Below are 115,343 nucleotides of genomic sequence, written 5' to 3'. Positions count from 1 at the left end.
TTTTATTAGATTTAAAAGATAAAAATTTATAGTTGTCAATCACAATTTGAACCAAAATAACTGTAGGCAACAACGCATACCGCAAATGGCGGGTTTTAAAGAAAAGAACTAAATTAGTTTCCATAACTAACAAAACCGTTATGCCGACAAATTCGCATCCAAAACTCCGCGCAACTTTTCGTTATGCGAGACCGTTGTGCATAATATTCAAAAATGATTTAATGACTAAGAATTTCAAAATAATCATATTAATCGTCTTTTCAATATTTATTGGATGCGATAATGAGAAAGAATTTACTAGGATAGACATTAAAATTGACAATGCAGAAAATGAAATAATCTTTATTTCCGGATATGATTTTCAATACGAAAGAAAGATTCCAAGCAATTCTTGTATACTAAAAGATACTCTTAGTTTAGATCAAAATGGTTACTATCTTCTTTCACTTGGTCAAAATTCTATTCCGTTATTTATCGAAAAAAATGATCAAATTGAAATCTTTATAGACGCTAAAGATTTTCCAAATACAGTTGAGTATAATGGAGAAACTAATGAAATCAACACATATCTCTTAGAAAAAAAATTATCAAAAAATGTAGACTATAAACTTAACGAAAATGAATTTTTGCTTAACATAAATGCAAGAAGAAAGTCTCTTCTTTTAAAAACGGCTGATCTTAGAAAAGATTTTAGAGAAAGAGAGAGTAATGAATTAAAATTTGAATATCAAAATAGCCTACTTCTTTACCCACAAATACACTCTCATTTAACAAATAATCCAGATTTTACGGTTTCAGAGAATTATGTGGCAAAAGTTGAAAATTTTAATTATTCAGATCCTGATAACTATCAAAATTCACAGACTTATAGAACTACAGTTAAATCTTATTATGAATGGTTGGCCAAACAAAAGCTATCGAATTATAACGGGCAATTTAAGCTAGCGTATTTGAGCGAAATAAATAAGGACTTTCAAAAAGGAGAAACGAAAGACGATTTAATCAAACATGGACTTCGACTTGGTTTAAATCTAGATGATTCAATTAGCGAAATCCATGAAATTGTCACTCAAGCTGTCCAAGACAATACTTTTAAAGAAGAGATAAACCAAACTTACATTGCACTCAAAAGATTAGAAAAGGGAAATTCGGCACCTTATTTTGAATTACAAAATCAAAAAGGCGATATAGTATCCTTGAAAGATTTTGAAGGTAATCCTACCTACATTGATATTTGGGCAACATGGTGCGCACCATGCATAGAAGAAATTCCTTTTTTAAAAAAACTTCAAAAGAAATTTCCTGATGTGAATTTTGTTTCTATTTCTATTGACAAGCAAGATAAAATAGCTAATTGGAAGAAATTTTTAGATGATAAAGATTTAAATGAAAGTATTCAATTAATTGCATTTCAAGATGAAACATTTAAAAACAATTATGGAATTAGTGGAATTCCAAGATTTATTTTAATTGACAAATATGGCAAAATTATAGATGCTGATGCAATAAGACCTTCCAACCCAGATTTAGAAAAACAACTTTCAAAACTTTAAAATTATGTTTAAGGTTAGAATACTACGCACAACAACGTTTCATCGCCAATAAGCGGCACCGTTAGAAAGAAAATAATTAACTTGATCAAAGAGCCAATATTAAGCCGACAAATCCGCGTCCTTTACTCCGCCAACTGGCGATAACCGGGACCGTTGTGCTTTATTTTTCAAAAAAATAGATGAAGAAAATTATAAATATATTACAGTGGATTTTTTACTCGCTCTTAATTATTTCTCTGATACTAATAATTGCTTATTTCGGATTGGAGATCATTAAAAATGGATTGCTAATTGGTTACGCTTTCATATATATAATTCTTCCATTAATTATCATAAGTTTCTTATTCTTGCTCCTTTATAATTTCTATAATTTTGGATTTGTCAATGGGATTAAACAGTCAAGTATAAAAATCCTAACATTAATATTCTGCTTTTTTATCGGTAAACATTTGCGAAGTAATTTCGAATATAGAAATAATAAAATGTTAGTAGAAATTCAGAATCGCACTTCTGAAGGAATCGCTAATATTAAAATAATTGGAAGAAATGCTAAATCAGAAATTGACACACTTGCACCTAATGAAAAAAGGACTGTTATATTTAGAGGAAGGAACATTGTTAGGAATATTGAAAATGATTATGAAAATGAGATAGAACTTTTATTTTACCACAAAAATAAATGGAGAGAAGAAGGCATTTTTAAAGGCTTCAGTAGGTGGAGACATATATCAAATGATCTATCAATCCAAATATATAACTCTGACTCAATTTCGGTATCTCAATTAAAGAAATAAAAATACTGCGAAAAACACAGCATACAACAACGGTTAACCTCCAATAGCCGGTACCGTTAGTAAGAAAATAATTAACTTGATCAACACTAAAATACTAAACCGACAGATCCGCGTCTCATACTCCACCAACTGGCGATAACCTAGACCGTTGTACACAATTAAAAAAATGAAAAAACCGTTTTCAAAAGTTAAAAAAGAGGATCAAAAAATTTCATTAAAAGTGACATTCTTAACCAACCTAGTTTTATCGCTATTCTTATTTTTAATTATGGCCGTAATATTATTAGTAACTCCAGATTCGGTAAAAACTTTTGGTTTAGAACTGATTAAAATATCAATAGCTCTAAGTTCAATTGTATTTTACTATCTAAGAACGAACTTTTCCTTTATAGTATCATTCTTTCAATGTCTAGTAAATACTTTATTAACCTACGCATTTGCGCTGATTCTAAAGGAAATATTAACTAAAATGGAAGTTGGTCATTTTGTTTATTTAATAATGGGAATATTAATATTCAGTTTTTATTCAATCAATAAACAACTCATTGATAAAATAACTCATAAACTGACTGGTTCTAAAACTTTCAAATCAAGAATAGAGCTATTTTAAACTGGGTACAAAAACGGTTAATCGCTAAAAAGGCGGCAGTGTTAGTAAGAAAATAAAAATTAAACAGCAAAATACTCGGAACGAGTGAATTATACCATAAACCTGTATCTACTTAAGATTTTTCGAAAATTTGACGCAACCATTTGAACCTTTAAACATCTTTAAAAGGATTCGAACCAAAAAATTTAATATCTATATTTAAATCTCATTTACAATTCGAAAAACCATTCATTAATTCATTTCTCATAAATTTTTCATCAATAAGCAATCTTCAAAAAGATTGTTTCTATTACATATTTTTTAATACCCAATATTTCAACTTTAAATGAACAATTTTTTTTCCCGATCGCTGCTATTGGCAGTTACCGTTTTATTGTCTTCCTGCCAGAAGGAAGAAAGTATTCCCCAAACCGATTATTCTATAGAATCTGATGATTATTTCCAGGTTGAAAGCACTTATCCTAATGGTTGGATTAAGGAAGCTCGATATACTGATTACTCTCTCGAAGAAGATACACCTTATTCTGAATTTGAATATTATGAGAACGGTTTTATCAAGACAGCGAAGGTATATTCCAGTTATCCGCAGCATCATCTTTACATGGAAGTAAGCCGAAGTGATGACAATAAGCCGCTTTGGTCTAAATATTATACGCCCGAAGGCGAACTGTGGTTCAAAACAGATTATAAGAACGGCCTGCCATCTGAAAAAATAGTATATAGCGAGAAAGGAACATCCGTCTATAGTTATGAAGCTGGCAATCTTGTAATGGTAGAATTCAACAGTGCCGACGATAGTAGTTCAAGTATCACAGTTTTTGATAAAAATGCGGAAACCAGAACAGTCACTGTCAAGAAAGACGGCGAAACGATTCTGGAGGAAACATATCCATATACAGAAGGTCTCGGTTCCACGATGTTAACCGATAACCAGGTTCCGCTGATCAATCCTTTTTCGAATATTGAAGGAAATTATAGAAAATTAAATGAGGCTTTTTTCCATAGTCCTATCTGGGAAAACAGTACAGATCCTATCAAAGAAATTCATCCATTTCGCTATTTTTACGATTATTTCCATATTAATTTCGATCGCACAACATTTGCTTCGAAACTTGCGGTTAACTCAGATCTATATCAATCTATCATTGAACAATACCCGGTTAAAGAGAGCGAGGTTCTAGTAATGAATTATAAATATAAAGAAGGCAGTAACGGTTTTCTTCCTCGATCTGAAGAAAGAAAATCTCTTAGTGAAGAAATGGCACAGGATCCTGAACTATTTGAATTAAAATACGGAGATGAATATGTAGAAAAGGTTTATTTCGGAAAAATAATTTATATGATTGGAGTATTGAGAAACATGCCAACCGGTGCCAATGCTGAGAAAGAAATTCAAAATTTAGCCCGTAAAAAAATGGAGAATATTATTGATGGGAAAAAGCCTCTAACGGCCGAAGAACATGAAATTTTAAATAAAGTTTGGTTTGAAGTAAAATTCTTTTCTACCCTGAAAGCTCACCGCAATGGAATTGTATTAAAAACACATAACGAGTATAAGGAGGTCCTGCAGGAATTTGAAGAGGCGGAGTCTTCTGTTCTCCAACTGGAATATGCGACTTTTGAACATCTATAGTCCTAAAATTAAAATTTTCATCTCTTATAGAAAAAGTCACCCAAATGGGTGACTTTCTTTTTTTACTACTATTGATCGAAATTTTCATTTAGAAATTCAAGATGTCTGTTAAGCTGTTTTTAAACTTCCTCTAATTCCAAAATCAGATGCATTGAAAACGAAAAAGGTTTTGCGACCAGGTCAGGTTTACAATTCCAAAAAAAATAGAAATAATTAAAGAAATCTTCAGGAGAAAGATGAATACCCAAGCGCACATTGCTAAAACGAATTGGTGATAGGTTTCGGGCTAAAATTATTAACCTGACCAACAAATCATTACTAAGCAAACAATTGCACGTTCTCTACTCCTGCAACTTGCGATAACCTTAACCGTTGTAACAAAATTTGATGTATGTTTATGATTGAAAAACTTATCTCAAAAAATGCAAAAATTTAAATCATACTCTTGCGTACTGATATTCATCATTTTGGGTATTCATGAGACAATTGGTCAGACTAAAGAAAGTCAAAATTTAAATTTATCAGTCGGATATGGAATTTCCGCTCCCTACGATGAAACTGATATAGATGGCTCTGGGTTCTTTGCACAAGGAGAATATATTTTCGATTTGAAAAATTGGATAGATCTACGACCTTATATGGGATTATTTCTAACATATGAGAATTCCGATAATGAATTATACAAAACGACCTCAAAAGCTTTATTAATTGGGGGTAAAGGAAGAATAACTGCCCCTATTCCTTGGGTAGCTCCATATCTGGAATTAGGAATAGGTGCTTCCATTGGCAATTTTGAAACAATAACACCATTAACAAACTTATCAAAAAATGGTGTTCTGATGCATATACCATTTTCATTAGGTTTAGAATTAGGTCCAAAACATAATTTTGATTTAAGTTTCACATACTTTTATCATCCAGCCGTGGAACAGTTTTCAGGAGCTATTGCATTCGGAATATCAATTCCAATAAAGAAAGCTTAAATTAAAATATTATAAATCGTGCTATTCGTTTACATAAGCTGTTCCAACAAATATTGATTACCATAGCCGGCACCGTTAGACAGAAAATAATTAACTTCACGGTCAAGCCTATTCGTGTCCAGCCTTCCACAAACTGGTGATATACGATAGCGTTTGGATCAAATTCAGCGAAGTAAAAAGAAATTAAAAATTTATGAATAAAATTTATTTCTCATTATTTAAAATATGTAGCCTCATTATATGCTTCATAACCTCCAGTTGTTGTAATGAAGATTTGACTGCAGCATATAAATTAAGTGAGAATGCTAAATCGATAGTTCCGTTTATAGATTATAAAGAACTAAATTATATTAATGAATTAGGTCAAAGCAGCATAGCTTCCACGCAGCCACGAATATTAGAAACAAAAACAGAAAAACCGGGTCCCGACAGTTGTCAGTATTATGAATATGAAACTCTTAGAAATTTTATAAACTTTGAAAATCCAGGATTTTCTGTACAGATTGAAATGTCTTCCAATTTCGGTAAAGAATTTTTCGGATTAAGTTATTTAGAAGTTGAAAATGAAAGTTCAGTAGAAAGCTTCAATTTAGAAAACTATACTATTGCGATGGATGATTTTCAACAGGCCAGGAAGGACACTACAATTATTGATTTTCAATTCAATGATGTTTATATATTTTCCAACGAAGAAAACAGGGTAATCAAAACAATAGTTTATTCATCCTCAGGCAGAGGCATAGAGTTTGTTGAATTTGTAGACGGATCATTCTTGAAATTAGAATAGTCTATTATAAATTATAATTGCAAATAATAACAACTTGTGTAATCAACCCGCTTAAGAGCCTTAACCGACCGTTGTATATAATTCTTTATGAAAAATCCGACCTTAATATTTCTTTTTATTCTAATTCCTATTTTTAATTGTTTCGCTCAAAATGATTCTAATTTCAATCATTTTGTGATGTCCAAAACCGGAGAAATCAATAAAGATAAAATCTTAGATTCTGTTGCTGTTACTCAAGATACGATCAGCAAAATAAGACCCTGTCGACTCCAAATATTCTTTGGGCAGAATGATAAAAATATGAAGCTGGTTTTACAAACCGATAATGCTATTCTCCCAGATCTACCAGGCGGTATAGATAGAGGAAACAGGTTTTCAGAAGTCGATATCGTCAAAAATAATTTATGGATCAAACATGAATTATTACGTGGACATTTTGAACATAGGTTTCAATTTAGAGAAGGAAAATTTAAATTAATGGAATATAATTTCGTAGAATCGAACGGACGTGGCAAAGTATTTTATGAGAATCTCGATTTTACCACTGGAATTCGTAGATCGCAAACTGATAGCTATAAGAAAGATAAAGTTCTATCAAAAAAAGAAGAATACATTGTAATTGAAACAAGGCCAGATTTGTCTAATTTTAATGCGAGATCAAATAAATTCTATTAAAACACAGCATTAATAACAGTATCTCGCTGCATTATTTTTGCACTGCTAATGGCGTAAATGAAAGTAATTGTTTGTATGCCTCCTTACGCCAATTCACTTCTGAATGAATTAGTTATAGATCTTTTTAGAAAATTTCAGAATAGAAAAACTTAGGTATATTTATAACCCATTTAAAATAAAATCGATGAAATCAAAAATAATTCTAGCCATTACTGTTTTATGCCTTACTTCTTGCGGACTAAAACCTATACCAACCGAACATGATTTGATCATTATAGAAAATAATGACATTAAGCTTTCTGATCTTGGAAATGGTAAAGTCCTAATTTATAACGACGCTAATATTCTTCATACTTCAGATAATACATCAAGGTTGAATATAAAATTAGATGATAAAAACCTGGGGCAGTTAAGAGCTAAAAATTATGCGGTTATCATGCTTACAGAGGGAGAACACAATTTTAATATAAGGCACCTGGATGTGGTAAATATGAAAAGTGATCACAAAGTAAATGTGACAGATTCGGTCAAGGTAATTCGCGTTAAGCCTACCATAACCTCCAATAAACTTGAGATCGTAAATCAGCTTCCAGATAATTGGACCAAGTATGAATACATGAATTCAAAATAGCTTGTTCCCTTACTTAACTTTCTGGCTAAATTCGGTATTTCAATTATCAAAAAACCTATTTTATGTTTAAAAAACTGAGTATCTTAATACTGCTATTATTTGTTTCTAACCAGGTTTCAGCTCAAAATCCAAATTCTGAATCTGAGGCATTCTTTGTCAATGTATTTATTAGTGCGAATAAAACGATCTATGTGGAAACTGAAAAAACTGCATTTGAAAATATAGAAAATAAAGTTTCAAAGATTATTAGAAACAAACCTTTCAAATTGGATCAGAAAATAGTTTATAGAATTTTTGCTGACGAGAATCTGGATATGGGTTTTATCATAGACGTAAACCAGGAAATGCTATCAGCATACAATGAGAATGTGATCAGGGAAAGATATTTGCTCAACACTTATAAGTTAAATATTGACGGACAAAACTGGTTCGAGTCTATTGATATGAAAAAGCTGAAAAGCCCTGAGAGCACGAATTAAACTTATGCGAAATAAGATTTTACACCTATGCTTGAAGATGCTTACGAAATGACAAAGAATGAAGATGATACTTTTAGCCTTGAGGCAGCAGACTGCAATTCGGTTTTAAAAAAAATCATCAGATTGTTCTTATTTTCATTTTATATCAACCCAAACCGTTATATTTATTCAAAATAAATTCCATCGGAATCAAAAGTATCAATGAATAAACTATTCTATCTCTGGGTATTCATCACGTTAGGCCTGATATCCTGTAAATCCACCGTAAAGGATGTGGACCGGGTTGAACTGACGAGGCAATACTTCCATACCCTTAATAATTCAGAAAGTTTACCGGACTATGCATGGCTATCTGATAGTCTTAAGGTTATTGAAGGTGGATATGATCAGGATTATTCGCGGCGATCCTACAAGGAATTTTTGAAATGGGATTCGGTTTTCAAACCGGAATACGAAATACTTGAGATAAAACAGGAAAATGACCTGGTAAAAGCAAAAGTTTCAAAGATAGATAAGCGAATCGCATTTCTTCAGAATGAAGAATTTATTACAAACCAGATCTTTAAGTTCAGGAATGGCAGGATAAATACCATTAAAATAGAATATCTGAATTTTAATGAGACGGTTTGGGAAAAAAATAAAACTCAACTCCTAAGCTGGATTGATGAAAATCATCCGGAATTACATGGATTCATTTATGATCAGACAGCTTCTGGCGGGGAAAGGTTCCTAAGAGCTATAGAACTTTATGAAAACAGAGAGAAGTTGGAATAGAGAAATTCTCAGAAGTAGAGAGACCGATGCTGCAAAAAGCTTAAAATCGTTTCACTTTTTAGAATTCAAACCTAAAACCGATCATTCTGTTTCCTTCAAAATTTGAATAGGTGAGCTTCATATGCTCTTGTTGATATTCTGAAGTAAAGATCAGGTTGCTGCCTAGACCTATCGCAGCTCCAGCCAGTACATCGAGAATATCATGTTTTTTGGAATCAATTCTGCTAGCTCCTGTATAACCTGCGAGTACGTAAGCTGGAATAGCATATTTGAATCCATACCTGCTGTGAATGTAGCCCGCGCTATGAAAGACCGTTGAGGTGTGTCCCGATGGAAAGGAATTATCATTACTATTATCTGGTCTGGGTTTATTTACGCTCCATTTTAATCCGAAGGTCACTGCCTCGGTCAATAACAAACCCTTAGTAAACTGCCATGCTCCCTGGTTGTCTCCAATTATGAAACTCGTTCCCAAAGTCGCCACTGGCATCACATAAAGAACCACATCTCCAATAGTTTGAACTGTGCCGTCTACCGGCTTGGTTTCACTGGTGTCCTGAGCTTTTAACTGTGTGGTTGATAAGACGATTAAAATGAACGCAAAGAGAAAGCGAGCAAGTTGAAGATTAGATTTTCTAAGCATATAAAACTGAAAAGTTCAAATATTTATGAATGATTTCTAACTTGAAATTAGGATTAAATTTTGAACAAAACATAGATTAGGCTAATGTTAACAATGATTTGCATTAAGATTCTTAATTTTCAATTCTCTAAGTAATACCGATCAACCAGGAATTCATGCAAAAGCAGCTACTAGATATCCTCCGATTTATTCGGGATTTCATTTACCGAAACTTCAAGAAATATGATGTCAAGTTACCGTATATCATAACGGTTATCATTGCGCTTTTACTTTTCGTTGCCGGAACGAAGATCTTCATCAAACTAACTGAATCCCTCAAAACCGATTTTATGGGAAGTTTTGACCAGGCAGTGACTTCAGAAGTGGTAAGCTGGCGACAGGATCTGCTAACAGAATATTTTATTGCGGTTACCAATCTTGGGGATGTATGGGGATACATTATTGTTTTTTCTTTATGTACTCTTATTTTTTACCTGGTATTTAAAAGCTGGAAATTTGTTGGACAGATCGCCCTAGTGCTAGTTCTTGCACTAAGTTCAAATCTATTATTGAAAAGGCTTGTAAACAGGGCAAGACCAGATGCCGAATTCTTAGTGGAAGTCCAAACACTTAGTTATCCCAGTGGTCATGCTATGATGGCCATGGCATTTTACGGATTTTTGATCTACCTCATCAACTCACTCCAGATCAGGAAATTTTATAAATTTTTACTCAGCTTGTTTTTGATAATTCTCATTCTAAGCATCGGAATAAGCAGGATCTATCTAGGTGTTCATTATCCTTCTGATATTATTGGAGGATTTCTAGCTGGTTTCATCTGGGTGATTTTTTGTATCCTCGTATTTAACCTTGTCAGGATCTTCAGAAGAGATACTTCGGTTTAATTGATCTTGAAAAAATTTTAGCTGAAAAAAATCGAATTGAAGAACAGGTATTTTCAACTTTCCCGGAAAAAAAGAACAGCTTTTAAGTTGAAACTTTTAGTCAGCATGCTTTTGCTTTTGAGCATCGCCGGTGTCGTAAGTTTTCAATTTGGTCTATACTTTTTATTGCCGGTTTCGTTCTGGATCCTGATATCTGTTTTAGCTCCATTTTTCGATATGCCCGGATTGATAAACTCTGGTAAAATGAAATACCAGTCTTCACTTATGATCTCGGAAAAGGAAAAAAATAAACAGATCGTGATACACGGCGGAACTCTGTTTGACTATTATTTTGTTCTGGATAAGGAGCATTCCCCGAAACAGCGTAAGAACTTTATTTTGCTGGAATATTTAAACGGACTCCTGAACCTGATAGATTCAAGGCAAGATGATCTGGAATTAAAGATCAAAGGCACCACTTATATCCTGAACGAAAGAACAGCGGAAAAGATAGGCTTTGAAATTCAGGAAACAGATACAGTTCAACAGATCATTTTGATCATGAATTACCCTAACCTTCTTGTGACCAAGAGCTTTGCCATGAAGAAAATTTCATTTCCAAGGCTAAATAAGACCAGTACTTACTTGGCAGATATTGCTGACCTGAAAAAGAACAGGAATAAAATAGAACAGATCAGAAATATTCTGAAAAATAAAATTGAAGCTTTCTAGGAATTTAATTGGCCTTATTCTACTTCAATAATCTCAGATCTTTCAGAAATACCATTCTCGTTAAATGATTCGATAGTAAAATAATATTTCTGATCACGATCCAGGCATCTCATAAAATGATCATTCACATCATAAACCAGCCATGACTGGTATAATTTATCCGGAGCAATTCCCCAGCGAATATTATAGCCCTGCGCACCCTTTACCGCATCCCAGGAAAATCCAACATCACGTCGGTCTTCTTTACGGTCAATTTCAAATGCTTTTACCTTCAAAGGTTTTTTACCAAGACCTTTTCCAAAAATCCTAATCTCTGACAAGGCAAAATTATTACCCGGAACTTCGATATTATTATAACGCACATATTTTGCCTTTACCGGTTGATCAAGCACGATATATGCATTTGGGCTATCCTCATAACTTTTGCTTCTGTCTACTACGGTATTCCACTGCTTTCCATTTTCAGAAACCTCTATAGTAAAGCGATGTCTAAGACCTTCTTCGCGAGTATAAATTCCAGATTCATGATCATGAAAGTTCAACTGAAGTGAATAGATATTTCCAGGATTCAGCATCTCGATCTCCACCCATTGTTTGTTATTATTAGCCTCGGCAACCCAGAAAGATTTCGGACTTTCATCTGTAAGAACTTCAGAAAGTATATCGCCATTTTGTGCAGTTTTTAAAGACACTTCGGTGATCTCAAAGTCATCATCGGTGGTCGTGCTTTTCCTAATCTGCATTTTTGAAGAGGAAACCTTCACTTTTCCTTTATAAGAAAGCAGCATCCAGCCATTGTGCTCGCCAGCCTTTGTTGGATGACTCGGTGCATATCTTGGATAATCACCATAACTAGTATTGCTATACATTAACCCATCTTCGTCAAAATAGGTTGGGAACATACAAAGCCTGCGTTCCCAGTGTGAATTGGAAGCCAGTGCCATTGTAGCAAAATGCCAGTATTGTCCGTTGGTTTGCTTAACCGTAATCCCATGGCCTGCACCATTCGTGAATCCGCCGGGTTTAAAGCTCATTGGGTTATTCGGCATATATTCAAACGGACCAAGAGGCGAATCTGAAACATAAGCTCCGTCACCATATACATTGAATTGAGTTCCCGGGGCCGCGTATTGTAAATAATACTTGCCATTATGTTTGGTCATGGAAGCGCCTTCCATATAACCTTCTTTTAAGGTTGGATGAAAATTGTTTTCACCAAAACGTTCCCATCCATGCTCTTCTTCAACTAAATTGATTAGATCTTTTTTCTCACCTGTCTCCAGCATACGATCATCTTTATCCAGCATTTTCACCCGAATAGGATGAACATTAGAGGAACCCCAGTACAAATAGGTTTTCCCATCATCGTCAATGAACAGTTCAGAATCCTGAATATTATTACTTATAGAAGCTACTGGTTTCCATTTTCCTTTTTTAGGTTCATCGGTATAGAGAATACTTCCATAACCGGCAGGATTTCCTGCAAAATAAACCAGTGAATCCTTATAATTAAATGCTGTTGGCGCATTACTGCCTTCAAAAAACCATTTTTCCGGCTCCACAAAATCCCAGTTCAAAAGATCTGTAGAATGCCAGTAACCAAAAGACCTGGTGACGAACATATAATATTCTCCGCGGAATTCTACTACTGCAGGATCTGCTCCAGAACGGTATGAAATATTCTTGCTGGAATTATAGACCATGTAGGTATAATCTATATCCAGAGGGTTGATATAGCTTTCTGGAATCGCCTCCTGTGCCTGGAAAGAAAAGACTGTAAAAATGAGAAATATCGATAGTTTAAGAGAGAGTTTTTTCATGGATTCTAGAATCTTGGTTCTGGCTTGGCAGCTTCAAAATATTGCTCTATAAAATTAATTAATTCAGCAGGTTTTCTAAGGTAAAATCGGGCTTAATTATTCTGAAGTTATGACAAAATAAGTAACTGAATTATAGATTTTTCAGGAATAAATTAACTTTGTCAACTATTAATGCCGGAAGAATAAAGGTTGGCAATCCAGGAGGAATCGCATTTAATAACCTGAACCGTGAAGAGGAAAATTCAAAAAATCTAAATTCCTGAAATCAGGTTATTATGCAGAAGAAAAATAAGAAAAGGCTCATTCAGATTTTATTGCTGGGCGGAACGATTACCTCTCTGTTCTTTGTTCCGTGGATCTTAGTCTGGGCATGGATATTACCTTTACCAGGAAATATTCAGGAGCAATTAGACGAAGGAATTGAACATGGTTTTGATGGTATTATTGTCTATATAGATCAGGCTGAAAAGCAACCGGAATATTATGCTGCAGGCTGGAAAAACAGGGAGAATAAAATTCCTGCAGATCCACATTCTCTTTTCAAGATCGCAAGTATCGGCAAATTGTATGATGCGGTGAGTGTCACGAAACTTGTGAGCGAAGGGAAACTGGACCTTGACAAAACTTTGCTGGATTATTTCCCTGAAACAGGCAAAAGAATAGAAAATGCACAGGAAATCAGCATTAGGATGCTTGTACAGCACCGAAGTGGCATACCTAATTTTACGGAAACATCCAACTTCTGGATGCATCCCCCGGAAAGTAACCAGGAAACCCTGAAACTTGTTCTGGACATGCCGGCTAATTTTGAACCGGGTGAAGATTATGAGTATTCTAATACCAACTATCTGTTGTTAGGTATGCTGATGGAAAAGGTAACCGGATCAAGTAAATATGAAATAATAAGCGAAAAGATTTTAAATCCTTTAGGATTGAAAAATACCTACGGCTCCATCTCTGAAGTTAATATGGAAAATGTGATGAGCGGCTATTATGTGGGTGTGGATGAGGATATCAAAACCACTAATTACGGCTCTATGGTGGCTACTGCAGAAGATGTAGGCCTCTTTATTAGAGCGCTTAATGATGGGAGCTTACTAACCGAAAAAGAACTGGAGATCTACTCGTCATTATATTATTTTGAACACACCGGATTAATTCCCGGATACCAAAGTATCGCCAAATATCATCCTGATATAGATACCGTGGTGATTCAGTTTGTGAATACTTCGAATTTCGATGGCTATACCTGGAATCTGTCAGAAATCGTGTATAGCAGGATCATTAAAATTCTAAAGAAATCAAATTCCTGAAAAAAGAAAAGCAGGCTTCCGAAAAAAAATTTCTATCTTCACTCGCGAAAATTATAATCATTTACAAGTCGTCACCCTATCCCTAGTACTTGTTTCGCCAATAACCCCTTGGCTTTAATTAAAACTAACGTCAAAAATGACTGAAGAATTAAAAGTACTGGAGTTTGATAAAAAGAAGGAACTCGTAGAATGCGTTAATGAGAATAGAGAAAAACTAGAGATCGTTTCCATAACTTCTACTCAGGTTGGTACTTATTTCAGGCATTTTTTGTGGTATTACACAAAATAATACCGGAAAAAGTAACAATTATGGTTGAAAACAAGAAACAACTTAGAAAAGCAATTTTGGGTTTATTTTTAGTGATCCTGGGTGTTGCAGGACAGTATTATTCAGTGAATGCTACAACAGAAATCATAATGACGATACTGCTTGGTTTGGGAATTGGAATACTCTTCGCTGGCTTATTTCTGGATAACAGAATAAAATTATGATGAAGCTTGATAAATTTCAAATACTGGGTATTTTTATGATGCTTATAGTTGGCATCTTTGAATATGGAAACGAATCTAACACGATCGGCTTTTTCCTGGGAATGATGATGGCTGTGGGTTTAAGCCTGGTCTTAAAATGGTTCCCTTATAAAAAGAAAGTATGAAATGACTGGAATAAGTAATTTCATTGCCCTAATTATCTGGTTGATATCTTTGTTAATCCTCATTTTGGCACTAACTGATGTCTGGCCAGAAAATGTATTTCAGAACTTCAAGATCCTAAGTGGAATTGTATTTATAATTTCAAGCTGGATGCTAAGGTCCAATTTGAGAATAAGCAGGAATAATTCAATTTAATATGAAGATCCGATACATCAAGAACCGTATTACGCATAATTTTTATCTTGGCTCTTTTATGATAGTGGCAGGTAATATTATGGCTTTCCAGGATACATCACTTGGAATAAATATTTTATGGATAGTTGCCGGCTCTTTACAGGTTTACACTGTATTTTACGAAAGAAAACATCAGTATATCAGCATTCAGGACGGGACGCTTACCAGGCATAGTATTTTCCCTAAGAGCATCAAAATAGATGAGATCAGGAAGATTCATAAATTTATAAATACTTATCAAATAGAAACATCAAACAAAACGCTAACAATCAATAAAAACATAATTGAAGCAGAGTCGATGTACCGGCTGGATGACTATTTTAAGAGCCTAAAAGTTGATGCGACAGTAACCGTCTAACAATTCACGCATGAAGAATCTTGATCCTAAAAAGACCTATATTCTTATAGCCACCGGAATGTCTATGATCGTGTTCAGCAGATTGGTTATTCATTATACAACTGCAGATTCATATGATCTTTATCTTGGCGCTTTAAGTGGTGCCGGAATCGGGTTGTTGGTTGCAGCCATTATGAATGGTAGATTCAGAAAGAAAAGAAATACCTAAAATTGTGGTATTTTAAGATCGCAATTGATTGTTTCGATCAGAAATGGATAAATCTAAAGCTTACGAGAAAAATGCCGAGACCTTTTTAAAACTAAGAGGGCACGTAAATAACACCATCGGAGTTGAAGAAGTGCGTAAGTGGACTCAGTCACTACCTGACAAATCAAGAGTCTTAGATCTTGGATGTGGAAATGGTTTTCCGCTTACAAAAATTCTGGTAGATCATGATCTGGATGTTTATGCCATAGATGCATCAGAAAGTCTTTGCCGGGATTTCAAAAAGAACTTTCCTGAAACTTCCATTGCCTGTGAAACTGCAGAAAATTCTGAACTTTTTAAATTAAAATTTGATGCAATTCTGAGTTGGGGGTTAATTTTTCTGTTAACTGAAAAAGAACAGGAAGCATTAATAAAAAAGGTTTCAGAGGCCTTATTTATTAATGGCAGATATCTTTTCACAGCTCCATGGCAAAAAACAAGATGGAAAGATACCTTGACCGGGGAGGATTCGGTTTCGCTTGGAAGAAATCGCTATAAGGAGTTACTGAATTCTGCTGGGTTAATCGTGCTCGATGAGTTTCAGGATAGTGGCGAGAATCACTATTTCAGCTGTATTAAAAAATAAGCCTCCTAAGCATAAAGAAGGATAGAATAGTTTCAAAGGAAAATTTCTAGCATTGATCTTTGTGAAGCATCTCTTTGAAATATGGATTACCCCTGAGAGAATCTTCATTTTCACATTTTATAAAAATTAAATTGTCAAAACCTTAAGATTTAAATGGTATTAAATTCTATAAATTTATTAAATGGATAAGCCTCTCCAAATCAAAGAATTAAGTTTTGCTAAACTGAAATTCTATAAATATTATGTAATCGCGGTAATTGATGAAGACACCGTGGTATCAGACACGCATTTTAATGAGTTGATTCAGAATTTTGATGAGCGATTTGGTGATGAAGGTTATGTTTATATTGCCAACCGTGAGAACAACTATAACGTAAATCCTATTTACTTCAAGAAACTGGAGGAAATTAGTAAGATGAAAGCTCTCGCCGTGGTAAATCACAACACCTCAAGTATAGAAATTAATAATTTCGAAAAACATTTCTGCCCTATTCCTTATGTGGTTTTTGATGAATTGGAAAATGCTGTTGCCTGGGCTGAAGATTTTATGATCAACAAAGCTCCATAACCAAAACCATGTTCCCACAAGATTTTTTTAACTATTTACAGGAAAATACGCTTATAGAAGTCAAAGCCGGTAGGGTTCGCGAATCTTTCTTACCTATTTGGATGGTCGTAGTAGAAAAGCGCATCTTCGCCCGGAGCTGGAATAAAAGTGATAAAAGCTGGTTTACAGAATTTCAATATAGCGGAGTAGGACAAATAAAATGTGGCGATAAGGTTATCGATATAAAAACTTCAAAATTAAATGGCAGCGATCCTTTGAACCACAAAATTAGTCAGGCTTATTTAGAAAAATATAAACAGCCAGAAAATATTAAGTATGCTGTCGGAATTTCGAAACCGGAGTATTTTGATTACACGATGGAATTCTTTTACTGAGTTTCTAAAATGATTAATCCTTTGTTTTTAGTGGACAGATCAATAGAATTTATATATCTTGAACCTTTCACCGCGTTTTACTGATCCAGCCCTATTAAGATCATATTCAAAACGATAATTTTAACCTGATCATTACTAAATGAAATATATTTTAAGTTTAGGCCTCATTTTTCTGTGCTTGAGCATTTATTCTCAGAATTCATTTGAAACTCCACCTCCGGGAACAATAAAAATAAATGATAGTCTTTTTATAGATAATATTCCTGTAGATAACCTAATGTACAAGGAATTTGCCGCAAGTGCAGAAAGGTCCTGGAATATGGAAATTCATGATAGTTTACAATCTTTAGAATTGGATGAGATGAATATGAAAATTCTCAATTCTTTGTCCAGTAAAACAAATAACAAATCATTATTTGAAAAGGTTTCAAAAAGTGAAGAATTGCATCTACCTGAAGGCATATTAACTTTTGAATATTTCAATTTATCTCAATATTCCAATAATCCTGTAATTGGAATCTCAAAGGAGCAAGCGGCATTATTTTGCAAATGGAGAACAGACATGGTTAATCTTCGATTTAATGAATTGAATAACCAGAAAAAAACGAATTATAAGAAGATCGCTTATCGCCTGCCCAAAAACGAAGATTATAAACTTGCAAAATCTGAATTTTCAGCTAATGGAAAATTTCTGAAGTTAGCCGGAAGAACTCCTTTAGAAATTGATCTGGATGATTTTAGAAAAACACAAAAATTCGTGATGACTAAATATCCAGAGTATACTTCAGATAAAAACTCAGAGACTCAAGATTACACACTTTTCAGATGCATCTGCGAAGTGGAAGAATAATTTCTAATTAAACTCAACCCCATGAAAAAGCTAATCTTTTTATTTCTGGTCTTACCACTTTCAATATCCGCGCAGAACTCCTCAATGGAAAAGTCAGGAAATTCAATTTCACAATTAAATGCAGATCCATCAATCGTTGATGTTACTTTTAAATCTGGAGTAGAGAATCAGGAACTACAAACATATTACCAGTTTGAAAATATCGATCAAACTGAATTCTTTATCAAAGGTGATGCGATAAAAGGTAAGTATTATGTATTGCGAATGAAGGAATTTTTAAATGGTGAATTGATTAAAACTTCAACCTTGCTAGACGAACGTGGCAATGAGTATTTTAAACAAGACACTTCAGCTCTTTCATTAAAATTGTTTACCAAGATTGGAAAGGATGATATTAAAGTCTGGCTTAGAAATAGCAAAATGGGAAGCAAACAATCTTATTTCCCTACTAATAATGATAATGGGAGATATGTCGCAAAAAACTTTTTTGGAGCAAAAGATCTTTTAAAGGAAGATGCTTCAGATTCATTTTATATCATGTCTGTTATAACTCCAAACAGGAATCCTGATGGATCGGGTTCTTATTGCAGAGTGGCACAATCTGAAATTGCTCCGGAACAGTTCGGAAACGAATTCAAAATTCCGCATTACTATTTAATTGAGATCGAATTCATGAAGGAATAAGTATCCCTTACAGATAAAATAAAGCCTTTTATCCATTTTTTTATAGGTTACCGTTATCAGTTATATTTAATTCATATTTTAATGCAACTAACTAACCTGCAGTTTTTTGCATTAACCTTTTTAGATATGAGTAAGCTTTTCAAAATTTCATGGATCTTCCTAACTGTGATCCTTATATGTCAATCCTGTTCAACCGAAAGCGATGAATTGATTAGCTATGATGCAAAAGGAGAAAATGCAGCTGGCGGATTTATAGAAATACCTGATGCAAATTTCCGTAATACTCTATTAAATTCAAATTGCGTCGATTCTGATGCCGATGGAGTAGCAGATAGTGATGTTGATCTCAATGATGATGGTAAAATTGATAAAAAGGAAGCAAATGCGGTAGAACACCTAATTCTTAGGTTTGATTATGGCCTGCCATTAACCTTCGTAGATCTTACTGGTATTGAAAATTTCAGAAATCTTAAGTCCCTTGACTTGTCGGGAACCAGTAATGATTTTTATCATGATACAGCTACAAATACGGAAAACCTTACCTATGATTTTACAGGGCTCAGAAAATTAGAATATTTAAAAATGTATCTCCTCGCAACCGAATATTTTGATCTTATAGATCTTTCCGGCTTAACCAAACTACAGGAAGTAGATCTTTCAGGAAACAGGCCTATGGATTATTATTCTGAAAGAGATAAGTTCATCAATATTAACCTTGAAGGCTGTACGAGTCTGAAAAAACTGAAATACCAGAATAGTTGGTTGAAAGTTGACTTTTGCCAGGTTCCATCATTGGAGGTATTGGATATGTTTTACCTGGAAGGTGGAGAACCTGATGTTTTCGATTTTCATTGTCTAACCAATTTAAAATACCTCAACATTGCTGAAAATATGGTGGATGCATTGATCCTAAAAAACAACTCCTTATTAGATGAATTCGTATATTACAGTTATACAGAGGAAAAGGAATGGTTTTACCCTTCTCCAAATTATATTTGTATAGATGACGATCCATTAGAATATGAGCAGATAACTCCACTAATTGGAACAAATACATTAGTTAACAGCGACTGTATATATTAAGAACATTCAATATGGAAATGAATAAAGTTAGAATTTACGGATTGATCTGCCTTATTACAGGTATTCTGGCCCTAAGTTATTTTGAAAGATCAGACCTTGACTTTCTAGCTGGTATTTTAACCGGGATTGGGATTGGATGGTTTCTTACAGGAAAATTCTTCGTCTTCAATAAAAATGAAAAGAATCAGATAAGGAACTAACGTAATCCCATTCTGAAATAATTTTTCATTTTGAGTTTATTTTAGATAGGTGGAACGCAACCTATTAGGATTTTGATCATCTGAAAATAAATAGATAAGATCATGAAAAAACTAATCGTATTAGTCTGTTCCTTTTTTATAATTTCCTGTAGTTCTAATGATGATACGGTTTGTTGCCTGTCTACTGTAATAGACAATGATCTAAATATTACCTACGTAGATGCTGAAGGTAATAACCTGCTAGAAGGAGAAGATGCGATCACAGTAAACGTGATTACTGTTTTTCATAAAATAAACTCTGAATGGGTTGAATATTCTGAAGCTAATCTTGATGCTCCTAAAGGCATTAGCATCTTCGAAGGCAATAGCGGTAAGTTTCTAAGGATATTCGTTAGCACCAAAACTGATAATGCCATGATCTCAGAAACCAAAATGGTTTTCGATGATGGTGATGAAAACATTTTTAAAACCTTGATAAGCCGCGAATCTGGGAATATAATTGTTACCAAAGTCTGGATAGATAACGAGCTAAAATGGGAAGCATCAGATATGACGGCAAGAAATTTCACCAGTGTGAAATAATGGATTCATAACTCCAGGTCGAATAGCTTTCTAAATTTAGAATCGTAAAATGATGAAAATCAGTTTTCTATGGTTTTTCCAAAAATTTTGTTAAAAAAACTTTCTTTTTTGAAGCAACCCTTTATTATATTCCGCATCTAATAATAAACATCACTTGCTGAATCCCCACCCAGCAATAAAATTATATCCTAAACCGTTATGATTTTATTTAATTATTATTTTATATGAACTTAATAAAAGAACTTATAAAAAAACACCACGGATATTATCCTGAAAAGGAAAGAACAGAATTTAGCATCCCAGGCGGCAACTTTATTTATGAGCCAGGAAAAGGAATTATAGATGTAAATGGATCTAAAATTAGCATCAGATCAAATACGATTGAGGCCGCTTCTCCAACACGAGAATCATTTCAGATCAAAGTACTTTTCAAAAATAATTTAAACACCTATTTAGAAATATCTCCAAAATCTAAATTTCAAAGAATGATAGATGCTATTATGATGCAGAAAGGTCGCGAAATTCAGCAGGAATTTATAGTAAAGGGAGATACCAATTTAATAGTGAACCTGATTTCTAACCGAACTCTTGCCAGACTTTTGCATAAAGAGAAAGTCCATCTTAAAATAGACAGGGAAAATCCAACCGTGATGACCCTGTCTCCCGAAAATCCTATTAAAAATGTAGATAGGTTCGAAAAGTATCTGAATATTCTCAAGATCATTGAGAATAAAGCCATTCAGCTGCAATTGACTACTGCTTTTTAAACTGAACCTATGTAATTGGAGGAAAAACATATCCTCCCTGAATTTGCTTTTATGCGGAAAAACTACCTACTGTATTTTATTCTATTCGTTTTTATGAGCTCTTGTTATCAGGATAGAGATGATTTTTTACCAGATCAAATTGATGATGGTGGCATAGTAGACGATGATATGATTGACACCGGAGATGATGATAACACAGATGATGATTCTGAAGAAGAACCAGATGAAACCAATCAGTTTATAACTGATGAAGGATTAGTATTTTATACCGGTTTAGAGTGTGTTGGAAGCGGAGATTACATTATAGACAGAAATAATGTACTGGAAAATCTCGAAATTCCGGAAACCCTGGCAGATAGTTTAGATCTTTCACAATATCTACCTCCAATTGGTGATCAGGGCAAGCAAGGTTCTTGTACTGCTTGGGCAGTTTCTTATTATATGAAATCATTCCAGGAGATCCTAGAAAACGGTTTACCAATAGATTCTACTAATATAAAGAGTCCCGCCTATACTTATAATCAAATAACTCAGGGAAATTGTGAAGGCACCGTTATAGAAGATCATTTAAAGATCCTGAAACAGCAAGGGGTGAGCAGTATAAAAGCATTTCCGTATGACGATAATACTTGTAGAGAACAGCCTGAAGAGGAAATCATGGAATTAGCCGCAGATGCAAAGATATCTGATTACAAATCACTCAGTGGTGAAAATATGGTGGAAGAAATGAAAACTCTTTTAACTCAACAAACGCCAATTATTATAGCAGCGGTACTAACAAAGCAATTTGCAAAAAAGGATAGTTTTAATCTGTCAGCCTATAGAGAGCATAATGTAGAATATACTAATCCCTCCTGCCATGCTATGCTGGTGGTTGGGTATAATGATAGATATGAAGCTTTTAAAGTGGTAAACTCCTGGGGTAAAAACTGGGGGGACGAAGGCTTTGTATGGATAGATTATAAGGCATTTGAAAATGTTCTGAAGGAAGATGAAGCATTTAGAGTAATAAATTCGGCTGTGATAGCCTATGATGAATAAAGCGAAGAGAATCTAACCCGTCTAGTCTATGGGATTAGTATGAAAATTTTTACCTTCGCTATAGATCAATCTGAACGAACGAAACTGCATCCCTACTTCCGCAATTTTGTTCAGAATGAGTATAGATATAAACAAATATCGTATTGAAGAATATATTGAATTATAAAATAGATCTAAAGGAAGAGGGACCCCAAAATTCAGATCAGGATAATTTGCATAACCTGGAAGACGGTGATAATGAGATCGCTGAGATTCTGCCTGAATTGTATTCTAAAAGAGTGATTACAATCTTCTCCATTTTATTTTCCACCATTTTCGGTGCGGTAATTCTAATGAGTAACCTTAAAAATAAAGGTGAGAAAAAAGGGCGTATGCAAGTGCTTATATTTGCCATCATCTATACAATTGGCATGATCTTAAGCCTGAACTCCATTAGCTCCACAAAGTTAACTTTACCTTTAAATGCTCTTGGCGCGATCATCCTGAACGAATATTTCTGGAACAGGTATCTTGGTAAGGATATCCAATTCGAAAAAAAGAGTTGGGTGAAACCTGCGATTATATCTATAACAGTTACCATTCCATTTATTCTGGCGATCTTATACACTTAATGCAAAATGAAATGAATAAAAATTGGATGGGCAGAAATATAAAATGGATAATGCCACTATTATTTACCGTAGGTTTAATCACATACCTTGTATCATCTTCAGGTATGGGAAAAGTATCATCAGATCTTATACAGGCATATGCAGACGAGGAATTGTATGAGAATGCAATTGAAAAAGCTAATGATGATGTTCAGGTAAAAGAACAATTAGGCAGTATAGAACCCATCGGCAAAATGACCATTTTAAATGGAGAAGTGAAGTTTTCTGAAGATCATAAGACTGTAACGAGCACCATAAAGATAAAAGGAACAAAGGAAAAGGGCAAAATGGATATTACCGCTCATAGAAGTGGTGAAAAATGGATCTATGATGAAATTAATATACGTATCGTAGATACTTTAGAAGATACTCAGACTATCAGGGTCATTACATCAATCAAATAAACTAAACATGAGCACAAAACTATCAAAGGGCGATTATTTCAAGATTTTCATCATTATCATGATCATTTTCTTTGCCTACTCCATCATTAACGACTGGGAACATTTTAAAGCGGGATTATTAGGGCTTTCACCGAACAGGTAATCTAAAATTTTATCTTTATTCATCATAAAGCTTAAAAGCAATGAATAAAGTAAAACAGATCATCAATAAATTAGACCTGAAACCTCATCCTGAAGGTGGATATTTCAGAGAAACTTATCGAAGTAAGGGTGAAATCGTAGCGGCTGATCTTGGTCCTGAATATACCAGTAAAAGAAATCACTCGACCTGTATCTACTTTTTGCTGACATCTGAAAATTTTTCGGCATTCCACCGAATCAATCAGGATGAAATATGGCATTTTTATGAAGGTTCACCTATTGAATTACATACCATAACCGAAGAAGGTCAACATCATCACCATCTAATTGGTAATAATCTTGCCAGGGATGAATCACCTCAACTGGTAGTTCCGGCTGGCGCTTGGTTTGCAGCTAAAATCAAAGATCCGGATTCATATGCACTAGTTGGTTGCACCGTCTCTCCGGGCTTTAGTTTTGAAGATTTTGAACTGCCCTCAAGACAGGAATTACTAAATAAGTTCCCTCATCATAAAGCACTTATCAAAAAATTTACGCGCTCATAAGATACGAGATTAAGATATTGCGAAAATGCACGATTTGAAGCGCGGAAAATAATTCACTAAAATTGAATATTTTAGTACAACTGTAATTAAAATTTGCATTATGAATGAAGAAAAAAAGATTGAGGTCGAAGTAGAGATAAAGAAAAATCTTGATAAAGTTTGGGAGTTCTGGACAAAACCTGAACATATCACAAAGTGGAATTTTGCATCTGAGGATTGGTTATGTCCTTCTGCTGAAAATGACTTGAAAGAAGGTGGAAAATTTGTTTATAGAATGGAAGCCAAAGACGGGAGTTTCAGTTTCGATTTTTCAGGAATCTATGAAGAAATAAAGCCGAAAGAGAAATTGGTTTACAAATTAGATGATGGAAGAATGGCCAATATCCATTTTTCAGAAGATGACGAAACTACTAAAGTAAAGGAGATCTTTGAAGCTGAAGAAAATAACTCTAAAGAAATGCAGAAAGACGGCTGGCAGGCAATTCTCAACAATTTCAAGAAGTATGCTGAATCTGAGAAATAATTAGATGAGTGCTATTGAAGATCAGATTCTCGAGACATGGTTCATCAACCACCGCACGAATTTATTATTGCTGGATTCGCTTTCAGAAGAGAGTCTAAACTTTACTACTTCCAAACGTGGTGGCGGAACTATTGGCCATCAATTGGCTCATATCTATAATGTTCGATACTGGAAACTCGAGAAATTTGACAAGAAGCTGGTTGCACATTTAAATACAATTAAAGCTGCAGACAGTAAAAGCATTTCTATGCTGAAAGAATGCCATACTGAAACTGCAAATCTTATTGCTGAAATTATAAAAAAAGCAATTGAGAATGATGGAGAGGTGAAAGGTTTTAAACGTGGATTAATACCCTTACTGGGATATTTCATACATCACGAAGCTCATCATCGCGGAAATATTCTACTCACATTAAAACTTAGCGGTTTTAAACTTCCTAAAGAACTGAAATACGGCCTTTGGGAATGGAATAAGATCTAAAAAATAGCCGGAAAATTTCCGGCTATTCAATTTCTTACTGGTCATCAAGTTGAACCGAATCTGGATTCGCGCCTAACTTCTTCAAAGTTTTACTTATTTCCTCGGTCATTTCCGGAGGACCACAAACATAAAATCTCTTATTAAAATCCTTAATATTTTTTTTCAGAAAGTCTTCATCTAAATATGCTTTAGTATAAGCAGTGTCGTCCTGATCTGTAATTACATAAGTCGCGTCGTTCCCCATAATACTATCCAGTTCATTCTTCAGAATAATATCTTTATCGGTCTTATTTGCAAAAAATAAATGGTTTCCTTTTACCTCATTTTTCTTGTCCAAGTCTCTCAGAATAGCAATGTAGGGGGTTATTCCTGCACCTCCGGCCAGAATATATCCTGGGCCTTTATATTCTATTGCTCCCCAGGTATCTCTTACGATCAATTCATCTCCCGGTTGTAATTTCCCCAATTGCTCTGTTACCCCGTCATGATCTGGATAAATCTTAATAGTAAATTCAAGGTCTTCAGATTCATTTAAACTGGTAAAAGTGAAGGGACGTTTTTCATCTTTCCATTCCTCTTTATTAATCGATACTTCTGTAGCCTGGCCAGGTTTGAATTCATAGCCCGAGGGTTTTTCAACTATAAACTGTTTTACATCGTGGGTAACATTCCCAACAGATTTGATTTTTACGATCTCTTCCATAATTTTTCTTTTGAAGTTAATTTATTTCCTTCAAAAACTGAATTATATAGAGGTTGACAGGCTAATATTTAAGTGTTTTTATAATAATTTAAGGAAGTTTAATATTTGCTTCAGTCGGCTGATTGATTTCTTCCATAATTTCTGAAAATATCCTAAAAGATTTCAGCCTATCTTCCTGGTGGTAAATATGCGAGGCCACGATCACCTCATCTACTCCGGTTTGTTTTAGAAAATCTTCAGTTTTATCCTTTACATGAGCCTTGTCCCCAACAAAAGCATATTGCAACATACGTTGTAAAGCAGGATTTTCCCGAACCTCACGTAGTTCTGCTGTCATTTCTTCCGGTTTTTGAAGATAATCAAGATTACCGGTAAGCACACCAACCATCATTCTTAAGGAACTTGTGGATATCTTCTCTGCCTCCTCCATGGAGTCTGAAGCCACTACATTAATTCCCGCTATAGAATAAGGTTCATCCAGGTATTCGGAAGGCTGAAATTCCCTGTAATAGATCTCCATAGCCTGGAATAATTGCGCTGGTGCAAAATGACTGGCAAATACATATGGAAGTCCTTTTTGAGCTGCTACATGAGCGCTATCGGTGCTAGAGCCAAGAATATACATTGGAATTTTTACACCTTCAGCAACAGTCGCTCTAACCTTTGTAGTTGCCTTATCATTCCTGAAATACTTCTGAATTTCATCTATTTCATGAGGAAATTTAAAAACAGAATTCATTCTATCACTTCTTATAGCATGAGCAGTAACCTGATCTGTCCCCGGAGCTCTGCCCAATCCCATATCTATTCTATCTGGATATAGAGAGCCTAGGGTACCAAATTGTTCAGCAACGATTAAAGGCGAGTGATTAGGCAACATGATCCCTCCGGAGCCGATCCTGATATGGTCAGTTTTTGACGCGATATGGCTCATTAAAACGGTTGTTGCTGTGCTGGCAATACTCACCATATTATGATGCTCTGCCAACCAGAACCTTTTATAACCCAGGTCTTCTGCCAACCTGGCCAATTCAACACTATTTTCAAATACTTTATGATGCGGAATATCCTGTCCCACCACGGCTAGTTCCAGAACAGAATAATCTATAGATCTATTTTGAGGCATAATCTTAAATTTAAAAAGCCGGCATTGCTGCTGGCCTTTCATTGGTCTTTAATTTACCTAATCCTTACGCCTGGTAAGAAGTTTTTATGATTTCACCAGGAAATTCACTTTTTGGATCAAGTGATCCATATCAAAAGGTTTGGCAATAAAATCGTTCGCTCCAGCCTGCTTGCATTTTGTAACCGCATCGTGCAGCGCCGACATCATTAAAATTGGTATTTCAGAGATTTTAGTGTCTGCATTATTTCTGATCCTTTTGCAAACCTCGGTTCCGTTAACTCCCGAAATAAGCATATCAAGAATGACGACCTCTATATCATTTTCAATTATAAAATTTTCGGTTTCATCTGCCTTTTCCGAAACGATCACACTATACTCATTAAACTCTAGAATGAGTTTCATCATATCCCCGATCCCAAGATCATCATCTATTACAAGAATTCTGTGTTTTAAAGACATATCTAGGTATTTTGATCTTTTACAGCAGTATCTACAATAAATGTAAATAAGGAACCTTTTCCTTTTTCACTTTCCACAATTATCTTCCCGTTATGTCTTTTCATGATCTCATTCGCCAGGTAAAGTCCTATCCCGAACCCGGAATATGTATCCTCATTTTTAAAATCAATCCTGTAGAACCTTTTAAAGATTTTCTTCAGATTTTCTTTGTCTATTCCAATCCCAGAATCCTGTACGCTAACCGCGACTTTATTCTTTCCAGCTTTTTTAACGCTAACCAGAATATCCTGATTAATTGGTGAATATTTGATCGCGTTGGTAACTAGGTTGATCAGCACCTGTCCAATTCTATCCTTATCTGCATGTATATCACACTGATAATCATCTTCCAGAATTATATTGTAATTCGTGTTCGTGTAGTTAATATCCTGAATGGTATCATTTACAAGTTCATTGATGCTGAAAGTTTCTTTTTGTAAAACCAGCTTATTCTTTTCTATCCTGGAAAGATCAAGCATTTCAGAGATCAGCCTGGTTAATCTTACGATTTGTTGATCTATTCTTTCCAATGAAGTTTCAAATGGAATAGCCGATAGAGGCATGCCTTCTTTCTTTTTAAGTAAGCTTAAAAGAAGCTGTACATAACCTTTAATAGATGTAACTGGCGTTTTAAGCTCATGACTTACCAGCTTCAGGAAATCTTCCTTTCTTTTTTCTTCCGCCTTGATCTTCTGAATCTCAGTCGCGGTACAGATCCAGATTTGAATATTCCCATGTTCATCGAAGATCGCTTCAGCCCTGTTCAAATGCCATTTGTATTTACCTTTTTTATTAAGGTAACGCACCTCCATTTCAAAATCGCTGCCGGTTTGAAGAGAGTGTCTCCAGTTTTTTTCAAATTCTTCCCTTTCGGATGGATGAATTAAACTATCAAGTCCTTTATTTTCAAATTCTTCCTTATTCAAACCGGTATAATCCATCCAGCCCTGGTTGAAATAGATCACTTTTCCGTTGGCATTAATGTTTAAAACCTTCTCTGGCATTAGATCTGCCATCTGACGATATTTTGCCTCGCTGTCCTTTATTAGCTCCTTAGATCTAACCATTTCAGAAACATCTATGGCCATATTTAATATCCCGTAGATTTCCCCATTTTCGTCACGAAGTGCTTTATAAGTAAAATTGAAATATCCTGTTTGCAGCTTGTTATCTATAACCAAGTCTACCGGATCTTCCTTACCCCAATACGTTTTACCTGTTGTGAAAACTTCTTGTAACAGGTCATGAAATGGCTGACCCTCAAGTTCTGGTAAAGCCTGGTGTAAAGTGGTTCCTATTACAGATTCATCTTTACCCCATAAATTAATCATGGCGTCATTGGCCATTTCAATTTTCATTTCCTTCCCGGTATACAGGGCTGTTGCGACATTTGCTTCTTCTATAATAGACCTGATTCTGTGTTCTTTTTCTCGAATCAGCTGTTCTTTGAGCTTTTCGTCATGAACATCTATCACGGTACCGATCATTCCTTCAAATTCACCTTCAGAATTATATTTAGGACTTCCGGAATCCAGCACCCATCTATATTCCCCTTCTTTGTTTCGAAGTCGGAAACTTTCATAAAATTCATCCCGCTCGTTATTCGCTCTCAGGAAACTTTTCTCTACTCTCTTTCTATCCTCAGGATGAACAGCATCCAGCCATCCAAAATTCTTAGCGCTTTCATAATTCTGGCCTGTAAACTCGTACCAATTTTTATTCAGATATTGATTCTGACCATCTGCGCCAGTGATCCAGATAATAGCAGGAACAGTATCAATAAGATACCTTAATTCATTTTCACTTTGCTCCAGCTTTAACTTTGCGGTTACTTTTTCAGTAATATCTACGGCGTGTACAAATATTCCATTCACCTTTCCTGTTGAATCCAGAATAGGCTGGTAAACGAAATCTATAAATGAATTTTTCATCTTCCCTTCGCCAGCATCCAGTTTTACCGGAACTTCATTGCCAATAAATGCTTCTCCGGAATTATAAACTCCATCCAGCATTTCGAAAAATCCCTGCCCTTCTAACTCTGGCAAAGCCTCGTTTACAGTCTTCCCAATAATATCCCTATGACCAACTAACTGGAAATAATTTTCGTTTGCTCTATCAAAAATATGCTCTGGACCTCTCAAAATACAGATCATCGCAGGTGCCTGTGAAAAGATCTCATTGAAATTCTCCAGCTTATCGTCCTTCCCTACTTTTTCGACCTTGAATGAAATAAGGACCAGACCCGAATTTTCCAGAATACTGGCATTCACCAGAACTTTTCTATTATCGGTGTTAAGGATTTTCGAATTAAATTCCTGAGCGGTCAGTCTTCCATGTTTCTCAAGATCCCTTTTTAAAGTTTGAAAAAAGGTATTTTCAGTATCTAATTTTTCTCTAAGTTTCGATTTATCAGCAACTTCAAAAAGATTAAGGAGTCCGGGATTTGCATTCAGAAATTCAAATTTCTTCCCAAGGACCAGGATTGGTTCCTGAATAGTGTCTGCTAAAGTTTGGGCAAGATTCTCTGTTTCCTGACTTAACTCATTTCTATTTTCTGATCTTTCAGAATTGTCTATCATATACTTGAAGTAGCAAAAGTGATTGTGATGAAATATTCGCTAAATGTAATCTATTTTATTATTGATTAAATACCAAGTTTTTAGAGATTAAAAATTGGTATTCAAAAAATACAATTTGTAGAATTAATGGTGTCTAGTAATATAACTATAAGGTATAAAAATGAAAAAACCCCGTGATGAATACGGGGTTTTTTAAGTACTTATAAGTGGGAATCAAACCAAAAACATAGGGAACCAAAAGTACCTCAAGGATACTGAATTTAGGGCTTTCACTTTAATTAACTCCAATCATCTTCCTTTAATTTTCTTTTTTTAGCTTTTTAAAATAATTAACTTGATCAACGAACCAATACTAACCCGACAAATCCGCGTCTCCTACTCCGCCAACTGACTTTAAAAGAGACCTTTTTAACAAATTATTACTAACTAAAATTATCGTTAAGTAACTACTTTTATAGTTGTTTCTTTGTTATTATGGTTTTAAAACGCCATCTTGCTATCTCATCAAATTACTTTTCATGAAAAAATCAATTTTCATTTTTTTCCTAATTTCCGGACTCATTGGGAACAGTCAGAATTTCAAAGATTCGATAGGTTTTAAAGCGACTTATAAATTCACTTATCAAAAGGATTCAATGAATATAGATTCCAGACAAGATGAAATAATGTGGTTATTTATAGGCGATCAATCTTCCCTTTTTTTAAGTAAGCCCAGAGCAATGAAAGATTCTCTGGATATAAATTCAAATTTAGCCTCCATTGGCAGTGACCCGTGGAAACAGAATCTTTCTAAAACTAAGACGGATTTCAATTTTAAAATTTACAAAGACCGTAAAAAGGACAAGGTTTATCATAGTATCGCAATCATGGACGATAAGCTTTTTTATTCCGAGCCGTTAGTTTTATCCAACTGGATCATTCAGGATGAATCTAAAATGATTTCTGGGTATAAAACTCAAAAAGCAACTCGTAATTTTGCCGGAAGAGATTACACCGCCTGGTTTACTTCCGAAATTCCAATACCTGACGGGCCTTATAAGTTTTCCGGACTTCCAGGTTTGATTCTTGAAATTAAAGACAGTAGAAACCACTATAATTTTGAATTTATCGGTTTTGAAAAGGTTTCACCAAAATTACCGCTGGCTATTTTACCGCAGGAATTTCAGGAGACCACCAAAATTAAATTGAATGATATTCAGAGAAAATATCAGGAAGATCCAATAGGGTATATGAATAATTATGTTGGAAATGGTGGAGCTAAAATTACGATTACCATCAATGATGGACGAAGCAAGCAACAATATTTAAAAGAACGCAAAGAAAAACTTGCCAAATTCAATAATACAATAGAATTGAAATAACCCATGAAAAACTATTTACTATTATTTCTACTCTTCTTGACATACTTTGTTCATTCTCAAAATTTTCAGGATAAAGCTAAATATCTTGCTGTTTATGAACTTACTCATCAACCAGACTCAACAAATAAGGATTGGAAAAAAACAGAGCGACTTAGACTTTACATAGGGGGAAAATATTCATTATTTTCCAGTGAAGGCATTGTTATTAAGGATTCTTTAATGCAGAATATAGATCGATCTAATAGAAGTATGGGTGCATTCGCAAGACTTCAAAAACAGGTTCCACAAACTGAATTTAATTACAAAATATATAAAGGCATACCTTCAGGAAAGATTACTTATGCAGAAAAGATTGTGAAGGATACATATCGTTTTGCAGAAGAAAAAAACCTGATGAGCTGGCAAATTCTATCTGAATCCAAACGAATTGCCGGTTATATTGTTCAAAAAGCAACTACAAGTTTCAGAGGCCGTAATTACACGGCATGGTTTACTTCAGACATTCCAATTTCAGAAGGCCCTTATAAGTTCAATGGTCTTCCGGGTTTAATACTTGAAATTGCCGATGAGAAAAAACACTATTCCTTTTCATTGTTAGAGTTCAAAATTTTAAATAAACCTCGCAGTATTGATTTTGAAGCGGAAAAATTTCAGAAAGTATCCCGAAAAGAACTGCGGAAAGCCAAAGAAAATTATAAGCGTGATCCAATTACTGCTGTGGAACAAAATGGAATTACTTTTAAGTTTGAACCTGGGCAAAGAGAAAAACTACATAAAGAACATTTAAAAAAAATAGAGGCTGAAAACAATCCACTAGAAAAAATATAACCATGAAGCGATATCTTATACTATTGTTCTTCTCTATTGCTTCAAATTTAGATTTGAAGGCCCAGAAGTTTAAAGATAATCTGGACCATAAAATTATCTATAAGCTCACCTACGTACTGGATTCTACTAATTTTGAAAAACCGGAATCAGAATTTATGATTTTATATACCGGAGACGAGCTTTCGCTTTTCACGAGCCGGGCAAAATCGCTCGCTAATCCCATTGTGGTTAGAGGAAATTCTGGTCATACGTCCAGATCTGCGGTGTCTCAGTTTCAATATGAGCTCATAAAAAACAGGGAGAAAAATAAAATATATTATACCCAGAATATTGCAGGTGACTGGTTTTTATATGAACAGAATATTGATCTTTTTGAATGGAAGATTTCTGCGGATACTAAGAGTATTAAAGGATATGAATGTCAAAAAGCGACGACTTCTTTCAAAGGTAGAAACTATACTGCCTGGTTCGCTCCTGAAATCCCAATATCTGAAGGACCTTACAAATTCAATGGCTTGCCGGGTTTAATTTTAGAAATTGCAGACAGTGAAGAAGAATGGAATTTTCAATTTGTAAGCTTAGAAAATTTAAATCCGTCAAAAAAATATAAAATCAATTTTGCACAGTACATTAATACCAGTGAAGAAAAATTAATGGACGTATGGAAAACCTATCGAAGTGATCCTTTTGGTTATGTTGACAATCCAAATGTCAAGATAAGTCCTGAAATTCATAAGAAATATATCGAGGCATTTGGAAAAATGCTGGAGAATGAAAATAATCCGCTTGAACTGGAAAATGAATGAGATTAAAATCACTACTCGTTTTCATTCATCTACTTTTCGTTTTGCTTACAGTACACGCACAAACTAAGATTACTGGGAAAATAATTGACGAAAATGCCAAAAGTCTTAATGGGGCAACTGTCATTGTAAAAAAAGACAGTACGGCCTCGGTGCTTGCTTATGCTATTTCTGAAAATTCGGGGGACTTCAGCTTAAATGTCAATTCTGAAGGCGATTCTTTAATTCTGAAAATATCTTATATAGGTTATGAGCCTTTCAAGAAAATAATAAAAAATGAGAATCAACATCTTCAGGTAAATTTAAAGCCTTCTTCCGAATCGCTAAGGGAAGTCATCGTGGAGTCAAAAATGCTGGAGCAACGCGGTGATACTTTAAGTTTTTCAGTAGATGCTTTCAAAGGAAAAGAAGATCGGGTAATTGCTGATGTCCTAAAAAAAATTCCTGGAATTGAGATCATGCCAAACGGACAGATAGAGTATCAGGGAGAGCCTATTCAGAAATATTATATCGAAGGTCTGGATCTTCTTGAAGGTCGATATAATCTAGCGAATGAAAATTTGAACGTCGATGCGGTTTCAAAAGTTGAAATTCTGGAGAACCATCAGCCAATCAAAGTGCTTGATTCCCTTGAATTCTCAGAACGAGCATCCCTGAATATTAAACTTAAAAAAGATGTCACGTTAAGTGGAACTGCAGAAGCAGGCCTGGGAGCTTCTCCATTGCTTTGGAAAGCTAAAGTCACACCAATGATTTTCACCAAGGACCAACAGGCGATTATTACCTATCAGGCTAACAATACTGGAAATGATCTATCCCGGGAAATCAACGATTTTTCATTTAATAGCTTTGGTTCGAGTTATACAATCGACCAGCAGAACTGGGTCTCCTTACTCAATATTCCTGAACCACCTTTTTCTGAAGAACGGTGGCTGGACAATAACGCTCACCTGGGATCTGTAAATTTCCTTACGAGAATTGGAAAAGATTATCAGCTTAAAACGAATATCTCCTATCTTAACGATTCACAATTACAGGAAGGCAGCAGGCAAACCAGCTATTTCACTCCAAACGATACTATAGCCATTTCAGAAGTTACCAGAAACAACTTTTACATTAATAAACTTACAGGGAAACTTACTTTAGAAAAGAACGTGGAAAAGGATTATCTGAAAAATCAATTGGAATTTAAAGGATTCTGGAATTCAGAAAGAGGGAATTTACAGAACCTCGAGAATACAGTTTTCCAACGCGTAAACTCTCCATTTAAAGCAATAAAAAATACCCTTGATCTATTAAAACCTATCGGGAAGCAATTAATCACCTTCAATTCTAATACCGGTTTTAAGCAAACTGAAGAAGAACTGGTGGTGAACCCCGGACAATTCCCAGATATTTTAAATAATAACGAAAATTACGACCAATTAAATCAGCTGGTCAATTCGAGTGAATTCTTTACAGATAATTCAGCAGGTTTCACCAAAGCTTTAGGTCAATTTACCATAACACCTAAAATCGGGTTTTCTTTTCAAAATCAACAATTAAACAGTCGCATCAGAACGAACGGAATTCTGGAGGATTCAAATTTTAGAAATCAGCTTGATCTATTCAACAATGAAGTGTATTTCAAGAATGCAATAAGGTTCAAAACCGAGGATGAAATTTGGAATCTCCGATTAAGTACACCACTCACGTTTAAAAATATAAAAGTCGAAGAATACGGAAATGACCGTGAATCCGTAGAACGTTTGCTTTTTGAACCTTCTTTATACCTAAGTAAAAAACTTTCGGCAAGTTGGGAAACCAGTATTTCCGGAAACCTGAATTATAATTTTGGAGAAATAAACAGGATATATCCTGGGTATATAATCAGTAATTACCGAAACATACAGAGATATGACGCTCCAATTTCAGAAAGACAGAGCCAGAATTACAGCTATAGCCTCTCTTTTCGCAAACCTCTTTCACAACTGTTTGCTACGCTATCCTATCGTTTTAGCAAAACGAGAAGCAATTTGCTCTTTTCCAGTACTATTGCTGATAACGGAAGTATAATTTTAAATTCGATAGCACAGGATAATTTTTCAAATTCCCATAATCTTTCTTTAACGGCGAGCAAGTACGTTTCTGATCTTAAAAGTACCCTGAAAATCAACGGCTCCTATTCACTGATTTCGGCAGAACGTATTTTGAATGAAATTGTTACTGAAGTTGAGAACCAGAATTTAAAAGCTGAATTATCTATTGATTCTGAAATTTTCGAATGGCTTAGTGCGAACTATGATGGGAGTTTCAACTTCTATGGAACAGCCCTTGATAATACGAAATTTCAGCAAATTAAAAATCATCAGCATTTTTTGAGTTTTTACATTTTTCTCGCTGACAACCAATATCTAGATATTGCTGGAGAATACTATGGGAATTCTATAACAGAAGTTGATGAAAATTATTTCCTTAATCTTGGCTATCAATATACTTTTGGAAAATCTGGAATCGACCTTAATGTAAGCTGGAATAATATTTTGAATACTGAGCAATATATAAATGTTTCCTCATCAGATTTCAGCTATATTCAGAATACTTACAGGCTTCGCCCATCACAAATTCTGGCCAGCCTGAAGTTCTCATTTTAGAATCTAAACAAAAACTTGTTTAAGCAACGTTCCATAGTTAATAAGCGACATCGTTAGTAAGAAAATAATTAACTTGACAAACAACAAAATACTAAGCCGACAAATCCGCGTCTCCTATTCCGCCAATTGGCGATAACCGAGACCGTTGTAAAGCATATTTAAAACAAGATAATTTTGCAGAAAAAGAACAAGAAAAAACTAAGTTTATTACTTCTATTATTAATTTTAGTTCAATCCTGTTCAATATTCAATTCTAGGTTAGAAACTTCTGAGAACCCAAAAGAATCAAACATTATAACTTCAGATATTGAAAACTTTTATCAAGCATTTGATTTAGCTACAAAAGATTCGGCAAACGCTGAAAGCTTATTTAATAAATATTATTTCAAAAAAGGTTCTCCAGGATTAAATGATTTCTACAAAACGAAAATCCAATCAAAAGAAAAATTCACAGAATTCGTTCTTGCTTTCGAGGATTATTATCAATCCATAAAAAAAGATATTTCCAATTTAAATGATTTAGGAAATCAGATTGACAGCAACTTTCAAGAATTTGAAAATCTATATCCACAAGCTAGATTCCCAGATGTTTATTTCTTAGTTGGAAAATTTCAATCCAATGGAACTATTTCTAATGAGGGATTATTAATCGGTACAGAAATGCTTGCTAAAACTCCAGATTCAGATACTGTAAATTGGAATGAAGATATTCTAAGAATTACCCTGGAAAGAAAACATATTCCAATTACTGTAAGCCACGAAATAATCCATTTTAATCAAGATAAAATGAAAGATGGTAACACGCTACTTTGGAAAAGTATCCGAGAAGGTTCAGCCGAATTTATAGCTGAATTAATAGGCGGAGAAACTGATGCTGATTATTCAAAATTCAAAGGCAGAGAAATGGAGATTTGGAATGATTTCAAAAAAGAAAAGAACAAAAGTATTTGGAGATCATGGCAACAAGAAAGTGAAGAACGACCAAGAAATGCAGGATATTGGATGGGATATATCATTTGTAAAGCTTACTACGAACAAATTCAAGATCCAGAAAAAACTGTGCAAGATATTTTAAGTATAGAAGATTATTCGGAGTTTCTCCGGAAAAGTAAAGTTGAGCAATATATCCAAAAAAATTTCGGAACATAAATACGCTCTACAAAAAAGAACTAAGGTAAAATCCAAGTCTTTTTAAGCTAATTTCTATATATAATTTTCCTGATAAAAAGTTTCTGATTTGGCGATTGCAAATGCCTATTATAGAGGCTCACTACATAAAGCGATCAATGCCGACTTCTTACTATTCCCCTTTTTGCTAATTAGGAAATATGGACACATAGGTTACCAGCACAAATAAATAGAAGACTTGGAATAAGGACATTTGCTTTTAAAGGCTTTACCAATCATAGTATCTAGCAGCGTGTCATCCTCTTGTTATTCCATTTTTAAAGCTGGCGCTTTTAAAACTGAAATACTTTAAACCGAAAATAAAAATAGCGATAAGAAAGACTTATAAAAAGCCCAGCGGTTTATGCAGTCTGGATTAGCGTGAAATATTATAGATTTTGGAAGATAGGAATTGCGGAAGTAAATTAATTAAACTGTTATTTTAATTTTTTCGACAAAACTGAATTTATAGCTGATCTTAATTCCCAGATATGGAAACCTCTAGAATATCTGCAGATTCACTCTTTAATTCAACAACTTTAGCGGCTGCTGGAATAAGAATTGTTTGTCCATACTCAAGGTTTTCATCTGCTCCATCAACCGAAATTTTTACTTCACCCTTCACACACATATATACCACAAAAGAATCCATGGATGAATAGTCTTTTTGCATAGATCCCTGAACTGCTATAAAATTAGTCGTAAAATATTCACAATCAACCAATTTAGAAGATTCATTGATTTTTGATTTATACTTAACAGAATGATCGTCCAGAACTTTAAAATTCATGGCATCACGGGCTTTATCGATATGCAATTCCCTTCCGTTTCCTTTATCGTCTACCCGATCCCAATCATAAACTCTATACGTAACATCAGAGGTCTGCTGAATTTCTGCAAGTAATACCCCCGCTCCAATCGCGTGGACTTTTCCAGCTTTTATAAAGAAAGAATCCCCTTCAGAAACTTTGATGAAATTCAAATGTTCAGCAATAGTTCCATTCTGTAAAACTTCCTCGTACTGCTCTGGGGTGATTTCATTTTTCCAGCCTACATTAATTTCAGCTTTTTCATCTGCCTGAATGATATACCACATCTCTGTTTTTCCATAGGAATTATGGAACTTTTTCGCCATTTCATCTCCTGGATGAACCTGAACAGATAAATTTTGTGCGGCATCTATATATTTGAATAAAAGCGGAAATTTTCCCCCGAATTTCTCAACAACCATTTTGCCAAGAATTTCAGACTGAAATTTTGCAATTAAATCGTCGAATTTAACACCTGAATAGGGACCATTTTCTATTACACTTATTTCACCGTTTACTGTCGAAATTTCCCAACTTTCTCCGGCATTTGGAGAAGCAGGTTTTCCTAGGATCGTTTTTAGCTTGGAGCCTCCCCAGATCTTATCTTTGAGAATTGGCTGAAATTTTATTCCGTAAGATTCAAATTTTTCGGATATCATATTTATTCAAATAATTGAAAATATATTGCTTTCCTAAGAGCAATAATCTTTAATTTCTAACATAAGCTTTTACCGTTCCGCATTTCTGCCCTTCAGATTCTCCGTGAGGACGAATAGTGTACTCGCCTACTGCAGCAGGAATAATAAAGGTTTCCGCATAATGCACTATAAATGGCGGGAAGGAATCTGTAGGACTTTCGACAATAACTTCACTACCTTCCACTAGATTCAATACGTTAACACCTCCACCGGTGGTATGAGTTACTTTACCTGTAAACCAATGTCTTCTGGTCTCAATAAAATTAGTTTCATACAGACCTGTTCGCTCTTCAACCCAGGAATCTCCTTCTTCAACTTTTTCAATATTATTCACCAGATTTTCTCCTGTCCAATCCCTGGTTCGGTCCCACTGAATCACTTTTTCACCGTGACCTATATTAATGGGCCTTGGCTTATTATCCATTCCCAGGCGACCCCAGTCGTACAACTTAAAGGTGAAAATATATGGAGTGGCGCTTATTTCCAGAACCATACTGTCTTTACCTGAACAATGAACTGTTCCGGCGGGAATCAGTACATGATCGTGTTTTTTCACCGGCCATTTAGCAACATGTTTTTCAGCCTCAAAAGTGCTCCCATTTTCCTGGGCGTCTTTCAACTCGGAAACCATTTTCTCTGGCTCGATATCTTCGCTAAGGCCAAGATATACATGAGCGCCCTCTTTAGCATCCAGAATATAATAGCTTTCATCCTGGGTGTAGGTCATTCCGAATTTCTCTTTAATATATTTCTTATCGGGATGGACCTGCAAACTTAAATTCCCTCCATCCATGGTATCTAGAAAATCAAAACGAATAGGAAATTCTGCTCCAAACTTATTGTATACTTCCTGCCCTAAAAGATCCTTAGGCTCTCTCAGTACCAGGTTGACAGCAGGAGTTTCAAAAACTTCGGAACCATAGGCCAGCAGAATGCTGTTCTCTTCTGGAACGCAATCAAATCCCCAGGCGTAATTTATTGCAGACCGGTCCAGATCTACCACTTCCTTAAGCCATTGACCACCCCAAACACCAGGATCAAAAAATGGCACAACGCGAAAAGGCTGGCTGTTCGCTTTCTTCAATCCCGCATTTAAAGAATCGCCGGTAATCATTTTAGGATTGCTCTTTTTATTTCCGTCAATGAAATAATCAACCTTATCGAAGAGGGAGAGTTTATGCTGATCCAGCACCCTCCAGTCTACAAAATATGATTGTTTATAAAGCAATGCAGCTTCTGCATCTTTATTTTCAACCCCTAAGTTATTCACCTCTTTATCACGCATACGCTGCTGGATCTCCCAGCGAGCCATATCTATATAGATCACCAGGTCTGGATCTGAAACAAGTGTTGCGGCAGGCCCGTAGACGATCTTCAAAACTTTATCTTCTTTCTGGGTTTGCTTTTTAAGCTGTGTAAATCTATCCTTATCCAAAAAATCCTCCATTTTCAGGTCGGTCATATATCCAAAAACACGATCATCGGTTACGAAAGGGTAAACCATTTTTTCAATAGCACTTACTTCTTTAAAAGCTTTTGAAGTGCTGTAAAATTGATGTGCGGGTAATAATTGTTCCAATGCTTTTATAACCTCATCATCATCGACTCCCTGGTAGGTTTCAATCGCAATTACAGAAGAAGCTTCCTGATCAATACGCTCATTTAAGCTTTTTGCTATGTTTTCCCATCCCGAAATGCACTCTCCGTCATTTTCGCTAACCCGTATGCTGGGATTTTTATCGTAGTTAGATTTCATAGTAAATTTATATTTTTGATAAATAGCAGACACCTAAGATTCCTGCATATTTTGTTTGATTGGCCGTTTCAATTCTAATTGAATCTTTGGGCAGCCATGATCTTTCATTTATTCTTTTTTCGAAAAAAGGAATAATCTCATTTTTGCTTTTCATTATTCCTCCTCCAATAATCAATAGTTCAGGATCGTAGGCATGTAAAAGATTAATTATTCCTGAAGACCAGGCCTCCAGACTTTTACTTTTTAATTTTTCTGCAGCGATATCGCCTTTAGAAGCTAATTCGAAAATGTCTTTGTATTCGAATGATGACATTTTAGAAAGCTCGCTTTTTTCGTAATTTTCGATCTTTCTAAGATTTTTTGGCAGTGCCCAGGTGGAAGCGGCAGTTTCTACACAGCCTACGTTTCCGCAATTACACTCATCTCCTTCAAAATTTATACTCATATGTCCGCCCAGATTTCCTGCAAGAAAATTTCTACCACGTAAAAGTTTACCTTCAATCAATACTGCCGAACCCATCCCGGTCCCCAGCGTTACCATGACAATATTATTACTTCCCTTTCCGGAACCATATTGCCATTCTCCAATTAGCGCCGCTCTGGCATCATTCTCCAAAGTTACCGGCACATTCCAGTGACTCCCGGCCCAGGAATTTAGATCTGCTTTATGAGCATCGGTATACTTGACATATTTGGATACAATTTTGTTTTTCTGATTATCCACGATACCAGGAAAAGCAATACCAATTCCCAGCAATTTATAGTTTGCAATTTTTAGATCTATATCGCTTACTAACTCATCAAGCCGATCCTGTATAGTTAGATCTGACTTAGCCGGAAACATTTCTGTCTCCATTAAATTACCTTCTCTATCCACCAGACCTAATTTGATCTGGGTTCCGCCCATATCTAATCCCAAAAAAACCTCTTTCACAAATTATCTATTTTCCATTTTTATAAGATCATTTTCTCTCCAGCCTTTTTCAATTTCTTCAAGACTCTTTTGCTTTGTTTCCGGCACGAACTTCCAAGTGAAGACCAATAGAATCAAGGCATTTACCATAAAAATGAAGAAGGTACCAGCGCCTCCAATCTGGTCTAATAGAACAGGAGTTAACTGGGTTATTAATATTACCCCGAGCCAAAGAATTAGCGTACAAACCGACATGGCTATGCCTCTTGTCTTTGTTGGAAAGATTTCTGAAATGAGAACCCATGGTATTGGCCCTAATGAAGAAGCAAAACTTGCAATGAAACCCAGGATAAATAACAATAGCCAGGGACCTTCAAAAATTTCAAAATAGAAACACAGGCCGGTACCCAGTAAACAAACTATCATACCACTTACTCCAACTAAAAGTAAATTTCTCCGGCCTGCATTGTCTATTAAACCTAAAGCAACAAAAGTGAATATTGTATTAATGAGTCCGATTAAAATAGTTTGGGAAAGCGCTGATTCTACTCCGATGCCTATACTTTTAAAAATTTCCGGAGCAAAATAAATTACGGCGTTAATACCGGTAATTTGCGAAAATAAAGCCAGCACTACACCAATGGTTAAAGCCATGCGGTATCGTTTCCCAAATAGTTCTTTTAAACTTCCTTTCTCCTCATTCAAAGTAGATTTGATCTCAGTTTCAATTTCTGAAGCTTGTTTTCCATTCACCTTTTTCAGAATATCACGAGCAACCAGATCTTTTCCCTTTTTTAATAACCATCTTGGGCTTTCAGGAACGGTAAACAATAGAGCAAAAAAGATGATGGCAGGAATGGTTTCAGAACCTAACATATATCTCCAGCCATAGTTTATATTCCAATCTGCAGTTCCATATCCTGAAATCCAATAATTTACTATGTAAATTATATTTATCCCCAGAACGATCGCCAATTGATAGACGCTCACCAAAGTTCCCCGAATCTTCGCGGGAGCAACTTCAGAAATGTATAGCGGCGAGAGCATAGAGGCGGCTCTCACCCCTAAACCTCCAATAAAACGGGCTAAAACAAATGGAGTAAGATCATTAGCGATTGCGGAACCTAAAGCCGATATGAAGAATAAAAGAGCCGTGAAAATTAAAACCTTTTTTCGACCCCATTTATCACTTGCATACCCGGCAACCATAGCTCCGGCAACGCACCCCCAAATGGCACTGCTTGCTGCCCAGCCAACAAGCACAGGAGATAATTCAAATTTTTCCTGAAGAAATCCTATCGCTCCGGCTATAACAGCAGTATCATAACCAAATAACAATCCGCCAAGAGCTGCCACGGTTGTAATCTTAATAATATAAGTTTTAGAAACCTGATCTGGGATTAGTTCTGCCATTTATAAAATTGATTCTTTAAGTTTTCAAGACCAAATTCTTTGATCTTGCGTATTGCAAATTAACTTTGTTCGTACAAAGCTATTCTTCCATAAGCTTCTATTAAAGCCGCCTGATGTAATAGCCAAAAATATCGACCCTGACTGTTTCCAGACCAATCTTCGTAAAACTGACCGTTTGAATTACGTGCATTTTCCCACGCGTAATCTACATTGTCTTTGAATACTGCTACATAATCATTAGACTTATCGTCATATTCTGAAAGTTGGATAAAAGCATCCAGTAATTCAACATTAAACCAGGGATCATTGGTTTGATAAAATATTCTTCCATTAACTACTTTGGTGAATTTTGAATAAGCAGATCGAGCGGTCTCTATGGATTGATTCAAGAATTTCTGATCGTCTGTTATTTCATATAAATTTATTCCTGACATGATCATCAATGCAGCGTTATAAGTCCATTTTGTGGTATTTATCTGCTCGGTTCCAATATTTATATCATTCCAATATAAATTATCTGAAGGATCACGTAGTGTTTCATAATTCCACTCATAAACTCTTTTAGCAAAAGTAAGATACTGCGTATTGTTAGTGATTTGATACATTTTACTAGTCACAAATGCAGCATATGCCGAGGTATTAGCAGCTTTCATGCAATTCGGCCCACTGGTACAATTTTCAGATTCTCCTTCGAACCAGTATAAACCACCACCCAATCTAGAATCTTCGCCAGACATGATAAATTCAGTAACAGATTTTGCTCTTTCCAGGTAAAAATTATCTCCCGTATTTTCATAAGCATCGATCAGTTCCATAGCAACTATGGCGCTATCATCATAATAATGATCTGTGGAACCTCCAGAAACCGGGTATGCCTGATAAGTAGGTAAATTGCTCCTGTCATCATAATAAGCTTCTAAACCGGAGAATTCCTTATCCAGTATTGACTGGTCATAACCAAGTTCATACAATACGTTTCCGGCAGTAAGCATTCCTACATAAGGCCATAGATAACTATATTCTCTTTCACCACTCTGCTCTGGATAATTTTCTTTGTACAATGACCCTTTCGCATATAACTCCTGAATCATATCATAGGTTTCTTTAGCCTTTTCCTTATAGCTCAGAGTTTCTGAAGGTTCTTCAGGTTTCGGGTTCTGGCCTTCCGTAGGGGTTTCCATTTGATCTTCAACGGAAGGATCACTACTGCATCCCATAGCCATTAAAAATGAAACCGTCCAGAGTATTAAAATTTTAGATTGTATCATCAGTTTTGATTTCATATTGATTATTCTAGAATTAATTCGTGATAGTAATGAGCTGCCATTGGATCAAACACTACACGTACAGTAAAAGTGGCACCATTGTAAGACGAAGGAAATTTATACGCTCCCTGCCAGTAACTTGCCTCAGGTCCTAAGAAATAAACGTTGTTATAGTAATCTGGTTCTCCTCCATCTGGTCTACCATTATAGCCATCCAATCCTGGAACTAATGAACCATTTAATGCATCATTGTGGTAACTTCCCAAGTAAGATGTTTGATCGTCTCCTAATTGGAATTTGAAACGATAACGTTCTTCTTCCCAACCTAACCAGGATGGTGCTTCTGGCGCGCCCGGCACCAAGAAATCAAAGTAAGCTCCTGTAGCTTCAAAAGTATGATCTCCTACGTATTCAAGTTCTGCTTTGGTGATGTCGTTTGCCATAATGTAAAGCCTTAGGTTAGATACTTTTGTGTAAGTAATGGTTGCCTTGGCAAGATCCATTCTTATGCGATATACTGCCTCTTCCATATCGAAAGCAGTTGCCTGATCACCAGCACGAATTTTACCTTCCTCGTTCACATAATAAGAAGTAAAATCTTCTGAACTTTCATCTCTGCCATTCACAATATAAAATTCACCAGGAGTAAGTTTAGTAATAGACTCAAAAACACCAGGTTCAATGTTATCGCTAGGCAATTGATTAGAAATCTCTTTGAATGCCACAGCATTGTTAATAGATGATGCCTCAGTAGCAGAACCATAGATATACATAAAATCAGGGAAAATTGCCAGACCTTCCGGACGCGTTAAGCTTACGGTAGAACTACCAGGAAAATTTTCTCTAAAATAGCTGCTTGTAGCTTCCACCGTCCAGATAATATTCCCTGTCTCCAATTGCGGAATACCCGCCTGGGCAGCAATAACGTTTAGTCTGGAAGGGCTCATCGTAAATTTGGTAGCTCCACCCCCATTATCTGAAACAGATGTGTAAAGCGGATCTGAAAAGTCTCCCCCTTCTTCATCAAATTTGATCATATAAGAGATCGCGCCACCATCTGCAGATTGTGCGGGAGACCAGGAAAAAATAATATTGCTTCCGCTCTCTGTATTTATGGATATTGATTCATTATTTGAAGGAGATTCCAAATTTCCCATCTCCACAATTTCAGGATCCAATTCATATTCCTCACTATCGCAGGAAATGAATGATACTGAAAGAATCATCAGCATCATCAAACTTTTAAATATTGTTTTCATTACCAGTTTGGGTTTTGAGTTAAATTATCATTAATGTCAATTTCACTTTGTGGAATAGGCCATAAATAATGCTTTGCAGGATCAAAAGTTCTAAAACTCACCCTAATATAACCATCATCCTCCATGCTCTCATTTGTTTGGATTCCATGAGTCCAGCCATTTAAAACATCTTCTGCAATTCTCCATCTGCGGATATCGAAAAAGCGATGTCCTGCTTCAAAGGCTAATTCTATTCTTCTTTCGTTACGAACTATAGAACGTAACATACCTTGATCATCTCCTGGATATTCTAGCGCCTGCCCCTGTAAACCTGCTCTGCTACGTAGGGCTCTAATTGTCGTATTCCAATCGGTTTGAGTAAATGAACCCATCTCGATCTTAGCTTCCGCATAGTTCAGCAGTACTTCAGCATATCTTATAAGAATGAGATTTAAACCTGAGTTTGTTTGGTTACGTGCAGTAGGATCGAAAAATTTATGTACATAATATCCTGTAGGAGTTGTATTTGAAGAGTAATTCAACCCATCTGGTGCAGCTCCGGGTGATGTATCAATTATAATATCATTTCCCTGAAAATCTTTCATCACATATTCATCATAAATAATAGAGGCTGTAAGACGCGGATCTCGGTTCTGATATGGGTTCGCAGGATCGAAATTTGCCAAAGGATCGTCAATATCGTAACCATTAATTGTTGGATAGCTGTCTACTAGTTCCTGAAGCGGTGAAAAGTTCGCATAACCACCTAGACTTGGAGGAATTAAGGAATACTGAATATTGTGTTCCCTGAACGTTGGTATATATTGCAAACTCAATATAATCTCGTCTGCAGTTTCATTATCAATTTTAAAAAGATCGCCATAATTTGGAAAAAGACTATAATTTCCAATTAACTGGCTTGATAGTTCCGCGGCGTTTGTGTAATCTGCATTATATAAGTGCACGCGAGATTTGAAAGCAATGGCTGCACCTCTTGTAATTCTACCATTTTGATCTGATGAATATGATTCCGGCAAGTCTGAAATTGCAGCTTCAAGTTCATCATAAATGAAGGAAAGAATCGTATCTCTATTAGTACGCTCCAATTCTAAAGATTCTTCAATACTAATTTCATCAGTAACAAACGGAACATCTCCATATAATTCAATCAGGATAAAATAATGCCATGCACGAATAAATCGAGCCTGGGCTATATATTCTGCCCTGGTTTCTTCTGAAATTTCTGTGACATCATTTATGTTATTAAAGAATATGTTCGCTCGTCTAATAGCTTCATACCTGGAGGACCACACTCCCGTCACCACTCCATTGGTAGGACCATAACTACCGCTGGCAATATTTCTGTAAGCCTCCACCCTGGTGTAGGCATCATCAGACATTGTGCTGTAATAAAGGTAACGTTCAGCATTTTCAATATCTGCATAAATTGAATTCAGAAAAATTCTAGCGTCCTCTTCAGTATCCCAATAGGTTAATTCACTCTGAGAATCTAATGGAGAAAGGTCTAGATCTGAAGTACACGCGGAAAACGCTATAATAACGCTTAGATATATAAATAGTTTTTTCATGATCATTTTTTTTTAAAAATTAACATCCAATCCTAATGAGAAAATTCGTGATACCGGATAGATTCTTCCGTTGGCATCAATATTCTCAGCATCGACCCCTATATCATTCAATGGACTAAAAGTCGCAAGATTCAATCCTGTGAGATAAAGCCTGATATTTTCAATTCCCATTTGCTGCATAGCCGTTGCAGGAAGAGAATATCCTAACTGGACATTTTTAATTCTTAGATATTGAGCATCGAATATGTAGAAATCAGATTTTGCTGCGTTGTTCACAGATTCTGCTCCTACCGTTAATCGAGGATAACTTGCATCAAGATTTTGTGGAGTCCATCTATCTAAATGTCTCTGAAAGACAGGTCCTTCGTTATTATTATGAAAAGCTTCTATTAGTTCCCCTCTCAGCCATTGTTGTCTTTGTCCTACACCCTGAACAAAAATTGAAAAATCGAATCCATTCCAGTTAGTAGCATACGTGGCTCCGTAAGTATATCTTGGAAATTCATTTCCAAGAATAAATCGGTCGTTTTCATAATCGATCTGGCCATCTCCGTTACGATCTACATATTTAATATCTCCTGGATCAACGTCATTCACGAATAAAGGGGTAGCACTATTCGATATTTCTTCTTCGCTGTTGAAATAACCGTTTGATTTTAGAGCATAATATGAATTGATGGAGTAACCTTCGCGTAAAATTGTATTCACATCAAAGCCATTGATAAATTCTCTTCCCCGCAAATCTTCAATTTCGTTCTTTGTATCGGTCAAATTGAAATTGAAGGAATGATTTACTGCGCCTGTTTCAAATTGATAATTCATGCTAACTTCCCAACCTCTGTTTCGCACAGAACCGGCGTTTTGAAATGGTTGACCCAATCCATAAGTAGCAGGAACCGGTAATTGAAGTAAGATATCTTCAGTAAGATTATCAAAAACTTCAAATGTAAGATCTAATTTTCGCTCAAAGAATGATAAGTCCAGTCCTAAGTTTTTCATCGTGGATGTTTCCCAGGTTCTATTAGCGTTGCTAACGGAGTAATAAGATCCAGAAACTCCTACGCCTCCAAAACTATAAACATTACTTCCCGGGCCAACCAGACTCTGGTATCCGTAAAGGTCATTTATATCCTGGTTACCCAACTGACCCCACGATGCTCGAATTTTAGCAAATGAAACTATGTCCTCGATTGGTTTTAGAAAATCTTCATTACTTATGATCCATCCGGCCGAAACTGAAGGAAAAACACCCCATCGGTTTTCCGAAGAAAATCTGGAAGAGCCGTCATATCTAATGTTACCATTAAGTTGATATCTATCATCATAGCTATAACCTATTTTCCCAAAAACAGATTGAATTGCCCATTCACTACCAGAACCATTAGCTCCCTGAATGTCACCGGCATTACTTATGACACCAAAATCATTCCCCGGAATATCAATTCCCGTAACTCCGAAGAATTCATCTTTAAATTTTTCCGTAGAACCACCTATTAAAAGGTTGAAATCATGCCTTTCACCAAATGTGTTATCGTAGGCAGCAGTCACATATGGATTCAGATAAAGAGATCGGTAATAATTATCTGTCACTGAATTTTCGTTATTACCTCCTCCGGGATAAGCAAAATCAATCGCTTTACGGAACTGGTGACTCTTATTGCTCGTAATATTACCTCCAAAAACTCCTCTTAAAGTAATGTGTTCTGTAGGACGCAGCTCTATGCTGAAATTCCCTAGAAACTCATCGTTTTGATTTCGAGTTGTACCGCCAACTTCCAGTTGAGCTAATGGATTACTATTACTTCCACTCGGCAAAGTGTAATCTCCATTTTCATCCAGGATTCTATAGATAGGTGGGATTCGAAGTGTCGGTTCCACGATCCATTGCTCAAAATAAGCATGATCCTTAATATCATTTCTGGCAAAAGACATACGACCGCCAATGGTGAGCTTATCACCTATCTCTTTGCTAATATTCATTCTTGCATTATATCTTTCATATCCATATTCCGGGCCCTTGAATAAACTTTCCTGATCTAGATATCCCAGGGACAGTAAATAATTAAGTCCATTATCGGCACCACTTACTGAAAGGTTGTGGCTGCTTTGAAGCGCCATGTCTTTATAGATTTCCTCGTTCCAGTAAGTATTGGGTCCATTCTCTCTAAAATCCTGTATTTGCTCAGGAGTAAATGCGGGAGACAATCCTGAATTGATCAGAGCTTCATTACGAAGCGTAGCGTACTCCCAGGAGTTCGCATATTTTGGAAAGTTTGTAGGCTCCTGTACCCCAAAAGATCCTCTGTATTGAAATTTCGGTTTTCCTTCTTTACCATTTTTCGTAGTAACCAGGATAACACCATTAGCTGCTCGAGAACCGTAAATAGCAGAAGAGGCAGCATCTTTTAGAACACTTATGCTCTCGATGTTGTTTGGGTTCACATTGTTCAGAGAAGATATAACTCCATCTACCAAAATTAATGGTGTATTTCCATTTATAGTACTTATACCTCTGATATTGATGCTTGGCACAGAACCAGGCCTGGAGGTCGTATTTTGAATAATAAGTCCTGAAGACTCTCCCTGTAGTGCCTGATATGCATTCGTTACAGGTTTTCCCTGAATCGATTTTTCTTCGATAGTGCTTACTGCGCCGGTTAAATTCGCTCTTTTTTCAGTTCCATAACCAACTACAACCACGTCGTCCAGCTGATTGACTTCACTTTCAAGGTTAACCTGATAATCTGTTTTTCCGGGAACAATGGATATTTCCTGAGTTTTGTACCCCATAAAACTAATCACCAATAATTCTGAATTACTATCCTGCAGGCTCAACTCGAACCGGCCATCAAAATCTGTCACAGTTCCATTAGATGTTCCTTTTTCAAAAACAGAAACGCCAGGAAGAGGGCCAGATTCATCTGTGATCGTACCTGAAACGGTATTTTCTTGCGCATGCAAATTGAAGGAAATCAATAGTGATGCAATCAATACGTAGAATAACGAATGCTTACCCATAATTTTTTACTATTAAGTTCATATGTCTATACATTTTAAATTTGTGTAATGATTCGTAGTATAGAATCATTATATGATTACCATTCTTTGAAGACCTCTTTATTCGGCGAACTTCCCATTGTAAAGATTAATTGAGCGCCATCTTTAAGTCGATCTAATGAAATATCTCTTTGATCGTATGGCTGACCATTTAATGTGACTGACTGGATATAATAATTCTCCGGACCATTATTTTTGGTTTCAATAGTTACAATATTTCCATAACCGTTCTTAATATTGATTTTACTGAATAATGGACTTCCCAGCTGATAAGAAGGACCGATCTCTGTAAGACCTTTTACATCAAAAAGCCCCATAGAGCTCATCACATACCAGGCTCCTAATTGCCCCTGGTCTTCATCCTGACCAAATCCATATCCATGAACTCCCCCGGTTCCATAAAATTCATCAGAAATTCTTCGTACCCATTTTTGAGTTAACCAGGGATGATCTGTATAATTAAACAGCCAGGCGATATGAAGATTTGGCTGGTTGCCCTGATTATAGAGGTATTTAACACCGGCAAAGGCATCAATATCCTCTCCTCCGAATTTTGTTTTTTCAGAAATTGTAAAAATTGAATCCAGGCGTTTTACAAAACGTTCCTCACCCATACGTTTGACTAGTTTTCTAGGTGTATGCGGCACATAGAAAGTATATTGCCATGCGTTACCTTCCTGAAAACCTGCCCATGGTTCAAATGGATCAAAATCTTTCTTAAATTCTCCGGAAGGTAATTTAGGTCGAACGAAATTAGTCTGGTCGTCATATATATTCTCCCAGTTACTAGATAATTTCATCAACTCTTCATAAGCCGAATCTTTACCTAAAGCCTTGGCAAATTGAGCTACGGCATAACTACTATAACTATATTCCAACTGATGCGATACTGAAAATCCTGATCCCTCAGGAGTAGTTTCCCATCCAGGAACGAAATCTATATAACCCTGATTAACGAATTGACCCAGATCTGTTTTGCCTGCTCCTTCATTACGATCTTTATATTTCACTTCATTCTCGTAAGCTGCCTGGAAAGCCTGTTCAATGTTATAATCCCTGATTCCAGACTGGTAAGCTGAAGCAATTACAAGTCCTACGAAATTGGTACCTACTCCAGATACGAATTTGGAATTAGCAAGCCCGTCTCCTAACCAACCGGAATTTTCATATACCGCCAGGTGTGTTTGAACAAAATCGTTAAAATATTCCGGCCAAACCAGAGCCCATAATTGGGTTAAATTCCAGTAAGCTCCCCAAACTGAATCTGTATTATAGAATTGGAATTCCGGTTCTCCGTTCTCATCCATAGGAATTTGACCAACGGTTCCATCATTCTGCGGAAATTTACCATTCACATCACTAGCCAGGCCACGACCTAATAGGGCATGAAATAATCCTGTATAGAATTTTGTTTTATTTTCAACGGAAGAATCAGAAATCTGAATTTTATTTAGTTCTTCACTCCAGGTATTCTGAGCCAATTTCTTCGCCTCCTCAAAAGTCAGGTTTTCGGCTTCAGATTTTAAATTAAGGCGGGCATTTTCTACGGAAGTATAAGAGAATCCTGCTTTTATTTCTATAGCTTCGTTTTCTTCAGTTTCAAATTTCAGATAAAGACCTGAGCCTTTACCCTGAATTGTAGCCTGATTTTCATATTCATCATTGCCTTTAAACGTTCCGAAAGAATCAGGTTTTTCACTTACTTCTCCAAAAAAGTACATTTTTACAACTCCATCTGGCTGATACTTCTTCACATACTCGGGATAGGTAATTACCCAGCCTTCAATTGTATTATTATCCTTATTAAAAGTAACGGAAGCATCTTTTACCTCTCCACTTTCACCAAGCTGGTTGCCCACATCAAAAATGAGGTAGCTTTCGTCATTCTTAGGAAAAGTATAACGCTGAAAACCTACTCTTTTAGTAGCAGTCAATTCAGCCATCACATCATAGTCTTTTAATAAAACGCTATAATATCCTGGTTCTGCGATTTCATTTTGCCTATCAAATCTTGACCTGTAACCTTCATCAGGATTTTCCAGTTTTCCAGGAATTGTTTTCAAATCACCGGTCATACCTGTGAATAAAAAACCTCCAACCTGGAATTCGTGAAGGTTGGCGAAACCTTCAATGCTGTTATGTCTTTCATCATAACCTACAGCTTCCCATCCATTTTCATTTCCATAACTACCATTGGTAGACGGACCTAACTTGGCCATTCCAAATGGTACTGCAGCCGGAGTGTAAAAGAACCATCTGCTGTGCGCCGTACCTATGTTGGGATCAACATAAGACATTGGACCTTCAACTTCAGTATTCTGTTCTTTTGGTTCGTTCAGATTTTTCTGTGCACAACCACTTAGAGTTATTAAAGAAAAAATTATAAAAAGAAAGGTAAAACTTCGCAATTTCATACTAAATGAATTATTTATTATTTGTGCATATGTACAAACATATTAATTTTATTTAAAGATATCTTAATATTAGTCAAATAATTTTCACAGACTAATAATTTTAACTATCACTAATTTCTAAATTGATAAAAGAAATGATAATTCTCTGGTTTAACTTCATCTCGTACTTTCAACGGTGTAAAGAAAACTATCCGCTTTATAATATCCGAGATTATATTCTATAGGTCTTTCGCCCTGATCAAATACAAATCTTTTTCTGAAGAGAACTGGCGAACCCTCCTCTATTTGTAATTTACTTCCAATGAATTCACCAGCAGCCGTGGCGCTGATTTCTTCTTTAGAAAGGAAAGCGATCACTGAATGTTCTTTTTCCAGCATCTCGTATAGTGGACGAGTGAAATCTTCATTGCCGGTAAGCTCAACACGAGGATGGAAAAAAGAGATAAAATAAACAAAAGGTTCGTTTGGCCTACCACGAAGACGTTCCATCTTTAGTACCTCTCTTCCTTTTTTAATTTCAAAAAACTTAGCTAATTCCTCGTCAGCGGGAACCCAGCTTAAATGAAGTTCAAAATTCTTGATCGGGATGCCTCGCAATTTCATTTCCTGAGAAAAGCTTAGCCAGTTGTTAGACTTGGAGCTCACCGGTTCAGGAGCTACCTTAGTGCCCATTCGTTTCTTTCGAATAAGCAGTCCTTCGAATACAAGTTTCTTAACAGCCTGCCTAACGGTAGATCTTGATATAGCCAGTTTTTTTGCTAATTCAACTTCACCGGGAAGAATTTTACCATCTCTGTACTCTTCTTTTTTTATCAATTCACGCAGTAAATCTTCTACCTGGGCGTGTAAAGGAACCGGACTTTTGTGATCTATTTTAAATTCCATTTGTATGAATTATGGCTGAACAATACTACAAATTCTTTTCTTAATTCGAATAGATCCATAAAAGGAAGTCAGATTTCAATCTGTTTTCAGAGCATCTTTGATAGCCTCCAGAACCAGGGGCTCCATGATTTTATAACCTGCTTCTGTAGGATGGACTCCATCATCGGCAAACTCTTTCTTCATACCTTTTTGTGAATTTGAAAGGTGACTGAAATAATCCAGATAGGATATTTCATTTTCCCTGGCATAATTTTCCATCCATTTGTTTATTTCTGATATCCTGGAAACAGGCTCCAGGCCAGGTCTCCAGGGGTAATCATAAACCGGTAGAATTGAACTCAAGATCACTTTAATATTATTTTGTTGCGCCAACTGCACCATCGCTTTGATATTATCAGTAATCATCTTTTTCGATGAGAAACCTGTATTACCTGCAATATCATTGGTACCTGCGAGAATCACCACCAGCTTTGGATTCAGATCGATTACATCGGGTGTAAATCTTATTAACATCTGTGGAGTGGTTTGCCCACCTATTCCTCTTCCTATGAAATTATGTTTTTCAAAGAATTCAGGATGCAAATTTGTCCAGCCTTCAGTAATGGAATTCCCCATAAAAACAACCTCTGGAAAATTACCGGAAGCAATAATCTCCTGATTAGCTTCTCTATATTTTTCGAGATTTGCCCAGTCCTGGCTCATAAGTTCCTGATACTTTTCAGTTTGAGAGTGACCCAAACTGATATTGAATACAATGAAAAATAGAAAAATAAATCCTTTCATAGCATACTTACTGTTTATTTTGGTTTCTGACCACCTCGAACTGGTATTTTGAGACCGTTTGATACGTTTCGTTTTCGTTCAAAATAATGGAAGGAAAATTCGGCTGATTTGGAGCATCAGGAAAATGCTGTGTTTCTAAAGCAAAAGCCTCCCTAAATTTATCTTTTGCTCCGGTTTTGAAAACGTTTTCACCCTCCATAAAATTTCCGCTATAAAATTGCAGTCCGGGTTCTTCCGTATAAATTTTCATTTGAATACCAGATTTATCCCCGATTACTTTTGCTGCTAAATAAAGTTCATCCTCTCCTCTATTATTCAGAACAAAATTATGATCGTAGCCCGAACCGAAAGATAATTGCTCCTTCTCAAAATCTATATCCCGCCCTATAGCTTTAAAATTCCTGAAGTCAAATGGTGTATCGTCAACACTCCGCAACTCACCGGTTGGAATTAGACCCTGATCTACCGGAGTATATTTTTCAGCATTAATTTGTAGTTGATGATTGAGAATAGTGCCACTACCTTCGCCATTTAAATTGAAGAAGGCATGATTGGTAAGATTTACCGGTGTAGCCATATCGGTGTTGGCCTTATATTCCATTAATAAAGCATTATCCTCAGTTAAAGTATAGGTCACTCTAACCTCGAGATTTCCCGGAAATCCTTGCTCTCCATCAGGGGATAGATAACTAAAAACCAGTGTACTATCATTACTCTGGTTTGCATCGAAAACTACATATTGAAATCCTTTATCTCCACCGTGCAGTGCATGACCGTTATTATTTTTCGGAACTTGATATTCTTTACCCTCCAGTTCAAATTTACCCTCTTTAATTCTATTTCCTACTCTTCCTATGGTCGCCCCGAAATAAGGTTCAGAAGATTCCTCATACGCTTTTACACTATTCATCCCCACTACAACATCTATTAGCTTTCCCTCTTTATCTGGAACCTGAAGGCTTACAATTCTACCTCCGAAATTGGTGAACGCAGCTTTCATTTTACCATTCTGTATCCAGAACAATTCTACCTGTTTACCGTTGATAATGGTATCGAAATTACCGGAATTCAAAATCATCTTTTTCGTCGCCTCCTCTTCAGGTAATTCTATTGAATCATCAGAAGAATTTTTATTCTGCTTACAAGAAGAAAAAACAACAAGGAAAATCAATATTAGAATTCTGTTTTTGCTCATAGTTAACAATATCAAATTTCATAGTTTTTCCAGTCTTCAATTTCATTTCTCTCCTCAGGTTTGATTGAATTTTTCAGCATTTTTTCATCATACGCCAAACCATGTTTTTCTAAAACTTCAGGAGGAACACCGTCCCACACATTCGGCCGATTCCCCTGATACCCTAAATATTCAATTCCTTCTTTACTCGTGAAATAACCTGTGGTAACTAAATTTCTAAGTCTGCTGAAAAATTTTGCTCCGTGAACATGCTGTGGCTTCACTTCAGCAGGATATGCTATATCATCGATGATGGCAATCTGTTCATCTTCAGATAACATTTTAAAGCCTTTTTCAAACCTCTGGTTACTTTCGTTATCAAGCCATCTCAAGCCACCTCGCATAGGAGTTTTATGCTCCGGAAGATCTTTTGTAATGAATTCGATAAATTCAGCCAGTCCTGTTTTTGAAGCTGGCGGATGATCTCCATCGCCTGGAATAATGATGTCTGCAATTAGCAATATGGTAGCCATTTCCTCGTCGGTATAGAATTTCTTCGACATGAGCTCCTCGTCATATTCAGCTTCTTCCGGAGTCCGACCATAATCAAAATCTTTTTCCCTGATATCGGTCACCTTGCTCAGATCCGGATCATCATCTAATCTGCAGCTAATTAAAAGACCAGTACCAACACCGCCAACTAGTAGACTTTTAAGTGATTCTCTTCTATTCATCTTCTGAAGATTTAAATTTTACCTTTTTTCATTTCTTCCGCTAAATAATCTGAAGCTCTCCAGGCAAGTGCAAGAATTGTCCAGGTTGGGTTTTTATCTGCCTGTGATACAAACGCTCCACCGTCCATGACAAATAAATTCGGAACATCATGCGCCTGATTGTATTTGTTGAGAACTGAAGTATTTGGATCATCTCCCATCCTGGTAGTACCCACTTCATGAATAATTCTACCCGGATTCTCCAGCCCAAAACTTGATTCTTTTCCAGGTTTATCTCCCAGGGCTACCCCGCCCATGGCATGAATGATCTCTTCAAAACTATCCTGCATATGCTCAGCCTGTTTTACTTCTTCATCGCTCCACTTATAATTAAATTTAAGAACAGGAATTCCGAATTTATCCAGTTTGTCATTATCAATTTTACAACGATTGTCTTTACGCGGAATACTTTCTCCTCTACCTGCCATTCCAACTGTGGAGCCGTAAAAACGTTTTACATCCTCCATAAATCCAAGACCATAGCCACCTGCTTTTTTCTTCTCCCCATTCATTCCGGGCACTAAGCTGTTCAAAGATTCCATATTGAAACCAAAGCCATAAGAAGGCATTCCCATACCTCCCCAATATTCTATATGATATCCCCTGGTGAAACCTAGATTCTTATTATCATTTTGCCACCATGGCGTATAAAGGTGCATACCTCCCACTCCATCTTCATTATATCGCTTTCTATCCATCAATGACGGAATGAAAGCCATTCTTGAAGATCCGGTTGAATCATGCAAGTACCGGCCTACCACATCACTCGAATTTGCCAATCCGTTTGGATGAGCTGAAGATTTTGAGTTCAGTAGAATTCTGGCAGAGCTACAGGCGCTCGCTGCCAGAATCACTACTTTTGCCCTGACTTTATAATCTTTTAAATTGGTTTTATCTATATAATGCACTCCGGTTGCCTTGCCATTTTCATCTGTGGTGACCTCTCTAACCATGGCATTTACAAAGAGATCTACGTTCCCGGTTTCCTTGGCAGGATTTACTAAAACTGAAGAAGAGGAAAAATCTCCATACACCGTACAGGATCGGGAACATTGATTACAATAGAAACATGCCTGTCTCTTTTTATTTACTCTTTTGGTGAGAATAGATAAACGGGATGGAATCATGGGAATCCCTGCTTTATCAGCTCCTTTTTTTATATATAATTCATGTAATCTAGGTTTTGGAGGCGGCAGAAAGTATCCATCTGGTTCATTTGCAATTCCTTCCTTCGTTCCAAAAACACCAATAAGTTTATCAATTTTATCGTAATATGGCTTTACATCGTCATAGCCAATAGGCCAGTTGTCTCCTTTACCATCGAAATCTTTTCTCTTGAAATCCAGAGGTCCAAAACGTAAAGAAATTCTACCCCAGTGATTGGTTCTACCTCCAACCATTCTGGATCTAAACCAATCGAATTCTGTTCCTCTCTCTTTGGTGTAAGGTTCTCCCTCAAGCTCCCATCCTCCATAGGCCATATCAAAATCTCCAAAAGGTCTTACGGTTGATGCGCCACGACGGGGAGATTCGTAAGGCCATCTAAGTTGTGTTCGTTGTTCAGGGTTGGCAGGGTCAAAATCTGGTCCGGCTTCTAACAAGGCTATTTTAAACCCTTTTTCTGATAGAATTTTAGCTGCCATTCCACCACCGGCACCTGAGCCGACGATGCAAATGTCGTATTTTACAGGCTGCTCTATAATTTGGAAAGACATAGATTATTATTTAAATAAGTTTTTATTTGGCTTACTGCTCATCCAGAACTTCAGTTCTCCACCATTCATAATCTCATCATGCTTGATAAATGGTTCCGTAAGTTCTTTTCCATTCAGTTCGACCTTTTTGATATACACATTTTTATCACTCTGATTTTTAGCGATTACCTTAAACGTATTCCCATTGTCCAGGTATAGCGTGGCTTCGCTGATAGCCGGGCTGCCAATAGCATAATCTACCGATCCCGGAGCAACCGGGTAAAATCCAAGCGTACTGAAAATATACCAGGCGCTCATTTGTCCAAAATCGTCGTTTCCGCTTAGTCCGTCAGCACCGTTCATATACTTCATCTTCAGGATCATCCTTATTTTATCCTGAGCTTTCCAGGGATCGTTGGTCCAGTTATACATGTATGCGACGTGGTGCGAAGGTTCGTTACCGTGCACATAATTCCCGATGATCCCTTCACGTGAAATGTCTTCGGTATTTTCAAAATATTTGTCCGGTAATTCCATGGTAAATAATGAATCGAGATGCTGTGAAAACTGGTTTTTTCCACCCATCATTTCGATTAGTTCTGCCGGTTGATGTGGCACATATAAACTATAATTCCATCCGTTTCCTTCAATATATCCCTGGCCGTGCGTATTCAGTTCATCGAATTCTTTTTTGAAAGTTCCGTCGCTCAACTTAGGACGCATAAATCCTGATTTTGGATCGTACACATTTTTATAATTTTCAGCACGTTTCATGAATTCATCATAAACCTGGTTATTTCCAAGTTTTTTCGCCGCCTGAGCAATCGCCCAGTCGTCATAAGCATATTCCAAAGTCTTTGAGACCGAAGCACCATTCTTATCCTCCGGCACATAACCCATATCCATATAATACTGAAGTCCGTCATAATAGCCGGTTTTCGCGGTATTCACCATGGCTTCCAGGGCATGTTGCTCGTCAAAATCGGCATTTCCCTTTACGATCGCATCAGCAATTACCGAAGCACTGTGATACCCGATCATACACCAGTTCTCATTGCCATAGTGCGACCAAACCGGTAACATGGAGTGTACACTCTGGTCATAATGTGCCATCATCGCCTGCACCATATCCTGATTTCGTTCGGGTTGCAAAACATTAAAAAGCGGGTGTAATGCGCGATACGTATCCCAAAGTGAAAAGCTGGTATAATTGGTAAAACCATCAGCCTCATATCTGTTTCTATCTATTCCCATATACTGCCCGTCGGTATCCATATAGACCGTCGGGCCTAAAAATGCGTGATACATGGCGGTATAAAAATTGACTTTCTCTTCCTGGTCTTCTTCGGAAATATCTACTTTTGAAAGTTCCTTATTCCAGGTATCTCTGGCCTGCTGGCGAACCTCATCAAAATTCCAACCGGGAATTTCATCTTTCATATTCTGAATGGCTCCTTCGGTACTCACCGGTGAAATTGCAAGTTTTACTTCCAGAGGTACTGAAGTATCAAAATCGAACCACATTCTTATCTGTTCTCCGGCAATCTCCGGAAAGTTATGAGTCGGATCGAATTTACCCCAGAAACCGTGATACGGCTGTTTGTCGTAACGCTCTCTTCCGTATTCCTTGATCGGTTTATTGAAAGTCATCGCAAAATACACTTTTCGGGTTCGGGCCCAGCCGTTCGTCTGGCGATAACCGGTAACCAGCGTATCATTTTCAACCCGAACGAATGTCCACACGTTCTTATCTTCATAATTGTAAATGCCGTGCATCAGGTCAAAAACCAGGTGGCTTTTTTCCCCTTCCGGAAAAGTATAGCGGTGCATTCCCACACGGGTTGAAGCGGTCATTTCCGCTTTAATATTATAATCGTCAAGCATTACGCTGTAATATCCAGCTTCGGCAGTTTCACGATCATGAGAAAACCTGCTTCGATAGCCGTTTTCCGGATTGGACTCGGTTCCAGGATTCAATTTAAGATCGCCGGTGGTTGGCATGATCAGGAAATCACCAAGATCGGAATGTCCTGTTCCGCTGAAATGTGTATGGCTAAAACCTACAATCGTATGATCGTCATACTGATAGCCAGCGCAATATTTGTACACATCAGGATTGTAATGGCCATCCACCGCATACGGAATCGTATCGGTATCTGGACTTAACTGAATGCTGCCAAAAGGCACTGTAGCACCGGGATAGGTGTGTCCCATTTTCGCAGTTCCGATCATGGGATCCACATATTGAGCAAAATCCTGCTCTTCCTGTGCTGATGTATGGGTAGTAAATAGTATGGATGAAATGACGGCAAGTGATCCTGCAATCGTTCCTAATTTATTTTTCATAGTGGTATTTAATCTAATATTTATCTTCTCCAAGGTCTACTCCTTCATTTGTAATTTTTACAGGATTGATATGACCATTTTCATCAAAAGTCATTTCATCGATACAGGTAACCCTTGAATTTCCATCGGTTTCAGTTAATGGGCGGCGGTGGTAAACGATATAATATTCGTCTTTCTCCGGGTTTTTTATCACTGAATGGTGTCCTGCGCCAGTGGCGATATCCATATCCTGTTTAAGAATGGTTCCTACTCTTTTAAAGGGTCCCAGAGGTGAATCGGCAATAGCATACGCTACGCTGTAATTTGGACCGGTCCAGCCACCTTCAGACCACATAAAGTAGTATTTGCCATTACGTTTGAACATAAATGGTCCTTCCACATATTTATCGGGTGTTACTTCCTTGAACGTTGTTCCGTCTTCAAAAGGCACAAAACCGGTGAAATCATCGTTCATTTTGGCAACATTGCAATGCTTCCATCCTCCATAGAACATATAGTAATCAGCTCCATCTTTAAAAACGAACTGATCTATAGGTTGTGCGCCGTTATGAAACTTTCCGATTAGTGGTTTGCCAAGCAGATCTTTAAACGGACCCTGAGGCTGGTCTGCGACCGCCACTCCAATTCCGCCTAATTCGTCATCGCTTTGGATGTCATTCGCGGCAAAAAACAGGTAATATTTATCTTCTTTGGAAATAATAGCCGGGGCCCACATGGCTTTTTTCGCCCATTTCACCTCGGAAGTATCTATAATTCGGTGATGAAATTCCCAGTTTACAAGATCTTCCGAAGAAAATGCATCGAGAAAAACCTGTTTTTCATATGGAGCCGAGTAAGTTGGATAAATCCAGTACTCATCATTGAAAACTATACCTTCAGGATCTGCATACCAGCCAGGGAAAACGGGATTATTTTGTGAAAGTGCGCAAAAACCACTTATGAATAATATCGGTAAAAATAGCTTCTTCAAATTCATCGGAATCACGGTTTTAAATGGTCACTTTTCGGGATTTATTTCTAAATCCGTAAAAGAAAATATATGCATAGCTTAAAATTACAAGAAGAAATGCAATATGAAAACCATAAGAATCGGTAATAAATCCAAAAGCAGGCGGAATCACCGCACCACCAACGATCATAGTACATAGCACACCCGATCCCTGAGGTTTGTCATTCCCTAATCCGTCTAACGCAAGACTAAAGATTGTCGGGAACATAATTGAATTGAAAAGACCAACAGCTATTAAGGTCCACATGGCGACCAGACCTGTCGAAAATGCGGAAATAACTATCATACTCACCGCTAACATGGCAAATATGAGTAATACTTTTGCGGGGTTAATAAGCCTGGTTAAATAAGATCCTATGAACCTGCCTATCATCGCTCCGGTCCAGTAAAACGTCACAAAAACTCCTACGATAGCCATGTCGCTTGAGGTGGAAATTCCTGAACTTAAAATCCATTCGGCAACAGAGCGCATCAAAGAGTTATTCTTTATGATCTCCGCCAGATCAATACTTAAAAAATAATTTACCATATAGCTTCCCAGTGCGACCTCAGCTCCTACATAAAAGAAAATACCGAGTGCTCCCAATAATAAATTTCTATTCTTGAGAACCCCTCTATAATCGTTAGACGCCGCGGTATCTCCAATTTTTGGAAGGTTTACAAAAACAAACACCAAAGCAATGATCCCTATAAAAGCTGCAATTCCTAGAAATGGAACCTGTACAGCTGATGCTTCATTGATGTAATATTCAGTCCTTGCCGTATTGTCTAAAGCCTCAATTTCCCCAGAGGTCATCACACGGTCTTTCAGAATAAATAAAGCACCAATTGCTGGCGCGATGGCTGTCCCTAGAGAATTGAAAGCCTGGGATAGATTTAATCTACTGGAAGCCGTTTTTTCTGGTCCTAATACGGTAACGTATGGATTTGCTGCAACCTGAAGTACCGTAATTCCAGCGGCCAGCATGAAATAAGCCAGCATGAAAACTCCGAATATCCTCATGGATGCTGCGGGATAAAAAAGCAAACAGCCAATTCCCATGGTCACCAATCCTAAGATGATACCTTTTTTATAGCCAATCTTTGAAAGAATATAGCCCGCAGGGATTGATAATAGAAAATAAGCGCCGAAAAAGGCAAATTGTACCATCCCGGCCTGGAAATAAGACAATGTAAATACTTCTCTTAATCTTGGAATCAAAGAATCTACAAGCACTGTGATAAATCCCCAAAGGAAAAATAATACAGTAAGAAATATAAAGGCAGTTCTATGAGATTTATTCTGGTTCATTTAATTTGCTTTGATCATTAGACAGAGAGTATGGAAAATCTGCATTATTTATACCTCTCTGTTTATTTGGTTCACTATTCATTTTAAAATCCAGGGTTGCTCCCCTCATAAGTTCCTTATGGCTTAAATAGTTTCTGGTATAGTCTTTTTCATTGAATTTCATCGATTGGATATACCTGTTTTCATTGGAATTTTCTGGAGCATTTATGATTACTTTATTCCCATTTTCCAGATGGAGCGTTACCTTTTCAAATAATGGTGCTCCTAATACATACTGATCTGTCGCCGGTGCCACCGGATAAAACCCAAGCGCTGAGAAAACATACCACGCTGAAGTTTGACCATTATCTTCATCACCCGAATATCCATCTGGAGATGGAGTATACATTCTATCCAACGTTTCTCGAGCCCAATATTGAGCCTTCCATGGTTGCCCTGAATAATTATATAAATAGATCATATGCTGAATTGGTTGATTTCCGTGTGCATATTGACCCATATTGGCGATCTGCATTTCACGAATTTCATGGATGACGCCGCCATAATAACTGTCGTCAAATTTGGGAGGTAAAGAAAACACTTTATCCAACTGTGCATTAAATTCACTTTTGCCGCCCATGAGATCTATCAATCCCTGAATATCATGAAAAACAGACCAGCTGTAGTGCCAGCTGTTCCCTTCAGTAAAAGCATCTCCCCATTTGAAAGGATTAAACGGCTTCATAAATTCACCATTTTCATTCTTACCTCGCATCAGCTTTGTTTCGGGATCGTAAAGGTTTTTATAATTCAAAGCTCGCTGACGATATTTATCAATTTCAGCTTTTGGCTTATTTAATTTCTTAGCCAATTGATAGATCGCAAAATCATCATAAGCATATTCTAAAGTCCTGGCGGCATTTTCGTTAATATCCACATCGTAAGGCACGTAACCCAGTTCCTTGTAATATTCTGCTCCGGCTCTACCCACCGCAGTCATGGGTCCCTCATTGTTTGCTCCATGAATTAAAGCTTCGTAGAGGTTCTCAATATCATATTCGTAAGCATCCCCGCTTTTTAAATAAGCTTCTGAAACTACCGAAGCCGAATTATTGCCCACCATAATATTTCTAAGCCCGGGGCTCGCCCACTCCGGCAACCAGCCACTTTCATCATAAGCATTGGAAAGTCCTTCCTGCATTTGTCCGTTCAGTTCAGGATACATGAGATTTAGAAAAGGAAACAAAGCCCGAAAAGTATCCCAAAAACCGGTATCAGTAAACATATAGCCTTCACGAACTTCTCCGTTGTAAGGACTGTAGTGGACTATATTTCCATCTTCAGCAAATTCATAAAATTTCCGCGGAAACAATAAGGTTCTATACAGAGCCGAATAAAAAGTCTGGATCTGTCCCGGGGTTCCACCCTCCACTTCTATCCTACTCAATTCCTTATTCCATTTTTCGCGACCTCCCTTTTTGACTTCCTCAAAATCTTTATTCCCTATCTCTTTCAAATTTCTTTCTGCCTGTTCGTGACTAATAAAAGAAGATGCAACCTTAGCATTTACTACTTCACCCTTCATGGTTTTAAATCCAACGACGGCACCAGCATGATTTGAATTTGATTCCAGAGAAGAATTTAATATAGAATCGCTGAAGGTCTTTTTTATCTCAAATTTCTTGTCGAAAATGACCACAAAATAATTTTTGAAATTTTCAGGAACTCCCCCACTATTTCGAGTAGTATACCCAATCACTTTATTTTCGTCTGGTAAAATCTTTACATAGGAACCCTTATCGAAGGCATCGATAATTACGAATGAACTATCAGTTTCGGGAAAAGTGAATTTAAATCTTGCTGCTCTTTCAGTTGGAGTGATCTCTGTAGTTACATCATGATCTGCCAGGTAAACGCTATAATAATTTGGTTTTACAATTTCAGCTTTATGAGAAAACCAGCTTTGCCTTTCCTCTTCTTTAAACTTTAAAGATCCGGTAACCGGCATGATGGAAAATTGGCCATAATCATTCATCCACGGTGATGGTTGATGTGTTTGTTTGAAGCCTCGTATTTTGTTCGCATCGTAGGTATAAGCCCAGCCATTTCCCATTTCACCGGTTTGAGGTGTCCAGAAATTCATGCCCCAGGGCATAGCGATGGCCGGATAAACATTTCCATTTGATAAGGAATAATCTGAGTCTGTACCAATCAACGGATTTACATAATCCACCGGATTCTCAATTTTTCCTATCCTTTCTTTTTGCGCCTGCAAAACCTGTATGGATATAAGAAATAAAATGGTACTCTTAATTAAATTCATTCTGTTCGATTCTGATAAGATGATATGTACTATTGTTGGTGATAATTACCAGGTGGTAAAATTTTACCATCCGGCCCTATGATTTCGAGATTGAGACCGAGCCCTCCACGAGCCTGAAAATAATCTAAAGCGATCTTATAATAACCTTTTTCTAAAGCTAAGTCCAGAGTTTTCGTTTCCATAGAATGGTGTCCGTCATGATCTATCTTAAATTCATCATTAATGCTAAGACTGGAACCATCATCTGAAGTTAAATTAAAAGTATACACGCCATTTTGGTCAATTCGAATCAAACCGCTGAAAGTCAAACCGAAGTCACTATCCCTTGAAGATTCCTTTAGATCAATATCAGTTGCGATTCCGCTTTTAACCGCGTTCATATTCTCAAAATCTGGTATGCTATCCCATATTCCTTCATAATAGGAATACTTAAGACCTTTGTCAAAATTTTGACTCAGGTTGAATTGCGGTGATTTAAAAGAACTCACTTTTTCAAAATTCTTCTGAACGATTGCACTTTTCGCATTATCAGTAATCGAGCGAGCTTTAAGGGTTGAAGTATTTTCAATCTGAAAAGGCCCGGAATATTTCATCGATTCTACAGTGGGTTCCGTCCCATCAATGGTATAATAAATAGGTTCATTTTTTCTGTTTTTCAGGGTAACCTCCTCACTATCTAGGAATAAAGAATGATCAGAATCAATAGAAACCGGAGAGATCATATTATCGGTATGCAGATCGTTTAAATATTCAATTGGCAACTTGATTATCTCCCGGTCGTAGGTAACCAGTCCGTTAACTTCCCCCTCCACGTCTGAAAGTTGGGTGTATACTACTGCACTGGCTGCCTTATCTTCCTTCATTTGCCACACGTCATCCCAAAGTTGCTTGTAGGAATTTTTAAATTCCAGGGTATCTGTCATTTCCCGATACCCCCAATTTTTCTCCTGCCATAAATGATCTGGAACGGTTAATCCAAGTCCACCAAATTCACCCAGAACGGTGGCTCTGTTTTCTTCCACAGGATAAATATCAGGCCCTGGATAACTATGCATGTCAATTATGTCACCTACATTATGATCTGTCCATCCACTGGCATTGCTTACCAACCTTGTTTCATCCAAATCTTCTACCCACCTGGTAAGCCTTTCTGTATCATACTGCCCCCAACCTTCATTGAACACTACCCACATCACAATACTCGGGTAGTTATAAAGATCATCTATCATTGCCTGCATTTCTTTTTCGAAATGTGCTTTATCTTGATCAGTTAAGCGGTCTTCAAAATCTTCATGGGGATAGACCTGCGGCATATCCTGCCAGACAAGCATTCCGATTTTGTCACACAGGTAGTACCAGCGCTGGCTTTCTGTTTTTGCATGCTTTCGAAGAAGATTAAAGCCCATTTTCTTGAAAGTCTCGATATCCCAAACATAAGCTTCTTCAGTAGGAGGAGTCATCAAACCATCTGGCCAATAACCCTGATCCAGAACACCCACCTGGAAATATGGTTCATTGTTCAGCATGATCCTGGTATTGTTATTTTCATCCTTCCCAAGACTGATCTTCCTCATGGCCACATAACTCGAAAATTTATCCAGCACTTTATCTTCCGAAATTAGCTCTACTTCAAGATCATATAAAAAAGGATTTTCCGGGCTCCATAATTTTGGAGAAGGGACCTGCATTTCAATTTTTTCTCCAGGATTACCTTCAACTTCAGAAACAATATTATCACCGTCCTTCAAAACAAGTTTAATCCTCCCATCACCGGCAGTGGCCTCAGATTGAAATGATATACTCTTTTTATCTATATCGGTTTCAATCTTAAAAGACTCAATATGGTTTTCATTTAGCGGTTCGATCCATACGGTCTGCCAGATACCTGTAGTCGAAGTATAGAAAATTCCTTCGGGTTCTCTCACCTGTTTTCCCACGGGCTGAAGTCCGTCGTTTGACGCATCAAAAACCTTCACTATAAGCTCCTGTTTTCCTTCTTTAAGATAAGGCGTAATATTAAAGGAGAAATGATCAAAAGCACCCTTATGCTCTCCAACTTTCTTACCATTCAGGTAAGCAACGGTTTGATAATCTACACCTTCAAAATTTAAGATTATATCCTGCTCATTCCAATCTTCTGGAACTGAAAATTCTTTTCTATATAAAAGATGATCAGCTTTTTTCATTACTCCTGAGAGGTAAGATTCCACTGCGAATGGAACCAGGATCTTCTCCGGCAATTGTTGTCCAAATTGAATAGAATCTATTTTTCCTGTTTCCAGCTCCCAGTAACCATTAAGATTCATCCATTTTTCACGTTTTTGAATTGGCCTGGGATATTCGGCCAGAACATTTTCAGGATCCACCTTATCTGTCCATCGTGTTTTTAATATCGCTTCTGGTTTCTCGTTGTTATTTTCAACTTCCTGGCTTGTATTGCAAGAAAGCATCCATAAGATCGAGCCAAGGAAGAAAAATAGAGTTTTAAATTTCATGATTCGTTAAGCTAGTTTATGATTCTTAAGTGAAATCAAGGCAAATGCATAAGCTCCTAAACAAACCGCTTCACTGGTTCCAAGCTTACTTAAGCCTATAGGTATTCTCTTTTCGGTGTTGATATTCACACTTTTCTGAGTGAAAGGAATCTGTATATTCTGGAATTTCTGATCTAAGAATGCACAGTATTCAGATTTGTTCTCAATATTGAAGACTTTTGAAACCAAACGAGGAATTTTTTCACCGGTTCTGGTTTCTATTTCACCGTTTAAATGTTCTATGATCTTAGGTAGCAATATATCTGAAGCTCCGGAGATACCACCTCCTATAACCACTGGACCATCAAAAAGAGTCAGGGCATTGGCCAGCGATTCTCCAATTACTACAGACATTCTCTCGTATGCCTGCAAAGCAGCGTCCTGGTTTCCATCTTTCAGACCTTTAGCGATAAGAAAAATATCTTCAGGAGAAAGATGAGTTGAGTTCTCCACCTTCTCGCAATACCACCTTTTAACCGCCCTGATACTAACACCTTCTTCAGCGATTAAATTTGGTTCTTTAAAGTTACGCATCAGCCAGATCTCGCTAGAGGCAGAATTGTCTCCTTTGAAAATCTTTCCGTTGATCACCATACCTCCACCAAAACCAGTACCCAGAGTAATCCCGAAAAGATTTCGATATTCCTTTTGGATTCCAGCATTTTTCAGGTTTTTATTAATTTCAGGTAAGAATCCCGCCATGGCCCCTCCATAGGTAAAAAGGTCTCCGTCATTATTTATAAATGTTGGCAGGTTAAACACATTCTCCAACATCGGGCCCAGGGCTACACCTCCTCTAAAGCTTTTGAAATTTGGCAGATCTCCAATAATACCATTTTCATAATCTGCAGGTCCCGGGAAAGCAAAACTTATGGCCACAGGAGATTCCGGAAGGAGTTCATTCTGAACTTCTTTAAATCCTGAAATAATTGTTTTCAGGCACTTTTCAAGATCAGAAGAGTTTGATGGTAGTATAATTGGCGTAATGATCTCCTTTCCACATTGCAATGCCGAAAAAACAAAATTGGTTCCTCCCGCATCAAGCGTCATTACTATCCTCTTATCATTATAAAGATTCATTCGTATTCTTAAGCATTAAAATTTATTCTTCAGATTTCTGATAGATCTGTCCGGTTAATTTTCCTGTATACTTTCTGAATGTTTTCTAACAAAATTCAACAGAAGTGGAAAAGCCGGGTGGGCCATGTTATGGCCATATCCCTGCATTTCATAAATATCTATTTCTTTATGACCGGCAACTTTCATCATACGATAGAAATAAGCATTTTCCTCGTATCGCCCTAACATCTCCATTTCCCGATCTCCGGTGATTAAAAGTGTAGGCGGGGCGTCATTACGAACATAAAATAAGGGTGCCCATTCGTCAATTATGGGTTGTTCACCAGGTATGTCATTTTGCTTTCTAATCGTAAAATGAGTAATGGTATGGCCGCTGAAGGGAATAAGACCAGCGATATCATTTGCGTCGAGATCGTATTTATCCAGAAAGGATTTGTTCATGACGCTCATCAGGGCTAAGTAACCTCCGGCAGAATGCCCGGATACAAATACCTGATCTGGATCGCCGTTATATTTTTGAATGTTTTTCAAGACCCAGGCAATGGAAGCCGCGGCATCTTCGACGCTAACTTCAGCCTTAACTTCTGGCGAAAGTCTATATCCCACACCAACTATACAAAAACCTTTCTGCTTGAGAGCTTCAGGAATTTCCTTGCTCCCGCTTGTTAAACCACCACCGTGAAACCAGATTATCACCGGCGCCTTTCCCTGTTCAGGATGATGAATATCCAGCCTGCACATTTCTTGCTGATACGCTGTTTGATCTTCAGTTTCGTAATAATTGAGATTCTGAGTTTCGGTATAATTTGTCTCCTGACCAATCGCGCTTATCGAGAGAAAAATCAAAAAGCACAGTAGAATTTTTTTAAAGCAATTCATTTAATCATCATTTTAATTAGTCTCTACAATCACTTCTCCTCCATTCTTGAACAGGTCATGACTTATAAAATATCCATCAATCACATTCCCGTTTACCCTAATATCTTTCACCTTTCGGGTACCGCCTTCATTCTGGATCTTTAATGATTTTCCATCTGTGGTGTTCCATGTAACCGAATCAAAAATTGGGATGGTGACAAGATATTCAGGATCTGAAGGAGAAAATGGATATAAACCCAGGGCGCTAAAAACATACCAGGAGGACATTTCACCTGCATCATCCATCCCGGAAAGGGCTAATCCTTCCTCTCCAATTCCATAATAATCTGAAAGTAACTTATCTATAATAGCCTGTGATTTCTCAGGTTTGTCTATAAAATAATACGAGAACGGAGCCTCGTGAGCAGGCTGATTTCCCTGACTATACTGCCCCATAAATCCGGAGACATTTCTGGCAATATGCTTCGGGTTCCATTTATAACTGAATAAGGAATCCAGTTTTTCTTCAAACTTCTCTTTACCTCCATAAAGCTCAACCAGACCGGGCATATCATGGGGTGTATAAAATGAAACCTGCCAGGCGTTTGCCTCCCTGTACATATATTCATAATAAGGATATTCAGCATTGAAAGGCGAAACCCAGTCGCCGTTTTCCAATCGCCCCCGCATAAAATTCGTTTTCTTATCAAAAACATTCTTATAATTCATGGATCTTGCAAATAGATCTTTTTGATGCTCTGAATCTTTCATTTCTTCTGCCAAAAGAGAAAGTGAATAATCGTCATAAGCAAATTCCAGAGTTTTTGACACTCCCGCTTTTGCCTTGGTCTCTGTATTTGGATCTTTGATCTCAGGTGTTGAAATATATCCTAATTCGATATATTCTTTGATGTGGGGGCGTGTTCCTCCTTCTTTGTAAGCATTATTAAGAAGCAGTTTATACGCCTTCTGCACATCAAAATCTCTAATTCCTCTCTTATAAGCTCCAGTGATAAATGATGCGGCGTGATCACCATGGAAAAACGTAGGGATAAATCCTGTGATCTCACCGCGATTTATTAATGACTTAATAATATCTGTAGTAACATCTGGTCGCATAATCTCGAGTAAAACCACCTTGTTTCGATAAGTATCCCATAAAGAAGGTTTGGTATAATAGCGAAATCCTTCATTACGAACTTTTCCTTCTATATCTACAAATTCACCATTGATATCACTTCGCAGAGCAGGCCATAAAAAAGATCTGTATAATGACGTGTAAAACATTTCCTTTTCTTTCTCAGAGCCTCCTTCAACCTGAATTTGATCAAGAAATTCTGTCCAGGTCTTTTTACCCTCATTCATGATATCATCAAATGATTTTTCACCAATTTCCCTGTCTAAGTTTTCTTTAGCATTCTCAGTGCTTACATAAGACAATCCTATTTTCAGCGTTACGGTACTCTTCCCTGAGTCATTAAGTGTAATTACGGAATAGCCATCACGCTCACCTTGATTTGTAGACTCAATTCCTTTAATTTCGCTGTCAAGCGTGGCATAAAAATGAATCTTATCTCCACCAACCTGCTGGAAACCTTTCAATTCATTAGAGGAAACTTTTTCAATTTCCCACGTAGATACCCTGTTATTAGCCGTACCCAGGTCGAATAAAATTCTTTTTTCTCCGGAATCCATAAATTCATATTCATGAACGGCTGCCCTTAAACTAGAAGTTAATCTTACATTGATATTATAATCCTGAAGTTTCACCTGATAATATCCCGGCGCAGAATTTTCCTCCTCATGATTGAAAGTTGCTTTAAAAGGTGCAACCGCATTTGAAGATAAAGGAAGAACAGGAATATTACATAGATTCCAGTGTCCCTTGTTCGTGTGGGTAAAACCCAGGATTTCATTGTCCTCATATTCATATCCTGCTCCAGATCCATACTCAGTGATCGGGCTTACCTGAACTAAAGCATTAGGCAATGAGGCTCCGGGATAAGTGAGACCCGCCCAAACTCTCCAATCTTTTGGAGGAGTATATCCAATGATCTCTTCATCGAGCAAAGGCGCAGTTCCAATAAAGGTATTTACATAATCATAACCAGATTTATTGGTTGACTGCGATTTCATAGATTCCGCTCGCTCTTGAGAACTACAGGAGAAAAATATAAATAAGAGCCCTATTATAAGAATGGGGTTTTTAGTATTCATTTTAAAAGTTTTAAATGATCTTCCTATTTCAGGATCTGCTAATTATTCCTGGTTAGCTTAATAACGAGGGATTCTTTTTGTAGGTCTCCCATAAAAATTCTCCGAAAAGCGTGTTAGCCCATGCAAACCAGGACCTGGTAAAATCTGAAGGATCGTCTTTATGGAAAGTTTCATGCATAAAACCTGTACCGGCGTGTGTGCTTTTTAAGGTTTTTATACATTCTCTAATTTCTTCATCACTATTACTGGTTAAACCTTGCATGGTAATAGCCATTGGCCAGATCATATCCATTCCTACATGAGGCCCACCAATTCCTTTGGCTGCTTTCCCTTCAAAGTAGAAAGGATTGTCTTTAGAAAGCACAAATTTCCTGGTATTTTGGTATATGGGATCTGAACTATCCACAGCATCCAGATAAGGCAATGAAAGTAAACTTGGTACATTCGCATCGTCCATCATCAAGCGGTTTCCAAAACCATCTACTTCAAAGGCATAGATTTTACCATATTTTTCATGATCTACTATAGCATGCTTTTTCAATGCTGCCTCCACTTCATCTTTCAATGAAATTAATTCCGCAGCAGTTTCAGAGTCATTAGCAATTTCCGTCATCATTTCTGCAGCCTGTTTTAAGCTAACCACTGCGAAAAAGTTAGATGGAATTAAAAATGAATAAACACTCGCATCATCACTAGGCCTAAAAGCAGAGCAAATGAGACCCACCGGATTCACAGGATATCCATATCCATGAAGAGCTCTGGTATCTGTTGCCTTTGGAGTATTTCTCTGGAATGAGTAAGAACCACGATCTTCTTTCTTCTGCTGATCTTTGAATACGGTGAGAATCGATTTTATCGCTTTTTCCCAGTTTTTATCAAAAGGTGAAGAATCTCCTGTTGTTTTCCAGTAATTATACCCTAAACGGATAGGATAACATAAGGAGTCTATTTCCCATTTTCTTTCATGCACGCCGGGTTTCATATCGGTTTGATCGCTAAACCATTCTCCTTTTTTATCCGGATCATCATAAAAAGCATTCGCAAAAGGATCCTTCAAAATATACTGGGTTTGCCTGTGAATGACTCCCGCAATAAGATTTTTCAGTTTTTTATCCTTATCGGTAAAAGCCATATATGGCCAAACCTGTGCAGAACTATCGCGAAGCCACATAGCATCAATATCACCGGTAATTACATAGGTATCCGGCTTTCCATTTTTTTCTGAATAGGTTACTGTTGTATCCAGCGTATTAGGGAAGCAGTTATTAAACAACCAACCCAGTTCTTCATCCTTTACGTTTTTTTGAAATTCCTTGATCATTTTTTCAATGATCGTACTTTGAAAATTTCTTTCTCCTTCAGGTATTCGAACAACAGGAAAACCTTTGCTCGTAGTTCCTGCGATAATATCCAGTGGATTAATAAAAGTCAAACCGGTAAATAGCGCTGTATTCTGAATAAATCTTCTTCTTTCCATTTTTATTATTATTTGTCTAATTCATTAATAACCGCTGCCCAGCCGCCATTACGAACCATCCTTATTTTATATTTAGTATTTGAATCTATCTCTGTTTGAATCTTTTTGTAATCCATAGCCTGTCTTCCTGCGTTGATACCATCTTCAAATGAAACCATTTCAAAACTCTTATTCTTCGGAAGAAAATCTAACTCTAGGTCTAACTGAATATCTTCATTGGTCCCATTCATTCCGCCAATAAACCAACTGTTCCCTTTTCGTTTTGCAACGATCACATTCTTGCCAATTTCCGCATCTAAAACGACCGTTTCATCCCAGGTGGTAGGGACCGATGTGATGAATTCGGTACAGTCCCTGTTTTTATAATAATTTGTGGGATTATCAGCTAACATTTGAAGTGCACTTTCGAAAATGACAAAGAGAGCCATTTGATAACTTCTGGTACCAATAGATGCAGAATTAGGTCTTCGGCTATAGTAGAATTCCGGCTGCATACTTAGCATTGCTCCGGGTGTATAATCCATTCCGCCTACAGCATTCCGAATAAAAGGAAGGTATATGGAATTCTCTGGTGTAGCTCTTTCCATTTGCTCCATCCCAAGTACCCCTTCGTAGGAAAAAATGTTCGGATAAAGATATTCCAGTCCAGCCGGTTTAAAAGCTCCATGGAAATCTACAAAAATTTCATTTTCAGCTGCTTTCTTGGCTACACGTTCGTAAAAATTGACCATCCACTGGTCACTACGATCCATAAAATCGATCTTTACACCAGCAATTCCCCAATCATGAAATTTTTCAAATAATTGCATATTATTTTCAACCGTAAGCCAAGTAAGCCAGAGAACGATATCTACATTTTTTTCTTTTCCATATTTTATCAGAGCAAATAGGTCAATATCAGGATTTGGGGTATAAGGATCGGTTGTAGTTTTTGCCCATCCTTCATCCATGATGATATATGGTATTCCAAACTCTGATGCGAAGTCAATAAAATAGCGATAGGTTTCCTCATTATAACCCGCAACAAAATCAACGTCATAAGGCGATGCACCGTTCCACCATTCCCAGGAGGCCTGACCCGGTTTCAACCAGGAGGTATTTTCTATTAGTGGTTTCCCAGCCAGTTTTGCCGTCATGGTATTGGTGAGGATATCTTCCTCCTCCAAGGAGATCAAAAAATAGCGCCATGGGAAGTTTCGTGACCCATCGGTTAAAGCAATATAATCTGCTTCCTTTAAGATTTTTTGACTACGATCCCCATCAGGTTCAACTTCAAGGGGTTCCTTGGGAAACACCCCCTGAAATGTATCTTTCGCATTCCCTTTTAAAAACATGGCCGGATAATCCCGAAGATCACTTTCCGAAATTAAAATAGTTATATCATTATCGGTTTCCAGAAGCACTGGTAGTGTTGACATTGTGGTTTCTTCGGAAAATTCTTTTGAACTTAAATGCGTGTAAGCATACTCATAAGACGTTTTGAATGTTTCGGTTTGCTGAAGATGAGCCATCGCAGTGGAAGCTAAATTAATTTGCACATCTTCACTCAGAACTTTTATTCTATATCTTTTAGAGGTTATAAAGCGATAAGCAAAACCGCCATCGTAAGCCCTGAATTCTACCGAAAATCCTTCCTTAAAGTTGAGCCTAACCACATTATAATGATTCTGAATGCTCGAGAATTTTAAAGGTGTGACGGGTTTGAATACTTCAGAAACCTGATCTTTTTTTGTTCCTATTAAGGTGGAATTAAAACCCAATACCTCATCCTCCAGTTCCAGTTGAAGCCGATTCTTCAATAAAACAGGTTGATCTTGCAGAAAAATTGAATAAAAAATTTGCTCTCCCACTTCTATCTCAATTTTCAAATCACCTTTTGGTGATAAAAGATCGATAGATTTAGCATGTACGAATCCTGAAAAGAATATCAGAATAAAAATAAAAACGTTTTTATTCATTTTTTCAACTGTAAATTACAAACCAAATGATTCTTTAGATTATTCAATATAACCCTCTTCCTTTAGAAGAGCAGCGGCCTCTATTAACATCATACCGCTTAGTTGTGTGGTAAGATCTGTAGTATTCCCAGGCGCCTGAGCCCAATTTGGGCTAGCAAACATTCCTGGTCTGCTTAGACCATTATCATAGAAAGTCTTGGCATTATATTCAAGAAAGTCTATGAAATCCTGTCGATCTGATTCGCTAATGTCCGGCTCCATAATAAGCTGTGTAAAATATCTTACCAAAATACCTTTAAACAGTCCTCCATCGCCCTGGCCTTCGTCACGAAGTACACCGTTGGTAGTGAGCCTAGGGCTGTTCATGGTAGATTTAGCCGTTTTTACAGCGTCGTTTAGATACTGAGTTTCACCAGTAGCATTGTAAAGTTTTAAACCAGCTCCAATCCAGGTTCCTACATTATAAGTAAAAACCCAATCTGTATTGGTGACAACTTCACCATCCTGTAGAGAAATATTATCCCAGACCAACCCTGTTTGAGGATCTACCAGATTATTCTTTTGCCACTCATAGATTTTTTTCGCCCATTCAAGATCATCTTGATCATTATCTACTTCATAAAGTCGCATCGCGAGAACTGCAGCCGGTCCATTTGATACCGCATTTTTTTGGAAAGGCGTATCCTGTTTCCAGGTGATACCACCTCCAAATACATCATCGCTCCAGCTCATTTTTATAATTTCCCAAAGGTATTCTGCTACCTCTTTATATTCTTCTTCATTAGTAGCATTATAAGCTCTCATAGAAGCATTTCCCAACCACAACATGTCATCATTAAAGACATTATTGTAATCTCCACCATTTTCAATTTCGATTCCTCTCAGCAAGGATAAGGCTCTTTGTTTATAAATGTCTTCACCTGTTCTATGGTAGGCATCAACAAGTACGTGCAATACATGGGCATTTGGCCAGTAATTAAATCTCGAACTTCCGGCATTGTCCTGGACATAAGTTCCATTAAACCCCAAATAATTATTCTGGAGTGATTCCTGCAGAGAATCTGCAGTAGCAGCCCAGGTGTATTCAAAAGCCACCGGTTCTTCACCATTATTTCCCTGCGGAGGATTTAATGGCTCCCAGTCATCATTAGAACATGAAGTGAGTGCAAAAAACCCCATTAAGGTGAGAACAGTAAAATATTTAAATCTGTTAATCATAATTTTTCGTTTTAAAATAGGCTGCTCACATAAGATGAGCAGCCTGGAAATCATAGCTAATCAAGAACTGTAATTACATGAGTATATTCAGGTACCGTAGAATTGAAAATTATTTCTACGTTATTAATATTTTCATCCACTTCCGTTGCAAACTTGAAGGTATTGGCCCATCTGTCATTAGTAACAGGAACCATATTCCAGTATGCTGGAGCTGTATCGGCATTAGGTCTTTGGTTATCAGCATTTACACTACCAAACCACTCTTCACCATCTGAAGTTGTAAACTTGAATTTATATCTTTCATCTCGACCCCAATCTTCCTGTCTGAACACTATATTTTTTTCTTCTGCCATCCAGGTACCATTACCGTTGTATGGTAGTTCGAATAAATACTCATCATTTGGAGAGAAATAAAGTTCTACCTTCTCCACCATAGTCATACTAACTGAACCGTCACTGAAGTCAACTCGGATTCTATAAACTCCTTCTGTACCTGAGAAGTTCGTTGAGCCACCTGCTTTAAGGTCACTACCTTCTACATAATAGGTTTCAGGATCACCTGAATTTCTCGTTACAAATTGATAATCTCCTGCACTGAGACTGGTGTAGATTTCATAAGTATCTGCTCCTGTCTTTTTAAATGCTAATGCTGAACCAAGGTCTTCACCGGCTTCGGTTCCGGAACCAGTTATGTAAAGTTCATCTGGTGTTGGGAAACCACCTGGTCTTTCCACCTCAATAGTTCGGTAAATTTCAGATTTCTGAACGTTAATCCCTTTAGAAGACCAAACCGTCCATTGTAATGTACCTATAGATTCTGGTTGGATTCCAGCCATGGTTGCAATTCTATTCAAATCTGCAAATGGTAGAGTAAGAGTTCTCTGTAAACCTTTTCCGTCTGAAGGCATTACGTAAAGCGGTTCAGACAAATCACTTCCTTCCTGGAAGAAAGCAACATCATAAAGTACCACCCCGTTATCCTCAGCTTTTGCAGCTTCCCATTCGAAGTTTACAGTGCTCTGAGCACCAAGATTAAAATATGCATTATCCTGAGGGCTGTATAGAGCATTCACTGGAGAAACCGTAGTATGATCTAGTGAATCATCATCAGAATCACAGCCAACAAGAACTATGGCCGCCATGAAAAAAACGATATAATTTAAAATATTTTTCATCTCATTTAATTTATTAGTTATTGTGTCTTTTTATTTACCAACCTGGGTTTTGCGACAGGTTAGGATTTATTAATCTTTCATCTCTAGGGATAGGCCACAGGTAATGTTTACCAGGATCAAAAGTTCTCAGGTTTACTCTTAAGTATCCATCATCTATAGAAGAAGGTCCAAACTGAGCACCGTGAGCCCACCCATTCAATACATCTTCAGCAGTTCTCCATCTTCGGATATCGAATACCCTTAAACCTTCCATCGCTAATTCTACCCTTCTTTCATTTCTAATTACAGATCTATATTCAGCCTGATTTAGTGAAGAGTCAAAATTAAGAGCCTGAGCATCTGTAAATCCAGCTCTATCTCTCAATGCTCCAATGGTTTGATCCCATGTTCCCTGGTCAAAATCACCAAGCTCATTTTTAGCTTCAGCGTTCATTAATAGTATATCTGCATATCTAATAAGCATTAAATTAAGACCTGATGCCAGACCAGACTGGTGTTCTGGATCAAAATATTTTCTGGTGTAATATCCCGTTGAAGTTTTTGAAGATCCCGGAGCATATTCGTCTAAAGGCTCATCTGGATCTGATCCAGGCTCTATATAGATAATATGAGAACCGCCGCCTGCTTCCTGCCATTCGTAATTATGATATACGATAGTATTTGTCAATCGAGGGTCTCTATTCTCATAAGGATTTGACTCATCATAATTAGAATCAGGATCATCAATTGCCTTTCCGTTGATGGTAAGATAGCTATCCACTAGCTCCTGAGTAGCAGCCAAAGCATTTAGCCTTGCTCCCGCAGACAAAGGTGCCATATCGAAAAATTCGCCCCAGGTTCTTAATTCCGGAACGTATTGCAAGCTTAGAATATCTTCCTGGCTGTATTGATTTTCCGGTAAGAACAAACCTTCATAAGAATTGAACAAGCCGTAACTTCCAACAGATCCATTTATGATACGTTCAGTTTCAGTAACAACATTCTGCCAGTCATTTTCATATAAGTAAGCTCTGGCTTTTAATGCTATGGCAGCACCTTTGGTGATTTTTCCACGGTTGGAAATCTCCTGTTCTGTATTTGTTGGAAGATCTTCAGAAGCTTCTTCCAGTTCAGTTAAAATAAACTGAAGTACCTGTGCCCTTGGGGTTCTGGAAATACTCTGAGCTTCTTCCAGCGAAAGATCATGATCTGCCAGTGGAATATCACCGAACCAGGTCATTAACTGAAAATGTTGCCAGGCGCGAAGAAATCTTGCCTCAGCGATCATTCGGTTTCGAACCTCATCAGACAAATCTGGCACTCTATTAATGTTTTCAAGAAGCAGGTTTGTCGTTTTTATCCCCGCATATCTATTGTTCCATTCGTTCTTCAAACGCTGGAGAGAAGGATCATAAGTTCCTGCTGCTATAGATGCTGAACCTGCGATATCTCCCCTACCGTTATACGCATTATCTGATGTCGCCTCGTTGTAGAAGAAATAAGAGCTGGAAAACATTTGTCCATAAGCAGTATTTAGAACACTCTGAGCCTTATCCTGACTTGTCCAGTAATTAAGGTCTGTAAACGAATTCTCCGGAGTTAATTCCAGCTTTTTACAGCCTGTGAATGTAATCGCCAGCGCAATCACACCTATTAAAACTTTTATATTCTTTATAATCATAATAATATTTTTTAGAAAGTGATATCTACCCCAACTCCATAATAAACCATCGTTGGATAAGCTCTCGCGCTATTAGCACCTGCAGAGGTTAGATTACTATCAAACTCTGATAGTTCAGGATCAACAAAATCTACTTTAGATAAGGTTAAAAGGTTTCGTCCTGAAACATACATTCTATAGCTTTTCAATCCGATTCTATTAGCAAAGTCACTAGGTAAAGAATATCCGATCTGTAAATTTTTCAAACGGGCATATGCTCCATCATATAGATATAAATCTGAACCTCTTCTCCAGTTATTGGTGTTAGACTGGCTTCCGCTATTTGCCAAACGAGGATATCTTGCATCTGGATTCTGTGGTGTCCAGTAATCAAGCATGTGCTCATAAATTGCGTTTCCATAATTAAAGTGAAATGGTTCTACCAGCTCACCTCTAATCATCATGGTTCTTTTTCCAACTCCCTGAACAAACAGACTTAAGTCAAAATTTTTATATCCCAGGTTATAAGTGAAACCGAAATTGTATCTAGGAAAAGGATTTCCAAAAATCACTTTATCGTCATCGTTGATAATACCATCACCATTAATATCTACATATCTATTATCCCCGGGAACCACATTAAGGCCTTCCGGTACAGGACCATTTTCAATCTCTTCCAGGTTCTGGAAATATCCGTCTCTTTTCAATCCTACATAGGAGTTATATGGCTGACCTTCTCTCAATAAGGTTTGAAGTTCTTCCACCCCGGTTAATCTTTCATCGCCTTGAAATTCCAATACTTCATTCCAGCTATCTCCAATATTCGCAGAGATCATATGGCTGAACAATTCCCCGGTATGGCGATAGGTGGCACTTATCTCCCATCCCTGGCTTCCAACTTTACCAGCATTAAAATCTGGGAGACCGGTACCATACACACCAGGAACTTGCGGTGGGACAAGAATATCTGATGTAACCTTATTAAAATAATCCATTTGAATGCTCAGAGCATTATCAAAGAAATCAAGGTCTGCCCCAATATTCAAAGTAGCTGCTCGCTCCCACTGTATATCCGGGTTTGCGAAATTGTAACCTGTTCCTCCTACGCCATTATTATTAAACCCATATGCATTTTGAAAGGTGAAATAGGTAGTTTGATACTGGTAGTTTCCTACGTTCTGGTTACCCAGCACACCATAGGAAGCTCTCAATTTTATATTTCCTACATTATCCTGGTAATTCTGCATAAACGGCTCTTCAGTAACTCGATAAGCGGCTAACACCGAGGGAAAGAATCCCCATCTTAGATCTTCTCTAAATTTTGAGGAACCATCATATCTAAAGCTAAATTCAGCGATGTACTTATCATTAAAAGCATAGGAAGCTCTACCGAACACAGAATAAAGACTATTTTCTGAAGAACTCTGATTAGAATTATAAGAGTTTTCTTCAATTTCGGTATCTGTTATAGGAGTTCCCAGATCTGGATCTGTATATCTCTTGAATAAACCAGAACCGCGATCTTCATGATTCTCATTAGATCCTCCCAGTAATACGGTTAGGTCATGGATCTTATTAAAGGTATTTGAATATTCAGCGATTAACTGGGTATTCAAATCTAGGCTTTTTCTATTCTCATCCCTGGTATTACGATCTGCACCGTAAACTCCCTGAGGAAAAAAGTCTACACGGGTTACTCTGGAATAAAGGCTATTCTGATAAAGACGACCTCCAAAAACACCTTTTATTTTAAAATTATCGGTGATATCCAGTTCTGCAGTTATATTACCGAAAATATCATCATTATCATATTCTCTAAATCCACCTTCTTCCAAAATACCCAGTGAATTGAATTGCTGCAATACATCATTTGTCACAAATCTACCTAATGAATCTCTTTGCTTGTAATATAATGGTACTCTGTTCGCATCAGCAAACAAGGTTCCTGTACTAGATGAATGATCTTTGATCTTTTGCTTAGTGTAAGCCAACGTAGAGGTCAGCTTAAACGCACCATATTCGTTAACAAGGTTAATTCGATAATTATATCTTTTCAAGCCTTTATCTGGCCCCACAAAATTGCTTTGCTGATCCAAGTACCCAATGGAAACCAAATAACTTGAAGTTTCACTTCCGCCTGAAACAGATATGTTCTGATTCAGCTGTAATGCGTCCTTGGTAATTTCATCTGCAAACCATTCTTCATCTCCATTTTCACGGATTTGTCTAATTTCTTCAGGAGAAAATACTGCAGAGCTTTCATTTGAATTAAATGCTGCCTCATTTCGAAGCATGGCGTTTTCGTAACCAGAAACAGGCTCATTGAAGAAGTGAGGAGTATTGAAACCTGCTAGACCACTATACTTAACAGTAAGTGCCTGGTTCTTCTTACCTTTTTTAGTAGTGATCAATACAACACCATTACTGGCACGCGAACCATATATAGCCGCACTACCTGCATCTTTAAGCACTGAGACACTTTCAATATCTGCCGGATTCAGAGAATTGATATCTCCTCCCACAATACCATCTATCACAATTAGCGGGCTGTTATCTCCTAAAGTACTAATCCCCCTGATGTTTAAATTGATGGCGGCTCCAGGTTCAGAATTCCTTTGCTGAATCACCAAACTTGGCGATTTACCCTGTAACGCCTGGGTTACATTGGTTGTAGGCCTACCTTCAAGGTCTTCTTCACCTACCTGGTCTACTGCAGCAGCTACCCTGCTTCGACTCTGAGTACCATAGCCTACCACGACCACTTCATCAAGAGCCTGGGTATCATCCTCCATTGTAACATCAACCACAGATTGATTGCCAACAGTTCTCTCGGTTGTTTGTAAGCCTACAAAGGAAAAAACCAGAACAGCATCTTCCTTGGTTAAACTAATAGAATAATTTCCGTCGAAATCAGTTTGCGTACCGATATTACTACCTTCCTGCATTACAGTAACACCCGGAAGCGGTATCCCCTGATTATCGGTAACAGTTCCTGTTACTGTTTTTCCAGTTTGCTGAAAGGCGTAACCACGCCCGGTAAAAAGCAGTAAGCTTAAAAGTAAAAAAACGAATGTTCTACTTAAAGCGAATTTACGATCCCACTTTAAAGGACAAGGAACATCTCGCCCCTCAAAATTTTTAGTTAGTTGTACATTATCCATTCAATGTTAATTTTGAATTTAAGATTAACACTTTGTTAATACTTGATAAACTTACTAAAACGATTTAGTTAATCAAAATGAAAAAAAGCATTCTAAGCAAAAAATTGAAATTTTAACATTTTTAGGGTGATTTTATTACGTATTTACCAGAATTGATGCTAGTTTTTATTAATAGATGAATTTCTAACAATTAAAGACGCTTTTAGAACACTTTTTGTCGGCTTGAGATTTTCCGCTTTTGAATTAAGAAGATTTAACATTGTATTCATGAGCGATTCACCTAATTCCTGTAATGGTTGAGATACCGCTGTTATGGTGGGAGTATTTATTCGAAACAATTCATTATCATCAAAAGTTACCACTCCGAGCTTCTCAAGCAAGGTTTGATCTGTCTCTTTGATAACCTCCAAAGCAGTTCTGGTAAGATAGTTAGTAGAAAAGAAAACAGAATCTAATTCCTGGCCTTCAATGATAAACTTCCTGATCTCTAATTTAGTTTCCTCTTTATGAATTTTTTCAAACGGAATTTTAAGTATCAAAGGTTCCAGACCTGCAGACTTCATAGCGTCTACATATCCTTTTTCCCTATTAGTCATCTGGTTTTGACTGGATTCTATGGTTATAAATCCAATTCTGCTAAAGTCATTATCAATTAGATGTTTGGTCGCTTTAGAAGAAGCATCCTCATTATCTATAATGACATGGCTAACATCCAGGTCTTCAAAATACCTGTCAAAAAGAACAACCGGAATCTTGTTTTCAATTAGAGATTCTATTTCATTTTGAATTCCTGGTGATGGACTAATAATAAAACCGTCTACCTGTCTCTCAGAAAATAACTGAATAAGTTCTTTTGACCTCTCATCCTCATTCTCATTACTACAGAACAATACCTTATAACCTTTATCGTAGGCGATGTCTTCCATGATCCTGGCGATCTTCGAAAAGAAATAATTGCTGATATCTTCCACCATGAATACAAGAATATTCGTCTTACCCGTACGTAAACTTTGAGCTACTTTATTAGGGCGATAATTTATACTATCTGTATAATCAATTACCTTTTTAATAAGTTCGTCAGAAATCTTTTTTTCCTTCCCTTTACCATTTAAAACAAAAGATACAGTGGTAACTGATACGTTAAGTTTTTTTGCAATATCCTTTAGAGAAGGTCTTTTCTTCATTTATGATAAGAACTACAGAAGATTAGTATAGATTTTTCAGTATCGGCTAATTTAATAAATTAATAATTCACCTATTTCATGGTATCGTCCTTATTTACCATCAAATAGTCCCCCAAGATTTTATTGGTTATTTACTTATTCTTTGAAATATATAATTTATATTGCATTATTCTTAAAACTAAATCGTTTTACCTATTTTATTTCCTATGAAAAGTCGCACAACGTTAAAAGAACTATCAAAACTTTTAAATCTTTCAATCAGTACGGTTTCAAAATCATTAAATGATAGTAGTGAGATTAGTTCAAAGACAAAACAACGGGTAAGAGATACTGCTTTTCTGCACAACTATATTCCAAATGATGCGGCAAAAAGCCTGAAGAATAGACAATCCAATATAATAGGAGTGGTCATACCCTCTTTAAAATCAACCTTTTCCGCGGCATTATTAGAAGGTATCGAGGCAAAAGCAGACGAAATGAATTACAAGGTTTTTCTCTGTATATCGAACAATTCTGTAGAGAAAGAGAAAGAATGTATTAAAAGATTCCTGGAAACCCAGGTAGACGGGGTCATCGTTTTTCCTACACAAGAAACCCAGGAATCGGGCGATATTACGCATTTAAATGAATTGATAAATCTTGATGTTCCCCTGGTTATCTTTGATAGTGTCACTAAAATTCTTAACTGTGATAAGGTTTCTATGGAGAATTCTTTACAAACTGAACTGGCTGTAAATGAATTAAATATTGCCGGTTGTTCCAAAATCGCTTTTATTACGCAAAATTCCGAAGCTTGTTTACAACAAAAATATAAGGATGGCTATTGCTTAGCTGTAGAAAAATTAAACCTACCGGCTATTTTGATCGAAGATACGGTTGTCCCCTTTCATAAAATTGCAGGAATGATAAAAAACAAAAGGCTTGACGGTATCATCGCGTGTAGCAGGTATTCTGCAGGTAATTTATTGAAAAAGATCCGTAACACGGATTCTCAAATTATTAAAAACATACCTGTAGTTGCCCTTAGCAATGGAAATGTTAGTAGAAATTTCCTTCCAAATCTTAGCTCCCTAGATCAGAAAGGACATATGCAGGGTAAATTGGCCGTAGAAACATTATTGAATCGAATTCATGGAAAACTGCCTTTAAAAAGAATCAATTTTCAAATAAAATCAGAGATCCTACAATGCTGATTTTAAATACTACAAATTCCCGGGAATCGCCTATTCCGGAATGCAGCTAAAAATCCATGATGATAAAAGCTTACTTTTTTAAGTGGGTTTTACTCGCAAATTTTATGACAATGATATTTGCCGGTTCTAAAGGGAAGAAGATTCAGTAAACTTTAAAACCTGCGTTTATCTTGGAGCTTATTTGAGTAAATGTGTATTTAACTCCGCATATATAAAGTTAGCTGTAATGGTAAAAAAATTCATGCAAGCCATTAATCTTTAGGCAAAAATCTTCATTTCGGTTACAACACAATTGGATATAGTTACATTTAGTTTTTGTCCATCTGTGAACTTTGCAGAGAACAAAAACGAAAAAAAGATGAACTACAAAAATTTAGGAAACACTGGATTAAAAGTCTCAACGCTATGTTTGGGAACAATGAATTATGGCGGAAAAGGATTTTTCAATCATATGGGTGATTTAGGTCAAGCAGAAGTTGACGAACAAATAAAAACCGTACTTGATGCAGGAGTAAATTTTATTGATACTGCCAATATTTATTCAGAAGGACTTTCCGAAGTAATGATTGGGAAAGCAATTAAGAATCTTTCAATTAAAAGAGACGACCTCGTTTTAGCGACCAAAGTAAGAGGTAGTATGGGTAAAGGCGAAAACAACAGAGGTTTGTCAAGAAAACACATCATTCAGCAAGTTGACGAAAGTCTAAAAAGAATGAATACAGATTACATTGACCTTTACCAACTTCATACTTCCGATCCATTAACACCAATCGAGGAAACCTTGAGAGCTTTAGACGATTTAGTACGTAGTGGAAAAGTTCGCTACATTGGAGCAAGCAATTTTATGGCCTGGAATTTTATGAAAGCATTAGGCTATTCTAATTACAACAATTTAGAAAAATTCGCCTCATTTCAAGGAATGTATTCGTTAGATAATCGAGCTTTAGAACGTGAGTTCATACCATTATTAAATGACCAAAAAGTTGGTTTGTTGGTTTACAGTCCATTAAGTTGTGGGTTTTTGACAGGTAAGTATAAAAGAAATAAGAAAAAAGGTGGTGGTCGCTATGACAATTTTCCATTTCCACCTGCAAATGAAGAATTAGCTTATGATGTTTTAGATGTGCTATTTCCGATGGCAGAAGAAAAAAACATAAGCGTTCCTCAATTGGCTTTAGCCTGGTTGCTACATCAACCTACCGTTACAAGCCTACTTATAGGTGCTTCAAAACTATCTCAACTTCAGGATAATCTTAAAGCTGTAGATGTTACATTAACAGATGAAGAACTGAAAAGTTTGAATGAAGTCAGCAAAATGAATCCAGAATATCCTCAAAGTGTTGTTGAAGTAATGACCGCAGACCGAAGTAGCGGACAAGATTTCTTATCTTAAAGAAAGCTATGGAACATAATAATATCCCAAACATCATAAATTCAATAACCGAATTGCATAAGATTTTAGGATTGCCAAAACCTACAAATCCTTTGATTACCCTAATTGACCATTCTCAAGAAAGAGAAGAAACCAATTTAGGCAATCAAAAAATGCTGCTCAATTTCTATAATATTACTATTAAAAGAAGTTTTCAAGGTCAATTGAAATATGGTAAAACCCATTATGATTTTGACGAAGGTACGATGTCTTTTCTTTCGCCAAATCAAGTATTTACGGTTGACGAAAAAGGCGAACGCAACAAAGATGGTTGGTCTTTACTGTTTCATCCAGATTTGATTGCAAATTATGGTTTATCGAAATCCATTAAAACCTATGGTTTTTTCTCTTATGGCGTAAATGAGGCTTTACACCTTTCAGATAAGGAAGAAAAAACCATTGAAAGTTCGGTTCAGAACATTCAAGAGGAATATAATTCAACAATTGATTTGTATAGTCAAGACGAAATTGTTTCAAATCTTGAATTGTTGCTGAACTATTGCAATCGCTTTTACAATAGGCAATTTATAACTAGAAAAATGGCGAGTAATGATTTGCTCGTCAATTTTGAAAGTAAGCTATCAGAATATTTTGATGAAAGTACTGAATCGAAATTACCGACGGTTAGAAGTATTGCAGACGAAATGAACGTTTCGCCAAATTATTTAAGAGATATGTTAAGAGCGATTACAGGTCAAAATACACAACAACATATTCATGCAAAATTAATTGAAAAAGCGAAAGAGTATTTAACGACAACATCAAAGTCGATAGGTGAAATCGCGTTTCAGCTTGGTTTTGAGCATTCGCAATCGTTCAACAGACTTTTTAAGAACAAAACCGATGTGTCACCTTTAGCATATCGCAATTCTTTTAATTAAGCTTTAGTAAAAACCACTTCAGCTAACATCGGTTCATCGCCAATGATGGCGCCATTAGTAGGAAAATAATTAACTTGACCAACGAACCAATACTAAGGCGATAAATCTGCGTCCCTTACTCCGCCAACCGGCGATAAACTAGACCTTTATGTAGATCATTGGATTTATGATTATATAACCTAAAAAAAATTAATTAAAGAATAACAATATATGTATATAAGTAAAGAAACACCCAAAGAAACAGATTTACGCTTAAAAAAAGTATTAAAAAAATCACGCTTTAAAGTGTTTGAAAAGTCTTACTATTTTAATGAAATACCGGTTGAAAAATTTGAGTTTAATGAGAAAGCGTTAGCTTTTGTTAGAGATAATGACGTATGGAGTCAGTTGATCCCAGTTGATAAAAAAGGAAATGAGGAATTCAGAATATTCAGTTTTCACTTTGAAAAAGATTTAGATAATAGTGGATTTGTTGGATGGTTAGCTACGAAGATAAAGGATGACCTAGGTTCAGATGTATTTGTGGTTTGTGGTCAGAATTCAAATCAAGGTGGAATATTTGATTATTGGGGATGTCCAATCGAAGTTTCAGATGAAGTGATTATATACATCAAAAACCTGATGAATTAAGAGGTTATTCTAACAATTCAAATATTAAAATTGATTGAATAACATAATTTGCCTAACAATGGTTCACCGTATATAATGATTAATAAGAAGTTGATTAAAACCGATTGCCAATTATAAACAACAATTTAAAGATTCAAATAGCATATAAAGTTTCTCTATTTCATTAAAATTCGACTATAAACCAGGATTTTTGTTACCATTTTGTTACTCCAAAAACAAAAAACCCTTATAAACATTAAATTTATAAGGGTTTTTAAGTACTCGAGGCGGGAGTGCTTTAAATCTCTCTTACCCTGCATTTACTAAGCTTTCCGTTTAGGTGATTATAGAGTGTCACCGAATTTGACACCTTTAACTTAATTTTAACGATAATTATTAATGGGGATCTCCAATAGTTCCACACTCGGGACAAGTATATATTGCATTATCAAAATTTCTATAGTAGATTTCTGAACAATTTTCCCCTGAACATCTTCTGACTTTATTATTTATAAAATTGTCTAAACTCATTGAAGAACAAGCTACTCGCGCAGCTCTAATATCGATAAAGGCATATTCGTTTACTGCTTTTTTACCTTTTCTAGTTACTAAACCTATTTTTTTTGAAATATTATGAGATGCCCAAGGTCTTGTAATATTTCTAATGGCTGCCGCAGTACCAGCAACTTTGTCATTTACAAGCTGGCCATTGGTAAAAGATGCGGTATTTGTTTTAATCAGATAATTAATACTCTTTAAATCCGGTAATATTTCTTTTATTTTTTCTTTCGAAAATTCATCTATGGCATTATTAACAATACTACTTTGAAAAATCGGGGATGTAAAATCATGTTTATATTGCTCAGAAAGAATACGATTACATATCCTAATGCTGTCGCGAGGAGAAAATTCTGAGAATAAAACTATTCGTCCTAAGTTTTTCTTCTCCTGGAATAATTTAAAAGAATCAGTGACTGCCTGCTGGCTATATGCAGCCAACCTCTTATCAAGCATAAGTTTAATTTGATGGTCGGTCCACTTTAATTTAAATGAGAACACTCGATCCGGTCTGGCATCAATGGCACACAATGGTATTAACGCATCCCAAAGGAAAAACTTAAAGGCCAGCTTTGGCATTTCTAATAATTCTAGATCCTTAATTAGAGATGATATAAACTGATAACTAGCCTTTGGATCGTTTCCTGTTAAGCTCTGCTCATCTACTTTATCCACTAGAATATAAACTGAATCTATGTTTAATTTTCCTAATAGGCTTAAAATATTACTTAAATTATCTTTATGTGAGAATTTTAGGCTTTTATCTACCTCAATTTTTGATAAGTCAATTTCCACCCCTTTAGCTTTACTTATGTTTTTTATAACTTCAGAAAAAGGAGCTTTAAATTTTTTCCATAAATCAAGTCCAATGTCTTCTATTGTTTTTAAAGATTTCAGTGCCTGTTTAGGGAAACTTGCTGGAGTATCATATAAATAGATTTTACAAAGTTTATATAAGTACTGTCTCTCATTGAAGGAAAAAAGGTTGACAAATTTAATGTCCTCAAGAGTTGATAATCTTGTAAAGAATGAAAGTAAAAGTAACCTATTTAAATATTCTAAATGATAATTTAAACTAATCTCAGATGCACTAGTGAAATTTGATAAATCATGATCGGTATAAGTAATAGTTATAAGATTCTCATGTTTTTGAGCTCTCTTTTCGATCATTATCCTCTGGGCTGTCTTTCCCGCTCCTCTTGGAGCATATATTATATTCGAAACAGGATTTACAGGATCTCCCCAAACGTCCTCAAAATAGTCTGGGAATATAAAGTATCTTTCAATATAGTCTTTTTCTTTATCTGCGTTTGTATATTGAAAAGGGTTTATTTCAAAACCCATTTTCTTCAAATATTCCACTTTTGTCATTTGTTGAAGATTGTTAATTAATATCTAAGCCCACACCGGCCAATCCCTATATTGTCCCTTGGCTTGGTCAATTACTTCTTTAAGCAAATTATCCATTTCTAAAAAATTATACTGGCCAATAAATTCGCTTTAAAGGAATAAGGGACCTGGTACCGGGATCAAACTGATCATAATGTTGAACTATGAGATGTACCAGTAAATCAAGATCAATTAAGGTTAATGGATTATTAGATCGTTCTGCTTCGTATTTGGCATCTTTTGAGAAGCCTCCGGTTGATACATACAACCCCTTATCATTTGGTCTAAGGCCTCCAATAAAATTCCTTATTTCGGAAGCTCCCATAGAATTTTGACGATGTTTTACTTCTACTTTAATTCTAGGATTCTCTAAACCTAGTCCATCTGGTGATGCCACTATATCTACACCTCTATCTGGACCTTTAGGAGTTAAGATTGTTTTATATCCCATTCCTCTTAAAATCCCGGCTATCAATTCTTCCATTTCTTCCCAGTCTAGTGCCTGCACTTTGTCTTTTATAAACTCGTGGGATTTAGCTTCAAAATTCTCCTTTAGTAAATCTAGAGTTTCTTCAACTTCTTCATCCTCTGAATTATCTTCTAAACTTTCATTGGAAGTTGCAGTCCTGGTTTTACCAAGAATTTCTTCCCAGGCATTCCCGGTAATTTTAAAAATAGTTAAAACAGAACCTAAAGTATTTTTTGTCTTAGTACTTAAATTATCCCTGGGAATGGTTCTTTCCCACTTTACCTCGCGGTAATGGTTAAATTCCTTTTCAGCAGAATATTTATAATCAGAAGTAATTTTCCCTAAAGTGTACTGGCGGGTTTCGGGATTATAAGTAATCACATGATCTCCTTTTTGAAACTCATTCTTAAACCTAAAAATTTGACCGGCAAAGTTATTGACCTGGCTTATTTTATAGTTAGGGTAGCTAGCTTGAATTTTATCTTTTAAATCTTCAAGGTTCAGTTTTTTAGAGATATCACCAATTTCATTCCATCCTATGGCAACGATACTCTGTTCTATAAACTTCTCAAAGAGATATCCGCTTTCGCCAGACCTAACCATCCATAATTTATTTTCCATTCTTTTAGGTTTATTGATTATATTTTATACCAACATTCTTTAATTATTTTCAACTTAGGAGTAATTGAAAATCAATCATAGTATAAATATGTATTGGGTAACATTTCTTTCAGTTTTTGTAACTCCTCGCTAGAATAGTTATTACCTCTGATATAAAATTTTGTTAGAACATCCTTGAGATTTGAAAGACTTGTTGGAAAGCTTGAAAGTCTATTATAGCTCAAATCCAATTCTGTAAGGCTTTCCATATATCCGAGATTTTCAGGAATAGCTTCAACTTTATTGTTGCCCAGGCGAATAGTTTTTAAATTCTTTAGCTTATTTATGTCCTCTGGCAAAGCTTTTACATTCATTGCATATAGGTTCAAGTATTCCAATTGTTCTAAATCAACAATACTAGCTGGTAAATTTTCCAGTGTTCCAGAGATATGTAAAAATTTCAGCTTTTTAAGGTTGCCTATTGATTCTGGTAGGGTTTTAAAACTACCGTGTATTCTAAGATTTTCAAGAGTATTTAGCTTTCCTATATCTTCGGGTAGGTTATGAAGCAATTCCGTAGCCCCAGTAAATTCTAAATCCTTTATTTTTTCTAAATCAGTAAAACTATCAGGCAACTGATGAATGTCTGAAAAAAGCCATAGGGTTTCCAAATTATCCAGGTCACCAAAGTTTTCAGGCAGTCTAGGATTAGAATTTTGAAGATAAAAGAAGGCAAATTCTAAACTTTCCAATTCAGAGAATGATTCTGGTAAATTTGTATAAATTGCTGGTCCGCGAAAACGCTTTAATTTTTTCAAATTACCGAATTCCGTAGGTAGGCTAGCAATATGATTTCCTTCCAGGTCTAAAAACTCTAAATTAGTCAATTCAGAAAAGCTTTCTGGTAGACTTTCAAGCCCCATTGATCCCAATTCAAGAAACTTGAGTGATTCCAGTTGACCAAAACTTTCAGGCAACATTTTCATTTTGTGCCCGCCTTGCATATGATCAAGAATTAAAGTATCCATTTTCTTAAGGTTACCAATATTTCCTGGTATTCTTTCAAAATGATTTGCCCCCAGGTCTAAATATTCGAGTTCAAGATAATTATTGGTAATTACCTCCGGACTTTCGTGTAAACCGTCTCCTGATAAATCAAGCCTTTTTAGATGTACCAGTGATTTTAGACTGGGATAGGAATCTATTCTATCGAATTTGGTTCCTTCCATATCACCACCAAGCAATAATTGGACTACATTGCCATTATCATCTAATTTGTAATAATATTCATTTCCCAATATGTTGAGTGACTCTAAAGCTTCATATTGATGATATTCTTTGCTGTCAAAATATAGGGTGTCAGTTGCAGAAACGCTACCATACCAAGTTTCCCAAATAATTTTATATGATTTATTTTCGTATCCGAAGAACTTTATATGATTAGATTCTTCATCTGGTATAACAGTTCCTCCAAAATTTTGATTCCATATCCACCGGTAATCGTCTCCTTCTATTTTCCAAATCCCCCCATCGTACTCTATTGCTTCTAGATGTTTTCTAGTGCTGTAGAAGTTTAAACTTTTATCAGTAATTTCCGTTTTTAGAGGTTCAAAACTAATGGTAATTGTATCTCGAGATACCATTCCTCTTGAGGTAACTCTCCATTCCAATTGGTATTCTTCTCCCGGTAAACCATGAAACACTGTTTGTGGTTCATCTACCTTATCAAAAAATACTTTTTCATCGATGAGTCCAGATACAATAGTCCAGCCCCCCATCTGTGAAGCATCTAGTTGGGCATTGAGTTTAATACTAAAATCATCAATATTAAGTTGGTCATTACCCGCAGGTATTTCAAATAAAGGTTCGGATTCTGGTTCTTGCTCGTCTTTTGAACATGAAAATAGGAATAGGCTTAATGCAACAAGAGATAAGATTTGTTTTTTCATTTTTTAATTAACAGAGTTCATTTTATGTAATCTTTCATTTTAAAATTTAAGCCTCCACCGGCCAATCCCTATACTGCCCTTCTGCCTGCTCAATCACTTCTTTCAGTAAATTATCCAGCTCTGAAAATGGTACTTTTCCCCGGAGTTCTTTTTTTACGGCCAGGCGTATTGCTGCCCGAGCATTTTCTTTTTTTGTCCAATCTAGTTGCAGGTTTTTCTTTACAGAATCTACTACTTTATGCACTAAATCCTGAATAGGACCGGCTTTATTCAATATCTTTTCATTGGCGGAAAGCAGATCGTAAAATGCCAGTTCATCCTCGGTTAAACCGAGTTGTTTGGTTCTAATATCATCCTGCTGGAACTCATCGGCTATATCAAGCAAATGCTTAATCGCGGCTATGGAATCCAGGCTGTTTTTATGATAGTTACTCAGCACCTTTTCAAGTTCGTCTCGAAGTCTCCTAGCTTTTTTAATATTCTTGGGCATTCGTACCCGCAACTCATCATTGATAATGCGCCGCAGCAATTCAATTTTTACATTCTCATCTCCTTTTTCTTTTACTGTAGCCTGAAAGCGATCATCTATAATGGAGATATCAATCTTGTCCAGGTCATACATCTTTGCCAGGTCTACAATCTCCTGGGATTCCAATGATTTACTGATAAGATCTTTAATCCGCTCGTTTTTCTCTCGCTGCGGGCCCGGCGGAAATTTAATCTTCCTGATAGTCTTTCTTATTTTCTGAATAATCGCCACATCATCCTGAATTTCCCATATACGTTTATCTGAGCTGGTCATAGACACCAACTCCGATAGTTTTCTTTCTTCCCGTAAAAAGTTATCGGTTATAGGATCAGTTTGCAGTAGATCGTTGATTACTTTCTTAGACCACCGCAGTTTTTCTCGATCATCCATTTGGTCGATTTCTTCCATAGTAAAATCGCCCATTAACTCTTTGACTGTTTCCAGTTGCTCAAAACATAAGTTCACTGCAAGTTCAATATCTACTGCGGGTTTTCCTTTTCCCCCGCCTGAAGTATATTTTTTGGTTGCTTCTGCCAGGTAGCCGGAAATGCCAATAAAATCTACCACCAGCCCACTGGGTTTGTCTTCAAACACGCGATTCACCCGGGCAATGGCCTGCATCAAATTATGGCCTTTCATAATCTTATCTACATACATCGTATGTATAATCGGCGCATCAAAACCTGTAAGCCACATATCCCTAACGATGACCATCTTTAAAGGGTCCTTCGGATTTCGGAAGCGCTTTTTTACCGATTCCATAGCATCTTTAGTGCGAATGTGCTTATTCCATTCCGGTGGATCTTTACTGATGTTTCCGGTCATAATCACCGCAATTTCAGGGCAGCCATCCAAAGCAGTTAAGGCATCATACATTTTTACACAATTACGCCTACTCATACAAACCACCATCGCCTTTCCTTCCAGCGTAGCCGTTCTTGCCAGAAAATGCTCCAGGATATCCCCGGCCACTTTTTCTACCCGGCTCTGTGCTCCTGCGGCATCTTCTATCGCGGCCCAAACTGCATTTGAAGGATTATCTTCATCGTCTTCAATTTCATCGAGCTGCGCGCTGTAGGCGGCTTTAATATTTAAAGGAACCATTTTAGGCTCGTAATAAATGGGCACTGTGGCCCCATCTTTAACCGCCTGTTCTATATCATAGCTGTGCAGGGTCGGCCCAAACACCATTTGCGTATCGGCATCTTTGCCGTCTACAGGCGTACCGGTAAAGCCGATAAAAGAAGCATTAGGCAAAGCCCTTCGTATGTTTTGTGCGAAGCCGCCATCATGAAACCCGTATTGGGTGCGGTGAGCTTCATCGGCCATAATAATCAGGTTGTATCTTTCTGAAAGTAATGGGTGCCGGGTTTCTTTTCCTGCTTCCAGGTCTTTTAAACGGAATTTCTCAATAGTGGTGAAAATTACCCCGCCTCCATCTGAATGTAGCAGATTCCTTAGTTCTTCTGTAGTATCAGCGTGCTGTACATCACCTACCAGGTCTTTGGCCAACACAAAATTTTCGTATAATTGCTGATCCAGATCGGAACGGTCAACCTGGATTACGATGGTAGGATTTTTCATTTCGGGCATTTGGCGTAAAATCCCGGTAAGAATGGCCATTGAAATACTTTTACCCGAGCCCTGGGTATGCCAAATCACTCCCAGCCGACCATCACCCTGGGGTTTGAGATTTTCTACGGCGCTTTCTACTGCTTTTTGAATGCCCCAATATTGATGGTATTTCGCTCCTTTTTTGATAATTTTCCCGTTATGGTCTTCGTGGAAAATAAAATTCTGAATGTAGTTTAACAGGGTAGCTTTTGGAAAAAGTCCGTTAAGTAAGGTTTCCAATTGAAGCTCGGTCTCCTGTTTTATATCGTCGCCACGTAAACTTTTCCAGGGGGCAAACCATTTTAAGGAAGAATTATACATCCCGTGGAGCGTTTGCATTCCGTCTGAAAGAATGGTGATGGCATTAAAATCGAAAAGCTGCGGAATATCCTGCAAATAATGGCCAATTTGCAGGTGGGCGTTATCTACTCCAACTTCGGCATCAAACATATTTTTGAATTCAAAAACGATGAGCGGAAGGCCGTTGATGAAGATCACCAAATCTGCGCGCCGACTGTTTTTCCCTATCACTTTTACTTCATCGGAACAGATAAACTGGTTTTTCTCCGGTTCGTGGTAGTTGATTGGGTAAAGATGTTTTGCCAATTCTTTGCCGTTTTTATCTTTCCAGGAAACCGAAATGCCCTGGGTAAGTTTACGGTGAAAATCCCGGTTGCGGTGGTCTAGATCCATCCCGGAATGCCGGGTGAAACTCGCCATCGCTTCATTAATAGCCGTGGCCGGAACATCGGGATAAGTGGAAACCAGGAAATTTCTAAGCTCCTCTTCCAGCACTACTTTTTTAAGGTCCCGGTTTAGGGAATTTCCTTCCCGATGCTGGTATCCCAGGTCTTTTAGATACTCAATTGCCGCATTTTGAACCGTAATTTCTATCATAAGACTTCAGATAAGGTTTTTTCAGCATCTTTTACCCTGACTTCCCCGCTGATGAGTTTTGGCAATAAGGTGTCGCGGAGCTGGGTGAGGGTTTGGTTTTCCATATTATTTTTGGAAAATTGTAGGTATAAAGGTTCGGCTATTTCATTGTACTTTTCCAATATATTTTGGGTTGGAACTACAAGTTTTGCTTCTTCAAAAATTTTCCCAGTTACTGCTGGGTATGAAGATCCAGTCGCTCTAGAAACTAAATAATCCACGAAATTCTCAGTGCAAGTAAAAGGATACAAAAAGGAATATGGAACAGTCTTTGGAGAAGTAACAGCAAATCCCGTTGAAACTATAGTCCGGTTATTAAAACCTAAAGCTAAAAATCTGGATTTTCTATTTGGTCTTACTGTGGACCAAACGATGTCTCCGTCTGAAATAATTCTCCGAGCTCTACTTGGTGCTTCCGATAATAATATAGGCTGAATATTTTCTACCAAACCTTCACCAACAGAAGCAATATCTATGTACTCAATAATATCAATTTTTGAATTTTTACTAATGGACTTAGAGTTAACCTCAGCAATTTCTTTGATGTTTTTCACTTCCCACCCCTTCGGAATTTCTCCCAATTCAGAATCTACAAATTCCCCATCCTGAAAAGGCCCAAAATCTACAAACCAATGTTTGTATATAGCCATAGCCATTTCTTCCAGGGTTTTGTTCATCTGGAGGTTGAGCTCAATCTTATCGTCTAAAGCAGAGAGGATGGAGGCGATGGATTTTTGTTCTTTTATGGGCGGAACAAGAATCGACATTTTATTTATGTCTTCTTTACCAATATTCTGTTGAGCTGATTGAGTTTGGCCCGCTAAAATTTGATTGTAAAAATTTTTTGATCGTAAAAAATGATATAAATAATCCTTAGAAAAAACATCTTCATCCAAAGGGAAAAAATTACCAACCCGGTAATTTTGAAGTATTGTTTCGTTTTCGGTATATCTTGCTATTTTTCCAATCGTGGCACCAGTTAATGCCATCAAAATATCACCTTTATTTATACGGAAACCCTCGAACTTTTTGAGTCTATCGGGATCAATGTAACTGCAAGAAGAAATGTCCACTGTTGCATTACCTTTTATCTGTGTTATCTTGAAAATTTTTATTCCTTCTGAGGTAAAATCGTAATTTCTAAATTGATAACCGTGTCTCAGTTCAGCTATTCTTCTGAATTCAGAGACTTTCCAGTTATCCGGCTTATTAGGAAAATTAATACTCATTTTTCGAATTTTTTGAAGGCCTGTCAGTTTTGAACATCTGTAATATCTCCAACCTTTTAACTTTTATAATTTCCAATTTAGTACATCGTCTAATGGATGACTCCTTTGGTTGTTTGAAAATATTCTACTCTCATTAATTAAGGACTTTTCTAACCTATTAGTAACTTTAGAAATATATTCGTTTAAGCTTTTAGTTCCCCTAATGATGTATGCAACTTGAAGAAAATCGGGTAGTTGTTTTTCAGAAATATCTTTTAACGTTAAGACTGAAAGTTTAATTCTATTCTCTATTATCCCTTCTTGCAATCCTTTATCCAAGATTGCGGAATGACCATATCCAATTTCAAAAGGAACCCATTGAGATTTATATGTTTTCTCAGAAACAACAACCAACATATGTGTGCTTTCTCTAATGCCCTTTTTTATACTCTCTGTAATCAACTCTGAATTTCCTTGAGCCGCAGCCTGTTGTAAATCCTTATCTAACTCATCTAAATAGTAATCAATTTCAGCTTCTTTTAAATATTCAACTATTTTTCTGCATTCCTTTTTATCTTCCTTTTTGTGACTTAGAAAAACACAAGGTCTTTCTTTGACTTCTTTTGGTTCTAATAACCAAGAAATTTTGTCCCAAACATCTGCTTTATTATATCCTTTTACCATTATTTTCTTTTTTGAGCAAGCCAAAGAGTATGTTCTCTGGAAATTGCGTTCTCAGAATCTAATACAAATTCGGCTAATTCATCATCTGAGTTCACATCACCAAATGAAGCTTGTATAAAGTTTAATTCTTGTGCAGCTGTTGTATATGCCTGTTTTAATTCTTGATGCTGTTTAAGTTGTAACCAGCTTAAAGCCGATGCAGATATTGTTGTAAAAAAACCAACTAAATTCCAATTAGAATCTGGAAATTTGATTAAAAAGCCTATACTTATAATTGCGACGAGTTGAGAAAAAATTATAACTAAGAACCAATTACCATATTTCTCTTTATTAAACTCAGCTTTATTTGCATACCAATCCTTTTGGTCATTTATTCTATTTTGAATGTAAAAATCCTTCCTTTCTAGTGTGTTTAAATTTCGAACCTCCCACATCTTGTCTGTAATTATTGGAAGGACTATAGTTTTGGCATTTAAAGATTCATTTAACTCTTTGAATTCATTGCTAAATTCTTTTAATCGTGAAATAAATTTTTCTTTGACAACTTCTTTATCAAGATTTACTTCGAAACTTTCAGCGCAGGTTATGAATCGCCACGTTAACGTCTTACAAGATTCTGCTAATGCTCTCCCTTGATACCAAGTATCTTCAAATTTCTTTGTTCGGATTATTAACGTTAACGTAAAGCTGACCAAAAGAAAAATTCCGGAAATAACATAAACCCATAGTTTAGGTTCTGTATCTTGATAATTATATATTGCTAGTGCAGATGCAATTATCATTGTAATTAAATCGTAGGCTATTATTCCTTTATAATTTTTTTGAGCTTTTAATGATGCAGCATCTGAAGCTTGATACAAGCCAGGAAAATCTTTTTCTTCCATTATTCAGTCATTTAAGCCAAGTGATGAATAAACCGATTCATTATAAGTTCTACCGCCGATTGATTTGTCTGTAGTTCTTTTTTTAAACTCAGAAGGAAAGTTGTCCAATGCATATTTTATTATTTTCATTTTAAAAGAAATATGAACAACATATGTATCTCTTATAATTGGCGGACAAGTATTGTTATTTTGTTTCCTATCTCCATTAAGGTTTACGGCTATTATTGGAATATTCAGGTTTTGGGCAACTTCTAATTCCCATCTAACATATTTATATAGATTTTTGGTTGATTCGCCAATTAAAACTATTACTTGACTTGCATTTTGAAACCTCTTTCGAAGCTTACCTTTAATATAATCTTCATTACTTGCATTGGTTGTCAAACTATATTCATCGTGAGCATTTTCAAAATCAAAATCGATATGCTCCAATGCTTTCCATCCTTTCATTCTTGCATAAGCCCATTTATCATTATCTCCGTCAAAAATTATGTATGTTTTGTTTTTATGTCCCATTATTTATTTTTTTTAAGTTATTGATAACAAATCATTTAAAAATTGTGCGAGTTTGCGGCTTGATTGTTCACAGGATAATCCGCTAAACAAGCGAGCACGGCCCTTCGGTTTGAAACAGGTTTTACCATTGTTTTCATCTAGTGTAGTGTGTAGTTTTTAATAATTTCCAAGGTCCTCACTTAATAGAGAAAATTTTTCTGAATTTAATGCTGTGAGTAATGGATTATACTTCTCTTTATTAATATGATTTGCTTTTGAACGTAAATCTTTTAAGCGCATTATTAAACGTTCTTTTTCTTCTTCGTCATCATTTTCGTATAAATAATGTGGATTTATAATTAGAAACCCATCATTATCTTTTCTTAATATCTTTAAAATTTCATCATTCCAGAAAGTTTTGACTTCCATAAAAACTTTCGCCAGGTTTCTGTTTAGAGAGGATGAAATAATTACTCTTGAAGACTTCGATTGATTCTGTTCAAGGGAATAAGCATTTATAAAAGAAGGACCGATTATTTCTTTGTCATTCCAAAATATCGGCCCCCAATCAGCAGCACCCCTAATAGTAAATCCTGCTTCCAGAGCATTCCTCCATATGACAGAAATTGTATGAAAAAATGAAATCGTAGCCAAAAACACATCACCATAAACGGGTTTTTCCTCAAACCCAAATGAAACCACGACACTATCTGATATTGTTTGAACTCTACAGGGGTAAATACGTTTCCCCTTAATTTCAGAATCGGATTCCGCAAGTTCTTCATTCGAATAAAAGGGTAAATGCTCTTTCAATTCGAGAAGCTTGTCGAGTGGATTATTTTCGGTTCTTTCCCAGTTTTCTATAATTTCCTTCGAAAAACCAAGAATATCTAAGAAGGCGACTAATCCTTGCCCTTTGTGCTTTTTTATATTTCCTAAAATCGTTTGCTTTATATTACAATCAACATCTCGTATAAATACAGTGAACTAGCGAGCGTGAATGACCACAGGACAATCCGATTAGCCAGGGGCACGAGTCTCTATTTATGACAGATTTGAGCATTTTTTAAAATAAAGGACCACACATTTTTTATTCCGTCCGCTTTAAACTGTCTAACATTTCAAGTATTTCAATTAAATTTATAACGGTATCATTTCCAGTATCAACTCCCATTAAAACACCTCTTATTTCTATTTCAAATGTTAAGTTCATTTTACTATCAATAAGCTTAATCATCCAAGGGTCTATTTTATCGTTCTGACAAAGTATGTTTATATCTTTGGTGTTTTTATTGGTTTTTAACTCATTTAGAAGTGTATCTTTCATTAAATGAGGAAACCCCGAATCATACTGAGATTTGTACCTCTTAGTGGCAGTTTTATCACCTTTAATTATTATTTGCAGTAAAACTGTTTTTTTGTCCTTAGGAAACCAAGTAACACAATCAATTTCCAAAAGATATTCTCCTGTTATTTTATCCAAACCCCAATTTATTGCAAAATCGTGAACGTTTTCCCCGTCAGATTGACGTCCCATATGTTCAGATGAGAGTTGCCTTAAGGGACGAATTAAAGTTTGTAATCCTTCTTCAAAATCTTGTGTGAAATCTGCATATAATTTTTCCTTAAGAAATAATGGAATTTTGCATTCCTCCAGTAAAATAGGAATAACAACAACCTTTTTTTCATCTAATTCTCTCATTAGACCCGCATTCAATTCCTTTTTGCACCATTCACTTTGAATTGAATTATTCGATAAAACCACTAATAGAAATGATGAATCAGTCAATCCTTCTTCTATTTTATCGATTAGTGAATCTCCAGGCTGCATAGACCATTTGTCCAGCCAAACGTTAATTCTATTTTTGACTAATTCAATTGAAAGCTTTTCAACAAAGTCTCTATCCTTACTTGAATAACTTATAAATACGCTCATATTTTTGTTTGGTAACGTCCCTTATTAAATCAGTGCGAGCTTTTCAGCGTAATCGTCCACAGGCCTATCTGGCGATGTAAGCGGGTATAAAGATTCGAATTGGGATCATTTTTAGCATTTTTTTTATTGATGGCGAATGGTTTATAATAGTTTTCCTCAGATTTAAAACACTTCATCTTCAAAAGGTTGTATAAAATTAGCGGCAATGTGAAAGCCTAAATCTCTTATATTTAGATCATTTTCATACAAAATTGTACCTCTAAATGGGTAAATAAATTCTAAGCCTCCATTATCATTTTGAATATAATCTTGGACTCCATAAACTTTAAAATTATTATTTTGAAATTTCCCATATTGTAGGAATCCTCCAACGGATGGTACATTTTCATCCTTGCAAATTTGTTTTAAAACTTTTAAATATTTATTATCTGGAATTTCTTCTAAGGTATTGAGTATATTCTCTGCATTTCCGGCACCAGAACCTAAAGCAATATACTCCTCATTTTCCTCTAATACTCTGTCAAAAATTACTTCAAAACTCACATTATCAATTTCAATAAGATCAAATTTATAAACCAAGACTTCCTGGTGTTGGGGACAGTATCCTCCTAACAAAAATTCAATATCAGGTTCCAAATCCGCGCCATTGATAAGTTCTTCCGCTGTGCGTTCGAAGAATAATTTTACTACATTACAGATACCTTCAAATGAGAAACTGTCTGAGTCCGGTAAAACTTGTAAGTTTAATAAGACCTCCGAAATTGTTTCTTTTAACAAGTGAGCTGTAACCGTGGATCCACAATAACTAATTCCAATTTTGTAATTATAAACAGTTCTTTCAATCCCAGTATTAAAATCTCGTGGACCATTTATAATAACAGGAATTTCCATCACTTTTATTCCTATGTCGGCATAACTTTCCTCATCTGTTGAAACTCGTGAATCAGATGAAAAATGGATAGTATTATTTCTTTTCCAGCTTAGGCATAGTGTCATATTATACTTAATATTTGATGAAAGTTAGATTTTACAGTTACATATAACATTGCGCTAAATGAATTCTTAATTTATTCTATTGTTTAAATGCACCAGGACATTACTTTTCTGTTCATTTTTCCAGATTATCACAATTCGACTTTTAAATTATTTTGTCAAAATTTGCTTTGATTCTTTCCTTCAGTTCCTCTCCTTTTTCAAACTGCTCCAGTAACTGGGTTTTAAGCCCCTCCATTTTTTCTTCAAAAGGAATTCCGTCGTCTTCCTCCGCTTCGGTCCCAACATAAATACCCGGGGTTAATTTGTAATCTTGTTTTTGTACATCAGTAATAGTTGCTGCTTTAGCAAATCCCTCAACATCTTCGTAATTACCGTCGCAGTTTCTCCAGTTGTGGTAAGTTTCTGCAATTCGACTGATATCATTACCATTGAAAACCCGCAGTTTTCTGCTGGCCATTTTGCCCATTTTGGAGGCGTCTATAAATAAAATTTCATCGTTTCGCTCGCGGTGGGTGCCGTCGTTGCCGTTTCGGTTTTTGCTTAGAATGAAAATGCAGGCAGGTATTCCGGTGGTAAGGAACAATTTATCGGGTAAACGTACAATGGCATCTATCATAGAATTGTCTACCATATACTGGCGTACATTTTTTTCTCCTTTTTTATTGGAAGTCATCGCGCCGTTGGCCATCACGATCCCGGCGGTTCCGGTTTCGCTTAGGTGGTGCCAAAAGGTTTGCATCCACATATAATTGGCGCTACCATCGGTGGTGAATTCTTCCCGGGTTCCAAATAACCTGGGGTCGCCCTCCGGCAAATCTTCTGGGTGCCAGTTGCTCACATTGAATGGTGGGTTGGCAATGATATAATCGGCTTTTAGTTCAGGAAATTTATCATCTAAAAGCGAATTCCCAAGTTTGATGTCGAAAGAAAGGTTCCGCAGCATCAGGTTCATCAAGCACAATCGTAAAGTTTGCGCGGTCATTTCCTGTCCGTAAATAGCGATATCGCTTTTATTTCCGCCGTGTTCCTGCAGGAATTTTAAACTCTGCACAAACATTCCCCCGCTTCCGCAGGCAGGATCAAAGATCCTTCCTTTGTAAGGTTCCAGCAGTTCCACCAGTAAACGTACAATACTTCCCGGCGTAAAAAACTGTCCTGCGCCAGAACCTTCGGCCATCGCAAAACGACCGATATAATATTCATAAATACGGCCTAAAACATCACTTTCGGGATTTTCCTTTTCAGAAAATTTAGGTTTGGAAAGCAGGTTAATAATGCCGCCGGTTTGTTTTGGTGACAATTCACTACGGACAAATATTCGCGGCAATAAATTTTGAAGCTGCGGGTTGTATTCGGTAAGCAATCCCTGGATTTCATCAAAAGCATCATCTACTTTTACCTTAATATCATCCTGCTCGGCATTGTCTTTTAAATACTGCCAGGAAGCTTTTTCCGGAATTTTAAAGGTATTGCGGGAACGGTATTCGTCCCGGTCTTCCAGTACATAATTCATTTCTTCGGAATCGGTAGTATGATAATCTGAAGAAGGATCGTTTATTAAACCCTTTAATTCCTCCCGAATCACCTCGTAACGTTCGCTAAGGTGTTTAAGGAATACCAGGGGAAGAATGTAGTTTTTATAATTGTTTTCTGAAACGGCACCTCTAAGTTCGTTCGCCGCGTCCCAGAGTTCTTTCTCAAAATCAATATCTGCTTTTGCCATGTATGGTAGGTTGGGTCTTGTAGTTTATTTAAACAGCCTGAATTTAATGTTTTGGCTGCAATTAAATATTCCTGTAGGGTGGGAATATGACAAATATAAGGGAAATGGAGGGAATGTGAAGGAACCAGCTTAATCCAATATAAAAAACTAGATTTTCGAAACACGGGTGCTAACTATTCAGTTCATTTTAAGCTTTATTTTCTTTCTAGGCATTCTTGCCTTACGAATAACTTTTCACCGTTTTTAAAAGTGATCTCATAAAAATATTTGAATTTACTACTGTCCTCTACAAGATAATTATTCCCTGTTTCAAGACTTCCTTCGGAAGTCGATTCAATATCTGGTTTGCTGTACGTAGCACAGTTTTCTGTTGCAATATAATTAGGAGAATTCTCGAGGGTGGGAATCGACTCTTGGTCTTCGGTATCTGTTTTTGAATAGTAAAATATCCCAATAACAATTATACCTAATACTAATAGTATAATCAGAAACCCGCATCCTTTTCTGACTGTCCCTCCAAAACTTTTGCCGCCTAATAATGCGCCAATAATAAGAACGACCGCTAAAAGAACAAGGATTTCCATGTTGTTCTTCGTTTAATAATAATGATATAAATCCAGTACCGAGAAATACCGGATTAGTTTTTTTCTAGTTCTCTAAATTTACAGTTTTTCAACTAAACCCTTTATTTGCGATTAACTGACTTAGCAGCTGGTGATTTTAACCTTTATTGAATTTAAATAATTCCTCTGTTTTAATAGACATTTTGAGTGTCAACCACCATAAGTATATTCCATAATAATCTATTAAAATTGGTTCTATTAATCCGTGACAAACTTGATTTCTAAAATTAGTATTATTACCATCAATAAGAAAATTGTTTAGCTCTAGTAGTAAATCTTTATCACAGATTCCATCAAGCATTTTGTTGCTTTTATCTATAGACAAAATACTACCCAATGTATTATCATTTTGGATATCATCCGTAAGTCGAGTAGTATTTCTTCCATTTTGTTGAATTATATCTTTTAGACTATTTTCTATTTGTGGAAGAAGGATATGTGTTGAGAGAATGAAGTTATTTGCAAAACCTTGATATAAGCCTTCTGCGAATAAATATGTTCTATGTGATGGAATGAAATTACTCTTTGATTTATCAATTAAAGAGTAAACCAATTCTTTGGAAATAATTTTATCGAAATCCATAATTATTTTGATTTCTCTAATAATAGAAATTAGGTTGTTACGATAAAAATTCCTGGAAAAGTTGAAATTATAAGTTTCTTCATCTCCAATTCCGGCAACAGCACCTTTATTATTTAAATGGATATAATCTTTAAAAAATTGGGATAGAAATGTCTTTTTATAGTTAATTTTTTCATTTGGTAAAATTGGAAGAGCAATTAATGTTTGATAACCAGATTTAAAATCTTTTACACCTAGTGAGTTAAATGTTTCTCTTTTTAAAGAATTATTGGATTTAATTCCTACTCTCTGGAGCATTTCAGAATAAATTAACTGTTCTTTCTTTATTTTCCTTTCAAGTCTATTTTTAATTGATAAAGATTCTTTTATTCCTTTGAGTTCCTTTAAACTTTGAATATAAAGCGGTAAGATGTTGGGATAAAAAGTATTTTCCTCCTTATCAGAATTGTATTGATCAGCTTCAGCCTCAAAACATAATGCTAATTGTATTTTATATTCTTTCTGAGTATAAAATTTTATTACAAATAATATTTCTATATAATTTTTAGTATCAGTGTAGTTACAGGAACTATAACTAAGCTTTTTCAAATCTTCAAAATAATCTTTTAATTCTTCCAGAATTTTTTTTTGATCTAGAAAAACGGCGTTTTTAGTAAGATTTAATTGTATATGAGATGATTCTATTTTTTTAATTTCTCTAATAGAATATTCTGAAAATCCTTCAATTTGATCTTGAAAAATTGATTTCGTTTTTTTAATAAGGGTAAGAGCCCTGTTTATGTAATCTACTTCTTTAACTTTTTTATATACTTCTAGATAAGCTTCTACAGCCTTTTCAATATGAAAGACTTTGTTCTCTTTAATACACATAAACTTATAGTCATTCCATCTAGCAATAACTTCTTTATTATTTACTTCCTTAAATAAATCATCAAGAGATAATATATCGTTCTTATCTAATTTTAACTCCTTTAGCGATTTATCACATAGTTCACTTTTAAGTAATTGGAATAATGTGTGATTAAATAAAGAATTGTTTTCTGAATATATCCTATATGCAAAAACCTTTAGTTCTTTTGAATATTTTTTATTGGGAATATTAATAGGATCTTCTGTCATTTTGCAGAATCTTCATTAAACGCTTTGCTGTTAGCGGTCTACGGTTATCGCCAGTTGGCGAAGAATTGGAGACTGATTTGTCGGCTTAGTATTAGTTCCTGTTCAAGATAATTAATTTATTTCTAACGCCACTGGCTATTGGCGATTAACAGTCTTAACCATTTACGTTTTCCTCAATTTTTTTAATTTATATATATTCAACCAAGGTCTTTTTTTGTGTGCCATTCTATGACAATTTGAGCAGAGGAGTGCAATATCTTCTGGTCTTGTCGTATCTCCTTCTTTCATTTCACTAACTGGAATAGTATGGTGTGCTTCGATAAAATCTTTACCAAGTTCTCCATAATGTTCTTGAAAGTCAAAATTACATATTTCGCAAAAGAGTCTTCCGTGTTTGGTCTTGAAGTTCGATTTAGCAATTTGAGTCACTTTTGAATTTCGTTCGCGTGCTTTATGTTTTCGTTCAACAATTTTCCCTTCGGGGAATTCTCCTATTATTTCTAAGTTCTGCTCAAAATCTGAATCGAGTTTTAGAAGCCAAAATTTTCTTTCATGTCCAAAAGCACCCTTGTTGTTAGGTGATATTCCAAGATTTGTACAGTATCTGTTGTATTCAGATTCAAGCTTTTTGTTTGGTATTGGTTGATTTGAAAGAACTTTAGAAATTGCTTGATTTGTATGGCTACCATGTTTTGTAGAGTTTTGGTCGTGCTTATCAAGAGTATTCTTCAGGTATCCTACGAACCGACTCGGTGCAAACCGAAATTCCTTTTCTGTTTGATACGCAACAAAACAAGTTCCGCCTTTTACTAGGGATGTGGTTTTTTCAGATTGATTCTTGTTGCCGTTAACCAAATAGTATTCGAGAGTTATCAAATTCTCGGTAAGTTCTTGTTCACTAGTTATTGTTTTCATCTTATCTTGCACCTAACAGTTACGGTTCGCAAGTTGCTGGAGTTGGATCGCGGACTTGTCGGATGAACCATTTATTACTTGATAACCAAAAATACTCTTTTTCTGCGATACCCGTAATTTGCGATGAACCGCTGTTACCAAACGTTGTTCCATTATATTTTTTTTGATGCTATGTAATCAAGAAGAAAATTGCGTACACTTGAACCTCCCATCCCTGGGTTTCTATTTGTTAAAACGATAACGGTATATCTATCATCAATTATATCTAAAGCAGAAGCAACTCCAAGAGTAGTATTATCTAGATAATAACCACCCGGGTGTCCATAAATTTTACTTTCACCTTTGAAATTAAGCTGGAAGCCAAGCCCATAGTTTGCATTCGATTGTTTACTTCTCATTTCTTCTATTAATTCTATAGGAAGAAGTTGATTGTTTCTTAATGCTCGCGAAAATTTAAATAAATCATCAACTGTAGAATTGCTACCTCCATCTGGCAATCCTCCCGAAGTATTATTCATCTCCAAGGGTCTTAAAATATTATTTTCGACATATGCCGTATAAGACATTTTACTGATCGATTCGATTATTTTTCCTAATATTATATAGTCAGAATTACTATATTGAAAGTTACCGTGGTCTTTTATCGAGACTTTTTTTAATATTAGTTTATACAAAGTATCGAAATCATTTTGTTCTGCATCGCTTGTAAAATCCCAATAATTTCCAACCCCACCTGTATGGCTTAAGAGCTCCCTAACGGTTATACTATCTCTCAAAAAGCCGTTTTCAATTTTTGGCAGGTAGTTTCCTAAAGACGCATCTAAATTGATTTTATTTTGAGACTTAAGTTGCATAATAGAAATGGCAGTAAACATTTTTGACATAGAAGCCAAGCCTATACTACTATCGACAGAATGCTTTTTTGAATATTCAAGGTCTTTATAGCCAAAAGCTTTTTTCAATAGGATTTGGTCTCTATCTGCAATAAGAACTACTCCGTGAAGGCTATCCTTCTTTGCTTGATTATTTAAATATTCTTCTATTTGAATGATATTTAAACCGTTACTACTACTTTTTTCTTTTTTTTCTTGACTATTAGAGTTTTTACAACCAAAAGCTATAAAAACTATTAGGATTAGAATACGATTATTCATTTCGATGTGTTTAAAATTATTTTGTTTAATGTGCTTAATAAGTTTTCTTGTTCTTCTGCGTTTATTTTTTCTAAAGCAGTTTGTCTGTTTTCTTTGATTATGGGAATTGCTAATTCCAGAATTTTTCTTCCCTTGTCAGTAATTCTCAAATCTTTTTTTCTTCGGTCTGTTTCATTCTCCTTACGCGATAGGAAACCTCTTTTGAATAAGAGTTCGATCATTCGGGTTATTGAAGCAACGTCCTTAAAGAGTAATTCTGATAGTTCCACTTGGCTTATTTCAGGTCTTTTCTCTATTTCAATTAATATTAGAATTTGGTTGATAGTAATAGAGTAGCCAAGTTTATTTAGGTTGTTTTGTGCCATAGTTCTATACTGCTTTATGGCTTTTTCTATTTGGTAGAAAATTGTCTCTTTTGGATTTTCAAAACTGTTGTTTTTCATTGATGTAGATATAATTGATGTATCAAATATATAAATAAATTCTTTAGACTCAATTTTTGCTCTATTATATTGGGCAATGCGTTACACCTCAAACAATTTGCCTTTTCAGTAATATATTGGGAGTAAAGGTGGTTTTACCAAATATAAAACATCAAAATAATGGAGAAATTGGGAAATACGTAAAGAGAGAAGAATTAAAGGAATTTATTCAGAAAATAATTCAAAATCAATATCGAGAAGCATTTTAGGTTCAACTTCCAGGGCTTTGGCTAATGCTAATAATGTAGTAAAGGAAAAATTTCTATTACCATTTTCAATAACACTTAAACTGCCTTTTGTTACTCTGCATCGTGCGGCAATATCGTCTTGACTTAGACCTTTTTCTTCACGAAGCCTTTTCACTTGCCTCCCGAAAATTCGTTGTCTTTTAAGGTCTAAATCTTCCATAATACTTACTTGAAAAGTAAATACAAGAAATTTTTGATTAAATAATGTTACAAGAACTTGTAACAAAAACATATTTTTTGTTACTTAGCTGATAGTTAGATCAAAATGATTTAATTTTTATATTTGCGATACTTCTTAAAGTAAAATATTAGAAGCATTCGCTTTGAGTCTTGAACAGAAAACTGGTAATTTTCAACAAACCACAAGATGATAAGTGTAAATGCTCACGACCCGGGCGTGGGCTTACTTCATCGTGGTAAGGTATACCAGTGCCTCTGTTCGATAAGTTGAGTCTCCACGCCTTTTTTGTTATAAAAAAACAGGCCTTCTTCTCAATTGTTTTCAAAGCTATCTTCTCTTTATATCTTATAAGAATTCGCTTAAGCTAAATCCATTTTAACTCTGGAGGTTTATACCTCCACTTAAAAGCGAATGCTTATGTTACAGCGTATTTTTGAATTATTACAACAAGGACATCCTGATGCTTTGGAGTTTATTTACGCCAGGTACCACCGCAAACTCTTTTGGGTAGGAAAGCAATTAATACGAGATGAATTTGTCATTGAGACCATCCTTCAGGATACTTTCTTAAAATTATGGGAGCAAAGGGATGGGATAGAAAGACCCGAACATATTTACTTTTTCCTGCGTTATGTGATGAAAAGGGATTGTACCTATTACTATGCCCGCCCTAAGAATAATTTTTACCGGAATATCAACCGCCTGGAATATTATGAGAACTACCAGGAATATATGCACGGCTATGACCCCGAGAAGGAGGATGAACATCTGTTGGATTGCGAGACCCAGCAGAAAGCCTTCGATCGGGTAAGCCGTGTTTTTCCCCTACTAAGCCCCGAAAGACGACGCTTGATAGAACTTTGTTTAAAATATGATTTTCGCTATAAAACTATTGGTCAATTAATGGGAACCAGTATCACCTATACTAGCAACGAGGTAAAAAGGGCTATCGAAGATATTAAAAACATTATCCACCAGGGGAGCAATTTGGAATCAAAACCAAAACCGATGCTGGCGGTAAAGATTCAGGGCGAAATGACCGAGGAACAGGAAAAGGTCTTGCAGCTCCGCAACGAACGGCAATATTCTTTTGCTTCCATTGCTAAAGAGCTAAACCTTTCCCAAAAGGAGGTTCACCAGGAATTTATGACCGCCTATAAGCTACTACAGCTCAAACACGAACAACAATCGGCTTAGTTATGGGAAAGGACACGATAACACTCACCCGTAGTATCCGGTTAGAGATCGACCTGCCTACCCAGGAAGAACGCCAGGAGGCTAAAAGTAAGCTGTACCAATGGCGTTACCGCTGTCATAAAGCTGCGAACCTTATCGTTTCCCATCTATATGTTCAGGAAATGATCCAGGAGTTTTTCTATCTATCAGAAGGGGTGAAGTATAAGCTGGTGGATGAGAAAAAGGATGAACTCGGCCTCTTTGACCGGTCGCGGATGAATACCACCTACCGGTTGGTATCTGACCGCTATAAAGGAAAAATGCCCACCAATATATTATCCCAACTTAACAGCAGTATTCAAAGTACTTTCAAGAAAAACAGGGAGGAATACTGGAAAGGCGAGCGTTCCCTACATAATTTTAAAAAAGAAATGGCCTTTCCCTTTACGATGGAAGGGGTTTGCGGGCTTGAATTCAACCCTGAGAAAAGTGCCTTTTGTTTTCGGTTCTTTTCTATCCCGGTAAAAACCTATATAGGTAGGGCATTTAATGACAAATGGAAATTAATGCACCAGCTCACCAAGGGCGAGATTAAAATGCGCACTTCCTATCTCAAGTTAAAAGATGGTAAGATCTTTATGATGGCCGCCTTTGAAATGGAGAAAGAAAAACACAACCTAAGAACAGAAGTGGTTGCAGAAGCTATGTTATCCCTGGAGTATCCAATTATCGTGAAAATTGGTAAGGCCAAGCTTAGCATAGGGAGCAGGGAAGAATTTTTTTACCGACGGTTAGCTATACAAGCCGCCAGTAGAAGAACCCGAGAGGGTGTAAAATATGCCAGGTCTGGTAATGGGCAGAAACGAAAAACAAAAGCCGCAGCCAGGTTTAAAGATAAGGAACGCAATTATGTGAACCAGCGACTGCATGTATACAGCAGGGAGCTAATAGATTTCTGTGTAAAACACCAGGCAGGAACACTCATTTTAGTAGACCAGGAGCAAAAAATTGAATTCGCCAAAGAGGACGCATTTGTGCTAAGAAACTGGGGCTACTATGATCTAATGACCAAAATAAAATACAAGGCCGAAAAAGCCGGTATTGAACTGATCATTGGTTAAAACATTTTCGAGGGCGCTTGTACACCCGCAAGGTGAAGGGAACATTTCACTCACTAAATGCGCTTAGCATATACAACGCGTGGGTCTCTCTTAGTAAGTATACCCAATTGAGACACACAAATTGGAAAGAAAAAGGTGATTCTAAAAAACAGAATATTACTAATTATCCGAATAGATTGAGAGGGTGCTTGTAAACCCCTAAGGTGAGTTGAACACTTTACTCACTAAATGCGCATAGCATATATAACGGCGTGGGCTACTTATTTTTTAAAAATATTTGAGGTTGGATTAATTAATAGCATTTTAAGGAGCAAAGCGCAGAAAAATGAGTAGCAAGAGGGTAACACGCTGCGCGATGTTACTTTTTTTTAAAACCCTCATTTTTAGTTATTTATACCCTGTGATAACTATGATTTTATATCAATTTGCGACAAATGGCCTGGAAAGCTGCATAAACAGGCGACTTTTTGCGACAAATTTTAAAAAGGTAAATTGATAAAAGGAAAGTTTAGGTAAAAACTCTTAATGTCGTTTATTTTTCAAAACTTTTTGAATTCCAAAAATTATTAATAGTAGGACAATAAAATAAACTAAATATGACCGTGGTTTCCCTTCACCTCCAACAGTTGTAAACATCCTATCCCATCTGATTTTATTCCATCCTTCCTCCATATTATTTAAGCTTAACCAGATAAATACGGGCTTACCAACTACATGATCAAATGGAACATATCCCCATTTCCGAGCATCTAGTGAATTCTGACGGTTATCCCCCATCATCCAGTAATAATCCTGTTGAAATGTATAATCATCAGTTTGCATGCCGTTTACAAATATTTCATTATCAATTATTTGTAGGTGATTATCTTCATATTCGTTAATAATTCTTTTATAAAAAGGTAAGTTGCTTTTACTTAATTTGACTGTTGAGCCTTTCTTTGGAATATAAAGAGGGCCATAATTATCCAAATTCCAGGATAAGGTGTCTATATATGGAAAAACACTTTGAGGTTCACCCGGTTTACTCAATAGTTTTCTAACGTCTTTAACCACAGGATTTTTACTGATCAAATTTGCCTCAGGATCGGTAAGGGTTAACAAATAGCCTCCATCTTTATTTAAGGCGAATTTTCCAGTTGAATATTTCAAACCTTCCCGAGCTCCATATCTTTTATTCAGTAAGTTTTGGTCTATTGCTTGTCCCTGAGTATTTATAAAAAAATTATATTGAGGTTTTGCTCGATCGGGTAAAACTGTTCGGTTACCATTTATATAAATATATCCCTCCTTGATTTCTAAAGTGTCCCCAGGTACTCCAACAGCCCTCTTAACCAGATTGGATTTTATCGACAGGCTTATAATAATTACGCTCTGGACTAAAATCATTCATATTCAAGAGGGTATCCGCTGGCTGGTTGAAAACCACCAAATCATTTCTTTCAATTTTTTCTAAACCGGGAAATCTCAAATATGGGAATTGAAATTTATTGATCCAAGAAGAATTTTTTTTCTCTTTCTCATCATTAAAAAGGTATGATTTACCTAAGCCGGGGATAGTATCATGAACCATTGGCGCCGCAATGGTAGTCATAGGTATCCTTGCTCCATAATTGATCTTACTGACCAATAAAAAATCACCTACTAATAAGGTTTTTTCTAAGGATGAAGATGGTATGGTATAAGGCTGTATAAAGTAAGTGTGCACAATCGTGGCCGCAATAATCGCGAATAGAATAGAACTAACCCATTCGCCAACGGAAGTTCTTGGTTTAAGGCTTCTATCGTTTATATGGGAAACATCTAGGAAATAATTGAGGTAATAAATATAAAACCCAAAGGTTAATATTGCCAACCAGGTGTCTAATTTTGAATGTTTCCCAAAACTTCTAACTGTTTCCACCCAAAGGACCGGGAACATTATAAGGTTTACAATTGGAATAAATAATAAAATAGTCCACCACCAAGGCCGGTTTATAATTTTCATTAAAGCCACAGCATTATAAATAGGAATTGCTGCTTCCCAGGGCTTTCTTCCTGCTTTTTTATAGAGTTTAAAGGTACCTAAGAAATGGATCACTTGAATTCCTACGAAAAGTAGAAACCATTGAGAAAATGTCATGGAATGATTAATTTATTGATAGGTAATGAAAACATAAGAATCGTTACAACTATTCAATTATTTAGGTAGCTCAAAGTTTTAAACCATAATAGAAAATGACAGCAAGAGGATAACACGCTACGCTGTGTTGGGTAATCATTTTCGTAAATTTTAGGGCTTTATGATGGTAAATAAGGTGAAATTATTTTAGTCTGGAAAATTTGAAAATAATTTTTCACGGAAAAATGTTTTCAGCCCAGTGATACCGGTGATTTTTTCACGGAAAAGTTTAATTAACAGTGCCATTCACCACTTTTATCTTCACTGCGCAAAAGCTTTGCTTGAATAAAAGAGGTTCATTATAAATGGTCTTGGACACGAGCCAAAAAGCTTTGAAGATGAATAGGTGAATTTGATTCACTAGTTTAAGCTTTTCAACTCAAGTCCGCTTGATAGTAACTAAAATTTACCTATCAGGATTTCAGAGTTTTATTATAATCCTTTTATACTGTCCTTAGAATTCAGAAAAGACCACAAGTGCTTGTTACACCGATTTCATATCGATAAGGATGCTTCCCAAAATACCGAGTTTAGACTAAGGTATTATATCCAATAAATTTTAGCTTTGATGATTTATAGCTTTTAGAAAAAGATTAGAAAGCTTCAGAAATAGTATATTAGCTTTTTATTAACAATTGTATCCATTATTACAGCCTATCCCTAGCATAAAAGGTTTAAGAATGCTGCAAAGAAAATTGAGAGCAGGAGATTCAAAAGCATTAGAGGAAATTTACAATCTGTATTTTCCTAAGGTTTATGCCGTGGCTATTAAATTCGTAAAAAATGAAACTGTCGCTCTAGACCTTGTGCAGGATTCTTTTTTGAAAATATGGCGAAATCGTAAAAATATTAATTTAGACATTCCTTTAGATCAGCAGTTATATGTAATTACAAAGAATGTGGTTTTTGATTATTTTCGGAAAAAAGTGAATGAAGAAAACCTCTTGAATGAATACAGGTTATATCAGGAGCAAACTCAAGATACAGTATCTTCCAATAAGAACGAGCAAATAAAAAAACTGAACAGCTTATTAGAGCAACTCCCCAAGCGGCAACAAGAGATATTTAAATTGATTAAATTTGAAGGCCTTTCTTATAGTGAGGTTGCTTCTACACTTGGTATTTCTAAACATACGGTTTCCAGCCACTTTTCAACCGCTATGAAATTTTTGAAAAAAAATATTCAACTTTTTAGCTTTTTCTTCCCCATCCTTTAAAAAATTAAAATTTTAACATTTATAACTAGTGATTTCCTAGTTGAGGATCGTAATCCTTATAGAAACACTTGTAATCGATGTCTCAAAATATTTACAACTTATTAGAAAAATTCTTTGAGGGTAACTGTACTGCAGAGGAAATAAATACTTTAAGGAATTACTTCAAAAGGAATTCCTATGATGAGATTGAGCCTTTCTTATTAGATGAATGGAATAGCCCTAAGGCTGCTGATCTGTCTAGAGAGAAAAAGGAGTTAGTCTTTCAAGATCTAATGAAGCAGGTGAATTCAGAAAATCAGTCGTCGCGTATTAAATTAACTGCTTTTCTAAAATATGCAGCCATCTTTATTGGAATACTAAGTGCATCAATCTGGTTCTTTAAGCCCACTTCTGATGTTCTAGAGAGTCCAGAAATAACTATTGAATTAGAAGATGGTAGTATAAAGACATTAGACTCACAAGAAGATTTGGTAGAGCATTCAGATTTCACTTATAAACAGGGTGAATTATTGTATGCGCAAGGGAAAGATCCTTCAAACGAGAAACTGGAATTTAATACGATACGTGTGCCTTTTGGAAAATCACTAACATTGGTTTTATCTGATGGTTCCAAAACTATAATTAATGCAGGCTCTTCTTTAAAGTATCCTAAAACTTTCCTGGAAGGTAAGGGTCGTGAGGTTTATCTTGAAGGGGAAGCATATTTTGAAGTAGCTTCAAATCCAGAAGAACCCTTTAAAGTGATTTCAGATCATATTAAAACTCAGGTTTTAGGAACCAAGTTTAATGTTTCGGCCTATCCTAAAGATAAGAATGAAAACATAGTATTGCTAGAAGGTTCAGTGCACGTTTCTACAGAAGAATTGGATCAAGAAAGAATTCTTGAACCAAATGAAATGGCCGTATTTCAAAAATCTAAGAATTCTTTGCATAGCATCAAGACCAATGCTATGAATCATATTGCGTGGACTAAAGGAATTATGCTTTTTAGAAATGAAAAGTTCAGCACGATTCAACGTAAACTTGAAAGACACTACAATATTGACATAGATTGTAAAGATGAAGATTTATTGGAGCAGAGTTTTACAGGACGTTTTCGAAATGAGTCTATAGAAGAAGTTCTTAAAACGTTTCAAAGAGCCGCCTCCTTCAGTTATAATATAAAAAATAATAAAATCACTATTAACCCAAAAAAGTAATTATATGACATAAGGCTACAAAAAATAGAAAATCGGAAAATGCTGGAACATTTTCCGATTTAAAATACAAATTATTTAAAAATTTTCTGATTATCCGTTTATGCACCTGTTATATTCGCAATTACTAGTCTGTCAAAGAGTTTGTCTCCAAAATACCGTCTGTTTAATTTGTAAATAAACTCGTTGAGATACAACTGTAAGTATTTCCTTTT

102 protein-coding genes and 1 pseudogene are annotated in these 115,343 nt (G+C 36.2%); 47 read left to right on the top strand and 56 right to left on the bottom strand.

Going from position 1 to position 115,343, the window contains the following annotated elements; all coding sequences use genetic code 11:
- Window positions 1-221 precede the first annotated feature (221 nt).
- From RE431_RS00510 to RE431_RS00465, 10 genes are all read left to right on the top strand, one after another.
- Complete coding sequence (locus tag RE431_RS00510; protein WP_309560003.1) at window positions 222-1,553, top strand: TlpA family protein disulfide reductase; 1,332 nt, start codon at window positions 222-224, stop codon at window positions 1,551-1,553.
- 179 nt (window positions 1,554-1,732) lie between these two features.
- Window positions 1,733-2,347 carry a hypothetical protein gene (locus tag RE431_RS00505; protein ID WP_309560002.1) on the top strand — a complete coding sequence of 205 codons (615 nt, stop codon included), beginning with the start codon at window positions 1,733-1,735 and terminating at the stop codon, window positions 2,345-2,347.
- Between the two features lie 166 nt (window positions 2,348-2,513).
- A complete protein-coding gene (locus tag RE431_RS00500; RefSeq protein WP_309560001.1) occupies window positions 2,514-2,957 on the top strand; it encodes a hypothetical protein in 444 nt (147 codons plus the stop codon).
- 325 nt (window positions 2,958-3,282) lie between these two features.
- Window positions 3,283-4,590, top strand: a complete 1,308-nt coding sequence (locus tag RE431_RS00495; protein WP_309560000.1) for a hypothetical protein — start codon at window positions 3,283-3,285, stop codon at window positions 4,588-4,590.
- 422 nt (window positions 4,591-5,012) lie between these two features.
- Entirely contained in the window at window positions 5,013-5,573 is a 561-nt protein-coding gene (locus RE431_RS00490) for a hypothetical protein (protein ID WP_309559999.1), read from the top strand.
- A 193-nt stretch (window positions 5,574-5,766) separates the two neighbouring features.
- Window positions 5,767-6,360, top strand: coding sequence for a hypothetical protein (locus tag RE431_RS00485; RefSeq protein ID WP_309559998.1), 594 nt, complete (start codon window positions 5,767-5,769; stop codon window positions 6,358-6,360).
- Between the two features lie 177 nt (window positions 6,361-6,537).
- Complete coding sequence (locus RE431_RS00480) at window positions 6,538-7,035, top strand: hypothetical protein (protein WP_309559997.1); 498 nt, start codon at window positions 6,538-6,540, stop codon at window positions 7,033-7,035.
- A 184-nt stretch (window positions 7,036-7,219) separates the two neighbouring features.
- On the top strand, window positions 7,220-7,666 hold the full coding sequence (locus tag RE431_RS00475; RefSeq protein ID WP_309559996.1) for a hypothetical protein: 447 nt from the start codon (window positions 7,220-7,222) through the stop codon (window positions 7,664-7,666).
- A gap of 62 nt (window positions 7,667-7,728) precedes the next feature.
- The gene (locus tag RE431_RS00470) at window positions 7,729-8,145 is read left to right on the top strand and encodes a hypothetical protein (RefSeq protein WP_309559995.1); all 417 of its coding nucleotides are present in this window, start codon (window positions 7,729-7,731) and stop codon (window positions 8,143-8,145) included.
- Between the two features lie 201 nt (window positions 8,146-8,346).
- Window positions 8,347-8,919: a hypothetical protein gene (locus RE431_RS00465; protein WP_309559994.1), complete on the top strand. Its 573-nt coding sequence runs from the start codon at window positions 8,347-8,349 to the stop codon at window positions 8,917-8,919.
- Window positions 8,920-8,977: 58 nt separating this feature from the next.
- On the opposite strand, the gene RE431_RS00460 is transcribed toward RE431_RS00465, so the two are convergent.
- Window positions 8,978-9,562: a phosphatase PAP2 family protein gene (locus tag RE431_RS00460; protein WP_309559993.1), complete on the bottom strand. Its 585-nt coding sequence runs from the start codon at window positions 9,560-9,562 to the stop codon at window positions 8,978-8,980.
- Between the two features lie 155 nt (window positions 9,563-9,717).
- On the opposite strand from RE431_RS00460, the gene RE431_RS00455 reads away from it, so the two are divergent.
- Together RE431_RS00455 and RE431_RS00450 are read left to right on the top strand one after the other, a co-directional pair.
- Entirely contained in the window at window positions 9,718-10,446 is a 729-nt protein-coding gene (locus RE431_RS00455; RefSeq protein WP_309559992.1) for a phosphatase PAP2 family protein, read from the top strand.
- A gap of 105 nt (window positions 10,447-10,551) precedes the next feature.
- Window positions 10,552-11,157 (top strand): hypothetical protein, encoded by a 606-nt coding sequence (locus RE431_RS00450; protein WP_309559991.1) that lies wholly within the window; start codon window positions 10,552-10,554, stop codon window positions 11,155-11,157.
- Window positions 11,158-11,171: 14 nt separating this feature from the next.
- Here RE431_RS00450 and RE431_RS00445 read toward each other — a convergent pair whose 3' ends face one another.
- Window positions 11,172-12,977 (bottom strand): family 43 glycosylhydrolase, encoded by a 1,806-nt coding sequence (locus tag RE431_RS00445; protein ID WP_309559990.1) that lies wholly within the window; start codon window positions 12,975-12,977, stop codon window positions 11,172-11,174.
- Between the two features lie 275 nt (window positions 12,978-13,252).
- Here RE431_RS00445 and RE431_RS00440 point away from each other — a divergent pair, with 275 nt between their 5' ends.
- From RE431_RS00440 to RE431_RS00335, 22 genes are all read left to right on the top strand, one after another.
- A complete protein-coding gene (locus tag RE431_RS00440; protein WP_309559989.1) occupies window positions 13,253-14,290 on the top strand; it encodes a serine hydrolase domain-containing protein in 1,038 nt (345 codons plus the stop codon).
- A gap of 136 nt (window positions 14,291-14,426) precedes the next feature.
- On the top strand, window positions 14,427-14,579 hold the full coding sequence (locus tag RE431_RS00435) for a hypothetical protein (RefSeq protein WP_309559988.1): 153 nt from the start codon (window positions 14,427-14,429) through the stop codon (window positions 14,577-14,579).
- Window positions 14,580-14,599: 20 nt separating this feature from the next.
- Entirely contained in the window at window positions 14,600-14,782 is a 183-nt protein-coding gene (locus RE431_RS00430; protein ID WP_309559987.1) for a hypothetical protein, read from the top strand.
- A complete protein-coding gene (locus RE431_RS00425) occupies window positions 14,779-14,946 on the top strand; it encodes a hypothetical protein (protein WP_309559986.1) in 168 nt (55 codons plus the stop codon). Before RE431_RS00430 ends, RE431_RS00425 begins: the two co-directional genes overlap by 4 nt.
- A gap of 194 nt (window positions 14,947-15,140) precedes the next feature.
- Window positions 15,141-15,536, top strand: coding sequence for a hypothetical protein (locus tag RE431_RS00420; protein ID WP_309559985.1), 396 nt, complete (start codon window positions 15,141-15,143; stop codon window positions 15,534-15,536).
- 10 nt (window positions 15,537-15,546) lie between these two features.
- The gene (locus tag RE431_RS00415; RefSeq protein ID WP_309559984.1) at window positions 15,547-15,744 is read left to right on the top strand and encodes a hypothetical protein; all 198 of its coding nucleotides are present in this window, start codon (window positions 15,547-15,549) and stop codon (window positions 15,742-15,744) included.
- 43 nt (window positions 15,745-15,787) lie between these two features.
- A complete protein-coding gene (locus RE431_RS00410; RefSeq protein ID WP_309559983.1) occupies window positions 15,788-16,369 on the top strand; it encodes a class I SAM-dependent methyltransferase in 582 nt (193 codons plus the stop codon).
- Window positions 16,370-16,550: 181 nt separating this feature from the next.
- Window positions 16,551-16,937, top strand: coding sequence for a hypothetical protein (locus tag RE431_RS00405; protein WP_309559982.1), 387 nt, complete (start codon window positions 16,551-16,553; stop codon window positions 16,935-16,937).
- A gap of 8 nt (window positions 16,938-16,945) precedes the next feature.
- Complete coding sequence (locus RE431_RS00400; RefSeq protein WP_309559981.1) at window positions 16,946-17,311, top strand: DUF2255 family protein; 366 nt, start codon at window positions 16,946-16,948, stop codon at window positions 17,309-17,311.
- Between the two features lie 139 nt (window positions 17,312-17,450).
- Complete coding sequence (locus RE431_RS00395; RefSeq protein WP_309559980.1) at window positions 17,451-18,161, top strand: SUMF1/EgtB/PvdO family nonheme iron enzyme; 711 nt, start codon at window positions 17,451-17,453, stop codon at window positions 18,159-18,161.
- A gap of 21 nt (window positions 18,162-18,182) precedes the next feature.
- Window positions 18,183-18,845, top strand: coding sequence for a hypothetical protein (locus tag RE431_RS00390; protein ID WP_309559979.1), 663 nt, complete (start codon window positions 18,183-18,185; stop codon window positions 18,843-18,845).
- A 126-nt stretch (window positions 18,846-18,971) separates the two neighbouring features.
- Window positions 18,972-19,928, top strand: coding sequence for a leucine-rich repeat domain-containing protein (locus RE431_RS00385; RefSeq protein ID WP_309559978.1), 957 nt, complete (start codon window positions 18,972-18,974; stop codon window positions 19,926-19,928).
- Window positions 19,929-19,939: 11 nt separating this feature from the next.
- Complete coding sequence (locus RE431_RS00380) at window positions 19,940-20,128, top strand: hypothetical protein (protein ID WP_309559977.1); 189 nt, start codon at window positions 19,940-19,942, stop codon at window positions 20,126-20,128.
- Between the two features lie 102 nt (window positions 20,129-20,230).
- Entirely contained in the window at window positions 20,231-20,710 is a 480-nt protein-coding gene (locus tag RE431_RS00375) for a hypothetical protein (protein ID WP_309559976.1), read from the top strand.
- Between the two features lie 224 nt (window positions 20,711-20,934).
- The gene (locus RE431_RS00370; RefSeq protein WP_309559975.1) at window positions 20,935-21,477 is read left to right on the top strand and encodes a hypothetical protein; all 543 of its coding nucleotides are present in this window, start codon (window positions 20,935-20,937) and stop codon (window positions 21,475-21,477) included.
- Window positions 21,478-21,528: 51 nt separating this feature from the next.
- Window positions 21,529-22,518, top strand: a complete 990-nt coding sequence (locus RE431_RS00365) for a C1 family peptidase (protein ID WP_309559974.1) — start codon at window positions 21,529-21,531, stop codon at window positions 22,516-22,518.
- A gap of 143 nt (window positions 22,519-22,661) precedes the next feature.
- Complete coding sequence (locus tag RE431_RS00360; RefSeq protein ID WP_309559973.1) at window positions 22,662-23,129, top strand: hypothetical protein; 468 nt, start codon at window positions 22,662-22,664, stop codon at window positions 23,127-23,129.
- 26 nt (window positions 23,130-23,155) lie between these two features.
- Complete coding sequence (locus tag RE431_RS00355; RefSeq protein WP_309559972.1) at window positions 23,156-23,572, top strand: cytochrome c oxidase assembly factor Coa1 family protein; 417 nt, start codon at window positions 23,156-23,158, stop codon at window positions 23,570-23,572.
- Window positions 23,573-23,579: 7 nt separating this feature from the next.
- Window positions 23,580-23,714 (top strand): hypothetical protein, encoded by a 135-nt coding sequence (locus RE431_RS00350; protein ID WP_309559971.1) that lies wholly within the window; start codon window positions 23,580-23,582, stop codon window positions 23,712-23,714.
- Window positions 23,715-23,754: 40 nt separating this feature from the next.
- A complete protein-coding gene (locus RE431_RS00345; RefSeq protein WP_309559970.1) occupies window positions 23,755-24,258 on the top strand; it encodes a cupin domain-containing protein in 504 nt (167 codons plus the stop codon).
- Between the two features lie 100 nt (window positions 24,259-24,358).
- Window positions 24,359-24,781, top strand: coding sequence for an SRPBCC family protein (locus RE431_RS00340; protein WP_309559969.1), 423 nt, complete (start codon window positions 24,359-24,361; stop codon window positions 24,779-24,781).
- Window positions 24,782-24,785: 4 nt separating this feature from the next.
- Window positions 24,786-25,262: a DinB family protein gene (locus RE431_RS00335; RefSeq protein ID WP_309559968.1), complete on the top strand. Its 477-nt coding sequence runs from the start codon at window positions 24,786-24,788 to the stop codon at window positions 25,260-25,262.
- 34 nt (window positions 25,263-25,296) lie between these two features.
- Here the strand turns inward: RE431_RS00335 and RE431_RS00330 are convergent, their stop codons facing one another.
- From RE431_RS00330 to RE431_RS00315, 4 genes are all read right to left on the bottom strand, one after another.
- Window positions 25,297-25,965 (bottom strand): FAD-binding oxidoreductase, encoded by a 669-nt coding sequence (locus tag RE431_RS00330; RefSeq protein WP_309559967.1) that lies wholly within the window; start codon window positions 25,963-25,965, stop codon window positions 25,297-25,299.
- 88 nt (window positions 25,966-26,053) lie between these two features.
- A complete protein-coding gene (locus RE431_RS00325; RefSeq protein ID WP_309559966.1) occupies window positions 26,054-27,091 on the bottom strand; it encodes an LLM class flavin-dependent oxidoreductase in 1,038 nt (345 codons plus the stop codon).
- Between the two features lie 84 nt (window positions 27,092-27,175).
- Window positions 27,176-27,550, bottom strand: coding sequence for a response regulator (locus tag RE431_RS00320; RefSeq protein ID WP_309559965.1), 375 nt, complete (start codon window positions 27,548-27,550; stop codon window positions 27,176-27,178).
- A 2-nt stretch (window positions 27,551-27,552) separates the two neighbouring features.
- Entirely contained in the window at window positions 27,553-30,168 is a 2,616-nt protein-coding gene (locus RE431_RS00315; protein ID WP_309559964.1) for a PAS domain S-box protein, read from the bottom strand.
- Window positions 30,169-30,686: 518 nt separating this feature from the next.
- Between RE431_RS00315 and RE431_RS00310 the strand changes: the two genes are divergently transcribed.
- The 5 genes from RE431_RS00310 to RE431_RS00290 all read left to right on the top strand — a co-directional run bounded on the left by RE431_RS00310 (window position 30,687) and on the right by RE431_RS00290 (window position 36,942).
- Window positions 30,687-31,529, top strand: a complete 843-nt coding sequence (locus RE431_RS00310) for a GLPGLI family protein (RefSeq protein WP_309559963.1) — start codon at window positions 30,687-30,689, stop codon at window positions 31,527-31,529.
- A 3-nt stretch (window positions 31,530-31,532) separates the two neighbouring features.
- Window positions 31,533-32,357 (top strand): GLPGLI family protein, encoded by an 825-nt coding sequence (locus RE431_RS00305; protein ID WP_309559962.1) that lies wholly within the window; start codon window positions 31,533-31,535, stop codon window positions 32,355-32,357.
- A 2-nt stretch (window positions 32,358-32,359) separates the two neighbouring features.
- Window positions 32,360-33,163: a GLPGLI family protein gene (locus tag RE431_RS00300; protein ID WP_309559961.1), complete on the top strand. Its 804-nt coding sequence runs from the start codon at window positions 32,360-32,362 to the stop codon at window positions 33,161-33,163.
- A complete protein-coding gene (locus RE431_RS00295; protein ID WP_309559960.1) occupies window positions 33,160-35,793 on the top strand; it encodes a carboxypeptidase-like regulatory domain-containing protein in 2,634 nt (877 codons plus the stop codon). The genes RE431_RS00300 and RE431_RS00295 overlap by 4 nt, the downstream gene beginning before the upstream one ends.
- A gap of 174 nt (window positions 35,794-35,967) precedes the next feature.
- Window positions 35,968-36,942: a gliding motility protein GldB-related protein gene (locus RE431_RS00290; protein ID WP_309559959.1), complete on the top strand. Its 975-nt coding sequence runs from the start codon at window positions 35,968-35,970 to the stop codon at window positions 36,940-36,942.
- A 496-nt stretch (window positions 36,943-37,438) separates the two neighbouring features.
- Here RE431_RS00290 and RE431_RS00285 read toward each other — a convergent pair whose 3' ends face one another.
- The 29 genes from RE431_RS00285 to RE431_RS00145 all read right to left on the bottom strand — a co-directional run bounded on the left by RE431_RS00285 (window position 37,439) and on the right by RE431_RS00145 (window position 82,870).
- Complete coding sequence (locus RE431_RS00285; protein WP_309559958.1) at window positions 37,439-38,428, bottom strand: type I phosphomannose isomerase catalytic subunit; 990 nt, start codon at window positions 38,426-38,428, stop codon at window positions 37,439-37,441.
- A gap of 49 nt (window positions 38,429-38,477) precedes the next feature.
- Window positions 38,478-40,223, bottom strand: a complete 1,746-nt coding sequence (locus RE431_RS00280) for a type I phosphomannose isomerase catalytic subunit (protein WP_309559957.1) — start codon at window positions 40,221-40,223, stop codon at window positions 38,478-38,480.
- Between the two features lie 7 nt (window positions 40,224-40,230).
- On the bottom strand, window positions 40,231-41,157 hold the full coding sequence (locus RE431_RS00275) for an ROK family protein (RefSeq protein WP_309559956.1): 927 nt from the start codon (window positions 41,155-41,157) through the stop codon (window positions 40,231-40,233).
- A 3-nt stretch (window positions 41,158-41,160) separates the two neighbouring features.
- Window positions 41,161-42,549, bottom strand: a complete 1,389-nt coding sequence (locus RE431_RS00270) for a sugar porter family MFS transporter (RefSeq protein ID WP_309559955.1) — start codon at window positions 42,547-42,549, stop codon at window positions 41,161-41,163.
- A gap of 59 nt (window positions 42,550-42,608) precedes the next feature.
- On the bottom strand, window positions 42,609-43,817 hold the full coding sequence (locus RE431_RS00265; RefSeq protein ID WP_309559954.1) for a glycoside hydrolase family 76 protein: 1,209 nt from the start codon (window positions 43,815-43,817) through the stop codon (window positions 42,609-42,611).
- A 20-nt stretch (window positions 43,818-43,837) separates the two neighbouring features.
- The gene (locus RE431_RS00260) at window positions 43,838-45,073 is read right to left on the bottom strand and encodes a SusE domain-containing protein (RefSeq protein WP_309559953.1); all 1,236 of its coding nucleotides are present in this window, start codon (window positions 45,071-45,073) and stop codon (window positions 43,838-43,840) included.
- Window positions 45,073-46,641, bottom strand: a complete 1,569-nt coding sequence (locus RE431_RS00255; RefSeq protein ID WP_309559952.1) for a RagB/SusD family nutrient uptake outer membrane protein — start codon at window positions 46,639-46,641, stop codon at window positions 45,073-45,075. The genes RE431_RS00260 and RE431_RS00255 overlap by 1 nt, the downstream gene beginning before the upstream one ends.
- Window positions 46,642-46,653: 12 nt before the next feature.
- Window positions 46,654-49,659 carry a SusC/RagA family TonB-linked outer membrane protein gene (locus RE431_RS00250; RefSeq protein ID WP_309559951.1) on the bottom strand — a complete coding sequence of 1,002 codons (3,006 nt, stop codon included), beginning with the start codon at window positions 49,657-49,659 and terminating at the stop codon, window positions 46,654-46,656.
- 77 nt (window positions 49,660-49,736) lie between these two features.
- Window positions 49,737-52,112 (bottom strand): GH92 family glycosyl hydrolase, encoded by a 2,376-nt coding sequence (locus RE431_RS00245; RefSeq protein ID WP_309559950.1) that lies wholly within the window; start codon window positions 52,110-52,112, stop codon window positions 49,737-49,739.
- A 156-nt stretch (window positions 52,113-52,268) separates the two neighbouring features.
- Window positions 52,269-52,997 (bottom strand): GntR family transcriptional regulator, encoded by a 729-nt coding sequence (locus RE431_RS00240; protein ID WP_309559949.1) that lies wholly within the window; start codon window positions 52,995-52,997, stop codon window positions 52,269-52,271.
- 75 nt (window positions 52,998-53,072) lie between these two features.
- Window positions 53,073-53,780 (bottom strand): SGNH/GDSL hydrolase family protein, encoded by a 708-nt coding sequence (locus RE431_RS00235; RefSeq protein WP_309559948.1) that lies wholly within the window; start codon window positions 53,778-53,780, stop codon window positions 53,073-53,075.
- Window positions 53,781-53,787: 7 nt separating this feature from the next.
- Window positions 53,788-54,975 (bottom strand): aldose epimerase family protein, encoded by a 1,188-nt coding sequence (locus RE431_RS00230; protein WP_309559947.1) that lies wholly within the window; start codon window positions 54,973-54,975, stop codon window positions 53,788-53,790.
- An 11-nt stretch (window positions 54,976-54,986) separates the two neighbouring features.
- Entirely contained in the window at window positions 54,987-55,688 is a 702-nt protein-coding gene (locus tag RE431_RS00225) for a gluconate 2-dehydrogenase subunit 3 family protein (RefSeq protein WP_309559946.1), read from the bottom strand.
- Between the two features lie 11 nt (window positions 55,689-55,699).
- The gene (locus RE431_RS00220; protein WP_309559945.1) at window positions 55,700-57,442 is read right to left on the bottom strand and encodes a GMC family oxidoreductase; all 1,743 of its coding nucleotides are present in this window, start codon (window positions 57,440-57,442) and stop codon (window positions 55,700-55,702) included.
- 6 nt (window positions 57,443-57,448) lie between these two features.
- Window positions 57,449-59,767, bottom strand: coding sequence for a GH92 family glycosyl hydrolase (locus tag RE431_RS00215; RefSeq protein WP_309559944.1), 2,319 nt, complete (start codon window positions 59,765-59,767; stop codon window positions 57,449-57,451).
- 13 nt (window positions 59,768-59,780) lie between these two features.
- Window positions 59,781-60,743: a glycoside hydrolase family 43 protein gene (locus RE431_RS00210; RefSeq protein WP_309559943.1), complete on the bottom strand. Its 963-nt coding sequence runs from the start codon at window positions 60,741-60,743 to the stop codon at window positions 59,781-59,783.
- Between the two features lie 13 nt (window positions 60,744-60,756).
- On the bottom strand, window positions 60,757-62,067 hold the full coding sequence (locus RE431_RS00205; protein ID WP_309559942.1) for a sugar MFS transporter: 1,311 nt from the start codon (window positions 62,065-62,067) through the stop codon (window positions 60,757-60,759).
- The gene (locus tag RE431_RS00200) at window positions 62,054-64,369 is read right to left on the bottom strand and encodes a GH92 family glycosyl hydrolase (RefSeq protein ID WP_309559941.1); all 2,316 of its coding nucleotides are present in this window, start codon (window positions 64,367-64,369) and stop codon (window positions 62,054-62,056) included. Before RE431_RS00200 ends, RE431_RS00205 begins: the two co-directional genes overlap by 14 nt.
- A gap of 29 nt (window positions 64,370-64,398) precedes the next feature.
- Window positions 64,399-66,864 carry a PA14 domain-containing protein gene (locus tag RE431_RS00195; RefSeq protein WP_309559940.1) on the bottom strand — a complete coding sequence of 822 codons (2,466 nt, stop codon included), beginning with the start codon at window positions 66,862-66,864 and terminating at the stop codon, window positions 64,399-64,401.
- Window positions 66,865-66,870: 6 nt separating this feature from the next.
- Window positions 66,871-67,983, bottom strand: coding sequence for an ROK family protein (locus RE431_RS00190; protein ID WP_309559939.1), 1,113 nt, complete (start codon window positions 67,981-67,983; stop codon window positions 66,871-66,873).
- Between the two features lie 54 nt (window positions 67,984-68,037).
- Complete coding sequence (locus RE431_RS00185) at window positions 68,038-68,862, bottom strand: alpha/beta hydrolase (protein ID WP_309559938.1); 825 nt, start codon at window positions 68,860-68,862, stop codon at window positions 68,038-68,040.
- A 12-nt stretch (window positions 68,863-68,874) separates the two neighbouring features.
- Window positions 68,875-71,058, bottom strand: coding sequence for a GH92 family glycosyl hydrolase (locus tag RE431_RS00180; RefSeq protein WP_309559937.1), 2,184 nt, complete (start codon window positions 71,056-71,058; stop codon window positions 68,875-68,877).
- 52 nt (window positions 71,059-71,110) lie between these two features.
- On the bottom strand, window positions 71,111-72,535 hold the full coding sequence (locus tag RE431_RS00175; RefSeq protein ID WP_309559936.1) for a glycoside hydrolase family 125 protein: 1,425 nt from the start codon (window positions 72,533-72,535) through the stop codon (window positions 71,111-71,113).
- 8 nt (window positions 72,536-72,543) lie between these two features.
- Entirely contained in the window at window positions 72,544-74,493 is a 1,950-nt protein-coding gene (locus RE431_RS00170) for a glycoside hydrolase family 97 protein (RefSeq protein WP_309559935.1), read from the bottom strand.
- Between the two features lie 39 nt (window positions 74,494-74,532).
- Window positions 74,533-75,711, bottom strand: a complete 1,179-nt coding sequence (locus tag RE431_RS00165; RefSeq protein ID WP_309559934.1) for a glycoside hydrolase family 76 protein — start codon at window positions 75,709-75,711, stop codon at window positions 74,533-74,535.
- 56 nt (window positions 75,712-75,767) lie between these two features.
- Window positions 75,768-76,886: a SusE domain-containing protein gene (locus RE431_RS00160; RefSeq protein ID WP_309559933.1), complete on the bottom strand. Its 1,119-nt coding sequence runs from the start codon at window positions 76,884-76,886 to the stop codon at window positions 75,768-75,770.
- A 34-nt stretch (window positions 76,887-76,920) separates the two neighbouring features.
- Window positions 76,921-78,546 carry a RagB/SusD family nutrient uptake outer membrane protein gene (locus tag RE431_RS00155; protein ID WP_309559932.1) on the bottom strand — a complete coding sequence of 542 codons (1,626 nt, stop codon included), beginning with the start codon at window positions 78,544-78,546 and terminating at the stop codon, window positions 76,921-76,923.
- Between the two features lie 11 nt (window positions 78,547-78,557).
- Entirely contained in the window at window positions 78,558-81,686 is a 3,129-nt protein-coding gene (locus tag RE431_RS00150) for a SusC/RagA family TonB-linked outer membrane protein (protein WP_309559931.1), read from the bottom strand.
- A 158-nt stretch (window positions 81,687-81,844) separates the two neighbouring features.
- The gene (locus tag RE431_RS00145; RefSeq protein ID WP_309559930.1) at window positions 81,845-82,870 is read right to left on the bottom strand and encodes a LacI family DNA-binding transcriptional regulator; all 1,026 of its coding nucleotides are present in this window, start codon (window positions 82,868-82,870) and stop codon (window positions 81,845-81,847) included.
- 206 nt (window positions 82,871-83,076) lie between these two features.
- Here RE431_RS00145 and RE431_RS00140 point away from each other — a divergent pair, with 206 nt between their 5' ends.
- The 4 genes from RE431_RS00140 to RE431_RS00125 all read left to right on the top strand — a co-directional run bounded on the left by RE431_RS00140 (window position 83,077) and on the right by RE431_RS00125 (window position 87,006).
- Window positions 83,077-84,063: a LacI family DNA-binding transcriptional regulator gene (locus RE431_RS00140; protein ID WP_309559929.1), complete on the top strand. Its 987-nt coding sequence runs from the start codon at window positions 83,077-83,079 to the stop codon at window positions 84,061-84,063.
- 358 nt (window positions 84,064-84,421) lie between these two features.
- Window positions 84,422-85,456 (top strand): aldo/keto reductase, encoded by a 1,035-nt coding sequence (locus RE431_RS00135; protein WP_309559928.1) that lies wholly within the window; start codon window positions 84,422-84,424, stop codon window positions 85,454-85,456.
- Between the two features lie 8 nt (window positions 85,457-85,464).
- A complete protein-coding gene (locus RE431_RS00130) occupies window positions 85,465-86,376 on the top strand; it encodes a helix-turn-helix domain-containing protein (RefSeq protein WP_309559927.1) in 912 nt (303 codons plus the stop codon).
- A 210-nt stretch (window positions 86,377-86,586) separates the two neighbouring features.
- Window positions 86,587-87,006, top strand: a complete 420-nt coding sequence (locus RE431_RS00125; protein ID WP_309559926.1) for a DUF6196 family protein — start codon at window positions 86,587-86,589, stop codon at window positions 87,004-87,006.
- Between the two features lie 375 nt (window positions 87,007-87,381).
- On the opposite strand, the gene RE431_RS00120 is transcribed toward RE431_RS00125, so the two are convergent.
- From RE431_RS00120 to RE431_RS00035, 18 genes are all read right to left on the bottom strand, one after another.
- Window positions 87,382-88,914 carry a P-loop ATPase, Sll1717 family gene (locus tag RE431_RS00120; protein WP_286761805.1) on the bottom strand — a complete coding sequence of 511 codons (1,533 nt, stop codon included), beginning with the start codon at window positions 88,912-88,914 and terminating at the stop codon, window positions 87,382-87,384.
- Between the two features lie 106 nt (window positions 88,915-89,020).
- Window positions 89,021-90,022 (bottom strand): restriction endonuclease, encoded by a 1,002-nt coding sequence (locus RE431_RS00115; protein WP_309559925.1) that lies wholly within the window; start codon window positions 90,020-90,022, stop codon window positions 89,021-89,023.
- Window positions 90,023-90,093: 71 nt separating this feature from the next.
- A complete protein-coding gene (locus tag RE431_RS00110; RefSeq protein WP_309559924.1) occupies window positions 90,094-91,950 on the bottom strand; it encodes a leucine-rich repeat domain-containing protein in 1,857 nt (618 codons plus the stop codon).
- 46 nt (window positions 91,951-91,996) lie between these two features.
- Window positions 91,997-94,990 (bottom strand): type I restriction endonuclease subunit R, encoded by a 2,994-nt coding sequence (locus RE431_RS00105; protein ID WP_309559923.1) that lies wholly within the window; start codon window positions 94,988-94,990, stop codon window positions 91,997-91,999.
- Window positions 94,987-96,258: a restriction endonuclease subunit S gene (locus tag RE431_RS00100; protein ID WP_309559922.1), complete on the bottom strand. Its 1,272-nt coding sequence runs from the start codon at window positions 96,256-96,258 to the stop codon at window positions 94,987-94,989. Before RE431_RS00100 ends, RE431_RS00105 begins: the two co-directional genes overlap by 4 nt.
- 63 nt (window positions 96,259-96,321) lie before the next feature.
- Window positions 96,322-96,921, bottom strand: a complete 600-nt coding sequence (locus RE431_RS00095; protein WP_309559921.1) for a toll/interleukin-1 receptor domain-containing protein — start codon at window positions 96,919-96,921, stop codon at window positions 96,322-96,324.
- Window positions 96,921-97,805 (bottom strand): DUF4231 domain-containing protein, encoded by an 885-nt coding sequence (locus RE431_RS00090; RefSeq protein ID WP_309559920.1) that lies wholly within the window; start codon window positions 97,803-97,805, stop codon window positions 96,921-96,923. The genes RE431_RS00095 and RE431_RS00090 overlap by 1 nt, the downstream gene beginning before the upstream one ends.
- Before the next feature lie 3 nt (window positions 97,806-97,808).
- A complete protein-coding gene (locus RE431_RS00085) occupies window positions 97,809-98,321 on the bottom strand; it encodes a TIR domain-containing protein (protein WP_309559919.1) in 513 nt (170 codons plus the stop codon).
- Between the two features lie 156 nt (window positions 98,322-98,477).
- Window positions 98,478-99,113, bottom strand: coding sequence for a hypothetical protein (locus RE431_RS00080; RefSeq protein WP_309559918.1), 636 nt, complete (start codon window positions 99,111-99,113; stop codon window positions 98,478-98,480).
- A 277-nt stretch (window positions 99,114-99,390) separates the two neighbouring features.
- The gene (locus tag RE431_RS00075) at window positions 99,391-100,236 is read right to left on the bottom strand and encodes a toll/interleukin-1 receptor domain-containing protein (RefSeq protein ID WP_309559917.1); all 846 of its coding nucleotides are present in this window, start codon (window positions 100,234-100,236) and stop codon (window positions 99,391-99,393) included.
- Window positions 100,237-100,398: 162 nt separating this feature from the next.
- On the bottom strand, window positions 100,399-101,232 hold the full coding sequence (locus RE431_RS00070) for a hypothetical protein (RefSeq protein WP_309559916.1): 834 nt from the start codon (window positions 101,230-101,232) through the stop codon (window positions 100,399-100,401).
- Between the two features lie 142 nt (window positions 101,233-101,374).
- Window positions 101,375-102,955, bottom strand: a complete 1,581-nt coding sequence (locus RE431_RS00065; RefSeq protein WP_309559915.1) for a type I restriction-modification system subunit M — start codon at window positions 102,953-102,955, stop codon at window positions 101,375-101,377.
- A gap of 194 nt (window positions 102,956-103,149) precedes the next feature.
- Window positions 103,150-103,539 (bottom strand): hypothetical protein, encoded by a 390-nt coding sequence (locus RE431_RS00060; protein ID WP_309559914.1) that lies wholly within the window; start codon window positions 103,537-103,539, stop codon window positions 103,150-103,152.
- Window positions 103,540-103,675: 136 nt separating this feature from the next.
- Complete coding sequence (locus tag RE431_RS00055; RefSeq protein WP_309559913.1) at window positions 103,676-105,280, bottom strand: DUF4209 domain-containing protein; 1,605 nt, start codon at window positions 105,278-105,280, stop codon at window positions 103,676-103,678.
- A gap of 162 nt (window positions 105,281-105,442) precedes the next feature.
- Window positions 105,443-106,195 carry an HNH endonuclease gene (locus RE431_RS00050; RefSeq protein ID WP_309559912.1) on the bottom strand — a complete coding sequence of 251 codons (753 nt, stop codon included), beginning with the start codon at window positions 106,193-106,195 and terminating at the stop codon, window positions 105,443-105,445.
- Between the two features lie 152 nt (window positions 106,196-106,347).
- Window positions 106,348-107,349, bottom strand: coding sequence for a serine hydrolase domain-containing protein (locus RE431_RS00045; protein ID WP_309559911.1), 1,002 nt, complete (start codon window positions 107,347-107,349; stop codon window positions 106,348-106,350).
- Complete coding sequence (locus RE431_RS00040) at window positions 107,346-107,792, bottom strand: MarR family winged helix-turn-helix transcriptional regulator (protein WP_309559910.1); 447 nt, start codon at window positions 107,790-107,792, stop codon at window positions 107,346-107,348. Before RE431_RS00040 ends, RE431_RS00045 begins: the two co-directional genes overlap by 4 nt.
- Window positions 107,793-107,996: 204 nt before the next feature.
- A complete protein-coding gene (locus RE431_RS00035; protein ID WP_309559909.1) occupies window positions 107,997-108,239 on the bottom strand; it encodes a helix-turn-helix domain-containing protein in 243 nt (80 codons plus the stop codon).
- Window positions 108,240-108,671: 432 nt separating this feature from the next.
- Here RE431_RS00035 and RE431_RS00030 point away from each other — a divergent pair, with 432 nt between their 5' ends.
- Both RE431_RS00030 and RE431_RS00025 read left to right on the top strand, forming a co-directional pair.
- Entirely contained in the window at window positions 108,672-109,457 is a 786-nt protein-coding gene (locus RE431_RS00030) for an RNA polymerase sigma factor (protein ID WP_408914502.1), read from the top strand.
- A 2-nt stretch (window positions 109,458-109,459) separates the two neighbouring features.
- Window positions 109,460-110,557, top strand: coding sequence for a hypothetical protein (locus RE431_RS00025; protein ID WP_309559908.1), 1,098 nt, complete (start codon window positions 109,460-109,462; stop codon window positions 110,555-110,557).
- Window positions 110,558-111,079: 522 nt separating this feature from the next.
- Here RE431_RS00025 and RE431_RS15665 read toward each other — a convergent pair.
- Window positions 111,080-111,943 (bottom strand): S26 family signal peptidase, encoded by an 864-nt coding sequence (locus RE431_RS15665; RefSeq protein ID WP_472924699.1) that lies wholly within the window; start codon window positions 111,941-111,943, stop codon window positions 111,080-111,082.
- The gene (locus RE431_RS15660; RefSeq protein ID WP_472924698.1) at window positions 111,885-112,676 is read right to left on the bottom strand and encodes a DUF5684 domain-containing protein; all 792 of its coding nucleotides are present in this window, start codon (window positions 112,674-112,676) and stop codon (window positions 111,885-111,887) included. The genes RE431_RS15665 and RE431_RS15660 overlap by 59 nt, the downstream gene beginning before the upstream one ends.
- Window positions 112,677-113,395: 719 nt before the next feature.
- Between RE431_RS15660 and RE431_RS00015 the strand changes: the two genes are divergently transcribed.
- On the top strand, window positions 113,396-113,932 hold the full coding sequence (locus RE431_RS00015) for an RNA polymerase sigma factor (protein ID WP_309559907.1): 537 nt from the start codon (window positions 113,396-113,398) through the stop codon (window positions 113,930-113,932).
- A 77-nt stretch (window positions 113,933-114,009) separates the two neighbouring features.
- Complete coding sequence (locus RE431_RS00010) at window positions 114,010-115,131, top strand: FecR family protein (RefSeq protein WP_309559906.1); 1,122 nt, start codon at window positions 114,010-114,012, stop codon at window positions 115,129-115,131.
- A 98-nt stretch (window positions 115,132-115,229) separates the two neighbouring features.
- On the opposite strand, the pseudogene RE431_RS00005 reads toward RE431_RS00010, so the two are convergent.
- Window positions 115,230-115,343: pseudogene (locus tag RE431_RS00005) on the bottom strand (IS1595 family transposase); the annotation flags it as partial.

The organism is Christiangramia sediminicola (genome assembly GCF_031344135.1).
GTDB lineage: Bacteria > Bacteroidota > Bacteroidia > Flavobacteriales > Flavobacteriaceae > Christiangramia > Christiangramia sediminicola.
Note: the sequence above shows the minus strand (reverse complement) of the source record. Positions and strands in the feature narration are given on the sequence as shown.

Coding starts and splice junctions, on each gene's coding strand:
- RE431_RS00510 (WP_309560003.1), top strand. CDS start 222: ATGACTAAGAATTTCAAAATAATCATATTAATCGTCTTTTCAATATTT.
- RE431_RS00505 (WP_309560002.1), top strand. CDS start 1,733: ATGAAGAAAATTATAAATATATTACAGTGGATTTTTTACTCGCTCTTA.
- RE431_RS00500 (WP_309560001.1), top strand. CDS start 2,514: ATGAAAAAACCGTTTTCAAAAGTTAAAAAAGAGGATCAAAAAATTTCA.
- RE431_RS00495 (WP_309560000.1), top strand. CDS start 3,283: ATGAACAATTTTTTTTCCCGATCGCTGCTATTGGCAGTTACCGTTTTA.
- RE431_RS00490 (WP_309559999.1), top strand. CDS start 5,013: ATGCAAAAATTTAAATCATACTCTTGCGTACTGATATTCATCATTTTG.
- RE431_RS00485 (WP_309559998.1), top strand. CDS start 5,767: ATGAATAAAATTTATTTCTCATTATTTAAAATATGTAGCCTCATTATA.
- RE431_RS00480 (WP_309559997.1), top strand. CDS start 6,538: ATGTCCAAAACCGGAGAAATCAATAAAGATAAAATCTTAGATTCTGTT.
- RE431_RS00475 (WP_309559996.1), top strand. CDS start 7,220: ATGAAATCAAAAATAATTCTAGCCATTACTGTTTTATGCCTTACTTCT.
- RE431_RS00470 (WP_309559995.1), top strand. CDS start 7,729: ATGTTTAAAAAACTGAGTATCTTAATACTGCTATTATTTGTTTCTAAC.
- RE431_RS00465 (WP_309559994.1), top strand. CDS start 8,347: ATGAATAAACTATTCTATCTCTGGGTATTCATCACGTTAGGCCTGATA.
- RE431_RS00460 (WP_309559993.1), bottom strand. CDS start 9,562: ATGCTTAGAAAATCTAATCTTCAACTTGCTCGCTTTCTCTTTGCGTTC.
- RE431_RS00455 (WP_309559992.1), top strand. CDS start 9,718: ATGCAAAAGCAGCTACTAGATATCCTCCGATTTATTCGGGATTTCATT.
- RE431_RS00450 (WP_309559991.1), top strand. CDS start 10,552: ATGCTTTTGCTTTTGAGCATCGCCGGTGTCGTAAGTTTTCAATTTGGT.
- RE431_RS00445 (WP_309559990.1), bottom strand. CDS start 12,977: ATGAAAAAACTCTCTCTTAAACTATCGATATTTCTCATTTTTACAGTC.
- RE431_RS00440 (WP_309559989.1), top strand. CDS start 13,253: ATGCAGAAGAAAAATAAGAAAAGGCTCATTCAGATTTTATTGCTGGGC.
- RE431_RS00435 (WP_309559988.1), top strand. CDS start 14,427: ATGACTGAAGAATTAAAAGTACTGGAGTTTGATAAAAAGAAGGAACTC.
- RE431_RS00430 (WP_309559987.1), top strand. CDS start 14,600: ATGGTTGAAAACAAGAAACAACTTAGAAAAGCAATTTTGGGTTTATTT.
- RE431_RS00425 (WP_309559986.1), top strand. CDS start 14,779: ATGATGAAGCTTGATAAATTTCAAATACTGGGTATTTTTATGATGCTT.
- RE431_RS00420 (WP_309559985.1), top strand. CDS start 15,141: ATGAAGATCCGATACATCAAGAACCGTATTACGCATAATTTTTATCTT.
- RE431_RS00415 (WP_309559984.1), top strand. CDS start 15,547: ATGAAGAATCTTGATCCTAAAAAGACCTATATTCTTATAGCCACCGGA.
- RE431_RS00410 (WP_309559983.1), top strand. CDS start 15,788: ATGGATAAATCTAAAGCTTACGAGAAAAATGCCGAGACCTTTTTAAAA.
- RE431_RS00405 (WP_309559982.1), top strand. CDS start 16,551: ATGGATAAGCCTCTCCAAATCAAAGAATTAAGTTTTGCTAAACTGAAA.
- RE431_RS00400 (WP_309559981.1), top strand. CDS start 16,946: ATGTTCCCACAAGATTTTTTTAACTATTTACAGGAAAATACGCTTATA.
- RE431_RS00395 (WP_309559980.1), top strand. CDS start 17,451: ATGAAATATATTTTAAGTTTAGGCCTCATTTTTCTGTGCTTGAGCATT.
- RE431_RS00390 (WP_309559979.1), top strand. CDS start 18,183: ATGAAAAAGCTAATCTTTTTATTTCTGGTCTTACCACTTTCAATATCC.
- RE431_RS00385 (WP_309559978.1), top strand. CDS start 18,972: ATGAGTAAGCTTTTCAAAATTTCATGGATCTTCCTAACTGTGATCCTT.
- RE431_RS00380 (WP_309559977.1), top strand. CDS start 19,940: ATGGAAATGAATAAAGTTAGAATTTACGGATTGATCTGCCTTATTACA.
- RE431_RS00375 (WP_309559976.1), top strand. CDS start 20,231: ATGAAAAAACTAATCGTATTAGTCTGTTCCTTTTTTATAATTTCCTGT.
- RE431_RS00370 (WP_309559975.1), top strand. CDS start 20,935: ATGAACTTAATAAAAGAACTTATAAAAAAACACCACGGATATTATCCT.
- RE431_RS00365 (WP_309559974.1), top strand. CDS start 21,529: ATGCGGAAAAACTACCTACTGTATTTTATTCTATTCGTTTTTATGAGC.
- RE431_RS00355 (WP_309559972.1), top strand. CDS start 23,156: ATGGGCAGAAATATAAAATGGATAATGCCACTATTATTTACCGTAGGT.
- RE431_RS00350 (WP_309559971.1), top strand. CDS start 23,580: ATGAGCACAAAACTATCAAAGGGCGATTATTTCAAGATTTTCATCATT.
- RE431_RS00345 (WP_309559970.1), top strand. CDS start 23,755: ATGAATAAAGTAAAACAGATCATCAATAAATTAGACCTGAAACCTCAT.
- RE431_RS00340 (WP_309559969.1), top strand. CDS start 24,359: ATGAATGAAGAAAAAAAGATTGAGGTCGAAGTAGAGATAAAGAAAAAT.
- RE431_RS00335 (WP_309559968.1), top strand. CDS start 24,786: ATGAGTGCTATTGAAGATCAGATTCTCGAGACATGGTTCATCAACCAC.
- RE431_RS00330 (WP_309559967.1), bottom strand. CDS start 25,965: ATGGAAGAGATCGTAAAAATCAAATCTGTTGGGAATGTTACCCACGAT.
- RE431_RS00325 (WP_309559966.1), bottom strand. CDS start 27,091: ATGCCTCAAAATAGATCTATAGATTATTCTGTTCTGGAACTAGCCGTG.
- RE431_RS00320 (WP_309559965.1), bottom strand. CDS start 27,550: ATGTCTTTAAAACACAGAATTCTTGTAATAGATGATGATCTTGGGATC.
- RE431_RS00315 (WP_309559964.1), bottom strand. CDS start 30,168: ATGATAGACAATTCTGAAAGATCAGAAAATAGAAATGAGTTAAGTCAG.
- RE431_RS00310 (WP_309559963.1), top strand. CDS start 30,687: ATGAAAAAATCAATTTTCATTTTTTTCCTAATTTCCGGACTCATTGGG.
- RE431_RS00305 (WP_309559962.1), top strand. CDS start 31,533: ATGAAAAACTATTTACTATTATTTCTACTCTTCTTGACATACTTTGTT.
- RE431_RS00300 (WP_309559961.1), top strand. CDS start 32,360: ATGAAGCGATATCTTATACTATTGTTCTTCTCTATTGCTTCAAATTTA.
- RE431_RS00295 (WP_309559960.1), top strand. CDS start 33,160: ATGAGATTAAAATCACTACTCGTTTTCATTCATCTACTTTTCGTTTTG.
- RE431_RS00285 (WP_309559958.1), bottom strand. CDS start 38,428: ATGATATCCGAAAAATTTGAATCTTACGGAATAAAATTTCAGCCAATT.
- RE431_RS00280 (WP_309559957.1), bottom strand. CDS start 40,223: ATGAAATCTAACTACGATAAAAATCCCAGCATACGGGTTAGCGAAAAT.
- RE431_RS00270 (WP_309559955.1), bottom strand. CDS start 42,549: ATGGCAGAACTAATCCCAGATCAGGTTTCTAAAACTTATATTATTAAG.
- RE431_RS00265 (WP_309559954.1), bottom strand. CDS start 43,817: ATGATACAATCTAAAATTTTAATACTCTGGACGGTTTCATTTTTAATG.
- RE431_RS00260 (WP_309559953.1), bottom strand. CDS start 45,073: ATGAAAACAATATTTAAAAGTTTGATGATGCTGATGATTCTTTCAGTA.
- RE431_RS00255 (WP_309559952.1), bottom strand. CDS start 46,641: ATGAAAAAACTATTTATATATCTAAGCGTTATTATAGCGTTTTCCGCG.
- RE431_RS00250 (WP_309559951.1), bottom strand. CDS start 49,659: ATGGGTAAGCATTCGTTATTCTACGTATTGATTGCATCACTATTGATT.
- RE431_RS00245 (WP_309559950.1), bottom strand. CDS start 52,112: ATGAAATTGCGAAGTTTTACCTTTCTTTTTATAATTTTTTCTTTAATA.
- RE431_RS00240 (WP_309559949.1), bottom strand. CDS start 52,997: ATGGAATTTAAAATAGATCACAAAAGTCCGGTTCCTTTACACGCCCAG.
- RE431_RS00235 (WP_309559948.1), bottom strand. CDS start 53,780: ATGAAAGGATTTATTTTTCTATTTTTCATTGTATTCAATATCAGTTTG.
- RE431_RS00230 (WP_309559947.1), bottom strand. CDS start 54,975: ATGAGCAAAAACAGAATTCTAATATTGATTTTCCTTGTTGTTTTTTCT.
- RE431_RS00225 (WP_309559946.1), bottom strand. CDS start 55,688: ATGAATAGAAGAGAATCACTTAAAAGTCTACTAGTTGGCGGTGTTGGT.
- RE431_RS00220 (WP_309559945.1), bottom strand. CDS start 57,442: ATGTCTTTCCAAATTATAGAGCAGCCTGTAAAATACGACATTTGCATC.
- RE431_RS00215 (WP_309559944.1), bottom strand. CDS start 59,767: ATGAAAAATAAATTAGGAACGATTGCAGGATCACTTGCCGTCATTTCA.
- RE431_RS00210 (WP_309559943.1), bottom strand. CDS start 60,743: ATGAATTTGAAGAAGCTATTTTTACCGATATTATTCATAAGTGGTTTT.
- RE431_RS00205 (WP_309559942.1), bottom strand. CDS start 62,067: ATGAACCAGAATAAATCTCATAGAACTGCCTTTATATTTCTTACTGTA.
- RE431_RS00200 (WP_309559941.1), bottom strand. CDS start 64,369: ATGAATTTAATTAAGAGTACCATTTTATTTCTTATATCCATACAGGTT.
- RE431_RS00195 (WP_309559940.1), bottom strand. CDS start 66,864: ATGAAATTTAAAACTCTATTTTTCTTCCTTGGCTCGATCTTATGGATG.
- RE431_RS00190 (WP_309559939.1), bottom strand. CDS start 67,983: ATGAATCTTTATAATGATAAGAGGATAGTAATGACGCTTGATGCGGGA.
- RE431_RS00185 (WP_309559938.1), bottom strand. CDS start 68,862: ATGAATTGCTTTAAAAAAATTCTACTGTGCTTTTTGATTTTTCTCTCG.
- RE431_RS00180 (WP_309559937.1), bottom strand. CDS start 71,058: ATGAATACTAAAAACCCCATTCTTATAATAGGGCTCTTATTTATATTT.
- RE431_RS00175 (WP_309559936.1), bottom strand. CDS start 72,535: ATGGAAAGAAGAAGATTTATTCAGAATACAGCGCTATTTACCGGTTTG.
- RE431_RS00170 (WP_309559935.1), bottom strand. CDS start 74,493: ATGAATAAAAACGTTTTTATTTTTATTCTGATATTCTTTTCAGGATTC.
- RE431_RS00165 (WP_309559934.1), bottom strand. CDS start 75,711: ATGATTAACAGATTTAAATATTTTACTGTTCTCACCTTAATGGGGTTT.
- RE431_RS00160 (WP_309559933.1), bottom strand. CDS start 76,886: ATGAAAAATATTTTAAATTATATCGTTTTTTTCATGGCGGCCATAGTT.
- RE431_RS00155 (WP_309559932.1), bottom strand. CDS start 78,546: ATGATTATAAAGAATATAAAAGTTTTAATAGGTGTGATTGCGCTGGCG.
- RE431_RS00150 (WP_309559931.1), bottom strand. CDS start 81,686: ATGGATAATGTACAACTAACTAAAAATTTTGAGGGGCGAGATGTTCCT.
- RE431_RS00145 (WP_309559930.1), bottom strand. CDS start 82,870: ATGAAGAAAAGACCTTCTCTAAAGGATATTGCAAAAAAACTTAACGTA.
- RE431_RS00140 (WP_309559929.1), top strand. CDS start 83,077: ATGAAAAGTCGCACAACGTTAAAAGAACTATCAAAACTTTTAAATCTT.
- RE431_RS00135 (WP_309559928.1), top strand. CDS start 84,422: ATGAACTACAAAAATTTAGGAAACACTGGATTAAAAGTCTCAACGCTA.
- RE431_RS00130 (WP_309559927.1), top strand. CDS start 85,465: ATGGAACATAATAATATCCCAAACATCATAAATTCAATAACCGAATTG.
- RE431_RS00125 (WP_309559926.1), top strand. CDS start 86,587: ATGTATATAAGTAAAGAAACACCCAAAGAAACAGATTTACGCTTAAAA.
- RE431_RS00120 (WP_286761805.1), bottom strand. CDS start 88,914: ATGACAAAAGTGGAATATTTGAAGAAAATGGGTTTTGAAATAAACCCT.
- RE431_RS00115 (WP_309559925.1), bottom strand. CDS start 90,022: ATGGAAAATAAATTATGGATGGTTAGGTCTGGCGAAAGCGGATATCTC.
- RE431_RS00110 (WP_309559924.1), bottom strand. CDS start 91,950: ATGAAAAAACAAATCTTATCTCTTGTTGCATTAAGCCTATTCCTATTT.
- RE431_RS00105 (WP_309559923.1), bottom strand. CDS start 94,990: ATGATAGAAATTACGGTTCAAAATGCGGCAATTGAGTATCTAAAAGAC.
- RE431_RS00100 (WP_309559922.1), bottom strand. CDS start 96,258: ATGAGTATTAATTTTCCTAATAAGCCGGATAACTGGAAAGTCTCTGAA.
- RE431_RS00095 (WP_309559921.1), bottom strand. CDS start 96,921: ATGGTAAAAGGATATAATAAAGCAGATGTTTGGGACAAAATTTCTTGG.
- RE431_RS00090 (WP_309559920.1), bottom strand. CDS start 97,805: ATGGAAGAAAAAGATTTTCCTGGCTTGTATCAAGCTTCAGATGCTGCA.
- RE431_RS00085 (WP_309559919.1), bottom strand. CDS start 98,321: ATGGGACATAAAAACAAAACATACATAATTTTTGACGGAGATAATGAT.
- RE431_RS00075 (WP_309559917.1), bottom strand. CDS start 100,236: ATGAGCGTATTTATAAGTTATTCAAGTAAGGATAGAGACTTTGTTGAA.
- RE431_RS00070 (WP_309559916.1), bottom strand. CDS start 101,232: ATGACACTATGCCTAAGCTGGAAAAGAAATAATACTATCCATTTTTCA.
- RE431_RS00065 (WP_309559915.1), bottom strand. CDS start 102,955: ATGGCAAAAGCAGATATTGATTTTGAGAAAGAACTCTGGGACGCGGCG.
- RE431_RS00060 (WP_309559914.1), bottom strand. CDS start 103,539: ATGGAAATCCTTGTTCTTTTAGCGGTCGTTCTTATTATTGGCGCATTA.
- RE431_RS00055 (WP_309559913.1), bottom strand. CDS start 105,280: ATGACAGAAGATCCTATTAATATTCCCAATAAAAAATATTCAAAAGAA.
- RE431_RS00050 (WP_309559912.1), bottom strand. CDS start 106,195: ATGAAAACAATAACTAGTGAACAAGAACTTACCGAGAATTTGATAACT.
- RE431_RS00045 (WP_309559911.1), bottom strand. CDS start 107,349: ATGAATAATCGTATTCTAATCCTAATAGTTTTTATAGCTTTTGGTTGT.
- RE431_RS00040 (WP_309559910.1), bottom strand. CDS start 107,792: ATGAAAAACAACAGTTTTGAAAATCCAAAAGAGACAATTTTCTACCAA.
- RE431_RS00035 (WP_309559909.1), bottom strand. CDS start 108,239: ATGGAAGATTTAGACCTTAAAAGACAACGAATTTTCGGGAGGCAAGTG.
- RE431_RS00030 (WP_408914502.1), top strand. CDS start 108,672: ATGCTTATGTTACAGCGTATTTTTGAATTATTACAACAAGGACATCCT.
- RE431_RS00025 (WP_309559908.1), top strand. CDS start 109,460: ATGGGAAAGGACACGATAACACTCACCCGTAGTATCCGGTTAGAGATC.
- RE431_RS15665 (WP_472924699.1), bottom strand. CDS start 111,943: ATGATTTTAGTCCAGAGCGTAATTATTATAAGCCTGTCGATAAAATCC.
- RE431_RS15660 (WP_472924698.1), bottom strand. CDS start 112,676: ATGACATTTTCTCAATGGTTTCTACTTTTCGTAGGAATTCAAGTGATC.
- RE431_RS00015 (WP_309559907.1), top strand. CDS start 113,396: ATGCTGCAAAGAAAATTGAGAGCAGGAGATTCAAAAGCATTAGAGGAA.
- RE431_RS00010 (WP_309559906.1), top strand. CDS start 114,010: ATGTCTCAAAATATTTACAACTTATTAGAAAAATTCTTTGAGGGTAAC.